Origin of the sequence: Gemmiger formicilis, from assembly GCF_900167555.1 — a bacterium.
In the GTDB taxonomy this organism is placed as follows: domain Bacteria; phylum Bacillota; class Clostridia; order Oscillospirales; family Ruminococcaceae; genus Gemmiger; species Gemmiger formicilis.
Genome location: NZ_FUYF01000003.1, coordinates 170321 through 284879, shown reverse-complemented (window position 1 = coordinate 284879; position 114559 = coordinate 170321). Strand labels below are relative to the sequence as shown.

The following is a 114559-nucleotide window of genomic DNA, read 5'->3' as shown; positions in this document are numbered from 1 at the left end:
GGAAAGCCAGTGATAATGATTGCGGAGAAGGGAACACCGCTGCCATCAGATATAGTTATGGAGCGAACAATTTTTTACCAAAATGATGCACGTGGAGTAATTGAGTTAAGAGAAAATATTGCAGCAGCAGAGAAAGAAATTGACTACGATAAGACAGAGAGTCCAATATATAATGTGTTGCATGATGTCTTAAAGGACAGACAAATTATAGAATTTTCTGAAAGTCAATCTATAAGTCAGGAGGATGATGGGAATGCAACGGTTCTGAAATATATCCTCCAAAAGCTAACTAACTTGGAAGATGCTGTTCAAACCAGCCGACCACTGATGCAGAATGCTGAAAGTAGAAGATGCTTTGACGGAGTAGTATTTGCTTTTAGTTATGTAAAAAGCACACAGCCTTATCAAGTAGAAAAACTTTTGATGAGATTGCAAAGAGTGACCCAGATAGAGCAAGATATTTCTGTTGTAGATGTACATATTTATGAAGAGAGAAAGAAAATTTGGGTTTATACTATGGGACTATCCGATAAATCTAATGCGTCAGACATATACCGCTCGTTTGCTAAAACCTTAAGCCAATTTGGATTCGAAGGGGTAAAAGCTATTCATCCGTAAGATCGAAAATCCATTTTGGAAATAACAAAAATAACCTGCAAAAAAATTTTGAAAGAACTCACGCAATCTGAACGGTCTGTTGAGACAGTTTGTTGCGTGGTTTTTTATATCCGCAAACACAAATGGGTGATTTTTCATAAATCTGATAGTGTTGGTTTTGTTTCGGATTACAAATCGTATTTGATAATTGAGAGGAGGGGCATCAATGAATCACAATGATCGAGAACACTTCTGGCAAACATTATGTTCTTTGCCAGGAAATGATATTGTGGCAGAACGAGAACAGCTTTTCAAAGCAATTAAGTATCCGAAGCTGCTTTTCCGGTATCGACCTGTCAGCACAAAGAGCTTGGATGCCCTCAGAACGAATAAGCTCTATTTTTCTTCTGCGAATTATTATGATGACCCTTTCGATACCTTTCTTCACATCGACATTGAGGCAATCCGGAAAGAGTATTTAAGTGCATTCCAGACTCCGGAAAGTACAGAAGCTGTTGTGGATGGTGTTAAGTCATTGCTTGGGAATATTCTCTCTGAGGAGCAAGCAGCGCAGTTTACGGTTGAGAATGTGACAAACGCGCTTTCTCACGGGCTTACCGAAAGCTTTCTGAATGCAGCGCTTTCACTCCGTGATGAAGTTAAAAAGGATACGTGGTCAGTTTGTTTCTCCGAAAATGGGTTTAATGAGGTTCTGTGGCTGAAATATGCAGATCAGCACAGAGGTTTTGTGCAAATCTACGATCTTGAAAATGAAGACAACTTTTTATGCGGTAAACAAGAAAAATGCGCAAATTGCGGAATCAAGAACTACGGAACGCCGCTATATCCGATTTATTATTCGGACACGCCTTATGATGCAACGAAATTTGCAAAATTCGTTATGCTCCGCAAAATAGCAGAGACAGCAAAAACTCAGATTCCTCAAGAGCTATATGTAGAGATGGGAAATGTGCTATGGGAACAAGAAAGAACGACTCTGATCAAAAAAGAGTGCCATAAATATGATGAAGAATGGCGAATGATTACCGGCTGCATTATGAAACCGCCGATTATGATGGAATGGATCCCCAATGGCATAATTCTTGGTCTGCGAATGGGCGTAGCAGAGGAAAATCTTGTTGTAAGCATGGCAAAAGAAGCCGGAATCAAAAATATTTATAAATCCTACATAAATGCGCAAAACAAGCTGGATGCTTATCCTTTGAAATTGTAATCTTTCCAGCGGGTAAGTGAGTAGTTGAAATGAGGTGAAAGCAATGAGGAGAGAAGAATACGCTTGTCCTAATGGGTGTTCTCTTCCACCCAGAAAAAAGCAACTTAGGGAATATCGCAACGGTACATATGGGTTTGACTTTTATGATTTTACATTCTGTCCTTGTTGCGGCAGTTTAATGCCATATTCGCTAAAGAAGCTCAAAGGATTTTTTGAGGTATACAATATCCACGCAGCGTTATCGGATGCGGTGCAACTCATATATAAATCCGAGTTTGAGTCGGCAGCACGTGAAGCCTTCGTGGCTGTGGAAAATTATCTCAAAAAGAAGTCAGGCCTGGATTCGCATGGATTCGATCTGGCGACAAGAGCACTTTCTTTTGAAATAGACAAGCAAACCGGCGAAATAAAGAGGGCTCCCCTTATTGCAATCAATGATCTGAAAAACGAATCGGAGCGCAATGAGCAGGACGGCATCAGGTATATGCTTATGGGTTTCTTTCAGGGGCCTCGTAATCTGTACCAACACAATCATATTGGCTCCGGTGCAAGCAATTCTATTTCCGTAATCATCGAAGCATCCTTCTTCCTTCATCTGCTTGATGGGCACAGCATTACTCAAAACGGACGGTGGATTCCAGAAACAGTAGATTATCGGGAAATTTATCAAAAGATGCCTAAGCGAATTGATCGCTGGAGGCTGGTACGTCTATTGAAGAAGCGTGCTCGTAGATTGAAGAAAAATTCATGATGTACTAAAAAGATAAAATCAGCCGTTGTGTGAACGGCTGAAATGAGGTAATATCATGCCTACTATCCACGGCAGAAAACAAATTGTCTGGCGGTGCGAGAACCGCATCGAGTATGGCACGAAATTCTGCAGTAGTTCACCGTCCCTCCCGGAAGAAGAACTGCACCGTGCTATTTTGAAAGCGGTGCAGGATTTGGCAGCAAACTTCACCGATGAGGTCGCTGCTCAGATCAACGGCATCCTTCATGACATACAGACGGCGAAAGTACAAAGCCCAATTTGCAGGAGCTGCTGGAACAGACCCAGCAGTAATTTGACCGTCTGCTGGAAATGTCTTTGGAGCTCGATGAGGATACCCCGTTTCTGGATGACAGGTTGAAAAAGCTGAATAATAAAATTAAGAGTCTGAAAAAAGCCATCGAGGACAGCAACGCCCGACAGGAAAAAGTCAGCCAGCCGGAGATGCTGCTGTCAGCCAAGGATCTGCAAATTCAAGAATATGACGATGCGCTGACCGCGAGAATTATTGAGAAAATTACAGTAAGGGCACGCAATGAAATTGAAATACGGTTCATCGGCGGCTACAAAAAGACCATGCGGCTGGCATAAAAATAAAGAGGGCATACCCAATCGGAGATAAGGCATCTTCGATTGGGTATGCCCTTTTTCACTTTTATCGGAAAGAGGTAGCTATGAAGCTGGGAGAGAAAATCAAGCTGGTTCGTAAGCACAGAGGACTAACGCAGCGGGAACTGGGAGAACGACTGCACTTGGATGGAAACGCAGCAAATCGCATTGCCCAATATGAATCAGGATTCCGAACGCCCAAAGAGAGCAGAACCAAAGACATAGCCAAAGCGTTGAATGTTCGCGAAGAAAATTTCTTTACAAGGGCAGAAACACCGGAGGACATTATTCGCTTGATGATTTGGTATGACTGGGAACATGGCTGCGGCGGGAGCGTTCCGATTGACACGATTCTGCTTTTTGATAATTTTGAGGAAGTGGAAAAATTATTGAAAGAGTGGTATAGCCAAAAGGAAAAATTAAGAACGAGGAAAATTACAGGAGCAGAGTATCTGGAATGGATGCTGCAGTGACCCTTTAGCAAAAGAAAACAATAAAATTTTTCTGCATCGTTGATTTTCCACTTTCAAAACAGGGTATCTTTTTTATCACACTCACACATAAGACTGTGATGAAAAAGATGTCACAGTCTTTTTTATTTGCTGTATCGTTGATAATTGGAGGTTTCACCAACCGATTTTTGGACACGGTTTTACAGTGTTGTCCAACCGTTTTTGGGCGGTTTGCCCACCTTGATGCCCACTTTTTCTGCCGCTTTCTGGAATTTGGCAGGGGAGAGGGCAATTTTTTTGAGAAAAAACAGAATAAATCCTGCTGTTTTCAGAATGTTTTCAATTTCCTCGCAGCCAATTTCCTGTTGGCTGCGAGGATTTTTCGTTTCTTTCGACAGTTTTCAGTTTGTTTTCAAGTTTTCCATTTTATACCTATTAATTATAATAAGGAGGATTTCCACTATGAGCATCATTATCGGCATCGACCACGGCTACTACGCCATCAAAACAGCTCACTGCTCGTTTCCCGCAGGGCTTACAAGCTACGGTGAACACGAACCCTGCGGTTGCTTATCTTTCACTATCTTTCTGTGTCTTATAGCAGATTTAAGCGACAAATAAGCGACAAGCTACAAGTTACAGTGCTATGAAAGTGCATAAAACTACAATATATAGCACAAAATGGCAAGAAAACGCCCTGTATTTGGTATTGGAATCAAATACGGGGCTGTTGCGATATACTCCTTTTCATACTGCCTGCCGCGGTGAGTCGTTTGCACAGAAACGGGAGTTCCGCTTTGATTCCACCGGCGGGCCGAATCTTGTCACGCCCCAGTCCACAATCGACACATGGATGGACGAGGTACGCGCACTGCTGTAAAATCTATCTTGTACAAATGAAAAGCAACATTCAATGTGATTTAGAATGTGACTTTTTGTTGTATTTGAGAACCCTGCCTTTTAACTTAACCGTGTAGAAATAGATGAAGTTAGAATCGGAATATCCATTGCTTTGACCTGGGTAAGCAGAGATTCCCAATCGGAAGAACGAAAAGGCGCGGCGGAGATGCAGATGCTATCCTTCAAGGAAATGCGTGCTTTGTATAGGCTCTCCGGCGCGGACAAATCTGTGCGGGGAGCGGCGGAACGGCTTACTAAAATCATGAGGAAATGTCCCGACAGGAGGGCGCAGAGGATGCGCTTTTTGGGCAGAACGGCAAGCGGGCCGTCAGCGGCAGGTTGATGTAGAGATGTGCAGCGAATGGAGCTGTCGCTGCAAAAAGTGACGGTTTGCTTGCACAGAGCATCCGCGCCGAAGCAGCGGCGGAGTCTCCACCTTATGGCATGACGATGAAAAAGGCCGTAGCAAAATACAAAATAAGCCCGCAGATCATACAACAAAAACACATGCAGAAGCAACAGGCAGACGACACCAAAAACAACCGCATACTGTGGGCCGTACCCGGGCGAGGTACACAGCGCCGGAATTTCTGTGACATAGGAGACCAGCAGGAAAAAGGCAACGGCGGACACCGCAAAAGACACGCCCCGCGGGAAGGTGGCCCACTTGGACAGTGCGGCCATGCGCAGCAGCGGCTCGGTGGATACAAGGTATTCGTCGGCGGTCATTTCGATGGTGCAGGTTACGCCGTTGGCGCTGTGGGTAATTGTGGACTCGGACATAAAAATCAACTCCTGATAGAAAATTGGGTAGAGACGATAGGGGGAAAACATGGTTCGCCCGTGGCTGTGTTCAACAGCCGCAAAGTGTCCGGGCGGATATGGAATCCGCTCCTACGGCGGTAAAGCAACTGCTGCTCGTCGGTCAGAAACTCCGGCGCAGGAACGTTCAAATCCTGCTCACTCCGCCTGCTCCCCAAACGATTTCAGCAGCATGGCCCGGGCGCGGTGGATGCGGGTCTTGACGTTGGACTCGCTCGAATCGGTGATTTTGGCAATCTCGCGGATGGAATACCCCTTCACGCGCAAAACCAGTGTCTGGCGGTAAATCAGCGGCATTTCGTCCAGCAGGGCAATAGCCTTGTCCAGCTGCAAATTTGTCAGGGCCACTTCCTCCGGTTCCGCGTAGTTGTCCAGCGCGGCGGCCAGGCTTTCGTAATCGGGCTGGGCACCGCGGCGGCGCTCCCACTTGCGCAGGAAATCAATGCTCCGCTCCCGGGTCACCATATAAAGGTAGGATTTCAGAGCCCGCTCGTTATCAATGCGCAGCGTGTCGATTCCACGCAGCAGCTGCACAAACGTCTCATGCACCGCATCCTCGGCCAAGGTGGGATTTTTAATAATGCCCGCAGCCGTGTGCAGCATAAAGCGGTAATATTTGCGGTATATGTATTCAAATTTGTTTTTGTCGTCGTCGCTGTCCAGCGCGGCAAGATAGAAAACCAGCACGTAGGCTCCTCCTGAATATAAACTTCCGTGTTATAAGGTATCCGTCACAAGGCGGCGTTTGGTTACACAATTTGTCAAATTTATTCCAGCACAATGCCCTGGGCAATTTTGATAAGCTCATGCAGGCTGATGTTGCCCTCTACGGAGCAGGCGAGTTTGTTATGCTCCCACAGCAAATCATTCATTTGGCCTTCAAACATATCGCCCCAAATCGCGTCGTGGCCGTCAAAGGTAATCGAGTAATATTGGGAGTGTTCATCGTCCAGGATGACATCCTGCCTACCCTGAATGGGTACAATCATTACGGTAAAGAACGCTCCGGTCTCCGTATTATCATACGAGGCATAGTAGTGCCCGACATCCTTCGGCTCCCTGACCTCGGTCAGGGTAAAGCCGTCCGGTAGATAGGACAGCGTCACTGACTCCGGCATAACGCCCCACTCCTCGCTGACATAGCTGACCGCCACAAATTGGTCATGCCACGTCATCAGTGTTTGGGCAACCGCGTCCCGCACGGCCTTGACGGGCAGCATTGTGCAGGAGAAAATCGCCATTGCCACGGCCAGCGCAATTAAAAGCCGCTTGGCCGCCCGCAAATGCCGCTTTCGGTCAGCCTTGCGCCGGGTATTGCGGACCAGCGCGTCCATTTTGCGTAGAAACGCATCCGACGGCTGCACGTCCCCGGCGGCCTCCGGCCCCGACATCTGCGCCAGCGCGCGGTCCTGCGCCTCGGTCACGATCATAGCAATCAGGGCATCCGGGGAAATGCAAAGCTTGTCATCGTTCATGGTCTTCTCCTCCTGTTCAGCGGTGTTTCTATCTATAATCCGGAGTATACCGCAAAAAAGTTTCACTGACAATATAAACTGTGCCGCCAGCACTACGCCCGGGGGATTGCAAAGCACCCGGTATCGTGTTATACTACAATGGCAGTGATATAAGTCATACTTGTCATGAACGGACAAAAGGCTTGTAAAACCGGCAGGAAGGCCGGGATTGCAGGCCTTTTGTTTTTTGCGGCAAAATCAAAAGGCAAGAGGTATGGGATTTTATGGTTCTTGAAGCAATTGCAACCATCAATCAGGCGGTCAACAACTTTGTGTGGGGCATCCCGGCGATGGTGTGCATCATCGGCGTGGGGCTGCTGCTCAGTGTGCGGACGGGCTTTTTGCAGATCCGCAAATTCCCGTATGCGATCAAAACCACCATCGGGCGTATGTTCCACAAAAAGGATGCCTCTGACGGTGCGATGACGCCGTTTCAAGCCGTCTGCACGGCGCTGGCGGGCACGGTGGGCACGGGCAACATTGCGGGCGTTGCGGGCGCTATCGCCATCGGCGGGCCGGGCGCAGTGTTCTGGATGTGGTGCTCTGCGCTGTTGGGTATGTGCACCAAATTTGCGGAGGTCACGCTCGCTGTACATTTTCGGGAGCGCAGCGCCGCCGGCGAGTGGGTCGGCGGCCCGATGTACTACATCAAAAACGGTCTGGGCAAGCACTGGCAGTTCCTAGCCGTGCTCTACTCGCTGTTCGGCGTGCTGACGGTTTTTGGCACCGGCAATGCGACCCAGGTCAACACCATCGTCGCCGCCATCGACACGGCCCTGACGGAGTTCAATGTGGTCGGTCAGAACGCGCTTTCCACCCTGAACCTCGTTGTCGGCATCGTTGTGGCGATGCTCGTCGCCATGGTGCTGCTGGGCGGCATCAAGCGCATCGGCAGCGTCAGTGAACGGCTGGTGCCCTTCATGGCACTGTTCTACATCGTGCTGGCTGTGGGCGTCGTTATTCTGAACATTCAGCGCTTCCCGGCGGTGATCGAGGCCATCTTTGCAGGTGCGTTCAACCCGGCGGCCTTCACGGGCGGCACCATCGGCAGCCTGTTCATCAGTATGCAGAAGGGCGTCTCCCGCGGCATCTTCTCCAACGAGGCCGGCCTTGGCACGGGTTCCATCGCCCACGCCTGTGCCGACACGAAAAAGCCGGTCAAGCAGGGCATGTTCGGCATCTTTGAGGTCTTTGCGGACACCATCGTCATCTGCACGCTGACGGCTATGGTCATTCTGTGCAGCGGCACGACGGTCAACTACGGCACCGCCGCGGGCGCGGAGCTGACGATCTCCGGCTTTACCACGACCTACGGCGGTTGGGCATCCATCTTCACGGCGGTGGCACTGTGCTGCTTTGCCTTCTCCACCATCATCGGCTGGGGGCTGTACGGCTCACGCTTTATCGCATTCCTCTGCCGCAGCGACAAGGTCGTGCGCCCATTCTTCGTGGTGTACTCCTTCGTTTCCATCCTGGGTGCTACGATGGACCTGGGCCTGATGTGGAGCATTGCCGATACCTTCAACGGTCTGATGAGCATCCCGAACCTGATTGCGCTGCTGCTGCTTTCCGGCACAGTGGCGCAGCTGACAAAGGAATATTTTGAAAAGGAAAAGGTGTAAGAAATGTTTGTAGGAACTTGGTGGTCCCTGATGCCGCCGATCATCGCCATTCTGCTGGCGCTGCTCACAAAGGAAGTCTATCTCTCGCTGTTCGCTGGCTGTGCGCTGGGTGCGCTGCTGGTGGCAGAGTTTCACCCATGGGTCGCGTTTGACACACTGTTCAACACGATGATCGACAGCGTCGACTTCTCGATTCTGATGTTCATGATCCTGCTGGGTATGGTCGTTATGCTCATGCAGGAGTCCGGCGGCACCCGCGCTTATGGTGAGTGGGCGGCGAAAAAGCTCAAGAGCAAGCGCGCCACGCTCGTGGCGACCTCGCTGTTGGGTGCGCTGATTTTTGTGGACGACTACTTCAACTGCCTGACCGTCGGCTCCGTCATGCGCCCGGTTACCGACAAGTACAAGGTTTCCCGCGCCAAGCTGGCCTACCTCATCGACGCCACGGCGGCCCCGGTCTGCATCATTGCGCCAATCTCGTCCTGGGCGGCGGCGGTCAACTCCTACGTCCCGGCGGGCAGCTCGATGTCCGGCTTTGAGATGTTCGTCCGCACGATCCCGTTCAACCTGTACGCGATGCTGACGCTCTACATGGTGTTCTTTACCTCGCTGCTGGGTTTCGACTTCGGCCTGATGAAAAAGCACGAGCGCAACGCTGCCCACGGTGACCTGTTCACCTCGGGCGGGGAGGCATTCCAAAACCAGGAAATTAAGGACCCCACCGAGGGCGGTAAATTCGCCAAGGGCAAGGTCATTGACCTGATTGCACCGATGATCGTCATGATCTTTACGGCCATCGCCACGATGATCTGGACCGGCTACCTGAACGGCGGCACGAACCTTGTCGAGGACTTTGCCAACTGCTCCTCGTCGGAGTCGCTTGTCTTTGCGGGTCTTGTCACGGTGGGCTTCCTGCTGCTGTTCTACCTGCCGCGCCGCGTTATTGGCTTTAAGGACTTCATGAACTCCGTGCCCGAGGGCGGCAAGCTGATGATGCCGCCCATCCTGATTCTGGTGCTGGCCTGGACGCTGAAGGGCATGACCGACGCGCTGGGCATCGGCGACTTTGTGCGCCAGGCCGTCAGCCTGAATGAGGGTCTCATGCGCTTTGTGCCGCTGCTGATCTTCTGCATTGCGATTTTTATTGCGTTCTCCTCCGGCACCAGCTGGGGCACGTTTGCGATTTTGGTCCCCATCGTCGTCAATATGTTCTCCGAGACGGACCCCACCATGATGATCGTAGCGGTATCCGCGGTGCTGGCGGGTGCGGTCTGCGGCGACCATATTTCGCCGATCTCGGATACGACCATCATGTCCAGCTCCGGTGCACAGTCGAACCACATCAACCACGTGCAGACCCAGATGCAGTACGCCATGGTCGTCGTGGCGGCCTGTGTGCCCGGCTACCTGATCGCGGGCTTTACCGAAAACTGGCTCATCACGCTGGTGTCGTCGCTTGCCATTCTGACCGCAGCCCTGCTGTATCTGCGCAGGCGCAGTCTGGCCGAGGACGCCAGGGCATAAAGAAAAAGCAGTGCTTTCCAAGCGGAAAGCACTGCTTTTTTGTAGGGGCGACCATTGGTCGCCCGCAGCCGTTTGCGGCGGCGAAAAGCCCCGCGGGTCGTCGAGGACGCCGACCCCTACACCGTAGGGACAAATTCCGTATCCGCCCGGGCCAAAGCCTTTACTTCAGCGTACCGTCCAGAATCTGCTGGTAATACCACGGCTTCTCGGCGTGGAATACCCGCCCGGCGAGATGCGCAAACCGCGGGTCGCTGATTTGCGCAGGAAAGCGCAGCTCCCACGCGCAGAGCGCCTGATACTTGAACCGCAGCTCGCGGTTGGCGGCGTTGTTGCCGTACTTGGAATCACCCAGAATCGGGCAGCCGATGTGTGCTAAATGCGCGCGGATCTGATGGGTGCGCCCGGTCACAAGCTCGACCTTCAACAGGGCCAGCCGTCCGCTGACAGCCAGCGTCTCATACCCGGTGATGACCTCCTTCGCGCCGCCCGCCGTCGTGTCGGTGATGCGCACAATGCCGCGCTCGGCGTCCTTCAAAAGATAGTCGCGCAGCAGGGCGGCGGGCGGGTTCGGGCGGCCAAACGTCACGCAGAGGTAGCGCTTTTCAATGTCGCGCGCCTTAATGGCGGCGGTCAGAAACGCCTCCGCCGCACTGTTCTTCGCCAGCAGCACCAGCCCGCTTGTACCGGTGTCCAGCCGGTGGCAGAGCACGGCGTGGGCAACCTTGCCCTCAGCGGCCAGCTTCGTTTGCACGCGGCGGAGCAGCGTGTCACTGTCCGGGCCGTCCACAGCGATGCCTGCGGGCTTGCTGGCAATGATGATGTCGTCGTCCTCATACACAAACACGGCGGCGGGGGTGGGGCGGTTCTCCAGCTGGTCGTCGTTTAGGAACAGCTTGATAATATCGCCGTTCTGCACGCGGGTGGAGAGCGGCTGCTTCTTGCCGTTCAGCTTGATCTTGTTCTCACGCAGGGCCTTGTTCAGCCGCCCCATGCCCAGAGCGGGGAACTGGTCCATCAGGTACTTGTCCAGCCGCACGGGCAGCAGGCTTTTTACATGCAGTTCTTTCATTTTGTCGTCAACTCCTGATCCCACAAAACCGTGGCATCCTCAATATCCAAGGTGACCATCAGCCAACCGGCGTCGTGGTCATCGACCTTCAAAATCGGGTACTCCTGCCCGCCCGCGCAAAGCAATGACGCACCGTCCAGCTTAGTGCGCGCAAACGGGGAATCCTTAAAGCAGACCGTCTGCTTTGTTTCATCCAGCACGCCGCGGTTCCACAGCGCGTCGGTGTAGTCTGCCAGGCGCAGGGGATAGTCCTCGTCGTAGGGCGTACACAAAGCGTCAAATGTTTGTCCCTGCAGCCCCGGCGCAATGACATACCAGCTGGCGCTGCCGTCGGCGCTCGTCACGCGCCCGCACCAGGCCAGCGCCTTGACCGGTTCCACGGCCTGCAAAAAGGCACCCTCGTCCTCGAACAGGTAGAGCGTGTCACTCTGCGGCGTGCCCGCGTCCAGAGCGTCCAGCGCGGTTTGGCGCTCGGCGGCAAGAGCAGTCTCGTCGTAGCGGGCGGCGAACGGATCGTTCGTCGTCATGCCGTTATCGGCGGCCCAAAGCGCTAAGTGCAAGCTGTCGGCCTGCATGCCCTGCACGGATTCGGTGTGGCGATACTGTGCCGCGCTCTGCCAGAAATCGCTGTCCAGCTCGGACGGGAACGCGTCCGTGACCTGCGCGGCCTGCATGGCGTCGTGCCGCTGGCAAAGCGCCGGGCTTACATCCCACAGCTGCACGGCGGCAAACAGTGCGACCCAGACTGCCCCGCGGGGCAGACGCGCCAGCCCTGCGAACGCTGCCAGCGTCAGCAGGTAGTAGACGGGCCAGAACAGCCGCCCGCCGGAGCGAAAGACCGAGAACAGCTTAATAAAGGAAGCGGGCAGCGGCAGCGTAGCGAGCGTCACGCCGTTGGCGGTGATGACGTTGCTGACGGCAAACGCGGTCAGCACAGCGCAGACCGCGCACAGCGCCCAGTGACGGCGCACAGCGGGCAGGAGATGCCGCCGCGCTGACACGACCACGACAGGCAGTGCAGCCAGCACGCCCAGCCCCAGATAGGCAAAGGCGTCATAGTTGCCGCCGACCTGATTCTGTGCGGGCAGCAGGCGGCTGTACAAAACGCCGTTCACACCCGCCGGGTTCCACAGCGCGTTCAGGTTCATGGCAAAATAGCCGTACAGCGCCTGCCCGCCGCTGGTGGCTGTGCCGTAAAGCAGCCCCAGCGCCCAGCCCAGCGCCGCGGTGCAGAGCATGTTGCCGCCCAAAAACAGCGCGGGCCGCAGCCATTGCCGCTGCTTTACGGCGTACTCAAGCAAAAGCGCCAGTGTGACAGCGTAGGTCATGGGCAGAAAATACGGGTGGATACCGACGGCCAGAATGTTGATGACAAACAATCCGCGCGACGCAAACCGGCTCTGTCGGCGGCAGACGAAATAACAGTACAGCGCCGCCAGCACAAGCCACTGCGCACCGAGCGAGGTGTGCCGGAACGCGCGCTCCAGTAAAATCGGGCTGGCCGCAAACACAAGCGAGCCCGCCAAAGGGGCGGCAAGCCCCTCAGCAAACAGCCCGCACAGCAGCGCCGCAAAGCCGCCTTGCAAAGCAAAGCAGACAAGGGTAAACCAGCCGAAATACTGGAACGTCCCGCCCAGCGCTGCCGCCAGCGGGCGGCACAGCACAGCCAGCAGCGGGATAGAATCGGTGTACGCAACGCTGACGCCCTGCGGCGCGTTGACGGCCTGCGTTACGCCGAGCGGCCAGCCCGGCGCACTGTTTCGGTAGAACAGCCAGCCCGCGTAGTGCTGTTGGATGTCCTTTTCAATGTAGCCGCCGCGGCAGAAGGCGTCGTTGGCTACGTCCAGTGGTGCAAGGCCGTACACAAGCAAAAATACGGCAGCGCCGAGCAGCGCCCCCAGCCAGAACAGCCGGGCGCTGCGGGTAGATTTATGGTTCAGCATACCATGCCTCACAGGGTCCAATAGAAAAAACCGAAACAACCGGTAAAGCTGTTTCGGCTCGGGTAAATGCCGCTGACCGGGATCGAACCGGTACGGTATCGCTACCGAGGGATTTTAAGTCCCTTGCGTCTGCCAGTTCCGCCACAGCGGCATAATATATGTATTGTAGCGCAAGAAGGCGAAAATGTCAATCTTCCCGCGGCGTCTTTTTGCCGTCTATTTGCGGAACGGGTGCAAAAAGCGGATTCCCCGCCCGACGGCACAAAAAATTCACTTTCTGCCGCTTGTGCTTTTGCTTCGAATTTGTTATACTAATATGGTATGTTTGGATAGGTGCGCCCATTTGGGCGTTTATATAAGGAGAAATTCACTTGGAAAAACTGACCTACACCCACAACGATGCCGCCGCCAAGGCGCTGGCGGCGTTCTATGAGACACCGCCGCTGGCGTATGTACGCAGCTACGGCTGCCAGCAGAACGTCAACGACGGCGAGAAGATCAAGGGCGTTTTGCAGGATGTCGGCTACGGCCTGTGCGACAATGTCGAACACGCCGACCTCATCCTGTTCAACACCTGCGCCGTGCGTGAGCACGCCGAGCAGCGCGTTTTCGGCAATGTCGGCGCGCTGAAAAAGCTCAAGGAGCAGAACCCGCGCCTGATGATCGGTGTCTGCGGCTGCATGGCCCAGCAGGAGCACATCGTCGAAAAGCTGCGCCAGAGCTACCCCTATGTGGACCTTGTCTTTGGCGTGGACGGCATTGACCGGCTGCCCGCCATGCTGGCCGAGCGCATCCGCAAGGGCAAGCGCTATCTGGAAAAGCCCGCCGAGCGCAACGCCGTGGTCGAGGAGCTGCCCATCCGCCGCGATTCCGGCTTCCGCGCGTGGCTGCCCATCATGTACGGGTGCGACAACTTCTGCACCTACTGCATCGTGCCCTACGTCCGCGGGCGGGAACGCAGCCGCGAGCCCGCCGCAATTCTGGCGGAGTTCAGGCAGCTTGTCGAGCAGGGCTATAAGGAGATCACCCTCCTGGGCCAGAACGTCAACAGCTACGGCAAGGGGCTGGAACATCCCATCGACTTTGCCGACCTTTTGAACCTGCTGTGCGAAGTCCCCGGCGACTACCAGATCCGCTTCATGACGAGCCACCCGAAGGACGCCAGCCGCAAGCTCATCGACACGATTGCCGCGCAGGAGCATCTGTGCAAGCATATCCACCTGCCCGTGCAGTCCGGCTCGGACCGACTGCTCAAGGAGATGAACCGCCACTACAACGTCGCGCAGTACATGGATCTGATCCGCTACGCCAAGGAAAAAATTCCCGGTGTGACCTTCTCCAGCGACATCATCGTCGGCTTCCCCGGAGAGACGGAGGAGGACTTTGCCGCAACGCTCGACCTCATCCGTGAGGTGGGCTATATGCAGCTGTTTACCTTCATCTATTCCAAACGCGCCGGCACCCCGGCGGCCAAGCTGCCCGACCCAACGACCCACGCTGAGAAGGCCGCCCGCATGGACCGCCTGCTGAAAACGCAGGAGGAGTTCGCCTTTGCCGCCACCGCCGCCATGGCAGGCCGGACCGTCCGCGTGCTGGTCGAGGCTGCGGGCCGCAATGAGGGCACCGTCAACGGACGTCTCGACAACAATCTGGTCGTGGAGTTCAAGGCTCCTGAAAGTCTTATCGGCCAGTGGGCCGATGTCCACATCACCGGCTCGCGCGCCGCGCTGCTTGTGGGCGAGCTTGCTGAATAAACCTATGGCAACACCGCATAATTCCCGCCTTACGGCTTAAGCACCGCTCCGGCGGCTGCGGCACGGCATCTGCGTTGCCAAAATGCTCGATAATACACAAAGTATTATCTGCGCTTTTGGCTTAGCAGCTGCCGCACCTCGCTCGCCGTATCGGCACTTAGAATTATGCGGTATTGCCCCATACATTATATTTATAAGGAGAATTTTACAATGGATTGCATTGATCTTTTCAAGAAAGCCGCCGCTGCCCTGCAGACTGACCCCCGCTACCTGGAGCTGGACGCTGCCCGCCGAGAAAACGACATGGACGAGGAGCTGCAGAACATGATCGGTGAGTTCAACCTCGCCCGCCTCGACCTGAACAATGAGAGTGCCAAGGCCGAGACCGATGCCGCCCGCGTGGCCGAGCTGAACCAGCGCGTCAACGACCTGTACAGCCAGATCATGGCCAGCGAGGGCATGGTCCGCTACAACGCCGCCAAGGCCGAGTGCGAGGCAATGGTCAGCCACATTGACGCCATCATCAACACCGCTATGAACGGCGGCGACCCCATGACCGTGCAGGCCCCCACCGGCGGCTGCACCGGCAGCTGCTCCACCTGCGGCGGCTGCCACTAAAGATTGAGGCGCGGGGCAGAGAGGCCGTAGGGGCGCATTCTATATGCGCCCGCAGCACTGTACGCAGCCGCATACCTTCCGGGCGGATATGGAATCCGCCTCTACAAGAACAACATACCAACAAGAATCAACAGGAGTGTGAAACATGGCCGAGCAAGCAGTATCGCCCATGATGCAGCAGTATTTTGAAATCAAAAAACAGCATCCCAACGAGATTCTGTTCTACCGCGTCGGTGACTTCTATGAAATGTTCTACGACGACGCGCTGACGGCTTCGCGGGAGCTGGAGCTGACGCTGACCGGCAAAAACTGCGGCAAGGAAGAACGCGCCCCTATGTGCGGCGTGCCGTTCCACTCCTACGAGACTTACATGGCGCGCCTGGTCGCTAAGGGCTATAAGGTCGCCATCTGTGAGCAGATGGAGGACCCTGCCCTCGCCAAGGGTCTTGTCAAGCGCGACATCATCCGCGTTGTCACGCCCGGCACGGTCATTGAAAGCAGCATGCTGTCCGAGGATAAAAACAACTATCTGGCGAGCATTTACTGCAAGCGCACCCGTGGCCGCTGGCGTGCGGGCGTCTGCTTTGCGGACGTTTCCACCGGCGAGGCCTACGCCACCGAGCTGAACGCTGAAAAAATCGGCGGAGCCATCATCACTGAGCTGTGCCGCTATATGCCCAGCGAGATTTTGATCTGCCCGCCGATGCTTGACTTTAAAGATGTCACGACCTACATCAAGCAGCACACGAACGCCCTGGTCGAGCTGCGCGAGGATGCCTGCTTTAAGGACGCCGTCATGGAGCAGACCATGGCCGACCAGTTCGGCGCCGACTGGCGCACGACCCTCGGCTATGAGAAGGACGCGCTTGTCCCGTATGCTGTGGCGGCGCTTCTCAACTACCTGCACGAGACCCAAAAGCACGGCGTTGAGCGCATCAAGACCGTGCAGAACTACGCCGACGCACAGTATATGCGCCTGTCGCCTGTGACCCGCGCAAATCTGGAACTGACCGAGACGATGCGCGGGCGCGAGAAGCGCGGCACGCTGCTCTGGGTGCTCGACAAGACCGAAACCTCGATGGGCAAGCGTCTGCTGCGCTCCTGGATCGAGCAGCCCCTTGTGGACGCCGAGGCCATCAACGCGCGGCTCTGTGCGGTGCAGGCGCTCTATTCTGCCAGCATCGCCCGCGCCGATTTGAAAGAAGCCCTCGGCCATGTCTTTGACATTGAGCGGCTGACGACCCGCATTCTCTACGGCTCCGCCACCCCGCGCGAGGTCAAGGCGCTGGGAGATACCTGCGCCATGCTGCCCCAGGTCAAGGCCCAGGCTGCGGCCTGCGGTGCGCCGCTGCTGACGCAGCTGGCTGACCAGATCGACCTGCTCGAGGATGTTTTGCAGAACATCCAGACCGCCCTTGTGGATGACCCGCCCGCCAACATGAAGGACGGCGGCGCTATCCGCGCTGGCTTCAACAGCGAGGTCGATGAGCTGCGCGACATCATGCACGGCGGCAAGGGGTATCTGTCAAACCTTGAGGCCCGCTACCGCGAGGAGACCGGCATCCCCAAGCTGAAGATCGGCTTCAACAAGGTGTTCGGCTACTATATTGAGGTCAGCCGCTCCTACACCGACTCGGTGCCCGATACCTTCACCCGCAAGCAGACGCTGACGACGGGTGAGCGCTACATCACGCCCGAACTGAAGGAACTGGAAAATAAGATCCTCGGCGCAAACGAGCGTCTGCTGGTTCTGGAACACCAGCTGTTTGCCGACCTGCTTTCGTCAATCTCCGCCGAGGTCGTCCGCATCCAGCGCACGGCATCGGCTGTGGCCCAGCTCGATGTGCTGGCAGGCTTTGCCGAGGCGGCGCTGCAAAACAACTACGTCATGCCAAACGTGGATGAGAGCGGTGTTATGGAGATCAAGGAGGGCCGCCACCCGGTCATTGAACAGATGCTCAAGGGCAGTCTGTTTGTGCCCAACGATACGATGCTCGACGAGGACGAGAACCGGATGCTGCTCATCACCGGCCCGAACATGGCCGGTAAATCTACGTACATGCGCCAGAATGCGCTGATTGCCCTGATGGCGCAGATTGGCAGCTTTGTGCCTGCCGCCGCGGCGCATATCGGCGTGGTGGATGCCATCTTCACCCGCGTCGGCGCGTCGGATGACCTCGCCGCCGGGCAGTCGACTTTCATGGTCGAGATGACCGAGGTTGCGGAGATCCTGAAAAACGCGACGAAGGACAGCTTAGTGATTCTGGATGAAATTGGCCGCGGCACTTCGACGTTTGACGGCATGAGCATTGCGCGCAGTGTGGTAGAATTTATCTGCGAGAACATAGGCTGCAAGACGCTGTTCGCCACGCACTACCACGAGCTGACGAGCATGGAGCAGGATATTCACGGCGTCAAAAACTATAATATCGCCGTCAAAAAGCGCGGCGAGGACATCACGTTTTTGCGCCGCATTGTGGCAGGCCCCGCCGACGACAGCTACGGCATCGAGGTCGCGAAGCTCGCGGGTCTGCCCGGCAGCGTGACAAAGCGCGCCCACGCCGTGCTGCGCCAGCTGGAGGCCAGCGCACCGGGGCGCAATAACACGATGCAGCTCGATTTTGACACCGTCGAGGCTTACAACAACCCCAGCGTACCCAGCGAGGTCGTCGAAAAACTCCACAATGTAGACATTGAGACACTGACCCCGCTGGAGGCGCTGAACTTCCTGTACGAGCTGAAAAATACACTGGACAAAGACTAAAGGCAGGTGAAAACCATGGCGGAAATTCGTGTACTGGACAAGCATACCGCAGAGCTGATCGCGGCGGGCGAGGTCGTCGAACGGCCCGCCTCCGTGGCGAAGGAGCTGCTGGAAAATGCCATCGACGCAGGCGCGACGCAGATCACGCTGTCGGCGGTGCGCGGCGGCATCCAGCAGCTGCAAATCGTAGATAACGGTTCAGGCATAGAAGCGGAATATATCGATAAAGCGTTTATCCGCCATGCCACCAGCAAGATCGCGACGGCGGAGGACCTCGGGCACATCCATACCTTGGGCTTCCGCGGCGAGGCACTTGCCTCCATTGCCAGCGTTGCCCGCGTCGAGGTGCTGACCCGCACAGAGACCGACGAGTACGCCTGCTGCTACCGCATCGAAGGCGGCGAGGAGCGTGGGATGGAGCCAGGCGCGCGCCCCGTCGGCACGACCATCACGGTTAGTGACCTGTTTTACAACACGCCCGCCCGCATGAAGTTTTTGAAAAAGGACGCCAGCGAGGGCACGTTTGTGGCTGAGACCGTCCTGCACGCGGCGCTGTCCCACCCGGAGATCAGCTTCCGCTATCTGCGCGACGGCAAGCAGCAGTATGTGACCCCCGGCGACGGCGACCTGCGCAGTGCGGTCTACGCGGTCCTGGGCCGTGAATTTGCCCGCGACCTGCTGCCCGTGGACGGCGGCAGCGAGCTGTACCATGTGACCGGCCTGGTCACGCCGCCGCGTGCCTGCCGCGCCAGCCGCGGTGCGCAGCATTTCTTTGTTAATGGCCGCTACGTCAAAAACCGCACAATGATGGCGGCACTCGAAAACGCCTACAAGGGCACGATGATGCAGGGCAAGTTCCCGGGCGCGGTGCTCATGCTGGAGCTGCCGCCCGACATGGTCGATGTCAACGTCCACCCGGCGAAAACCGAAATTCGCTTTGCGAAAGAGAGTGACGTCTTTGACGCTGTCTACCGCGCCGTGCGCGCCGCGCTGGCAACGCCCGGCAGCGGCGAGTGCCGCTTTGAGATGGGCCACACCGCGCCCGAAGAAAAGCCCGGGCAGACCGTGCTGCAGCCCGCCGCCCCGGCACCTGCTGCGCGGCCCGCTGCAGCCCAGCCGAAAAAGGGCGGCTTCACGACGCTGTCCGCGGCAGAATACCGCGCTTTGAACGGTCTGACCGCGCCCGTGCCTGCGCGCCCGCTGCCGATGGCGCAGGGCGTTCAGAATGCACAGGGCACACAGCCTGTCCCGGGCGTGCTGGAGGCACAGTCCCCGAAGCCCGCCTACACGGCGGGACCCGCACCGAGACCGCTGACCCCGGTCGCGCCGGTGACGGCGGTTGAAACGCCCGCGTCGGAGCCCGTAACGATTCCCGCCCCGCAGCCGATGCCCCACGCCGTCAGCGATGACACGGTGCTGGACATCCTGCCGGAGCTGCCCGACGAGGCCCCCGCAGCAGACCCCGAGACGGATTACGTTCGGAATGACCCGCATGCTTTAAGCGCCCTGCCCGACATGGTCAGCACACGTCCCGAGCAGACGACGCTGACCCCGCCGCCTGCAAGCGAGCCGCTGCGCCTTGTCGGCGAGGTGTTCAAGACCTATATCATCACCGAGCGCGGCAGTGAGCTTTGCCTTATCGACAAGCACGCTGCGCATGAGCGCATTCTGTTTGAGCAGCTGGCCAGGGACTACGGCAGCGTGCCGTCCCAGATGCTGCTCGTCCCCGTGCAGGTCAATCTGACCGCCGCGGAAAAGCAGGCCGTTTTGCAGAACCTTGACCTTCTGACCGATGCCGGCATCGAGGCCGAGGACTTCGGCGGCTCGACTGTTGTCGTGCGCGCCGTGCCCGCAGACGTGCCGGTGGACGATGTAGAGGATATGATCGTGGAGCTGGCGGCAAAACTCGCCGACGGCGGACGCGACGCCCTGCGTGAAAAGACCGAGTGGGTGCTGCATTCCATTGCCTGCCGCGCGGCCATCAAAGCGGGGGACCGCACGAACGCCGCCGAGATGCTCGCGCTGGCCCAGCGCATCATGGACGGCACGGTCCCGCCGTTCTGCCCGCACGGGCGGCCCTGCGTATTGAAAATCACCCGGAAGGAGCTGGAAAAGCAGTTTGGCCGACTTGTCTAAACCCCGCGTCGTCGCCGTCGGCGGGCCGACGGCCAGCGGCAAGACCGCACTTTCCGTCGCGCTGGCCAGAGCCTTTGACGGCGAGATCATCAACGCAGACTCGATGCAGATTTACAAAAATCTCGACGTAGGCACGGCGAAGCCGAGTGCAGAGGAGCGGCAGGGGATACCGCATTATCTTTTGGGCTTTCTGTCGCCGGAGACCCCCTACAGCGTGGCGGACTTCACCGCCGCCGCCGACCCGCTGATACGGGACATCACGGCCCGCGGCAGACTGCCCCTCGTCGTGGGCGGCACGGGGCTGTATATCACCAGTCTTTTGAGCGGTATGGCGTTTGCCCCGGAAAAGACCGACCCCGCCATCCGCGCCCGATTACAGGCGCGGGCGGACACCGAGGGCGGCGCGGCGCTTTACGCCGAGCTGCAAAGAATCGACCCCGACTACGCCGCTCAGGTCCACCCCAACAACCTGCCGCGCGTCATCCGCGCACTGGAGCTTTTTGAAGCCACAGGCCGCCGCATGAGCGACCAGCGCCGCGAGGCCAGGCCCGCCGAGGCACCCTACCATGCGCTCTGCCTCTGCCTGACCTGCCGGGACCGCGCAGTGCTGTACAGCCGCATTGACCGCCGCGTGGACGAAATGGTCGAAAACGGTGTGCTGGACGAAGCAAGGCAGGTCTACGACCACCGCGATGCCTACCGCACGGCGGCGCAGGCCATCGGCTACAAGGAATTCTTCCCGTACTTTGAGGGCACGGCCAATCTGACCGAATGCACCGAGCGTCTCAAGCAGGCAACGCGCAACTACGCCAAGCGCCAGCTGACCTGGTTCCGCCGTCAGAACGACGCGGTGTGGCTCTATCTGGATGAGGAGGATGTCACCGAGCGCGCCTGCACGCTGGTGCGGGCTTTTTTGCACAACGAGAAATAACGGAAAGGAGGGTGCACCGTGAGCAACCGGCAGGACCGCCCGCTGGCAAAAAAACTTTTACACGCGCTGGGTCTGCTGGCACTGGCACTCTTCCTGCTGTATGTTGCCGTCCAGTTCGTGCTGATCTTCCATCGGTCCTACAAGACTGAGACCGCCATCCGCTACACGCTGGCCGAAAGCCTGAACCTGACCGGCGTTGTGGCGTTTGACGCTGTGGATGTGCCGGGCAGCGGCAATCTCGGCTATCTTGTGCAGGATGGCGAGCGCGTGACGAACGGCACGGTGGTAGCCGAATGCTACACCGATGACACCCAGGGCCTGCAGCGTGAGCGTCTGGACCGGCTCGAGCGCTCCATCACGCTGCTTACGAAGTCGCAGAATTCTGCCGGCAGTGAGCTTTCGGTGCTGACAAACCAGACAAAGCAGGCGTTGTACAACCTGCTGGATAAGCTGGACACTGCCCAGTATACCGGCATCTCCGACGCGCAGGACAGCTTTCTGCTGGCCCAGAACCGTCTGCAGATCAGCACCGGGCAGACGGCGGATTTCTCCCAGTCCATCGCAGCGCTGCAGACCGAGTACGACGGCATCAAGGCACAGCTCGACACGCTGCAGACCGTCACCGCCACAACGAACGGCTATTTCAGCCGCACGGAGGCCTCGCCCGCCATCCGGACGGACTGCCGGGCGCTGGCCGATGCCGACCCGGCCACGCTGCAAAAAATGCTGGCAGACGGCTTCCCGGCAGCGGATACAAACCGCGCCGGACAGATCGTGACGGGCTTCAGCTGGAAATTCTACGCGGTCTGCGATTTGGATACCGCCGCACGGTTCGACGGTCTGTCCACGGTGAAAATCAGCGTACCCGGCAAGCAGAACACCCCGCTTTCCGCCACGGTGGAGGAAGTCACCGAGGACAAGGACAACGGCATTGCCAAGATCGTGCTGCAATGCCAGACCATCAGCGCCGAGGTCCTGGGCCTGGGCTGCGAGACCGTGCAGGTCGATTTAAAAACCTACGAGGGCATCCGCATCGACAAGGCGGCGCTGCATATCGTGAACGGTCAGCGCGGTGTCTATGTCAAGTACGGCAACCTGCAGCGCTTTTTGAAGATCACAACGCTGTATGAGAACGACAGCTACATTCTTGTCCCGGAGGACGGCAAGCTCGGCAGTGCAAATGAGGTGCGCCTCTATGATGAGATCATCGTGCAGGGCACAAATTTGGAGGATGGCAAACTATTATAACGAAAATACGCCGTTTGTATTGACAAGACTGCCAAAAAAGAAGATAATATTTAATGTATATCGCTGTAATGACGCGCTGACGTAAACGGCGCTTTCTAATCAAAGGAGTTTTACGACCATGTCCATGCTTGACAGTTTGAGAAGCAAGCTCGGTATCGACCCCGATGCAGATTCCTATGTAGATGACACTGAAGAGAATGTTTTCCCCGGCGGGCAGGGGGCTGCAGCTGCGCAGGAGTATACCCAGCAGCAGGAGATCAAACAGCACAGCAATAAGGTCGTGAACATCAACGCGACGACCCAGCTGCAGGTCGTTCTGGTCAAACCGGAACGCTTTGACGATGCGTCCAGCATTGCGGACCAGCTCAACGCAAAGCATACTGTGGTGCTGAATCTGGAGTCTGCCAGCAAAGAGGTCTCCCGCCGTCTGATCGACTTCCTGTCCGGTGTAGCGTATGCCAACAACGGCCAGATCAAGCGCGTGGCGACCAGCACCTTCATTATTACGCCGTACAACGTTGATATTATGGGTGACCTGCTCGACGAGCTGGAAAACAATGGCGTCTTCTTCTGATACCGCCAATGCGGTGCGCGGCTTTGTGCCGCCGCAGAATGACGGCGAGCGCCGCCTGATGCGCCGTGTCGAGGAGCTGTGCCGCGTTGCGGTAAGCCGCGGCATCCCGCGTTATACGGGTTTTCTCTCGGACCGGGAGCAGAGCCTGGCGCAGGCCGCTTGCAACAAGGCCGGGTGCAGCTGCATCCGCTTTTGGGGCGGCTTTGACGCGGCAGAACGCCGAGTGCTCTGTATTGAGCCGCCCGACGCCTGGCAGGAAGAACCGCTGGCCTACCTGCAATGCACCGCTTACGGGAATAAGCTGCCGACCCACCGGGATTATCTCGGTGCGATTCTGGGCCTTGGCCTTGAGCGCAGCTGCGTGGGGGACCTGCTGGCAGACCCCGAGCGTGAGGACACGTTTTACGCGGTGATCCTCGCCGACAAGCAGGAATTTATAAACGCGGAGCTGACCGGCGCAGGGCACTGCACCGTGCATACTGCGTGCATCGACGCACTGCCCGCCCGTCTGGCCGAAAGCCGCGAGCGCACCCTGCAGGAGGCTACCGTGCCGTCCCTGCGTGCGGACGCGGTGCTGGCAGCCATGTTGCACACCTCCCGCACCCGCGCGGCAGAATATATCGCCGCGGGCCGTGTAGAGATCAACCACCTGCCGTTGAAGGCAGCCCACGAGACCGCCTACGCCGCGGATATTTTTACAGTGCGCGGCGTGGGGCGCTTCAAGCTGGCGGCCATCGGCGGCAAAAGCCGCAAGGATCGTCTGTTCATATCCTTTTACCAATATTGAGCGCAGGATCGCCCGCAGCGCTGCGGGCAGGGAATAACGGGGCCGTGCGCCCCGCATACAGGAGGAAAGCTGTCATGATCTCTTCCGAGGATGTCCGCCACGTCACATTTGACAAAGCGTTCCAGGGCTATCGCCGTGAGGATGTGGATGATTATCTCAAGCAGGTCGCCCAGGCAATGGACGACCTGGCTGCCCAGAATGATGATTTGCAGAAAAAGCTCGTCATGCTGGCCCAGCGCATTGAAAAATACCGAACGATGGAAAACTCCCTGAGTACGTCGATGATCAACGCCCAGCGCATGGGGGACAGTATTATCCGCGAGTCCAAGCAGAAAGCGGCGGAGATCATCCGCTCGGCCAACATCAAGGCGGAGGACCGTGAGCAGCGCGCCCGCGATGACGTCGAGCTGGCCAAGCAGGAGATCGTCACGCTCAAGGGTGAGGCAGACAGCTTCAAGCGTTCGCTGATCGAGATGTACCGCAAGCATATCAACCTTATCAATAAACTGCCCGATTATACCAGACGGCCCGAGGATGAACCCGTTCCGCCGCCGTCCCCGGCCCCGGAGCAGGCCGCTGCCCCTGCGGCAGAGCCGCAGCCCGCTGTGCAGGCCCCGGTCTACACGGCCCCCGCAGCCCAGCCTGTGCCGGAGTCGGCCCCGATACAGCAGGCAGCCCAGATGCCCGCCATGCAGGAGACGGCCTACTATGAGCCGCCCACAGCCCAGCCCGTGCCGGAGCCGACGGAAAGTGCCCGGGCTCAGGGCGAAAAGGTAGACACGGTGGAATTTGCCATCGCGCCGCACCCGGAGGAACCGGAGGAAGCCGAGCCCGCCCCGATCCCCGTGGAGGAGCCCGCCATCGACGAGACGCGATTCCAGGATGTCTCCGGCCTGTATGACGAGCCGGAGGCCAAGCCTGCCCGCCGCCGCAAGGCCGGTACGACAAGGCGCACGACCCGCAAAAAGGCAAGTGACGAACCGCAGGAGGAGCTGAATTCCCCGGCGTTCGATAACTTTGAAGGCGTTGACTTTGACAGCTGACGCCCGATGTGATATAACTAAAGAATCCAATAAATAGAGGAGAGTAGGAAACTTTGGCGCAGAACTACAACGACACCATCCATAAGATGCAGACCCCGTTTGAAATGCGGGCCGGTCTGCCGAAGAAGGAACCCAAAATGCTCGAGGACTGGGAGCAGAACCATGTCTATGAGCAGATGATTAAGAACAATGAGGGCAAGCCGCAGTACATCCTGCATGACGGCCCTCCGTATGCCAACGGCAATATCCACATGGGTACGGCCCTGAACAAGATCATCAAGGACATCATCATCCGCTATAAGAACATGTCCGGCTTCCAGGCACCCTACGTGCCCGGCTATGACACCCACGGCCTGCCCATCGAGCTGAAGGCGCTGAGCTCCCTCGGCGACAAGAAGGCCGGTGTCTCCAAGCTGGAGCTGCGCCAGATCTGCAAGGAGTTTGCCACCGAGCACATCGGCGTCATGAACGAGCAGTTCAAGCGTCTGGGCGTGCAGGGCGACTTTGAGAACCCCTACCTGACCCTGCGCCCCGAGTTTGAGGCCCGCCAGGTCGAGATCTTCGGCGAGATGGCCAAGAAGGGTTACATCTACAAGGGCATGAAGGCCGTGTACTGGTGCCCCGAGGACCGCACCGCCCTGGCCGAGGCTGAGATCGAGTACGCCGAGGACGAGTGCGATTCCATCTATGTCCGCTTCAAGCTGACCGACGACCCCAACGGCGTGCTGGCCAAGCATAACATCCCGCTGGACAAGGCATGGATCGTCATCTGGACGACCACCACCTGGACGCTGCCCGCCAACGTCGCGACCTGCCTGAACCCCAATCTGGAATATGCCTTCGTCAAGATCGGTGACGCCTACCACATCATGGCCCGCGAGCTCGTTGAGTCCACGATGAAGGGTTGCCATATCGACGAGTACGAGGTCCTGCCCGAGACTGTTCTCGGCAGTGAGCTCGAGCTCATGCAGTATCAGCATCCGTTCCTTGACCGCAAGGGTCTGGTCATTCTGGGTGACCACGTCACGCTGGAAGGCGGCACGGGCTGCGTCCACACCGCTCCCGGCCATGGTGTTGAGGACTTTGAGGTCTGCGTCAATCACTATCCGCAGGTTCCCGTTGTCGTTCCCGTGGACGACGCGGGCCGCCTGACCGCCGAGGCGGGCGAGAAGTTTGCCGGTCTCAAGGTCTGGGACGCCAACAAGGTCATTCTGGAGCACATCAAGGAGAGCGGCCATCTGATGGGCGTGCAGCACATCACCCACCAGTACCCGCATTGCTGGCGCTGCCATCATCCCATCATCTTCCGTGCTACCGAGCAGTGGTTCTGCTCCATCGACGCCTTCAAGGAGGACGTCTACAAGGCCATTGACAGCGTGCACTGGCAGCCGGCGTGGGGCCATGACCGCATGGCCGGTATGGTCCGTGACCGCAGTGACTGGTGCATCAGCCGCCAGCGCGTCTGGGGCGTGCCCATCCCGGTATTCTACTGCAAGAAGTGCGGCAAGTACCATATCACCGATGCCTCCATCAAGGCTGTGTCCGACCTGTTCCGCAAGGAGGGCAGCGACGCCTGGTACAAGTACGATGCCAACGACATCCTGCCCAAGACCGAGGTCTGCGAGTGCGGTGCCTCCGACTGGGAGAAGGACCCCGACATCATGGACGTCTGGTTTGACTCTGGCTCCACCTGGAGCGCTGTCTGCCGTGAGCGCCCCGAGCTGCGCTGGCCCGTTGATATGTATATGGAGGGTGCCGACCAGTTCCGCGGCTGGTTCCAGTCCAGTCTGCTGACCAGCGTCGCCACCCAGGGTGTGGCCCCGTACCGCGAGGTTCTGTGCCACGGCTGGGTCGTCGATGCCCAGGGCAAGCAGATGCACAAGTCCGCCGGCAACGGCATGGAGCCCAGTGAGATCATCCGCGACTACGGTGCTGACATCATCCGTCTGTGGGTCGCTTCCAGCGATTACACCGTCGACGTCCGCGCCGGTAAGGAAATTTTCCGCCAGCTGTCCGAGGCGTACCGCAAGATGCGCAACACGGCCCGCTTCATGCTGGGCAATATCAGCGACTTTGATCCCGCGAAGGATATGGTCGATGATGACCAGCTGTTCGAGATCGACCGCTGGGCGCTCGAGGCCTGCAACAAGCTGACCGCCACCATGCGCGATGCCTACGAGCACTACGACTTCAGCCGTGCCTACCACGCACTGTACAACTTCTGCGTCATTGATATGTCCAACTTCTACATGGACGTCATCAAGGATCGTCTGTACTGCGCAGATGACCACGCACGCCGCTGTGCCCAGACCGCGCTATACCGCATCCTGGTCGACTTCACCAAGCTGCTGGCACCTATCCTGTGCTTCACCAGCCAGGAGATCTGGAGCTACATCCCGAAGCTGGACGGCATGAAGGACTATGTTGTCTTTGAGCAGATGCCCGAGGCCAAGGCTGCCGCCGATGAGGCGTTTGAAGCTAAGTGGGACCGCATCATGGCCATCCGCGACGATGTCAAGAAGGTGCTGGAGCAGGCCCGTGCCGATAAGGTCATCGGCTCTGCGCTGGAGGCCGGTCTGACGCTGTACTGCAGCAAGGAGGTCTACGACTTCCTGAACGCCATCCCGATGGATGAGCTGGCTGACCTGTTCATCGTCTCCCACGTTGACCTTGTCGAGGGTGAGGGCGGCGTCAAGGGCCTGGTCGAGGGTCTCGGCGTCAGCGCTGCCCATGCGGCTGGCAACAAGTGCCTGCGCTGCTGGAAGTACGAGACCACCGTCGGTGAGGACGGCCTCTGCCCGCGCTGCGCTAAGGTCTTGAAGCAGTAAATTTACTCTACCGTCAGCGGTGCTTATACGTTTAAGCACCGCTGATTTTTTCGGATAAGGTGTTGTATGATTTCTGGTTTGTTATCGCTGGCAGGAGCGGCCATTCTGGTCGTCATTGACCAGCTCATCAAGCACTGGGCCACGGCGGCGCTGCTGCCGGTGGGCAGCATGGACGTGCTGCCCGGCGTTGTGGAGCTGCGCTACTGCCTGAATGACGGCATGGCGTTTTCGATGCTGGCCGGTAAGCAGGGACTGCTCATCGGCATGACGTCGGTCATGCTGCTGGCTGTCCTTATCATGCTGTTCGTGCGCAAAATGCCGCTGACAGAGCGCGCAGCCTGGACGCTGGTACTGGGCGGCGGCGTGGGCAACCTCATTGACCGCGTGCTCAACGGTGTGGTCGTGGACTACATCAATGTGCTGTTCATGCGGTTTGCCATCTTCAATTTTGCGGACATCTGCGTCTGTGTCGGCGTCGGTCTGCTGATGCTCGCCGTGCTGCTGGACTCTTTCAAAAAGGATAAGAGCGCAGAGCCAAAGGCGGACGAAGATGGAGCGGCTTGAGCTTACCGCAGCCCCCGGCGACAGCGGACGCCTGGACGCCTGGCTGACCGGGCAGTGCCCGACGCTGTCCCGCAGTGCGCTGCAAAATCTGATCGAGCAGGGGCTTGTGACCTGCGGCGGCGCGCCCGTCAACAAAAAGGATAAGGTGGCGCCCGGCAAAATCTACGCCATCGACCTGCCTGACCCGCAGCCCATCGAGGCCCGGCCCCAGAACATCCCGCTGGACATTGTGTACGAGGACGACGACCTGCTCGTTGTCAACAAGCCTAAGGGCATGGTCGTGCACCCGGCCCCCGGCAACCCGGACGGCACGCTCGTCAACGCGCTGCTTTACCACTGCGCGGGGCAGCTGTCGGGCATCGGCGGGGCCATCCGTCCGGGCATCGTCCACCGCATTGACAAGGACACGAGCGGCCTTCTCGTCGTTGCCAAAAACGATGCCGCCCATCAGGCGCTCAGCGCCCAGATGAGCGTACACAGCATCCACCGCGTCTACCATGCCGTGGTGTACGGTAACCTCAAGGAGGACGAGGGCTTTGTGGAAAAGTGGCTCGGACGCGACCCGCGGGACCGCAAGAAAATGGCCGTCCTGGCCGAGAACGCGGCGGGGGCCAAGTATGCCTACACGGGCTGGCAGGTGCTGGAACGCTGCGGCAATTTCACTTACATTGCGTGCAAATTAAAGACCGGGCGCACCCATCAGATTCGTGTACACATGGCCTCGACGGGGCATCCGTTGGCAGGGGATGCTGTGTACGGCCCCAAAAACTGCATCAAATCGCTGAATGGCCAGTGCCTGCACGCCAAGGAGCTGGGCTTTGTCCACCCGCGGACAGGGGAGTGGATGCAGTTTGATTCGCCCCTGCCGCCCTATTTTACAGAGTTTCTGACACGGTTAAGAAAGGAACATCGCGCATGAAACCACCCCTAAGCGATACCCTTGTGATCTGTGATATGGATAATACACTGCTGACGGCCAAGGAGGGCATCCCCGCCTGCAACCGCGCGGTCATCCAGCTGTACACCGGCATGGGGGGGCTTTTCACGGTGGCAACGGGCCGCCCGCCGGAGTCCATCCGCGCGGCGCTGGGGAACATCCGCCTGTCGCTGCCGGCCATCTCCTGCAACGGGGCGCTGCTGTATGATTTCTCCGCCGAGTCGGTGCTGCACCGCTCAACGCTGAACCGCGAGCAGGCGACGACGGCCATCCTTGACATCCTGAACAAGTTTCCGCATATAGGCGTGGAGGTCATGGCCGGAAACGGCGAGATGTTCGTCATCCATGCCAATGAGGTGACCCACGCCCATCAGGTGGACGAGCACCTCGGCAGCATTGCCTGCCCGGTGGAGAGTGTGCCCGACGGCTGGGTCAAGGTCGTCTTTGCCTCCGACCCGGAGAGCATCCGCAAACTGGGCCAGTACGCCAAGACGCGGTACTACGGGCGGGAAAACTACTTCCTGGCCACGAACAGCATTTACTTAGAGATCATGCCCAGCGGCGTCAGCAAGGCCAGCGGTCTGCATGACCTGTGCGCCCTCATGAGCAAATCCATGAAGAACACCGTCGTTATCGGTGATTACTACAATGACCTGGAGATCATGCGGGAGGCCGGCTACGCCGTGGCTGTCGCCAACGCACCGGCAGAGGTCAAGGCTGCCGCCGACCATGTGACGACCTGCACCTGCGCCGAGGGCGCAGTGGGGGAGTATCTGTACAGCCTGATCAGCAGAGCCGAAGGACGTGAGGTTTGACGATGAAGGTCAGCGAACTGATGAACCCCAAGGGCGTACTGCTCTATGCAAAGATCGATAACTCTGCCGACGCGCTCGGCATTCTGGTCGAGCTGCAGGAGGGCATCGGCGTTATCACCAACGGCAATGCCTACTACAATGCGGTCAGCTACCGGGAAACGTTCGGCGGCACAACGGCCATCGGGGGCGGCATTGCGCTGCCCCACGCCTGCAACGCGGGCGTGTCCGCACCGGGCATCTCGGCGCTGCTGCTGCGCCGCGGTGTCGACTGGGGCGCACCGGACGGGGAACCCGTGGATCTTGTGTTCATGATCGCTGTTCCGCCGGGCAGTGAGAGCCTGCATCTGCAGATCCTGGCGCGGCTCGTAAACCTTCTGAGCCGCAGCGACCTTGTGGAAAGCCTGCGCACAGCCAGCAACCCCCACCGCTTTGTGGAGCTGATCGCCAAGGCGGAAAACGCCTGTTTTGCGGAATAACACCGAAAGTTGTCCCAGCTTATTTGCAAGCTGGGGCTTTTTGTTTGCCTCCGCAGGGGCGCATTCTATATGTACTCGCGCAGCCTGCGGTAACTACCGCGGGCGGATATGGGATCCGCCCCTACGGGGCATCAATTTGGATATTCGTCAACATAACCAAAAAATGCTGCAAATCACAGGACGCATTATACGTATTTGCGCTTGCTTTAAACCGGTGAAGTGTGCTATACTTTAAAGCACTAAACCGGCTGCGCAGGAGGGACCCGCGTGAGGAGACGCGGGTGTACACCTGAAACAAAAAGGTTGCGCAGCAGGTACTATGGAGGAATAGACATGAAAAAAGCAGTTTCCCTTATGATGGCAGCCGCCATGACCATGGGTCTGGCCGCCTGCGGCTCCACCGCATCCACCGACACCGCCGCTTCTGCTGCGGACACCGCCTCCAGCACCGAGGCTGCTGCAAGCACTGCTGACAGCACCGTCGCTGCGGATGGCAAGGTCTATAACATCGGTATCTGCCAGCTTGTCCAGCATGAAGCGCTGGATGCCGCTACTCAGGGCTTCAAGGATGCTCTGGCCGAGAAGCTGGGCGAGGGCAGCGTCAAATTTGACGAGCAGAACGCCTCCGGCGATTCCGCCAACTGCGCCACCATTGTGAATGGCTTTGTCTCCAACGGCGTTGACCTGATCCTTGCCAACGCCACCGCACCGCTGCAGGCCGCCGCACAGGCGACTGCCGACATCCCGGTGCTGGGAACCTCCATCACTGACTACGCCACCGCGCTGGACATCAGCGACTGGACCGGCACTGTCGGCAACAATATTTCCGGAACCTCTGACCTGGCTCCGCTGGACCAGCAGGCAGCCATGATCCAGGAACTCTTCCCGGATGCCAAGAGCGTCGGTCTGCTCTACTGCAGTGCAGAGCCGAACTCCGTCTACCAGTGCGACGTCATTGAAGGCTACCTGACCGAGGAGGGCTACACCGTTGCCCGCTATGCCTTCACCGATACGAACGACGTCACCTCCGTGGCCCAGACTGCCGCCGATAACTCCGACGTCATCTACATCCCCACTGACAACACCGCAGCCTCCAACACCGAAGCCATCGCAAACGTTGTCATCCCCGCCAAGGTCCCCGTTGTGGCCGGTGAGGAAGGCATCTGCTCCGGCTGCGGCGTTGCAACGCTCTCCATCAGCTATTACGACCTCGGCTACGCCACCGGTGAGATGGCTGCCAAGATCCTCGCGGACGGCGCGGACGTCTCTGCGATGCCCGTTGAGTTCGCTCCGAACGTGACCAAGAAGTACAACGCCGCCAACTGCGAGGCGCTGGGCATCACCCCGCCGTCCGACTACGTGGCTATCGGCTGATTGAACTGAACAGCGACTGAAAATCATCATAACAGCGAGGAAGGGGAGATTACTCTCTTTCCCCGCTGTTTTGATGCTTTACGAAATGAGGATGTTTTTATGGATTTCCTGACCTCTTTGGTAAACTCCATGCCCGGCGCTGTGGCGCAGGGCCTCATCTGGGGCATCATGGCCATCGGCGTGTACATTACCTACCGCATTCTGGATGTGGCCGATCTGACCGTTGACGGCTCCCTCGGCACGGGCGGCGCGGTCTGCGTGGTGCTGGTGCTCAACGGCGTGCCTGTGGGCGTCGCCCTTGTGGCAGCCACGCTGGTCGGTATGCTGGCGGGCCTTGTCACGGGTCTGTTCCACACGGCCTGCGGCATCCCGGCAATTCTGGCCGGTATTTTGACCCAGCTGGCGCTGTATTCTATCAACCTGCGCATCATGGGCACCGGCACGGGCGGCGGCAAGGCAAACCTGCCCATCAGTGTGGACAAGTACAGCCTGCTGGTCTCGGCCCGCTATGTCCGCGCGCTGGCGCTCAACAACCCGATCTTCGTGCTGCTCATCTTCTGCGCGGTCCTGATCGGTGTGCTGTACTGGTTCTTCGGCACGGAGCTTGGCTGCTCGCTGCGCGCTACCGGCGCAAACCAGCACATGGCCCGCGCCCAGGGCATCAACACGAACGTCACCATCGTGCTCGGCCTTATGGTTTCCAACGGCCTTGTGGCGCTGGCTGGCGGTCTGCTGTCCCAGTACCAGGGCTTCTCGGACATCAACATGGGCCGCGGCGCCATCGTCATCGGTCTGGCCGCCGTCATCATCGGTGAGGTCATCTTCGGCAAGATCTTCCGCAACTTTGCGCTCAAGCTGACCGCCGCTGTCATCGGCGCGATCATCTACTACATCGTTATGAACTTCGTGCTGCGCATGGGTCTGTCCACCGATGACCTCAAGCTGCTGACCGCGCTGGTCGTGGCCGTGTTCCTGACCATCCCGTACTGGAAGGGCAAATACTTCACCAAAGTACCCGTGAAAAAGGGAGGCAAGGACAATGCTTGAGATCAAGAATGTATACAAGACCTTCAATGCAGGAACCGTCAATGAGAAGGTCGCCTTGAAGGGACTGGATCTGACGCTGGAGGATGGCGACTTTGTCACGGTCATCGGCGGCAACGGCGCGGGCAAATCCACGATGCTGAACGCCGTCGCGGGCGTCTGGCCGGTGGATATGGGCAAAATCATTATTGACGGGAAGGATGTGACCCGCCTGTCCGAGCACCAGCGTGCCAAGTACATTGGCCGCGTGTTCCAGGATCCGATGATGGGCACTGCCGCGACGATGCAGATCGACGAGAACCTGGCCCTGGCGGCCCGCCGGGGTCTTGCCCGCACGCTCAAGATCGGCATCACGAAGAAGGAGCACGACGAATACTACGAGCTGCTCAAAACGCTGGATCTGGGGCTGGAAAACCGTATGACCAGCAAGGTCGGTCTGCTCTCCGGCGGTCAGCGCCAGGCTGTCACGCTGCTGATGGCGACCCTCAAAAAGCCCAAGCTCCTGCTGCTGGACGAGCACACCGCCGCCCTTGACCCCAAGACCGCGGCCAAGGTGCTGACGTTGTCCGAGAAGATCGTCGAGGAAAACCACCTGACCACCCTGATGATCACCCATAACATGAAGGATGCCATCAAGTACGGCAACCGCCTGATCATGATGTACGAGGGTCACGTCATCTACGATGTGCGCGGCGAGGAAAAGAAGAACCTGCAGGTCAGCGACCTGCTGCAGCGCTTTGAGCAGGTCAGCGACGGCGAGCTTGCCAACGACAGAATGCTGCTTTCCTGAAATCGAACCCAATTTTGCCCGGGATGTCAAATCCCGGGCTTTTTGCTTGTAATAAAATTGTAATACGTGACAATTTTTTGAAAACCATGTTCAAAGCCCGGCAAATATGATATAATTCATACTATGTATACTAGGTGGGTTGTGGCCATGGGTACGCCCGCTTTCGATAATTAAGGAGGTTGCCGTTCCCGATGAGCAGAGAACGTAATGAGGAGAAAAAAGGCCTGAGCCCGACACAGCGCAAAGCGTGTGTGGTGCTGGCGCTGTGCGCGCTGGCCGTTGTGATGAGCATTCTGGCGGCATGGGTGCTGCCGACGAAGCTGGGCCTGTTTGCAGGCGGGAAGGATTCCTACGACCCGGACGCCTACCCGCTGGATACGACGCTGGATTCCATCCTGCCGCAGAGCGCGGCGGATGACGCCTATATTACGGCCAGCATTTTTGCGGGTGACCAGTACGCCGTGACGCTGCAGAAGGACACCCGCATCACGCTGAATCAGTTTGTCGGGCAGGAGGGATTGCAGATTTCCAAGGCGTTGTCCACCTCCTGTGTAAACTTTGCATCGGACGCCAGCAGCTACACGATCCCGCAGGCCATCCCCAAGATGAAGGCCCGCCGCGTCTTTGTGGTGCTGGGCGCGAACGATGTGGATGGCTCGGTCAGTGTGGACTCCTTCATTGCTGACTACAAGCAGTTCTTGCAGAGCATCCGCTCGGCCTACGCCTACTGCGACATCATCGCGGTGGGCATCCCGCCCGTTACCGAGGACAGCACGAACGCTGCCGAGACCCAGACCCGCATTGACCAGTTCAACCAGGCCATTGCGGCGGCCAGCAGCGATCTGGGCTTCAAGTACCTGAACACCGCCGAGGCCCTTAAAAACACCCGCGGCTACGGCGAGGGCACCTACTTTGAATCCAACGGTTTCAGCACCTCCGGCGCACGCGCCCTGCTGGAGTACGCCAAGAGCCACGCCTGCAATACGATGGACAGCCGTCCCGACACGTCGGACATCCCGCAGCGTGCGTCGGCCTCCGCAGGCAGCAACACGCCGGTGCCGACCTCGACGCCGACGAAGTTCACGGCCAGCTATGAGGTCGAGGACAGCGCCAAGGGCACGCTGACCGGCAACGGCCAGACCGGCGTGTCCAGCGTCGAAATTCAGGCCGACTCCGGCACAAGCGTCAACGTCACGGCAGTGGCGGCGGAGGGCTTTGTGTTCTACAAGTGGAGCGACGGCGTCACCACCGCGACCCGCTATGACAATATTACCAAGGACATCTCCGTCAAGGCCATGTTCAATGACGCCCGCGTCGAGCTGACGCTGGACAAGGGAGATACGACGATCAAGCAGGGCGAAAGCCTGACTGTCAATGCCGCGGTCAAGCTGGGCAACAAGGCCTACGACGCCGCGAACGTCCAGTGGTCCATCAACGATGAGATGGAGAAGAACGGCAGCAGCCTGACCTTCAAGCCCGATGCTGCCGGGACCTACACGATCAAGGCAGGCATTGAGATCAACGGCACCTTCTCGACGGCACAGCTGATCGTCACCGTGGAGGCCGAGGCCACCACGATCAACATCAGCGGCACAGGCACGCTGACCGCAGGCCAGAGTACGACGCTGACGGCTACCGTGGAAAACGGCAGCGGCGACACGCTTTGGGGCTGCGAGGAGACCTCCTGGCGCACAACGGGCACGCAGGTGACCTTCACGGCCAACGAGCCCGGCACCTACCACATCCACGCGGTCAACAACGGTGCGGACAGCGTCTTTGTGCTGACTGTCAGCGCCGCGGCTACGCCGGAACCCACCGCTGTGCCCACGCCGATGCCGGAGTCGACCTCCGCCGATTCCACACCGCAATAAGCATACGAGGTTACAAAGATGGCAATTTATACCTGCGTCCTTCTGGACGTTGACAATACGATTTTGGACTTTGACGCCGCAGAGCGCCAGGCCCTGACCGATATGCTCGCCGAGTACGAGCTGCCCCACGACGAGGCCACTTATGATACCTACCACAAGGTCAACCGCGAGCTGTGGGATTCGCTGGCCAAAGGCCAGCTGAACAAGCAGAAGCTGTTCCAGATCCGCTTCTCCCGCTTCATGCAGGCCATGCAGCTGCCCGACAACGGCAAGGGCAAGGCCATGAATGACCGCTATGAGGAGCTGCTGGCGACCCATGCCGACCTGCTGCCCGGCGCACTGACCGCGCTGGAGGAGCTGAGCGAGGTCGCCACGCTGGCCCTCGTCTCGAACGGTGCCATTGCCGTGCAGGAGTCCCGCATTGCGGCCTCCGGCATCGACAGGTACATGGACGGCATCTATATTTCCGAGAAGGTCGGCGCGGCCAAGCCCAGCGCCAAGCTGTTTGAGCATGCCTTCCGTGACCTCGGCATCACGAACAAGAGCCGTGTGCTGATGGTCGGCGACGATCTGCTGGCCGACATCAAGGGCGGCCTGAACGCCGGCGTGGATACCTGCTGGTTCAACCCCGGCAATCTTGAAAACAAGTCCGGCATCACGCCCAAATATACGGTGAGCTCCTATGAGGAGCTCTACCGCATCGTGATGGAGCCGGAGGAACTAGAAAATATCGGTGTGCGCAACCGCCGCCACAGCAACGAAGCCCTGCTGTAAGGCAAGGGCGCACTGCCGCTGCCCGTTTGTCAGGCGGCGGCATCATTTTGGAATTGAGGATGTACCGCTATGTTGTTGGAACTTCAAAACTTAGGCAAGAGCTTCGGCGAACACGAGGTACTGCGTGATGTAAATGCAGGTGTCGAGCGCGGGGATCGTATCGGCATCATCGGTGCCAACGGCACCGGCAAGACGACGCTTTTGCGGATCCTCTGCGGCGAGAGCCTGCCCGACGCCGGAGATGCCGCGTTCGGCACCGGCGTGACTACCGGCTACCTTGAACAGAACGCCCGGCTGGACCCGTCACTGGACATCTATGCCACAATGCGGCTGGTCTTTACCCCGGCGCTTGACGCCATGCAGGAGATGGACGCGCTGCAAAAGCAGCTGGCCGCAGACCCGCACAATGCGGAACTGACCGAAAAGATCGCCCACTGCACCGCTGTCATCGACGCGATGGACGCTTATAACATGGACACCCAGATCAAAAAGGTGCTCAACGGCATGGGCTTTCCCGCCGACACCTGGACAAAGCTGGCGGGCGTGCTTTCGGGCGGTGAGCAGACCCGGCTACGTCTGGCACGGCTGCTGCTGGAGCGCCCCGACCTGCTGATCCTGGACGAGCCGACGAACCATCTGGACCTGGAAACGATGGAGTGGCTCGAAAATTATCTGAAAGCCTACCGCGGTGCGGTGCTCGTTGTCAGCCATGACCGCTACTTCCTCGACGCCGTCTGCACCCGCATTTGGGAGCTGCGCGGCAAGAGCATCAAGACCTACCGCGGCAACTACTCGGCCTATCTGCCCCAGCGCGAGGCCGCTGACGAGCGCCAGCAGAAGCTGCATGACGCCGCTGTAGAAAAAGCTGCCAAATTGCAGGACTACGTGGACCGTAATCTTGTGCGCGCCTCCACGACGAAGATGGCCCAGAGCCGCCGCAAGCAGCTGGAAAAGCTCGAGATCGTCGAGGCCCCGACCACTGAGGCGTGGGAGCTGAACTTTCGCTTTGAGTACGACATTGAGCCCTATGACGAGCTGGTCATCATGAAGAATCTGAGCGTCCATATCGGTGAACGCACCCTCATCGACGCCCTGGATTACGTCGTTCACCGCGGGGACAAGCTCGTCATTGCAGGTCCCAACGGCGCAGGCAAGTCCACGCTTTTGCAGGTGTTGGACGGCAAGCGCCGCCCGTCGGGTGGTATGGTCCGCCTGGGCAGCGGCGCCAAGCCGGGCGTATTCACTCAGCAGCAGGCCCGCCGCGCAGGCCGCGTCATTGACGCTATCTGGAACCAGTACCCGCGCTTTACCGAGCTCGAGGTCCGCAGCCATCTGGCACGCTTCGGCTACCGCGGTGAGGAGGTCTTTAAGGACTGTGCGTCGCTGTCCGGCGGTGAGCTGGCCCGCCTGCGCTTTGCTGAGCTGGCGCTCGAGCGCCCGAACCTGATGTTCCTGGACGAGCCGACGAACCACCTGGACATCTACATGCGCGAGAGCCTGACCCAGGCGCTGGCGGCCTACACCGGCACACTGCTGCTCGTCACCCATGACCGCTACCTGATGCAGACGCTGGGCTGCCCGATCATGTACCTGGAGGACGGCAAAGCGACGTTTTACCCGAGCTTTGCCGCCCTGCAAAACCGTGACGCCGGTAAAACCCAGGAGCAGCAAAAGACCGATGACACTGCCAAAAAGCAGGCATACGGCAAGGAGCAGCGCAAGCACCGCGCCGAGGTCCGCGCCCGCCTGAAAAAGGTGGAGAGCGAGATCGAGGAGCTGGGTGCGCATATTGTCGAGCTGGAAAATGAGATCAACGACCCCGAGGTCCTGCGCGACCATCTGCTGCTGCGCGACAAATGCGACGAGCTTGACGACACCCGCTTCCACCAGCAGGAGCTCTACGACGAGTGGGAAAAGCTGGCCGAGGAGCAGGAAACCTTTGAAAACGAGGGCGAATGACCTTTTTACCGTTCTGTAACTTGTATTCCTGCCAAAAAGCGTTATACTATAGGTTTAGCAAGCTCACCAGGAAAAAGAGTATAGGAATGTATGTAAGGCGGGTAGAACACATTGCAGACCACCATTATCGTAGCAACGCATAAACCGTACTGGGTGCCGGATGACCCGATGTACCTTCCGGTACAGATGGGCCATGCCGTCCACCCGGCCTGCGGCTATATCGGCGATGATACCGGCGACAATATCTCGGAGCGCAACGCAAATTTCTGCGAGCTGACGGGCCTGTACTGGGCGGCGCACAACATCGATTCCGATTATATCGGCATCGTGCATTACCGCCGCTATTTTGCCAGCCGCCGCAAAAGCCGCTTTGCGGACAAGAAGTCGCGTGTCATCAGCCATGAGGAGCTCTGCAGCATTCTGGCTACGACGAACGTCGTCCTGCCGAAGGAGCGCCACTATTTTATTGAGACGAACTACACCCAGTATATCCACGCCCATCACAAGCAGGATCTGGAGGTGACCCGCGCCATCATTGCGCGCAAATGCCCCGAGTACCTGCCCGCGTATGACCTGTATATGTCCAAGACCCACGGCCACCACTTCAACATGTTCGTCATGAAGAAGGAACTTTTGCAGCACTACTGCACCTGGCTGTTCGACATTCTGTTTGAGCTTGAGCGGGAGCTGGACATGACGGGCTACACGGTCAATGACCGCCGGGTCTTTGGCTTTGTGAGTGAGCGCCTGCTGGACGCCTGGCTCACCACGAACAACATCAGCTTTGAGGAACTGAGCATCGTTTACATGGAGCACCAGAACTGGCTGCGCAAGGGCACAGCCTTCCTCAAGCGCAAATTCTTCCCGAAAAAAGATGCTTGACGCAAGAAATGTCACGGCCATCGTCGTGACCTACAACCGTCTGCCGCTGCTCAAACAATGCCTGGCCGCCCTGCGTGCCCAGACCGTGCAGGGCTTTACGGTGCTGCTGGTGGACAATGCGTCCACTGACGGCACGGCGGACTATATAAAGACGCTGGCAATGCCTGGGCTGGTCTGCCGCAATCCGGGGGAAAACCTCGGCGGTGCGGGCGGCTTTGCCTACGGCATCCGCGCCGCGGCGGAGCTGGGATGTGAGGCCGTCTGGATCATGGACGACGACACGCTGCCCGAGCCGGACGCGCTGGCCGCCCTGCTGGCCGCCGATGCCGCCCACGGCGACGACTGCGGCTGGCTGTCCAGCAGGGCACTCGCCCCGGACGGCACCGACCAGCCGATGAACCTGCAGCGCAAAACGATGTACCGCGATATTGACGGCTTCGATGTGGCGGAGGTTCCCGCCGTAATGGCGAGCTTTGTCTCGCTGTTCCTGCGCACCGAAGCCGTGCGGCAGTTCGGCCTGCCGATTGCCGAGTTCTTCATCTGGTCCGACGACTGGGAGTACACCCGCCGCATTTCCCGCGCAAAGCCCTGCTATGTCATCCCGGCCAGCCGGGTCGTGCACGCCATGCAGAACCCCGGCGTCGTGAACATTGCCAGGGATGTGCCCGCCCGCTGGGCACGCTACCGCTATTTTTACCGCAACGATGTGGTGCTCTACCGCCGGGAGGGACTGTCCGGCTGGCTGTGGCTGCTGGCCAAGGACAGCTGGCACACCGTACAGGTCCTGCGTGACAGGCAGGGCTGCCGCGCCGAGCGCATAAAAATCATCTGGAAGGGCTTTGCCGCCGGGGTGCGGTTCCGCCCGCAGATACCGTACCTGCCATGAACCTGACAAAACAAATTTGCCATAAAGCTGCGCACTTTGACGCCGTCGCCTTTGACGTGTTTGACACGCTTATAAAACGCGACGTTGCTGTGCCGACAGGACTTTTCCGCCTGATGGGCGACGATTTTTACGCTGCCCGCATCCGGGCCGAGCGTGAGGCCCGCGCCGCCCAAAGCGGGGAAGTAACGCTGGCTGAAATCTACGCCCGCCCGTGCCTTGCCCGCTATGACGCAGCGGCGGAGTGTGCTGCAGAGCTGGCCGCCTGTGCGGCGAACAAGCCCGTGCTGGATGCGGTGCAAACGCTTAAAAAGCAGGGGAAAAAGCTCTACTATATCTCCGATATGTACCTGCCGCAGACGCAGATCGACGCGATGCTGCGCCGCTGCGGCTATCCCTGCTTTGACGGCGGCTTTGTCTCCTGCACTTACGGCGTGCAGAAGCGCAGCGGCAGACTGTTCAAGCGCTTTTTGCAGGAAACCGGCCTCACAGCGAAGCAGCTGCTTTTCATCGGTGACAGCTGGCGCGCCGATGTGGCCGGGGCCACGCTGGCGGGCATCACCGCCTGGCATCTGCCGACGCCGCCTGCACCTGCGGATGACGCTGCGGCTTTTGTGGAGAACCGTCTGCCGCAGCAGCGATCTGACGGTGAGTCCCTCGGCTTTTCCGTGCTGGGACCGCTGGCAGCGGCATTCTGCCAATGGCTGCACGCGCGCCGTGCCGCCCGCCCGGAGGCCCGGCTGTATTTTCTCGCCCGTGATATGTACCTGATGCGGGACGTCTATCACACGCTCTACCCGCAGGAGGAGACCGGCTATTTACAGGTCTCCCGCCGCAGCCTGGCTCCGGCGTTTCTGGCGGCGGGGGACTGGGCCACAGTGCTGGCCGCCCTGCCGCGGCAGACTTTGACCGGTGCGCAGATCGCCGAATACTGCGGCACGACCTGCCCGCCTGAGCTGGCGGACAGACAGCTTGATTTGAAGCAGCCGGACAGGGAAGCGCTGCACGCCTTTTTGCGGCAGCTGCCCCGCCCGGACGCCGCCGACGCGGTCACAGCCTATCTGTCTGCGCAGGGCATCCGCCCCGGCGATTTCCTTGTTGACATCGGCAGCGGTGGTACAACGCAGCTGCTGTTAGAGCGACTGCTGCAATTTCCGCTGCACGGGCTGCAGCTCTCGGCGGATGACCGGCTGCGCACCCGCTTTGCGCCCGATCAAACGGAAGTATTCCTGTTTGACGGCAAGCCCGCGCCGCGCCTGTATTGGGCGGGTCAGCCGATGCTCGAACGCCTGCTCTCACAGGATGTCGGGGCTACGCTGGGCTACTGCGCGGAGAAGAGGGGCATCGTCCGTGTGCGCACGGCCAGGCAGCCCGCCGAGCCGCGCATTGTACAGATCCAATCCGGCGTGCGCCGCTTTGCCGCCGCCTGGCGGGACAGCGTGCTGAACGGCCAGCCCATCCCGCCGCAGCGGGCCATTGCCCCGTTTTTGCGGTTGGTGGAAAGCCCGACAGCTTTACAGCTGGATCTGCTCGGTGACCTGACGGTTGAGGACGGCGGCACCTATCCGCTGGCTGCGCCGCAGCACACAGCGCACTACCTGACCCACCCGCGGCAGGCAAGGCGTGACTTTGCGGAGGCACGCTGGAAGATCGGCTTTTTGCAGCGTGCCGTACCGCTGCCGCTGCCTTACGGAAAATTATATCTGAAACTGAAAAAATAATGCGAAATGCGAAAGGAGGTACCCCCATGGCCAAGATCAGCGTGATCATCCCGGCGTACAATGCCGAGACGACCCTGCGCACCGCCGTGGAATCCATCCTTTCCCAGCAGGTGCCAGAGCTCGAGATCATCATCGTCAACGACGGCTCGACGGACGGTACGGACCGGTTTTGCCACGCGCTGGCGAGCGAGTACCCCTGCATCCACGTCATCACCCAGAAGAATGCCGGTATCTGCGCGGCCCGCAACCGCGGCATGGAGGCCGCGAGCGGGGAGTACATCACCTTCTGTGACGATGACGACCTGTTCTGGCAGGGAGCACTGCGCCTGCTTTTGCAGACGGCAGAGGACACCCGCGCCGACCTTGTGCGCGGCGGCTATGAGCTGCTGCGCCAGCGCCCGGACGGTACCTTTGCCGAGCAGCCGCACCCTGCCGGAAGCCCCTGCACGATAGCGCTGGGCCGCGGCGGCAGCTACGGTGCTTTTTTGGAGAACAGCGGCCCGCAGTTTGTATGGAACGCCCTCTACCGCCGCACGGCGCTGCTGGGGCTGCGCTTCAATGAGCGGTGCAGCTACGGGCTGGAGGACTTTGTCTTTAACGCCGCAGCCTATCGGCGCGTCGGCAAGGCGGTCTACATCCCGCAGGTCGTCTACCGCCATTTTGAGAGTGCACAGAGCACCTCCTGCGCGCACACGGCGCAGGCACTTTTGGGCCGCATCCGGGCGCTGGAGCCATGGATGGAGGCTGAATTCCACGCCGCCCAGCGCTGGTGCGGCCCGGAGGAGCTGCAGGCCGTCTGGAAGGACCGCCGCGCACAGGCCGTCACCTTTTTGATGCACCAGCTGCGCGACGCACACGCCCCGGGCGTGCTGCGCCGCAAGGCCTGGCGCACGCTGCGGGAGGCCCTGGCCCCGTACCCGGGCAGTCTGCTGGACACCCTGCACGACGCAGGGCACAATAAAAAACAAACAATGGCACTGCTTTTATACCAGATGCGGCTGCAGAAACTCTACGATCTGCTGCCGGTCAGAGAGGAACAGTTATGAAAACGATTCTTGTTACCGGTGCAGCGGGCTACATTGGCCGCCATGTCGTAAAAAATGCGCTGGACCGCGGCTACCGCGTCATTGCGGCGGATTTTAACTTCAAGGGCGTCGACGAGCGCGCCGAGTTCTGCGATGTGCCGCTGTTCGGCGGTGACGCCGACCTGTACCGCAAGCTGGGCAGCCCGGACGTCTGCATCCATCTGGCCTGGCGCGACGGCTTCCGCCATAATTCCGCCGCCCACATGAAGGATCTGTCCAGTCATGTGACGTTTTTGAACACGCTGATCGACGGCGGCCTGAAGGACCTGAGCGTCATGGGCACGATGCATGAGGTCGGCTACTGGGAAGGTGCTATCAATGAGAGCACGCCCTGCAAGCCGCAGAGCCAGTACGGCATTGCCAAGAACGCCCTGCGCCAGAGCATGATGCTGACGCTGGCGGATTCCCCCTGCAAGCTGCACTGGCTGCGCGCATACTATATCACCGGTGACGAGGTGCACGGCAGCTCGATCTTTGCCAAGATCACCCAGGCCGAGCAGGACGGCAAAAAGACTTTCCCGTTCACGAGCGGCAGCAACCTCTATGACTTCATCGACGTGGACGAGCTGGCCAACATGATCGTGGCCGCCAGTGTGCAGGAGGAGATCAACGGCATCATCAATGTCTGCACCGGCAAGCCGATGAGTCTGGCGGACCGCGTGGAGCAGTTCCTGCGCGACAAGAACTACAAGATCAAGCTCGACTACGGCGCGTTCCCGGACCGTCCGTATGACAGCCCGGGCACCTGGGGCGACCCGACAAAAATCAACCGCATTCTGGCAAACGATACCTGCAAGCGTGCATAACATACAAAAAGGAAAAACGCAATGAAACGATTGGGCATCTTTTTCTTCTATGAAAAAAACGGCGACGTGGATGATTTTATCACCTACTACCTTGCCGACCTGAATAAGAACCTGACCGAGCTGGTCGTTGTCTGCAACGGCAAATTGAGCGAGCAGGGCCGCGCGGCCTTCTCGCAGTTTACCGACAACATCATCGTGCGCGAGAACAAGGGTCTTGACGTCTGGGCGTACAAGACCGCGCTGGATTCCTACGGCTGGGCGAAGCTCTCGGAATTTGACGAGATCGTCATGACGAACTCCACCCTGATGGGTCCTGTGCGCCCGCTGAAAGAGATGTTCGACGCCATGTGGGAGAATCAGGACCTCGATTTCTGGGGCCTGTCCATCCACCACGGTGCCAAGTCGAACCCCTTCAAGGGCAAGCACCTGTATAACTATCTGCCCGTACACATCCAGTCTCACTTCATCGTTTACCGTCGGCGCTTTGTGCAGAACCCGGAGCTGCAGGCCTACTGGGACAACATGCCGATGATCGAGAGCTACACCGACTCGGTGCAGCGATACGAGGCTGTGTTCACCAAGCAGTTTGAGGATAAGGGCTTCAAGTGGGATGTCTATGTGAAAACCGATGACCTGAAGGACTTCACAGACTATCCGCTGCTCGTCTGCCCGACGCTTTTATTGCGGGAGAAAAAATGCCCGCTGTTCAAGCGCCGCAGCTTTATGCACGAGCTGGAGGCCTATCTCAACGACACGGCAGGTGAGCCGGTGCAGGAGCTGTACGACTATCTGCGGGACGAGACGGACTATCCGATGGACCTCATCTGGAAGAACATGATCCGCACGATGCACCCGCACGATTTTACCCGCAATCTCGCACTGACCCGCATCATCGAGCCGACGGTGTTGGACGAGGCAACGGCACAGAGCATCCGCCAAAACCGCCGCATTGCGCTGGCCATGCACCTGTATTTCATGGATATGCTGGATTCCAGCAAGGCGTTTGCGGCAAAGTTCCCGCCAGAGACGGATATTTTCATCTCGACGAGCAGTGCTGATAAGAAGCCGCAGATCGAGGCCGCCTTTGCGGACCTGAACGTCCGCAGCGTCACCGTGACCGTGGTGGAGAACCAGGGCCGCGACGTCGGCGCCTTCCTCTGTGACCTGGCCCCGCAGCTGCGGGACTATGACTACGCCTGCTTCATGCACGACAAAAAAGCCATCCAGACCCGCCCCGGCAGCGTCGGCGCGAGCTTTGGCTATGTCTGCAATGAGAATGTCTGCAAAAACGCTGCTCATGTGCTGAATGTGCTGTGCGAGTTTGAGAAGGACCCGTACCTCGGCATTCTCTGCCCGCCGTACCCGACGCACGGACTTTACTTCATGAATATGTGCTCCGGCGGCTGGGGCCCGAACTTTGAGAACACGAAAAAGCTGATGAAAGACCTTGGCATCGATGCGCCTGTTTCCGGTGAAAAATCGCCCATTGCGCCCTACGGCAGTGTGTTCTGGTTCCGCCCCAAGGCACTGGCACCGCTGTTTGACCACGGCTGGCAGCACTCGGACTTTCCGCCCGAGCCGCTGCCGCAGGACGGCACGATCAGCCATGCCATTGAGCGAATCTATCCGTTTGTGGCCCAGAGCGCGGGCTACTACCCGGCAGTGGTCATGAGCAAGAGCTACGCCGTGACCCACAACGATACGATGCAGGCCTACGCGGGCGGCGTGATCCGCCCGCTGGCCCGCGTGTTTGACTGCACGACCTTCTATGGTGCGGTCAGCTCGGCCACCGGCTTTGCCTACAAAAAGCACCACCTGTTCAGCCACTACGGCCCGTACTCCGACAGCCGCCGCCGTCACGCGCGCAACTGGCTGCGGGACAATCTGCCCGCAGGCTCCTACAAGGTCATCATCAACACCAAGCGCGCTATCTTTGGCCCCCACGAAGGCCCCTATGAGGACTGACAACGCATGAAACGACTGGTCATCTACTTCCACTATGACCCGGCAGGCTGCATCGATACGGCCTGCCGCATTGCCGTACAGGCTGTGCAGAAATACGGCAGGGTAGTATTCGTCACCAACGGCACGCTTGCCCCGGCGGACCGCGTCTGGGTGCGCCAGTCCGGTGCGGGCCGCATCGAACGGGAAAACGTCGGTTTCGACGTCGGCGCATACAGGGAGGTTCTGTTGACTCTGGGCCGGGAGAAGCTGGCCGAGTATGAGGAAATCGTCCTGATGAACTACACGCTGGCCGGGCCGGTCTGCTCACTGGCGGCGATGTTCACCGCGATGGACGCCCGCCCGGAGCTGGACTTCTGGGGGCTGACCCGCCACTACGCCATGCAGAGCCGCCGCTTTGGCGGCGCAGTGCCCGAGCATCTGCAATCCCATTTTATTGCGGTGCGCCCGCGGCTGTTCAACAGTGACGATTTCTGGAGCTACTGGCAGGAAATGGCGCTGCCGGCCAGCTACGAACAGTCTATCATCCGCCACGAAACGCGGTTCACGCCGTATTTTGCCGCCAGGGGCTATGCCTGGGATACCTACGTGCAGACGGACGACCTGAAACCGGTTTTTGTAAACCCCATTATGGCCTGCCCGCGGGAGCTGCTGGCAAACCGCGGCTGCCCGTTTTTCAAACGGCGCAGCCTGTTCACGCCCTATGCGGATGAACTGCGCCGCACGGACGGCCTCGCCGCGCGGGAGCTCTGCGACTATGTGACGGCCTATACGGATTTTCCACTGGAGCTGCTGCTGGTCTCGCTGTTAAAAACACAGCCGCTTTCAGCCCTTGCCCAAAACCTGCACTGGTGCTATCCTGTCGGCGCACCGACAGGGGAAACGCCCGACCTGAACGAGCTGGGCCTGCGGCTGCTTCATTACGAACAGCCCGCCGCGGACCCCGTGACCGACTGGTATAACCGGCAGGCAGCCGCCAACGCGGACACACTGCTGGCAGAAGCTGCTGCTTTGTTTGAAAAAAATCCGATGCTTGGCGTGTTAAGCCCTTCTCTGCCGCTGTGGCAGGGCTGCACCGCCGCCCGCCGCGCCGCCTGGATGCGGGAGAAGGACGCACTGGCACAGGAGGTATCCGTGCCCGTCGGCAGTGACCCGCCGCCCGCGCCCAACTGCGGCTGGGTGCTTGTGCGGGAGTCTGCCTTCCCGGACGGCATACCAGCCTGCACAAGCCAGCGTGACGCCTGGAAGCTGGCCCTGACCGCCCAGAAAAACGGTGCCTATACCGCCGCCTTTGAGCCGTTGACCCGGTCTGCGGCGCGGGCGGATATCTTAAATGAGTATGAGACCGCCGCCGCTCAGCCTGCCGCTGTAGCCAAGCAGCTGGGGCGGCTCGTCAAGCACAGACTGCAAAAGTAAAAGGGGAGACCACCCATCAAAAAGCAACGCCTGTTTTATCTTGATCTTGTCCGTGCCGCAGCGCTGATCTGCATCTTGATCGTGCATTTCAACGCGACGGTCACGGGGTATTTTACACTGCCGCACAAACTCTTTACCAGCACGCTGCCGCTGGGCATTTATCTGGGAGATTTCGGCTCCTCGCTGTTTTTCATTGTGTCCGGCGCATCGCTGGCGCTGACCGTCCCGGCGGAGCAAAGCCCTGCGCAGTTTTACAAAAGGCGTGCGAGGGCTGTCTACCCGCTGTTCTGGCTCGCGTGGTTCGTCGTGTTCAGCTATCGGTTTGTGGCGCACCCCGGCAGCTTCGGCGGGGCAAGGACCGTCACGCTGGTGCTGACGCTTCTGGGTCTCGACAACTTTGCCGTTGCCGCGGGCTGGGTCGGAACAGACTTTGCCTGTGTGGGCGAGTGGTTCCTCGGCAGCATCCTGTTTTTATACTTGCTGTTCCCGCTTTTGCAGCGGGGGCTGCGCAAAAGGCCGTGGCTGACCTGGGCGCTGACGCTGGTGGTCTGCATCCCGGTGCACCTGCTGGGCTGGGACGCGCGGCTTGTGGCCGTGCATATCCCGGAATTTCTGTTCGGCATGACGTTTTTAACGCTCGCCGGACGCACACGGTATATTCTGGCCCCGCTGCTGCTGGCGGGGGCCGTGCTGGCACAGCCATGGGACGGTAAGATCACCTGCGCGCTGGCCGGTGCCGGGGTGTTCATCCTGCTGGCGCTGGCGGCCCCGCTGCTGGACCGCCCGTGGCCCCGCGCGGTGGGCGCACAGCTTGCCAAAATATCCTACGCGGTGTTCCTTGTGCATCACGTTCTGATCCAGGAGCTGGCCGCGCACTTTGATCTGGCGGTGCTGTCCCGCCGGGACACGGCGTTTTTGTTTGTCGTCTATCTGGCCGCAACATTTGCCGCAGCGCACGCACTGCTCTGGCTGCAAAGAACGCTGCGCACCGGCCTTGCCGCCTTGCGCCCCCAAATATAAAGCTCCGCCCGCTGTTTCCACAAAAACAGCGGGTATTTTTTTAACATTGTGCGCCCGCGCCCTCTGTACAAAAACGGGCGGGTACGGTATAATAGAAAATAATGTTTGAAACTAGGAAAGGGGCGTTCCACTGTGTCCGAATTCTCTGTTTCCCTTGCAAAATTGGCCGAGGAAGCCAACCTGACGATTGCCTACACCCCCTGTGAGCTGGATAAAATTCAGGTCACAGCCACCGAGGTCTACCGTCCGGGTATCCTGCTGGCCGGTTACTACGAAAACTTTGACAGCAAACGCATCCAGATCATCGGCCTGACCGAGATGTCCTATCTGGATGAGCTGTCCACCTCACTGCGCAACACCCATCTGGAAAAGCTGTTCTCCTTCCAGCCGCCGGCCATCGTGCTGACCCGCGGCATGCAGCCGCTTTCCGAAATGATGCAGTTTGCCAAGCAGTACGGTGTACCGATCCTGATGTCCACCGAGATGACGTCCGCCCTGATGGGGCAGCTCATCACGACCCTGAACACCGAGCTGGCCCCCCGCATCACCCGCCACGGCGTGCTTGTCGAGGTCTACGGCGAGGGCATCCTGATTCTGGGCGACTCCGGTGTCGGCAAGAGCGAGACGGCCATTGAGCTCGTCAAGCGCGGCCACCGCCTGATCGCTGATGATGCGGTTGAGCTGCGCCGGGTATCCTACCGCAAAATTTTGGGCACCGCGCCCGCCAACATCCGCCACTTTATTGAGCTGCGCGGCATCGGCATTATCAACGTGGCGCGGGTGTTCGGCATCGGCTCGGTCCGCTCGAGCGTCGAGGTCGAGATGGTCGTCCAGCTCGAGCCCTGGGACCGCACCAAGAACTATGACCGCACGGGCCTGGAGACGGAGTATTACGACATCCTCGGTGTCAAGGTGCCCAGCATGCTCATTCCCGTTATGCCGGGCCGTAACCTGGCCGTCATTCTGGAAACGGCTGCCATCAACAACCGCCAGAAGGAGATGGGCTACAACGCTGCCAAGGAGCTGCTGACCCAGCTGGGCCTGGCAGACGACATTACAAAATAAAAGAGGTTTTTCCGTTCCATGCAGATGATCGCAGACCTGCACACGCATACCCTGTGCGCAACGCACGCATACAATACTTTTACGGAAATGGCCGCAGCCGCTAAGGAAATCGGCTACTGCGCGCTGGCTGTGACCGACCATGCGCCCGCCATGCCGGATTCGCCCCACGCCTGGCACTTCCAGAACTGGAGCGCGATGCCCCGGGAAATCGGCGGTGTCGTCATGCTCTACGGAGCGGAGGCCAACGTCATGGACACCAAGGGCGGGCTGGACCTTTCGGAAAGCCAGCTCAAAGCGCAGGATTGGGTCGTCGCATCCATCCATAGCTCCTGCGTGCCGGGTCTGCTGACCCGCAGGGAGGCTAACCGCCTCTGGTTGGCTGTGGCCGAGAACCCCTATGTCGACATCATCGGTCACTCCGAGCAGGAAAACTACCGCTATGACTACGACCTTGTCACGAAGGCATTTGCCCGCAATCACAAGGTCGTGGAGCTGAACGGCAACTCGTTCAACGTCCGCAGGGACGGCATCCCCAATATGCGCGCCCTGCTGCGGGCCTGCCTTGCCAACGGCTGTCATATATCAGTGGACAGTGATGCCCACAGCACCCACCAGCTGCAGCACGGCCTGACGGCCCTCTACGCCATGCTGGAGGAAATGCAGTTCCCGCAGGAGCTGATCGTGAACGCGACGCGGGAAAATCTGGTACAGGAATTACAACTGCACGGTAAGCCCTGTGCAGAAGAAGTAGGAGGAATTTTGTTATGAGCAAATACACGATTGGTATCGACCTGGGCGGCACCACAATGACCGCCGGTATTGTCAACGAAAATTATGAGATCGTCGGTAAGCTGACCTGGGCCACCCGTCTGCCGCGCCCGGCGGAGGATCTGGAAAAGGCACTGGCCGACCTGTGCCGCACCGTGGCCCGGGATAATAAGGTCGATTTTGCCGACATCAAATATGTCGGCATCGGCACGCCCGGCAGCGTGAACTTTACCACCGGCTTCGTCGGCTTCAACACGAACTTCGGCTATTACGACTGGAACCTCGGCCCTGACCTCGAGGCCCTGCTCGGCTGCAAGGTCTATGTCGAGAACGACGCCAACGCCGCCGCCTACGGCGAGTACATTGCGGGTGGTGCAAAGGGGTACAACGATGCGGTCGTCATTACTTTAGGCACCGGCATCGGCAGCGGCATTATCCTGGGCGGCAAGATTTTGCGCGGCTTCAACTTCGCCGCCGGTGAAATGGGTCACAACGTCATTGTCAAGGACGGCATCCAGTGCACCTGCGGACGCAGGGGCTGCTGGGAGCGCTACGCCTCCGCCAGCGCACTGACCCGCGAGACGAAGGCCGCCATGCAGGCCGACAAGAACACCATTATGTGGTCGATGACCCAGGACATCGACCACGTCAACGCCAAGCTGGCCTTTGATGCCGCTGCCAAGGGCGATGAGACCGCCCGGAAGGTCATCGACAGCTGGATCGAGTATGTCGGCGTCGGCATCGCCAACGTCATCAACACGTTCGAGCCGGAGGTCATCTGCATCGGCGGCGGTGTGTCCAACCAGGGCGAGGTCCTGCTGGCCCCCGTCCGCGCCTATGCGGAGAACGAGACCCGGAACATCACCACCGGCAAGTTCCCGGTTATCTGCGCCTGCCAGCTGCACAACGATGCAGGTGTGATCGGCGCTGCCGCACTGGGCAGTTCTATTTGATAAAACGCTGATACTACGGAGGTTTCCATGCAGGAACAGACGATCACGGCTCTTTGCGCGGCGCTGACGGCACAGCAGCTGCCCTTTGCGCAGGGGGAGCCGCTGGCCCCCCACACGACGTTTAAGATCGGCGGCCCGGCAGCCTTCTGGTGTACGCCCCGGGATGCAGAGCAGCTGCGCCGCACCCTGCAGCTCTGCCGGGAAAACGGTGTCCGCGTCTACCTGCTCGGCAACGGCTCCAACACACTGTTTGACGATGCCGGGTTTGACGGCGCGGTCATTGACATGCGCGGCCTGTCCGGGATGGAAAATTCCGGCCTTGATACGGACGCGGTGCGCATCACCGCCGGGGCCGGGCAGACGCTGGGGCGGCTGTGCAGCAAGGCGCAGACGCTGGGCCTGACGGGTCTGGAATTTGCCTGCGGTATCCCCGGTACGGTGGGCGGTGCGGTCTATATGAACGCCGGTGCCTACGGCAGTGAGCTGAAGGACGTGCTGGAGAGCGTGACCTTCCTTGACAGTGATTTGCAGTTGCGCACACTGCCTGCGGCAGACCTGGCCATGGGCTACCGCACGAGCATTTTTGAGCAGAACCCCGACTGGTGCATCCTGTCGGCCACGGTGGTGCTGCACCGCGGTGACGGAGCCGCCGTGCTGGCCCGTATGCAGGAGCTGCTGGGCAAGCGCAGGGAAAAGCAGCCCCTTGAATGGCCGAGCGCCGGCAGCACCTTCAAGCGGCCCCAGGGCGCGTTTGCGGGCAAGCTGATCGAGGACTGCGGCCTGCGGGGTTTTACCGTGGGCGGTGCACAGATCAGTGAAAAGCACTGCGGCTTTGTCATCAACCGCGGCGGCGCGACCTGCGCCGACGTGGTCGCACTGACCGAGCAGGTCCGTCAAATTGTTGAGGCCAGGACCGGCTTTGTGCTGGAACGCGAAATTCGCGTGGTAAAATAAGAGAGCGGTGGGGAAGATGAATTTTCTGATCGTGACCGGCCTTTCCGGCGCGGGCAAGTCAATGGCTGTCAACGCGCTGGAGGACATCGGCTTTTTCTGCATTGACAACATCCCGGTGGCGCTGCTGCCGCGTATCGTGGACTTCGCCCTGCAGGGCGAAAACCAGCTGAACCGCGTCGCCGTCGTCATGGACGTGCGCGGCGTGCGCAGCATTGAAAAGCTGCAGGAGGCGCTGGCCGACCTTGATGAAAAGAAGATCGACTACGATATTCTTTTCCTGGATGCCAACGATGCAGCCATTCAGCGCCGCTACAAGGAGACGCGCCGCCAGCACCCGCTGGCCGCCGCCGAGAAAATTCCCATCACCGAGGCCATCGCGCGGGAACGCCGCCTTCTGCAGCCGCTGCGCGATAAGGCAAAGTATGTCATTGACACGTCGCTGCTCTCGGCGGCGCAGAACCGGGAACGGGTGTGCAGCCTGTTCCTGGACAAGGGCGAAAGCCCGATGGAGCTGATGGTCGTATCCTTCGGCTTCAAGTACGGGCTGCCGCAGGAGGCAGATCTCGTGCTCGATGTGCGCTGCCTGCCGAACCCCTTCTATGTGCCGGAGCTCAAGCACAAGACCGGTCTGGATCAGGAGGTCGTTGACTACGTCATGGCCTCCGAGGAGTCGCAGGAGCTGCTGCACCGCTATGAGTATATGCTCGAATATGCGCTGCCGCTCTACGTGAAGGAGGGCAAGAGCCAGCTGATGATCGCGGTGGGCTGCACCGGCGGCAAGCACCGCTCCATCACCTTTGCGCGTAAGATCGGTGAATTTTGCAAGAAGCTCGGCTACGCACCCAGCGTACAGCACCGCGACGTGAACCGAAGTCTATAATAAGGGAGAACACCGCCTTGAGCTTTTCTCAAGAAGTGAAAAACGAAATACTGCGCCGCAAAATTTCAAAGCCCTGCTGCAACATGGCCGCCGCGTATGCGGTGGCCTGTTTTGGCAAATACTTTGATGACCGCGGCGTTGTTCTGCAAACCGAAAATGAGGGCGTGGCCCATTTTGCCCAAAAGCTCTACCGCCGCTGCGGCGTGCAGGGGACGGTCATCAGCAAGGAGCGCCCCACCGGCCCCGTGTATGAGTTCAGTGTGAAGGACCCTGACGAGGTCGCCAAAATGCTGGCGCTCTTTGGCCACACCGGCAAGGAACCGACCCTGCGCATCCGCCCGGAAAACTTCAAATGCCAAAACTGTATGCAGGCGTTCATCGCCACGGCGTTTCTGTGCTGCGGCACGATGACAGACCCCGAAAAGAGCTATAATCTGGAGTTCCTCTCCACGCGGCATTACCTTTCCCAACAGCTGGAGGCCATGCTGGCGGAGCATAACTTCCACCCGCACCGCGCACTGCGCAAGGGCGCGAACACGATCTACATCAAGGCGGCGGATCATATCGAGGACCTGCTGACCTTTATGGGCGCGGGCGGCGCGGCCATGCGTATCATGGACCAGCGCATGTACAATGAAATGCGCAACAAGACGAACCGCCTTTCCAACTGCGAGACGGCCAACATCAGCAAAAGCGTGAATGCCGCCGTGCAGGTGCAGCTGGCGATTGAAAAGCTGCAGGCGGCAGGGGCGCTGAACACCCTGCCCGAGACCCTGCGCCACACCGCCAGGCTGCGGATGCAGTACCCAGACCTGCCGCTGGCCAAGCTGGCGCAGAAGTTTGATCCGCCGGTCAGCAAGGCCGGGCTTTCCCACCGCATGAAGAAGATCCAGGAGGCCGCCGCCCGTCTGGATGCTGCCCCGGAGCCTACCGAAAAGGAAGCAACGAATGCCTGAAACGACCCAAAGACAATTTACCCACCTGCATGTGCATACCGAGTACAGCCTGCTGGACGGTGCCTGCCGCATTGACCGGATGTTTGACCGACTGAAGGCGATGGGGCAGACGGCGTGTGCCATCACGGATCACGGCGTTATGTACGGCTGTGTGGCGTTTTTTGACGCCGCCAAGGCCGCAGGCATCAAGCCGATCATCGGCTGTGAGGTCTACGTGGCGACCCGCACCCGGTTTGACAAGGTCAACCGCATCGACGGCAACAACCACCTGATTTTGCTGTGCAAAAATGAGACAGGCTACAAGAATCTTATCAAGATGGTCTCCGCCGGCTTTACCGAGGGCTTTTACTCAAAGCCCCGCATCGACAAGCAGCTGCTGGAAAAATACCACGACGGCCTGATCTGCCTGTCTGCTTGTCTCGCGGGCGAGATCCCCAAGGCACTGCTGGCGGGGGACTACGACCGCGCCAGGCAGACGGCCCTGTGGTACCGTGACCTGTTTGGTGCGGAAAACTACTATATCGAATTGCAGGACCACGGCCTTGAGGAGGACCAGGCCGTGCTGCCGCAGCTCATCCGCTTAGCGCGTGAGACCGGCATCCCGATGGTCGCAACGAACGACGCCCACTACATCACGAAAGAGGACGCCAAGATGCAGAGCATTCTGCTGTGCATCCAGACCGGCAAGACCATCAACGATGTGGACCGCATGGAGTTCCAGACCGACGAGTTCTACCTGAAATCCACCGACGAGATGTACGACCTGTTCTCGATGGTGCCGGAGGCCTGCGAGAACACGAACAAAATTGCCGAGCAGTGCAATTTCGAGTTCACCTTTGGCGAGACAAAGCTGCCGTACTTCAAGGCCCCGGACGGCATGGAGAACCAGGAATACTTTGAAAAGCTCTGCTGGGACGGCCTCGAGCGCCGCTATCCCGGCAGGGTCACGGACGCTTTGAAGGAGCGCCTGACCTATGAGATCAATGTCGTCAAGACGATGGGCTACACGAACTACTACCTTATCGTCTACGACTTTATCAACTACGCCAAAAGCCACGACATCCCCGTCGGACCGGGCCGTGGCTCCGGCGCGGGCAGTCTGGCGGCCTACTGCGTCGGCATCACCGACATAGACCCCATCCGGTACAATCTGATTTTTGAACGCTTCCTGAACCCCGAGCGCGTCTCAATGCCCGACTTTGACGTTGACTTCTGCTACGAGCGCCGTCAGGAGGTCATTGACTACGTCAACGAGAAGTATGGCCGCGACCATGTGGCCCAGATCGTGACGTTCGGTACGATGGCCGCCCGCGCCGCTGTGCGCGATGTGGGCCGCGTTATGGGCATGAGCTATCAGGACGTGGACCGTGTGGCAAAGCTCATCCCCACAGACCTGAAAATGACGCTGAAAAAGGCGCTGGAGGTCAGCCCCGACTTAAAGACGCTGTACGACGCCGACAATCAGGTACATGAGCTGATCGACACCTCGCTGAAGGTCGAGGGCATGCCGCGCCACGCCTCCACCCACGCGGCGGGCGTCGTCATCACTCGTGACCCCGCTACCGAGTATGTGCCGCTGTCCACCAACGACGGCCTGCCCGTGACCCAGTTCAACATGGTGGAAATCGAGCGTCTGGGTCTTTTGAAAATGGATTTTCTGGGTCTGCGCACGCTGACGGTCATCCATGATACCGAGCTGGCCGTGCGCCGCAAGGACCCGGATTTCCGCATTGCGAACCTCGACTATGACGATCCCGACACCTACGCGATGCTGGCAAAGGGCGAGACCGAGGGTATCTTCCAGCTTGAATCCACGGGCATGACGCAGGTGCTTGTCGGCATGCGCCCGAAAAACCTCGAGGACATTATCGCACTGATCTCGCTCTACCGCCCCGGCCCGATGGACTCCATCCCGACCTATCTGCGCAACCGCAAGGACCCGTCCCATGTGACCTATAAGACGCCGCAGATGGCGCACATCGTCGATGTCACGAACGGCGTTGTCATCTATCAGGAGCAGGTCATGCAGATCTGCCGCGAGCTGGCCGGCTTCAGCTTCGGCCAGGCTGATAACGTCCGCCGCGCCATGAGTAAAAAGAAGCTCAAGGTCATGGAGGCGGAGCGTGAGCACTTCGTCCACGGCTGCAAGGAGCCGGGCAAGGAGTGCGCAGGCTGTGTTGCCAACGGCGTGCCGGAAAATATTGCCAACGAAATTTACGACGATATGATCAGCTTTGCGTCGTATGCGTTCAACAAATCCCACGCCGCCTGCTATGCCTACGTGGCGTTCCAGACTGCGTATTTGAAATGCCACTACCCGCATGAGTTCATGGCGGCGCTGCTGACGAGCGTGCTCGACAACACATCCAAGGTCATTGAGTACACGACGGAGTGCCAGCGCTTGGGGATAAAGGTCCAGCAGCCTGACATCAACGTGTCGCGCGGCGGCTTCACGGCGGACGGCGAGCGGATCCGCTTTGGCTTGAACGCTGTCAAGAGCGTGGGCCGCGACCTGATCGAGGCCGTCATTAAGGAGCGTGCCGAGCGCCCCTATAGCAGCCTCTATGACTTCTGCAAGCGGCTGCACGGCACGGGTCTCAACCGCCGTGCGCTGGAGAACCTCGTCAAAGCCGGTGCATTCGATACTCTGGAGCCGACCCGCCACGGTATGCTCGAGAGTGTCGAGGGTATTCTGAAAAGTGTCGAGACCGACGCCCGCCAGAATCTGGACGGCCAGATGGACTTGTTCGGCCTGATGGGCGGAGGAGAGGACGAGAAACCCGCAAACGACTATAAGGTCCCGAACCTGCCGGAATATTCCGCCTCTGATCTGCTGAAAATGGAGAAGGAGGTCTCCGGCCTCTACCTGTCCGGCCATCCGCTGGACGCCTACCGTGCCCAAATCGCGCAGGTTTCCACCTGCACGATTGCTCAGCTGCTGGGCGAGGACGCAAAGCAGTTTGACAACCAGACGGTGACGCTTGTCTGCACAATCGTCAAAAACAAGATCATGACCACCAAGTCCAACACGCTGATGGCCTTTACCACCGTCGAGGACCTGACCGGCAGCATGGAGCTGCTGGTGTTCCCGCGCATCCTGGCCGAGTGCCGCGCGGCCTTGCAGGAAAACGCCGTTGTGGTCGCCAATGGCCGCGTCTCCGTCAAGGAGGACGAGGCTGCCCGCCTGATCGTCGAGGGCGTGCAGCCCATCGAGACCTACGACCCCGGTAAAAACTTTGGCATGAACCGCGTGGAGCGCGTCAAGCGTGAGACAAGCGGGGGAGGGGCCGCCGGGTACTTCCTGACCGTACCCTCCCGCGACAGTGCGCAGATGCACAAGGTAGAAAACCTGCTCTGCAACATTTTCGACGGTGGCACGGTGCGGGTGTATTTCCGCTTCCAAGATACCGGCAGGGCCATGCTGGCGCGGCACATGGCGGTAAAAGATGACCCGCTTCTGCGCGCTGAATTGGAGCGCATTTTGGGCAAGGACTGTGTAAAAGTGCAGGATGTTGAGCACTCTGCAAAATAAATCCATACGTTTTGCGCGATTTATCCATAATTTCAGGGCGCAAAGTGTGGTATAATGTGTATGGTCGCGAGATTGTTAAAAATTTATTGTAACGTGATGACCACGCCTGAATAAATCGTAATGGTTCAGGCGGGTCCATAGTTCCCGAAATAGGAGGGGCTCGCTTTATGGCTAAGGAAATCAAAACGATCGGTGTGCTCACCAGCGGCGGTGACGCACCTGGCATGAACGCTGCTGTGCGTGCCATTGTTCGTGCAGGCATCAGCAAGGGCTACCGCATGATGGGCATCCAGCGTGGTTACAACGGCCTGATCAACGGCGAAGTTTATGAAATGAACGTCCGCAGCGTATCGGAGATCATCCACCGCGGCGGTACGATTCTGTATACCGCGCGCTGCCTGGAGTTCAAGACGAAGGAAGGCCAGGCCAAGGGTCTTGCCCGCTGCAAGGAGCTGGGCATCGACGCACTGGTCGTCATCGGCGGCGACGGCTCCTTCATGGGCGCCCGTGCGCTGGCCAACCAGGGCATTCCCTGCATCGGCCTGCCCGGCACCATCGATAACGACATCGCCTGCAGCGAATACACCATCGGCTACGATACGGCTATGAATACCGCTGTCGAGGCCATCGATAAGCTGCGCGACACCACCCAGAGCCATGACCGTTGCTCTGTCGTTGAGGTCATGGGCCATCATGCCGGTTATATTGCCCTGAACGTCGGTATCGCTACCGGCGCTGTGGCTGTTCTGCTGCCTGAGATCCCGTTCGATTTTGAGCGCGATATTCTCGAGCGTATGCGCCAGACCCAGGTCACGGGCAAGAAACACTTCATTATCATTGTGTCCGAGGGCGTTGTCGGTGCGCAGGAGCTGGCCAACCAGATCCAGGCGGCCACCGGCGTTGACTCCCGAGCAACCGTTCTGGGCCACATCCAGCGCGGCGGCTCTCCGACGGTCCGTGACCGCGTGAACGCCTCGCTGATGGGCTACCACGCCATTGACCTGCTGGACAAGGGCATCTACAACCGTGTTGTTGCCGTCTCCGGCGACAAGATCGTTGACTACGATGTCAACGTTGCACTGTCCATGCACAAGACGATTGACCGCGATATGATCGAGATCGCCAAAGCAATCTCCATCTAAAAGTATAGCTTGCAGGGCCGCATTCCGCAGGGAATGCGGCCTTTTTGTCATTCTGAAATATTTTATAAGCGTAACCCAGCTTTTATAAGATTTATAAGATTTTATAAGATTTTTGCAAAAACCTGTTGACATTTGAAAAAAGGTTTGCTATAATAGCAAACGTCGTCAGGAGCGAGCGCACCGAGGCGACGCCAGCTATGGGGGATTAGCTCAGCTGGGAGAGCGCTTGCATGGCATGCAAGAGGTCACCGGTTCGATCCCGGTATTCTCCACCACAAAGACCTGTCAGAGAATTCTGACAGGTCTTTTTTTACATATTCGATTATTAGCGCACCCTGCATGCAAAGAACCCATCCGCTTTGTCACACGCCGCGTAAAACACCTCGCCATGCTGGCCGATGCCCTGCGCGTGGAGCCGGGCGTCCAGCCAGCGCTCGTCGCGGCCTGCAGCCTTTAAATTGTCCTGCATGAGATGGCCGTCTATAATCAGGTCATACCAGGTGCTGGCGGCGTCCGGGTGCAGCTGCATATCGTCGGGCGTCAGGGGACGGTTGCAGCTTTTGGGCAGAAAGCTAATCTGGCCGTTTGTCTCTAAAATTGCCGTTTCTATTTCGTTCGGGTCAAAGTATCCGGCCACGCGGGCCTGACCCAGGAACTCGTTCACGTCGATGGCAGCGCGCTGCAGGCTGCTTTTCAGGATAACACCGTCGTCCATCAAAATCAGGCTGCGTCCGCTCCAAAGGCTGCGCATAGCGTTGCTCTTGCAGGCAGTGTAGTGCACGAACCACGTCACCAGCCCATAGACAATAAGCGCAGAGAAGGGCCGCCACCACTGCTCAAGATTCGTCGCCAGCTCTGCGCCGATGGAACCCACCGTGACGGCGTTCAGGTAGTCGAACGGGCTCATCTGCGCAATCTGCCGCTTGCCGCCCGCGCGGGTGAAAATAAACATCGCGGCCAGCGACAGCAGGCTCGTCAGCACGACCTGCCCGACCTCCGGAAAAACGTCAGCCATAAAAAACACTCCTCTCTGCGTTAGCTTTTGCGCAGTTATGACCTTTTATGCGGAAAAATCAGTTGACAAGCGGCGCAAAACGGCATATAATAAGCCTGTAAAAAGGAAAATAGCGATGAAAGGGCCAATGCCGTCCGTTCCGTCCCTCAGAGAGAAAGCCGTTTGGTGCAAGGCTTTCACGCGGAAGCACGGCAGAGCCACCCCGGAGCTTTCGGCGCAGAGCCGAACGTACCTGCGGCGTTAACGCAGACACAAAGCGGCAGTGCTGTTGTATTGTATTCTTGCGGCGCTGCAAACCGGGTGGTACCACGGAAGCATAACAGCCTTCGTCCCTGTATTGGGGCGTGGGCTGTAATTTTTTGTGGCGGACCCTGCATCGCAATTTTATGGATTGGAGAACAACACCTATGCAATGGACCGGATTGAACGAGCTTCGCGAAAAGTACCTGCATTATTTTGAGACGAAGGGCCACCTGCGTCTGGGCAGCTTCCCGCTGGTTCCGAAGGATGACCCCAGCCTCCTGCTGATCAACAGCGGCATGGCCCCCATGAAGAAATGGTTCCTCGGCCAGGAGGAGCCGCCGCGGCATCGCGTGACCACCTGCCAGAAGTGCATCCGCACCCCGGATATTGAGCGCGTCGGCATCACGGCCCGCCATGGCTGCTTCTTTGAGATGCTGGGCAACTTCAGCTTCCAGGATTACTTCAAGAAGGAAGTCATTCCCTGGGCGTGGGAGTTCCTGACCAAGGAACTCGAGATTCCCGCTGACCGCCTGTACATCTCGGTTTATCAGGAGGATGACGAGGCCTATGACATCTGGACGAAGGAAGTCGGCATCCCCGAGGATCACATGGTCCGCCTGGGCAAGGAGGACAACTTCTGGGAGCACGGCTCCGGCCCCTGCGGCCCCTGCTCTGAGATCTACTATGACCGCGGCCTGAAGTACGGCTGCGGCAAGCCGACCTGCGGCGTCGGCTGCGACTGTGACCGCTTCATGGAGATCTGGAACCTCGTGTTCAGTCAGTATGATGCCGACGGCAAGGGCAACTATGAACTGCTGGCCAAGCCGAACATTGATACCGGCATGGGCCTGGAGCGTCTGGCCGTCGTCATGCAGGATGTAAACAACCTGTTCGAGGTCGATACCGTTGCCGCCGTTCTGCACCACGTCGAGCGCATCGCGGGCAAGAAGTACGGCGAGAACGAGAAGGATGACATCTCCATCCGCGTGATTACCGACCACATCCGTGCCACCGTCTTTATGGCCTCCGACGGCATCCTGCCGTCCAACGAGGGCCGCGGCTACGTCATGCGCCGTCTGCTGCGCCGCGCCGCCCGCCATGGCCGTATGCTGGGCATCAACCGCCCGTTCCTGACCGAGCTGGTCGAAACGGTCATCGAGTCCAGCGAGGCCGGTTACCCCGAGCTGCGCGAGCATGAGTCTTATATCAAGAAGGTCATCGGCACCGAGGAGCTGCGCTTTGGCCGCACCATCGACGCCGGTCTGAACATCCTGACCGGCATGATGGGCCGCCTGAAGGAGGCCCATGAGAAGGTCCTGTCCGGTGTCGAGGCGTTCAAGCTGAACGATACCTTCGGCTTCCCGCTCGACCTGACCCGTGAGATTGCCGCCGAGGCAGGCTTTGCCGTCGATGAGGCCGCGTTCCACATCGAGATGACCAAGCAGCGTGAGCGCGCCCGCGCCGAGCGCCTGGCCAAGGATATTTCCGGTTGGAGCGCTGACCTGTTCGGTGAGCTGACCGCCGAGCCCACCCAGTTTGACGGCTACGAGACCCTGTCCGAGAAGGCTAAGGTTCTGGCTTTGTCCGACGGGGAGGAACTCGTCGATGCCATCGCCACCGACGAGGCGGGCGAGGCCAAGGACGGCTTGCTGGTCGTGCTGGACCGTACCCCGTTCTATGCGGAGATGGGCGGTCAGGTCGCTGACCACGGTTATCTTGTCAGCGGCGACGCCAAGTTGAAGGTCACCCAGGTCAAAAAGACCCCGAAGGGCTATTTCGTCCATACCTGTGAGCTGCTGGACGGCACCATCCACGTTGACGACGAGGTCACCGCTTCCGTCGATGAGAAGCGCCGTGCCGCCATCTGCCGCAACCACACCGCCACCCACCTGCTGCAGAAGGCTCTGCGCGAGGTCCTGGGCGAGCATGTTCATCAGGCTGGCAGCTATCAGGACGACCAGATCACCCACTTCGACTTTACGCATTTCAGCGCCGTCAGCCCCGCCGAGCTGGCCGAGGTCGAGCGCCGCGTCAACGAGAAGATTTACGAGGCTCTGCCCGTCACCGTCAAGAACCTGCCCATCGAGGAAGCCAAGAAGATGGGCGCTATGGCTCTGTTCGGTGAGAAGTACGGCAGTGTCGTCCGCGTTGTCGACGCCGGCGGCTGGAGCACCGAGTTCTGCGGCGGCACCCATGTCACGAACACCGCACAGATCGGCTGCTTCAAGATTTTGAGCGAGTCCAGCGTGGCTGCCGGTATCCGCCGCATCGAGGCTACCACCGCCTTCGGCGTGCTGGATCTGCTGGATGACCGCACCGAGATTTTGGCCAAGACCGCTGTTGCCCTGAAGGCCAACAACCTGAAGGACGCTCCGGCCCGCGCCGAGGCACTGGCTGCCGAGCTGAAGGAGACCGCCAAGCAGCTTGAAATCCTGAAGGCCCAGATGGCTGCCGCCAAGATCGACGGCCTGTTTGAGAACGCCGCCGACATCGACGGCGTGCGCATCGTATCGGCCTACCTGACCGGCACCGGTGCCGATACCCTGCGCGACATGGTCGATAAGGTGCGCGACAAGGCGCCCAACGCCGTGACCGTGCTTATCGGCAGCGACGGTAATAAGACGATGATGGCTGTCGGCGTTTCCAAGAACGCCCTGGCCCGCGGCCTGAAGGCAGGCGCCCTCGTCAAGAAGATTGCCGCTATCGCAGGCGGCAACGGCGGCGGCAAGCCCGACTTCGCTATGGCCGGTATCCGCGACACGTCCAAGATCGACGACGCACTGAACGCTGTGCCCGAGATCGTCAAGGCGGAAATGAATCAGTAATTCTTTGCCATAAAATTCACTGCAAAGGAGGGATTCCGGATGGAGGATTGTCTGTTCTGCAAGATCGCCGCAGGCGAGATCCCCTCGAACAAGCTGTTTGAGGACGACAAGCTGCTGGCGTTCTACGACATCGACCCGCAGGCCCCCGTGCATTTTCTCGTCATCCCGAAGCAGCACATTGCGTCTGCCGCAGCCCTGACCGAGGATGACGCCGCGCTGCTGGGCCACATCTACGCGGTCATTGCGCAGCTGTGCAAAAAGCTGGGCGTCGACGAGAGCGGCTACCGCGTTGTGACCAATGTCGGCGCGGACGGCGGCCAGAGCGTTAAGCACCTGCACTTTCATGTGCTGGCCAAGCGCAGCCTTGCATGGCCTCCGGGCTGATGCCGGGCGTTGCACAAAACACTTGTGAATCAATAAAGAGAGGTAAACTAACATGGCAGATACCTATACACTGCACATTGCGGGTCTGACCCGTGAGCTGCCCATCTGCAAGGTCAATGACCACATGGATATTGCCGCTTTCATCATGTTCAGTGATGTGGAGCTGACCGAGGCATGCGCCGCAGCTCTGCTGAAAAAAGCCCCCGAGTTTGACGTGATCCTGACCGCCGAGGCGAAGGGCATCCCTCTGGCCTACGAAATGGCGCGCCAGAGCGGCAAATACTGGATCCCCGCCCGCAAAGGTCCGAAGCTGTATATGCGTGAGCCTGTCATCATCGAGGATCAGTCTATCACGACTGCCGGTAAGCAGACGCTGGTCATCGACAAGAAGGACATCGAGTATATGGACGGCAAGCGCATCCTGATCGTGGATGACGTTATCTCCACCGGCGGCTCCCTGCATGCACTGGAAACGCTGGCCGCCAAGAGCACCGGCACGGTAGTCGGCTGCTGCGCAGCACTCGCTGAGGGCGATGCTGCCAAGCGCACCGACATCTTCTTCCTGGAGCCGCTGCCGCTCTTCCTGCACTAAGCAATGAAACGAAAGCTCGGTTGGTTTGGCCTCGGTTTTGCCGGGGCTGAGCTTGCTGCGGCCATTCTGCCGCCGCTGGTCTGTGTGCCCGCGGCGGCATTTTTGGTATGCCTGGCGCTATTATGGATAAAACGCCGCAGAGACAGCGCCATCCCGGTACTGGGTGTGCTGTGCGGTCTTGCGTGGTTTCTGGTGTTTACTCTTGTATGGGTGCGGCCCGTCAAGGCACTGGCAGGGCAGACCGTGACCTGCACGGTGGTGGTGGAGACGGACGCCGATGCTTCCTACAGCGAAAGCCGCCTGCGCGGTACGCTGCGGCTGACTGAAATTGACGGCAGGGCGGCCAACGTAAAGGTGCAGTGCGCGTCCTTTCCCGGCGAGAGTGCGGGGGAGCGGTTCACTGCAAAATTTGCGCTGACCGAGCTGCCCGCCAACAAATACCGCCTGAGCCGCCAAAGCAAGGGTGTCTATTTGCAGGCGGAGTATCTGGGCAGCTACCACCCATTGGACGCCAGCCGCGCGCCGCGGTTTGCGCTGTATCGGCTGCGGCAGCGCTGGTCGGCCACACTGCGCCGCTGGCTGCCGCGGCAGCTGGACGGCATCGAGGCCGCCATGCTGCTGGCGGACAAAAGCCATCTGGATGACAGCGTGCAGCAAGCCTTCCGCACGGCGGGGGTATCGCATCTGCTGGCGGTGTCTGGGCTGCATCTGGCGCTGCTCTGCGGGCTGCTGGGCTTTGGCCGCAAATGGAAATTTTATAAGCCGTTGATTTTGCTGCGCGCTGCGGCGGCGCTGTTTTACCTGCTGCTGACCGGAATGCCGGTCTCTGTATCGCGCGCCGGGATCGTGCTGTTGGTGGCGCTGGTGGGGGACTTCTTCCTGCTGCCGCCCGACCTGCTGACCTCAACGAGCTTTGCGGCCATCCTGCTGGGGCTGCAAAACGCCTATGCGCCGTGCGACCTTGGCTTTCAGCTGTCGTTCTGCGCCGTGATGGGCGTGCAGGCTGCGGCAGCACTGGCCCGCACCGAGCAGTGCGCAGCACAGGACAAGCCCGCCGCCGTCAAGGCGCTATGCCAAGTGGCAGAGCCTGTGCAAACGGCAGTGCTTGCCAGCCTTGCCACGCTGCCGGTGCTGGTGGCCCACGGCATGGCGGCCAGCCTGGTCGGGGTGCTCTGCAACCTGCTGGTCGTCTGGATGGTCCAGCCCGCCCTGCAGCTAGGCATCCTGCTGCTGGTGTGCAGCGCTGTGCCGTTTCTGGCGGCAATCACGAACCTGACGGCCCTCGTGCTGAGTCTCTGGCTCAAGGGGCTGCTCTGGCTGGTACGGTGCTGCGCCGCACTGCCGTTTGCGTCGATTTGTCTGCCACAGCGGTACACGCTGTTTGCGCTGGCTGTGCTGGGCGCGCTGGCGGTCTGCTTCTGGCATGCCAGGCGGCTGCGGCTCTATCTGCCCGCGGCGGCGCTCTGCACAGTGCTGGCCGTGGGGCTGGGGGTCTGGATGCAGCGAGATGTTGTGCAGATCAATCTGGTCGGCGCATCCAACAATCCCTGCGTCGTCTGCGTGCAGAACGGGCAGGCTGTGGTGTTCTTCCGCGGCGGGGAGAGCAACTGGAGCGCCGTGCAGAACTATCTTGCCGGGCGCAGCAGACAGGAGCCCGCGCTGGTCGTTGACCTGCGTGCCAAGCCGACGCAGATGGAATTTTCCGCGGCAGAGATCGTGACGGTGCAGGAGCTTGCCGACTTTACGACCCGCCCGGTGCTTGACGGATTGACGCTGGACCTGTATCATAATAAAAGCGCAAACCTCGCTGTGCTGGGCGTGGGGGAGCGGCACATTGCCGTGGGGGCAGGCAGGCTCGAGCTGGCAGAGCCGGTGCGGGTGGATGTCCTCTGCGCACCGGGCACGCTGTCCGATTCCGTGCGGCCCGACACGATTTTGTACACCGCTGCCGCACCGCGCTGGCTGGACGACGCTGCAGGCTGCACCCTGCGCTATGGCGAGGACACGCCCGGACTGACCCTGCGCCCGGGCCGCAGCATGATTTGGGAGGAGGCACAGACGATTGCTGTACAGTGAAAAGGAGCTGGAAAAACGCCTGAAGGCAGGCTGCGCGCTCTACTATTTCTACGCATCGGACGAGGCACTCGTCCACACGGCGGCGCAGAAGACGCTGAAATATCTGAACCGCGACGACCCCGAGACGACGGTGCTGGACGGGCCGACCCCCTCGGTGGAGGAAATCGTGCTAGCTGCCGGTACGATTTCATTCTTCGGCGGCAAACGCCTGGTACTCATGCCGCTGATCCGTCCGTCAACCTATTCCGACAAGGATTTGCAGGAGCTTTGCGACACGCTGGCCGACACAGAGAACGCCATCTTTGTGCTGACGAGCATCATCGAGGAGAGCTACGGCAAACTGCGCCCCGGCAAGCGGGAGCAAAAGCTCATTGCCAGCTGCGAGAAGCTCGGCTACTGCGTGCAGCTCAACCGCCCCACGGGCGCGGCTTTACAGGCCATGGCCCGTGATTGGGCGAAGGAGGCCGGTGCGGACTTTGCCCCCGGCGCCGAGGCTGCGCTGCTGGCCCGCTGCGGCGAGAATCAGTTCCTGCTTAAAAATGAGGTGGAAAAGCTGGCTGCGCTGGCCAACTACAGCACAATTACAAAAGAAATGGTCAGCCGGCTCGGCACGGTCACGCTCGACGCGGACACGTTCGATATGGTCAAGCTGCTGACGAGCGGCCAGGCCGATAAGGCCCAGCAAAAGCTGAAAACGCTGCTGGCGCTGCAAAACGAGCCGATCATGATTACCGGCGCACTCATCAGCAACTATCTGGATCTGTACCGCGTGCTGCTGGGCCGCCGCAGCCGCCGGGGCCTCGGCGATGTGGCCAAGGACTTTGGCTACAAGGGCAATTGGAATTACCGCCTCAATTCTACCGAAAAAACCGCGTTGCGCTTCAAGCGTGCCCAGCTGGAGGACTGCCTGCACATCCTGCAAAGACTGGACACCGACCTGAAAAGCAGCAAGCTGGACGCCGACCTTTTAATGCAGAAGGCGCTGTGTGAGCTGGCGCTGGCCGGGAGGGCATAAATGCTGAAATTGGAACAAGCCCTGCTGGTGGAGGGCAAATACGACGCCGCACGCCTTAGCAATATCGTGGACGGCACGATCCTGACGACGGACGGCTTCCGGGTGTTCAAGGACGGCGCGCTGCAAAGGCTGCTCAAGCGCATTGCTGCAGCGCAGGGGCTTATCATTTTGACAGACTCCGACGCCGCCGGGTTCAAGATTCGCCACTTTGTCACGGGTCTTGTCGGTGCGGAGCATGTCCTGCAGGCCTACGTCCCGGCAATTGCGGGCAAGGAGTCACGCAAGGCCGAACCCGGCAAGGAGGGACTGCTCGGCGTCGAGGGCGTATCCGACGATTTGATTGTACAGGGCCTTGAAACCGCCCTGGCAAGTAAAACTGCTTGCCAGCAGAAAACGACCCAGTCGCGCTCCATCACGTACACCGATTTGTACGACTGGGGCATCTCCGGCACGGCCAACAGCGCCGAGAACCGCCGGGTGTTTTTGCGCCGCCTCGGTCTGCCGCCGCGGTTGAGCAAAAAGGAGCTGCTGCAGGTGCTCAACACACTCTACACCTACGACGCTCTGAACGCCGAAATCAAAAAGCTATAAAAATTGCCCGGAACCGTGCAAGTGGTTCCGGGCATTTTTATACGCGGGTAACGCGATCAGACTTCCAGTTTTTCTAATTCTGCCATCCACAGCGTATTGCAGGCGTCGCTGGGCATGCGCCAGTCGCCGCGGGGGGACAGCGTGACCGAGCCGACCTTCGGGCCGTCGGGCAGACAGCTGCGCTTGAACTGCTGGGCAAAGAAACGGCGGTAGAAATTTTTCAGCCAAGCCAGCAGGACCTCCGGCTCATACCGGCCGTCAAAGGCTGTGCGGGCCAGATGGTAGATTTTTGTCGGACTGAACCCAAAGCGCAGCACATAGTAGAGATAGAAGTCGTGCAGCTCATACGGGCCGACGAGTTTTTCGGTCTGCTGGGCAATCGTGCCGTCTGCGGCGGTGGGCAGCAGCTCGGGGCTGACGGGGGTGTCCAGAATATCCACCAGCACGTCCCGCAGCGTGTCATTGCCGCAGGTGTCGGCCACGTACTGCACAATATGGCGCACCAGCGTTTTCGGCACACCGGTGTTGACGCCGTACATGCTCATGTGGTCGCCGTTGTAGGTGGCCCAGCCCAGCGCCAGCTCGCTTAAGTCGCCGGTGCCGATGACAAAGCCGCCGTTCTTGTTGGCATAGTCCATCAGCTCCAGCGTGCGCACGCGGGCCTGGCAGTTTTCAAACGTGACATCGTACTTGTCGGCGGGCTGGCCGATGTCCGCAAAGTGGCTCTTGACGGTCTCGGTGATGTTGATCTCGCCGAACGTCACGCCCAAAGCCTCGCACAGAATCTCGGCGTTGGAGCGGGTGCGCTTCGTCGTGCCGAAGCAGGGCATCGTCAGGGCCACAATATCCTTCGCGTCGCGGCCCAGCACCTTACAGGCGCGCACGGCCACCAGCAGGGCCAGGCAGCTGTCCAGCCCGCCGGAGATACCCAGCACGCCGCACTTGGCGTGGGTGTGCTCCATGCGCTTGGCAAGGCCCTCGGCCTGGATGCGCAGAATCAGCTCGCACCGCTCGGCGCGGGTCGCGGCGTCCTGCGGCACAAACGGCGTGCAGGAGACAGGGCGGATCAGCGCCAGCTCCACGGGCGGTAGCTCAAATTCCACAGTGGTGTAGCCGTTCGTTTCCGGCATAAAGGTCGTGTTGCGCTGGCGCTCCTGCACCATGCGGTCCAGGTCCAGCTCGGTTACGGCATCCTCGCCCGCAAACGGTGCGGCGTCGGCCAGCAGACTGCCGTTTTCGGCAATCAGGTTGTGGCCCGCAAACGTCATGTCGGTGGTGCTTTCGCCGTGGCCTGCGTCGGCGTAGAGGTACGCACACAGCAGACGTGCGCTCTGCCCGCAGACCAGCTCACGGCGGTAGGCTGCCTTGCCGACGGTTTCATCGCTGGCGGACAGGTTTGCCACAACGGTAGCCCCGGCCAGTGCGTGGGCACAGCTCGGCGGAATGGGAGACCACAGGTCCTCGCAGACCTCGGCTGCCAGCACAAAGGCGGGCAGCTGTTTGCAGGCAAACAGAAGGTTCGTGCCGATCAGCGTCTCCTGCCCAGCCAGCTCGATGCACTCGGGCTCACGCATACCGGGGATAAAGTGGCGCTTCTCGTAAAACTCGCCGTAGTTGGGCAGGTGTACTTTCGGCACCAGACCCAGCAGCTCACCGTTGCAGAGCACCGCCGCACAGTTGTACAGCTTGCCGTTGTGGCGCACAGGCAGGCCGACGAGGACAACGACGTTCAGTCCCTCGCTGGCCTTCAAAATCGCGGCAAGGCCGTCCTCGGCCCCACGCAGCAGGGTATCCTGCAAGAACAGGTCACTGCAGGTGTAGCCGGTCAGCGCAAACTCCGGCAGGCAGAGCAGCTGCACATTTTTTTCGGCGTACTCGCGCATGACGCCGATGATCTGGTCGGCGTTGTAGGTGCAGTCGGCCACGCGCAGGGCGGGGCTGGCCGCAGCAGCGCGGATAAAGCCGTTTTCAAAAGCGGGAAAGCTGTACTTCATAGCCAAACTTCCTTTATCATAATCTATAAAAACTATCATAGCACAGTGGGCGAATTGCCGCAAGTGCGGGTTTTGTAGGGAAAATTTATTTTTCAAAAAGTAATATATACTTGACATAATGTAAGGCACGTGCTATAGTAAAGTCACAGCAAGAGGAAAGGAAACGAAGGCAATGGCAAAGAATCTGAAGCTGAAGGCTGCCCGCGCTGCGCTGGATATGACCCAGGCGGATCTGGCGGCGGTGGTGGGCGTGTCCCGCCAGACCATCAATGCAATCGAAAAAGGCGAGTACAACCCCACCATCAACCTCTGCCGCAGCATCTGCAGGGTGCTGGGCAAGACATTGGACGAGCTGTTCTGGGAGGAATGAGCGATGAATCTGAAGGAATTTTTTAAGCACGATAATCTTGACGAAATGCAAAAACAGACCCTTTTAAAAATCGAGTCACGCGGCTTCTGGGTGCTGTGGGTGCTGCTGCTGGCGGCGCTGATCATCGAAAGTCTGCTGGGCTTTGCCCCGCGGGAGATGGCGGCAGAATGGTTTATCTTTATGCTGGGGGCCGCCTATTCGGTCCTGAGTGATCTGCGTGCCGGTATCTGGGACCGTCACCTTAAACCGAATACGAAAACCAATGTCGTTGTGTCCGTTGCGGGCGGTGTTGCCGTGTTTGTGTGGGGGCTTATCAAATTTGCAGCGCTTGGCGCAGGCATTGCGGTGCTGCAGGCGGTCATCATGGGGGTCTGTACCTGGGTGCTGTGCTTTGCATTGCTGCAGCTCAGCATGAAGGCTTACAAAAAGCGCCACGCTGAGTTGGAAAACCCAAAGGAGGACGACGATGAAAACGAATAAAAAAGAGCTGACTGTCTTTGCGCTCTGTGCTTACGCAATTCCGTTTCTGATGATGCCGCTTTTGTACATCTGCCTGCAAAACGGGCGGGACACCTCGATTTTTGCCAACGCCCAGATGTTCTACCCGGCGGCGGGCGTTATGCTGGCGTTTTTGCTGGCAAGACGGCAGGGGACGCCAAAGCGGTTTTACATCCTGCACATCGCGGCCACTGCGCTGATGCTCGCCATGAGCGTTCTGTCTGCGTTCCTGCCGCAGGAGGGCTGGCTGAATATTGCAAACTTTGTCATCATTATCGCGTCGGTGCTGGGCTGGATCTTCCTGCTGACCGAGAAAAAGACAAAGCGCGAGGCATGCGGCCTGCGCCTGCACGGCAAGCTGCTGACGGCTCTTGTCATCTGCGTCTATTTCCTTGCGGTCAAGACCGCTATGGTCTTTCTTTCGATGGCGATGCAGGGCGGTGATAGCTGGGCTGAATATCTGGCCTACTGGCGCACATCTGCACCGTGGGTTATGGCAGTGGTGCTTGTACCGAACTTCTTTTTGAGCTTTCTGCCGTTTTTTGGCGAGGAATACGGTTGGCGCTACTACCTGACGCCAGCCCTGCAAGGCCGCTTCGGCGCACGGCTCGGCGCACTGGCCGTTGGTGTGCTGTGGGGCCTGTGGCACCTGCCGCTGAATCTTTTCTTCTACAGTCCCGATACATCACTGCAGAGCATTGCCGCACAGCTTGTTGTCTGTGTGACGCTCGGTGTATTTTTCACCTTTGCGTATGAGAAGTGCGGCAAAAATATCTGGCTCCCCGTGGTGCTGCACTACCTAAACAACAGCATGGTCTTGGTCTGGACCGGTACGGCGGATATTTCAAATCAGATCATCAGCTGGACCGATGTGGCAATCAGCGCCATCATGTATGGGGTTGTATTCCTGCCGTTTCTGGTAGCAAAGTGCTACCGCAACAACAAATAAAAAAACAGGTGCAGCCCTTTAAATGGGGTTGCACCTGCTTTTTGATTGCCGTCAGACTGCAAACGCCTTATGCAGGGCATCGAGGGCGGTGTCCTCGTCCTGCTGGCGGATCAGCAGGGAGATGTCAAGGTCGCTCGTTGTGATGAGCACGATTTCAATACCTGCACCGGCCAGTGCGGCCAGCGCACGGGCGGCGACGCCGCAGCTGGTGACCATCTCCTCACCAAAGAGGTTGATCTTGCTGTAGCCGCCGGAGACCAGCGGGGGATTGGCCTTGGCTGCGGCGGGCAGAGCCTTCATAACGGCGGCAAAGTTGTCATAGCTCGTCGTAAAGCTGAAATCCACCGCGGAGCCGCGGGGCGCGCTCTGGCAGATCATATCGACCACAATACCGGCTTTGGCAAAAACGTCCAGATGCTCGGCCAGGCTCTGTGCGCTGTACTGGGCACCGGGGAAGGTGGTGAGCATAATGTTCTGCTCGCTGCTGATCTTGCTGACACCGTACATAAAAATCATCCTTTCATTCAATCTAACGTGAGGAACTCCTCGTCAATCGTGCTGCGGAGCATGCTCTCTATGTATTCGCGGGAGAGGGTGAACTCTCCGTGTGCTGCACCCAGTTCGTCTGTGTACTGGCTGTAGGGGATGACCCGGATATTCTTGTACCCGGTCTCATACTGGCTGATAACGCAGTGCAGCTTCGGGTCACGGATGGCAATGCTCACACTGCCGTCAGGCTGGGTCGTCTTATCAAAATACACGTCCAGAATCGCGCCGATGACATTATCGCGCGAGGACTGCGCGTTGATGAAGTTGCCCAGGCTGTAGACGATGAAGGTCGTGTTGCCGTTCACACCGGTCAGCCATGCGGCGTTCTGTACTACATGCGGGTGGGTGCCGATGATAACATCGACGCCCTGGTCGGCCAGCCACTGAGCAGTCTCCCTTTGAAAGTCGTTGACCTCGTGCGTGCCCTCGGTGCCCATGTGGGCGCTGACGATAAGAACATCGCAGTTCGGGCGCATATCGGCGATCTGTTTGGCAATCGTTTCATGGTCGTCCAGATACACAACGCCATAGTCTGTGCCGGACGGCGTGGGCAGGCCGTTGGTGTGCTCCGTATAGGAGAGATAGCCGAACGTGATGCCGTTGACGGTCTGGTAGGCGTAGTTGTCATAGGTTTCCAAATTGTAAAAGCCCATTGTGACCACATCGTCCGGCATGGCAGCCCAGTGTGCCATGGATGCCTCAATGCCCGCCGCCCCCTTGTCGTAGCTGTGATTGTTGGAGAGGCTGAACACGCGGAAGCCCAAATTATACAGCGTGTCGGTGATCTCGCCGGGGGTGGAGAACATCGGATAGCCGCTGGCGGCGAACTCGTCGTTGACGAGCGTCTCCTGATTGAGCCAGTTCACATCAAACTGGTCGTAGTAGCCCTGCATGGCTGCGTAGGCGGCGTCAAAATCGTAGTGGTCGCCGCCGCGCCCCTTAGCCTGCAAAAAGATACCATCGTGAATCAGGTCGTCGCCCGTGGCGGAAAAGTGCACGGTCTCGACGGTTGGCGTCGGCTCGGGGGTCGGCTCCGGTGTAGCGGTTGGTTCCGGCTCTGCCGGCATATCCACGACTACGGGCTGCGGATTGGCCGCGGGCAGGGTCACAGCCTGATTGCCGACGCCCAGCAGAGAGCCGACAACTACGCCGCCGACGCCCAGTGCGATGACCGCGCAGGCGGCAAGGTCGTTGCTGTTCATTCGCATATCAGTTTACCTCGCAGCAGGTCGGTCATCGTGTAATAGCCGGGGGCCAGCGCAGCAATATAGAGCGCAGCCTGTACGGCACCGTCGGCAAAGACGCCGCGGCTGCCCGCGCTGTGGCTCAGCGTCACGACCTCGTCGGGGCCGCAGAACAGCACATCGTGCTCGCCCACAATGCCGCCGCCGCGGATGGAACTGATGCCCAGCTCCTGTGCGCCGCGCTTCTGGCGAACCTGCGTGCGGTCATAGACGTACTCATATTTGCCGTTCGCCTCGGTGTTGATGGCGTCGGCAATCATCAGCGCTGTGCCGCTGGGCGCGTCCAGCTTGTTATGATGGTGCTTCTCGATGATCTCAATGTCAAACTCGCCGCCCAGGATCTTCGTAGCCTGGCGGGCCAGCTCGATCAGCACGTTGACACCCACCGACATGTTTGCGCTGCGGAAGATCGGCGTCCTGGTGCTGGCAGCCTCCAGTGCAGCCTCATCCTCCCTGGAAAGGCCGGTGGAGCAGATGACGCAGGGCAGACCGTTGGCGGCACCGTGCTGCGCTGCTGCAACCGCCCCGGCGGGTGAGGAAAAGTCGATGATGACGCCCTTGCAGGGCAGTGCGTCGAACCCGGCGTAAACGGGAATTTCGCCGACCCGCCCGGCTTCGCGATCCACACCGGCGACGATGCGGCAATCCTCGCGCGCACCGATCTTCTCGACCAGTGCGCGGCCCATACGGCCATAGATGCCCTGAATGATAATATCCGTCATGTGTTATTGTTCCTTTCATGCAAAAGTCGTGCAAAAGCAAAAAGCCGACCCGCGGCATGGCAGTGGGTCGGCTGTGAAATTATTTCAGCAGGCCGAACTCCTGCATGGCAGTCTCCAGCTGCGCCTGCACTGCGGCGGAGGGCGCAACGAGCGGCAGACGGCAGTCGCCGGCATTCCAGCCAAGGCGGTTCATGGCCCATTTGACCGGGATGGGGTTGACGTCGGCAAACAGTGCCTTGATAAGCGGCACCGCCTTGAGCTGCATGGACAGGCTCTCGGCAGTCTCACCAGCAAACCATTTGGCGCAGATGTCATGGGTGTACTGCGGGGCTACGTTGGACAGCACGCTGATCACGCCCTTGCCGCCCAGAGCCAGCAGCGGCACGATCTGGTCATCGTTGCCGGAGTAGATGTTCAGGCTGTCACCGCAGGCCGCTGCGATCTCGGCCACGTGGCTGATGTTGCCGCTGGCCTCCTTGACGGCGTTGATGTTCGGGTGCTTCGCAAGCTCGGCCAGCGTGGCGGGCGTCAGGTTGCAGCCCGTGCGGCTGGGCACATTGTACAGGATGCAGGGAATATGCACAGCGTCCGCAATGGCTGTGTAGTGGGCCAGCAGGCCCGCCTGGCTCGTCTTGTTGTAGTAGGGCGTGACCAGCAGCAGTGCGTCGGCACCGTCGGCCTCAGCCTGCTGGGACAGCCAGATGGCATACTTCGTGTCGTTGGAGCCGGTACCCGCAATCACCGGGACGCGGCCTGCCGTCTTTTTGACGGTATAGCGGATGCACTCGGTGTGCTCCTCGTCGGTCAGCGTCGGGGACTCACCCGTCGTGCCGCAGATGACAATGGCATCCGTGCTGTGGGCAATCTGGTCGTCGATGATGCGGCCAAGCTCGTCATAGTTGACGCTGCCGTCGGTGTTCATCGGGGTGATGATTGCCACGGCGGCACCGGTAAATACGGGTCTCTTCATACGAATTCTCCTTACACCAAGGCTGCCATGCGCAGCCAATCAGTCAAAATAGCCCTTGGCAGCCAGCAGCTCGGCCAGCAGCACCGCGCCGCCGGCAGCGCCGCGCAGCGTGTTGTGGGACAGGCAGACGAACTTGTAGTCGTACTGGTTATCCTCACGCAGACGGCCAATGCTGACAGCCATGCCGTTTTCCAGCATACGGTCCAGCTTGGGCTGCGGGCGGTCATTTTCCTCAAAGTAATGCAGGAACTGCTTCGGGGCGCTGGGCAGCTCCAGATCCTGTGCGGGGCCGTGGAATTCCTTCCAGGCCTGCAGAATTTCTTCCTTAGAAGGCTTATTCTCAAAGCGCACGAACACCGCGCCCATGTGGCCGTCAGAGACAGGCACGCGCAGGCACTGGGCCGTAAAGCGGGGAGACTCGGCCGAGACGATCTTGTCGCCCTCGATGCGGCCCCACAGCTTCAGCGGCTCCTGCTCGCTCTTTTCCTCCTCGCCGCCGATGTAGGGGATGACGTTGTCGAGGATGTCGGGGAAGGTCTCAAACGTCTTGCCTGCGCCGGAGATGGCCTGATAGGTGCAGACGAGCACGTCAGAGATGCCGTATTTGCGCAGGGGATGCAGGGCAGGCACATAGCTCTGCAGGCTGCAGTTGGACTTGACGGCCACAAAGCCGCGCTTGGTGCCCAGGCGCTTGCGCTGGGCAGGGATGATGTCGATGTGGTCGGCGTTGATCTCGGGTACGACCATCGGCACGTCAGGGGTAAAGCGGTGCGCGCTGTTGTTGGACACGACCGGGCACTCGGCCTTGGCGTAGGCCTCCTCCAGTGCCTTGATCTCGTCCTTCTTCATGTTGACGGCGCAAAAGACAAAATCGACCTTGGCGGCGACCTCCTTCACATTGGCGGCGTCCAGCACAACCATCTTTTTAACACTCTCGGGCATGGGGGTCTTCATCAACCAGCGGCTGCCGACGGCCTCCTCATAGGTTTTGCCAGCGCTGCGTGCGCTGGCCGCAAGGGCAACCAGATTAAACCAGGGGTGATTTTCCAGCAGTGTAATAAAGCGCTGGCCGACCATACCGGTTGCACCGATAACACCAACATTGTACTGTTTCATCCTGACTAAGACCTTCCTTTCACGATACCCTTCCTTATATCTATGCGGCTCCCACGGAAATTTGCACAGATAATAAAAAAACCGGCTTGAAAACCGGCACAAAATGCAATATAATATCATATTGCATATAACACAGCGCAACACACTGTTTTACAGCGTGACAGTCCCGCACCTGTTCGGCTGCGGACCCAGAAAATGCGTGCCGCGCATTTTCTTCGGCGAAGAACCCTTTCCCGGCTCTCGCCCCTGGCAGGGCATGATGAAAACCGGTACTGATGCGCTTCGCGCCTCTGTGTTTGGATTCATTATAATATTCCCACATAAGAATGTCAAGACGATAACGCTTTAAAGTAAAAAAGGATGATACAAAAATGCTCAAAAAAGATTTCTGGTACGACCTGCCGAAGGAGCTGATCGCGCAGGAGCCTGCCGACCCCCGCGATGCCGCCCGTTTGATGGTGCTGGACCGCAAAAATGATAAGATCCTGCACTCGGTATTCCATGAGCTGCCGCATTATCTTGAAAAGGGCGATCTGCTCGTTGTCAATAACTCCAAGGTCCTGCCTGCCCGCCTGATGGGCACCAAGGTGCCCACAGGCGCTGTCTGCGAACTGCTGCTGCTCCGCCAGGTCAAGGGCGATACCTGGGAGTGCCTGGCCCGCCCCGGCAAGCGGATGCAGCCGGGCACAAAGGTGGAGTTCGGCGACGGCAGCCTGACCGCCGTGGTGGATGAGACGCTGCCTGACGGCAATAAGTATGTGACCTTTACCTACGACACCGAGACACTGTACGAGAAGCTGGACGAGTTCGGCAAGATGCCGCTGCCGCCCTACATCACGAAGCAGCTCGAGGATCAGAGCCAGTACCAGACCGTCTACGCCAAGGAACTGGGCAGCGCCGCCGCGCCCACCGCGGGCCTGCACTTTACCCCGCAGTTGATGGATACGATCCGCTCCCGCGGCGTCAACATTGCCGAGGTCACGCTGCATGTCGGCCTGGGCACCTTCCGTCCCGTGAATGAGGAATCCATTGAGGACCACCAGATGCACAGCGAGTGGTACTCCGTCAGCGAGGAAACGGCGAAGCTCATCAACGAGACCCGCGCCGCGGGCCACCGCGTCATTGCCGTGGGCACAACGAGCTGCCGCACGCTGGAATCTGTCTGGGCTAAGTACGGCAAGATCGTGCCGTGCAGCGGGAATACCAGCATCTTCATCTATCCCGGCATCGAGCTGAAAGCCATCGACGGCCTGATTACGAACTTCCACCTGCCGGAGAGCACCCTTATCATGCTGATTGCCGCCTTCTACGGCTACGACAAAACGATGGCCGCCTACAAGGTCGCCGTTGAGGAAAAGTACCGCTTCTTCAGCTTTGGTGATGCGATGTTCATTCGGTAACAGAAAATATCTTTTGCGAAAGCGCCGGGGCAGATCTTCGGCGCTTTTGTTGTGATGCGAGGGGGGCATTGTATGGAGCAGGGCAGACTGTTCAAAATCGTGTATCATCTGTTGGACAAGGGCAGAGCCACGGCCCCCGAGCTGGCAGAAAAATTTGAAGTATCGGTAAGAACGATTTACCGCGACCTGGATGCCATCAGTGCTGCCGGGATACCGATTTATACTGTGCAGGGAAAGGGCGGCGGTATTTTTATCCTGCCGGAGTTTGTGCTGGAGAAATCGCTGCTGACGCCGCAGGAAAAAGAGCAAATTTTGATGGCACTGCGGGGCCTTGCCGCCGTGGAAAACAGCCGGACCGATGAACTGCTTACCAAATTGGGCGGGCTTTTCCGGGTACAGGGCGCAAATTGGATCGAGGTCGATTTTTCCGACTGGCACAAAAATACGGCGGGTGCGGAGCTGTTCGACGAGCTCAAAAGGGCTGTTTTCAGCTGCCGCAGGGTCAGCTTTTCGTATTTTGCGGGCGAAGGCGGCGGCACTGTCCGCACGGTGGAACCGGTCAAGCTGATTTTCAAGAGCAAGGACTGGTATTTGTACGGCTTCTGCCTTTTGCGAAACGACTACCGCTTTTTCAAGCTGACCCGCATCAAGAATTTGACGCTTCTGCCGGAGACCTTCCTGCGCAGGAAGGCGGATGTCCCGGAGCTAAAACCGACGATACAGCAGGAGCGGCTGATCTCGGTAAGGCTGAAATTCTCCCCGGCGGCTGCCTTCCGCGTCTATGACGAGTTTACCGATACCGTGGAGAAGGATGCGCAGGGAAGCCTGTACGTGACCGTCAATATGCCAGAAAGAACGCTGTATAGCTACATTTTGTCCTATGGCGACGCAGTTGAAATCCTGGAGCCCGACGAATTGCGGCGCAGCGTGAAAGAAAAGCTGACCCGCATGGCAGAAAAATATAAAACATGACAGAGGGTGTCATGCTTTCTGCGGTATTCTGAAAAGCGCAAGGAGGCGCTTTTTATGAAATACGAATGGAGAAGGCAGGAAAAGCAGCTTTACGGTGCAAAAACAACCCCGGTCTTGGTGACGGTTCCGACACAAAGCTGCATCATGATAAACGGTGAAGGAAACCCGAATGACACGGATTTTTCAAACCGCGTATCGGCATTGTATTCCGTGGCCTATGCGGTCAAAATGGCTTACAAAAAGACTGCAAAGGGCGAGTATGACGACTTTGCCGTGTACCCACTGGAGGGCGTCTGGCAGAAAATTGAGAACTGCGAGCTCATCAAGGAAAAGCTGCGCTACACTCTCGTGATCCGCCAGCCGGATTTTGTCGGAGAGGACGGCGTGTGCGCTGCGCTGGAACGTACAAAACACCGAAAACCAAACCCGCTCTTGGAAGAGGTCCGCTTCGGCACCGTGCCGGGCGAAACCTGTGTGCAGCTTTTGCATGTCGGCGCGTATGACGATGAGCCGGTTTCTTTCACAAAAATGGACGAATTCGTACACGCCCACAGCCTGACGCGCACGGAGGAAGGCCACCGGGAAATCTACCTGAGCAATGCCACCCGCACAGAAAAAAACAGGCTCAAAACCATTTTGCGCTATAGGGTAAAATAATTTTCCCGGCGGGGGTGGTGATTCTGCCGATTTACAGTTGACGAACCACGGATTTTCTTTTATAATAATTTATTAGGCGGTGCAGGGAAAAAGCCCCCTGCGCCGCCTTTTTCGATGAAATATTTTTAAAACGGAGATAGAAAGCTATGCCTTACCGCCTTATCAAACAGGAAGGGGCTGCCCGCCGCGGCGAATTTACCACGGTGCACGGCACGGTCCAGACCCCTGCATTCCAGAATGTCGCCACGGCTGCCGCCATCAAGGGCGGTCTGTCGGCGTTGGACCTCAAGGACATCCGCGCACAGGTCATGCTGTGCAACACCTATCATCTGCACCTGCGCCCGGGCGACAAACTCGTGGCTGAGATGGGCGGTCTGCACAAGTTTACCAAGTGGGACGGCCCCATCCTGACCGACAGCGGCGGCTTTCAGGTGTTCAGTCTGGCCAAGCTGCGCCATATTACGGAGGAGGGCGTGACCTTCAACTCCCACCTCGACGGCCACCGTATCTTTATGGGACCGGAGCAGAGCATGCAGATTCAGGCAAACCTTGGCTCTACGATTGCCATGGCCTTTGACGAGTGCGTCGAAAACCCGGCTACCTACGAGTACGCCAAGAACAGCTGCGCCCGCACGGCCCGTTGGCTGCTGCGCTGCAAGGACGAGATGAACCGCCTGAAGCATGAGGAAAAGGCCGTCAATCCCGACCAGCTGCTGTTTGGCATCAACCAGGGCTGCACGTTCGCCGACCTGCGCGTTGAGCACATGAAGCAGATCGCAGAGTATGATCTGGACGGCTACGCCATCGGCGGTCTGGCCGTCGGCGAGCCCGCCGAGGTCATGTATGACATCATCTCTGCCGTAGAGCCGTTTGCGCCGAAAAACAAAATCCGCTATCTGATGGGCGTCGGCACGCCGGGCAACATCATTGAGGGCGTCTACCGCGGCGTTGATCTGTTCGACTGCGTCATGCCCAGCCGCAACGCGCGCCACGGGCATCTGTTCACCTGGGACGGCATCATCAATATCAAGAACCTGAAATACGAGCGCGACGAGTCGCCCATCGACCCGCACTGTGACTGCCCGGTCTGCCGCAATTTCTCCCGCGCGTATATCCGCCATTTGCAGAAAGCAGACGAGCTGCTGGGCATGCGCCTGGCTGTCATGCACAACCTGTACTTCTACAATCACCTGATGGAGCGCATCCGCGAGGCGCTAGACAACGGCACCTTCCAGCAGTTCCACGACACCTATGTGCATAAACTTGATACCCGCATCTGATTTTTCCGGCAAAATGCTTGCACAATGCGCATTTATCCGATATAATAGAAGAAATCGTTATTTTTAAGGAGTATACTTGCTATGATCCAGTTTCTGAATGCCGCCACCGGCACGGCTACCACGGCTGAAATGCTGCTGAGCTTCCTGCCGATGATCCTTATCATCGTGTTTATGATCATCCTGATCTACCTGCCGCAGAAGCGCCAGGACAAGAAGGATGCTGCCATGCGCAGTTCCATCGAGATCGGCGACAAAGTCACCACCATCGGCGGTATCGTCGGCATCGTCTGCGCCATTGCGGACAAGGATGACACCATCGTCATCGAGACCGGCAGTGACCGCACGAAGATTCGCTTCCGCCGCTCCGCAATCTCCTCTGTGGAGAAGCTGGACACCGGTAAGGACAGCAAGTCCACCCCCGTCAAGAAGTAATTGACATAAAACCCACGCCCCTTTGCATAGTGTTGACTGTGCAAGGGGGCGTTTTGTTATGGCTAAAAATCTGCGCAAACCAAAAACCGGCGTTAAAAATCCGGCCGCGGCGGCGCTGCTGCTGTCCTTTGGCTGCGGTGTGGGCGTGTGCATATTGTTGCTGGCGCTGGCGGCGTTTCTGCTGACGCATACAGGGCTGCCATTGTCCGCAGTGCGGCCTATGGCCTGTATGGCGGCGGCAGTGGGGGCGGCTGTGTCTGCTGCCGTGCTGGCCCGCAGATTGCAGAAAAGGCTGCTGCTGTGCGGGCTGGGCTGCGGGGCGTTTTACACGGTCTGTCTGCTGGCGGCAACGCTGCTGGCAAACGGCAGACTGGATTGGCAGGGAAGCAACGCCATGCTGCCGCTGGCACTGCTGCTAGGGGGCCTGTTGGGCGGTGCACTGACGGCCCTGCGGGCGGGCCGCTGATGCGGGCGGCACAGACGGCGCTGCGCCGCCCGGGGCTGCCGATGCTGCGGCCTGCGGTAGAGCGCCCGCACCGGGAACATACGCCGCAGACGGAAAGCGGGGCGGCGCTGGCATTTGGCGTGATATTTCTGGCAGGTTACCTGCCGGGCATCTGGCTGGGACGCAGCGGGACAGCGCCTCTGGGGCAGCAGCTGGCGGCCTACTACACAAGCCGCCCCGAAGGTACGAGCCTTGCGGCAGCCTTCGGGGCGCAGCTTGCGGTGAACCTTTTGCAGCTGATACTGGTGCTGCTGTGCGGCTTTTGCGTGTGGGGCGTCGGTTTGCTGGCGCTGCTGTTTGCGGCGCGCGGGCTGTTCCTGGGCTTTTGCGCGGCGTCAGTGGCAACGCAAAGCGGTGCGTCGGCGCTGCTGCGCTATCGGCTGGACACGCTGCTTTCTGATGTGGGTACGCTGCTTCTCTGCCTGTGGCTGGCAGGCTGGGCAGTGCGGCTGGCGATGGAACTTTTCCGCGCGGTGCGCGGGCGTGCTGCGCGGGAGACACCGGGCACAGCGCGGCGGCTGGCAGTCCGTTTTGCCGCGGCGCTGGCGCTGTCAGCGGCTTTCGCTGCCGTCGGGGCTGTACTCGCCGTCATTAGGATCGGGGGCGTCGGGCGCTGACGGCTTTTGCTCCACGTATTTCTGGGTGGCCAGCGGGGAGGCGGCTACAGCCTTTTTCAGCTGTTCACGGTTGATGTGGGTGTAGATCTGGGTCGTGGAGACGTTCTCGTGCCCCAAAATCTCCTTCAAGGCCAGCATATCGACGCCGCCCTGATACATAAGCGTGGCGGCGGTGTGGCGCAGCTTGTGCGGGGAAAACCCGCGTCCGCTCAGGCCGGCGCTTTGCAGGCAGCGCGCGACGATTTGCTCGATCCGCCGCGCAGACAGCCGCTTGCCGGTGCGCTTGGAGACGAACAGAGCGTCCCTGTCCACAAGGTTCGGCAGGGAAGCGCGCACCTTTTTATAGCGCTGCAGCGCATCCAGACAGGCGTCATTCAAATAAACAAGCCGCTCCTTGCTGCCCTTGCCGACAATGCGGATCGTGTCATCGCGAAAATCACCCATATCAATCGTGACAAGCTCGGCTAACCGCATGCCGCAGTTCAAAAATAACGTTAATATGCAGTAATCACGCTCGTAAAAATCACTTTGTATATTACTTAACAAAGTGACAGCTTCGTCCCGGGTCAGATATTTGGGCAGAGCCCTGGCCGGCGAGCCGAGGCTGATGTTTTCCGTGGGGTTCGCGGCCAGCCGATTGACTTGCGTGCACATATAGTTGAAAAAGCCCTTCAGGGCGCTCAGCTTCCGTGCGCGGGCCTTGGGACCGTTGTCAGCACTGCGCGCATGGTCAAGAAAATCAAAAATATCGTGCTTGGTGATCGTTCGGATGTCGGCGGTGGTAATGCCGGTCAGATCAATTTCCTCGGGCGGCGTATCGTCGGCCACGCGCTGCCAGCGCTGCATCATATAGCGGAAGAAGCCGCGCAGGTCCAGATAGTACCCGTTGACGGTGCGCGGGGAGCGCAGCTTTACAAAATCGAGGTAATGCAGGTAGTCAACCACATCATCAGGAATATCCAGGTACGGCGCATGGCGCTCCGGGTGGACCACATCAATATAACTGCTCATGGAAGCCCTCAACTTAACATATTAATTTGCAGAAGCACGCGGAAACGATGCTTCTGCTTTTTTATTGTAGCACAGCAGGCAACACCTCGTCAATTTCACCAACTTATAAGAAACGCAAAGAACCGCTCATATTACAAAGCGTTGATAATCTGTATATGTGTGCATAATCATGCAAATGATGCTTTTCGCTGTGGGAGAGGGCGTCCGCGACAGGATTTTAGCAAGTGATAACATTTCGCTAAATGCAAATTTAGCGAAATATAGGGAGGGCATTAAAGCAGGGAGGGTGCGAAAAAACCGGAACCAGAGCTCGGGACTAAACAGAAAAAACGATAACGGAAGCCACCAAAAGCCGGATTGCCGAACGGCGCTTTGCTATTGATAAAGTAAAGCAGTCTGAAAATGTCAGCCCCTCCGAATGAAACCTACGCCAAGCTTGCAATTCCTGAAAAATCTGGTATGATGAATTAAAAGGAGTTGAAATCATGAACAAGGACACCATCATCAAGGTTCTGCTGGCCATCATTGCGCTGATGGTCTTTGCGTGGCTGTGGCGTATCATCAGCGGTATGCTCATCGGCACGCTGGTGCTTACGACCTCACTGCTGTCGGTGCTGATTGCGCTTATCATTCAAATTGTACTTCCGATTGCTGTTATTGTGTTTGCCGTAAAGCTCTTTACTAAGAAAAAGTGAGTGTGAATCCCATGGCATTGTTTGCGAAGAAAAAGCCGCCCGAGCCTGCTGCTGCAGACGAGCAAAAAATCAGTCTGGCTCTGACGCCCGATGAAATCGACCTGCTGCGCGAATGCATGAAGCGCACCGAGGACTATTACCGCGGCCTTTTGCTGCTGAAGCAGGATTGGAACGCCGCGCAAAACGAGGCTGCGATTGCCATGATAAAGGTCAGGCTGAATATGATCGATAAATTGCAGGAAAAGACGCTCTACGACGGCCAGTCCGAGTATTACCGCAATCTGCAATAAAAAACTGCCCGCAGGAACGCAAAATTCCTGCGGGCAGTTTGCTATTATCAGCGGTTGACAGACTGTGCCATTTTGTGGTAGGTGTGGCGCTCGCCGCGGATGGCAATGGAGTATGCCATGATGTTCTGCGGCAAGGCCATGCCGGGCACGCCGGTATCACCGATGTGGTGGATGTCGGCACCGGCCATCTTGCACATCAGCGCGATCTGGCGGATGGTCGCCGCGTCCGCGCCCTCCTGCGAGGTGCCGATAGCCGTCAGTGCCAGCTTGCCGCGGCTGTGCACGACCTCAATCAGCCTGTGCGCGTACTCCTGTGTGATGCCCGGTACCGTGCCGGGTGCCGGCAGCAGAATAATATCCGCACCGGCTGCCATGAAGGCCTCGGCGTCGGCGGGGGTCATGATTTTCTCCCCGCCCTCCCCTGCTACGCCGGATGCATGCATCTTGCCGGCGGCCAGCAGCACGCGGTCACCGACGGCGGCAGAAATCGCTTTCAGCGCTTCTACGATCAATTCGTTGCTGACGCCGTTGCCGGGGTTGCCGGTCAGAACGATCAGATCAACGCCCATTTCGGCGGCCCTGCGTGTATTTTCTACGGTGGCCAAGCGTCCGCCGCTCATTTTCCAGAGCGTTCCATCGTTGCTTTTGGCGGCCTGCAGGTCGCAAGGCTCCAGATTGATGCCCACGACGCGCCCGGTCAGACGCTTGAGCTCCCGCACGGTCTCGACTTCGGGAACCTTCGGCAGTGCGTTGATGACAGGGTGCTGCACGTCAAACATATTCAGCAGCAGAATGTCAGCACTCAGGGAGGCCGCATACTCCGCATTCGTCACGTCCACCAGCAGCGGAGGCGTCAGGCCGATGGTCTCGCACGCCAGTACGCGGCCCTCACTGCCCGCAATCGCGTCCAGCAGCTCCGCCTTGGTGTACCGGGCCAGCTCGCTGGGGGTGCAGTCCAGCAGACGCTTTACGCTCATTCGTCGTCATCCTCCTCAATCACGCGGCCAATGCCCTTGCGGTAGAACGGCTCGCTGCCCTGCATACCCTGCTGGCCCAGCGGAGAAATCGAGGTCGTGATGTTCAGATCCATCTTCTTCTCACGGCTGAGCAGGTACGGGCGGGCGGCCTGTGCTACGGAGGCAAACAGCTTCTCGTCCTTGGGGCCGTCCAGCACCAGCAGATAGCTGCGGGCGTCACCGTTTACGATCATAACGGACAGATAGGCAGAGCCCACACCGGGGGCGTCGGCCAGCACCGCGCAGACCGGGTCGATCATGGCGTCGGGCAGAATGCTGGGCTCGACCAGCGTGACCTTGTCGCCGGGATGGATGCGGCGGGCCTGCTGCTCGGCCAGCTGCGCTGCGATCTTCTGGGAAACCTCGTCCTTCGTCTTTTTGACGGACTCGATCAGCGGGCGTTCCAGGCGCAGACTATTGTCGCCGGGGTTGATGACCAGACCGCTGGCCTCGGCGTTTTTCGCGATCATGTTGGCGTAGTCATCAAAGCGCAGCAGGATGATCTGCTGTGCGGCTTTGGGCTGTGCCTTCTGCCACTCGTGCACAGCGTCCCAATCGCTGAAGCCCAGGTAGTAGCGCTTGCCCTCGGGGCTGGTGACCATTACCAGGCTGATCTTGGTCTCCTTGGGCAGCTGCACGCGGCCATCGGCCTCCGGCTTGGGGGCTGGCTGGCCCTGCAGGTCAAACACGGCGGGGGCCAGCAGCGGCGAGCGTACCAGCTCGTTCAGGATGTCATTGAGATTTTTAGGGTTGTTGTTCTCCTTGAAGGCTGCAATGGTCTCCTTGACCTTCGGATTGAAGGCGGGTGCTTTGGGGAGATTCTTTTCGTTCTGTTCGGGCATGGGTCCATTCCTCACTTTAATTTTATTGCGTTGATGGCTTCCCGCAGGTAGGACACGCCCACGAGCTTCAAGCCGGGAAATTGCGAAGGGTCAATCATTTTCAGGTTGTGCTTGGGCAAAATGGCGGTGTCGAAGCCGACGCGCTGTGCCTCGCGCAGGCGCGTTTCCAGATGGGTCACGCTGCGCACCTCGCCGCCGAGGCCGACCTCGCCGATGGCGATGGTCTTTTCGTCTACCGGCAGGTCAAGCAGGCTGGACGCCAGCGCGATGCAGACCGGCAGGTCGCAGGCAGTCTCGTCCAGCTTCAGGCCGCCGATGATGTTGATGTAGACATCCTGATTGTAAAAGGCGTATCCGGCGCGCTTTTCCAGCACGGCCAAAAGCAGGTACATGCGGTTGTAGTCAAAGCCGCTCGCCGTGCGCCGCGGGCTGGGAAAGCTTGTTTTCGTCGCCAGCGCCTGAATTTCACTCAGCACCGGGCGCGTGCCTTCCATGACGCAGGCTACGCAGGTGCCGCTGATGCCGATGGGCCGCCCCTCCAGCATGACCTGTGACGGGTTCTCGATCTGCGCAAGGCCGCGGCCTGTCATATCGAACATACCGATCTCATTCGTGGAGCCGTAGCGGTTCTTGACGGCCCGCAGCACGCGGTACGGCAAGGTCTTGTCGCCCTCAAAGTAAAGCACGGTATCCACAATATGCTCCATGACCTTGGGGCCGGCAATCGCGCCGTCCTTGTTGACATGGCCGACGATGAAGGTTGGAATCTCCAGCGTTTTTGCTACATTTAAAAAGCGCGCCGAGCTCTCCTTGACCTGACTGACCGTGCCGGACGACGACGAAATATCCGTGCAGCGCATCGTCTGGATCGAATCAATAACGACCAAATCGGGTTTCATCGATTCGATCAGACCGCAGATCTCGTCCACGTCGCTCTCGGCAACGAGGGAGATATTGTCCTCGGGTACGTTCAGGCGGACGGCACGCAGCTTGATCTGCCGCACCGATTCCTCGCCCGTGACGTAGAGCACATTTTTGGTTTTGCTGACCTCGCCGCAGAGCTGCAGCAAAATCGTGGACTTGCCGATGCCCGGCTCACCGCCGATCAGCGTTACACTGCCGATGACGATACCGCCGCCCAGGACCCGGTCCAGTTCGCTGATGCCGGTCACGATGCGGCTTTTTTCCTCGGTGGTGCTGATGCTTTTCAGCTTCTGCGGCACAAGGCTTGTCTGCCCTGTTACACGTGGCGCAGCGGCGGCCTTGCCGGAGGACGTTTTGGCAGGCTCGGCTACGACATCCTCGGTCATGGTATTCCACGCGCCGCAGGACGGGCAGCGCCCCAGCCAGCGGGGGCTGGTCTCGCCGCATTGGGTGCAGACGTAGATGGTTTTGAGTTTCTCTTTGGGCATGGATGCCTCCTGAAAGTCGATACTCCCTTTATTATAGCCCAAAACACGCCCGGGGGCAAGTATGCGCAGTATAAAAACATTTGCAGCCGGAAAAGTGCAATTTTAATAACCGACCTGACCGCTGAGGAGTGCGGCACCCCGCACGGCAACAACGAGCGTATCCGCGTCGAGACCGTAGGACGCGCCGTGAAATTTTACGTCCGTTTGACGCGCCAGTGCTGAGGAAAATAGGCATCAAAAAAGGTGCGGCCCTTTTGCAAGGCTACACCTTTTTGTGGGTTGCAATCCGTCGGGGCAGCGTTCTCGACGCCCCGACGCACAAACTGGAATTTATTTGGAAGATTTTATTATCCATTCATCAAGAAATTTCATTTGTTCATCCGTATGAAACCAATGCTCTCCATTTTTCATAATAGAAAGTGTTGAATTAGTCCTCTGTACAAATTCAAGTATCGTTCCATAAGAGGTAAGATTATCTTTTTCACCATACAAAATGTGCGTTGGGATTTCCCATATAATAGGATTTTCTCTTGCATAGCAAAGATAATCCCATGAAAGGGTCTCTCCAAAGGTTGTCTGAATTTCTTTTTTCTCTTTGAGTTCATCCTCTGTAACATTTGCCCAAATCATCATATCAGCAATAAGCCTTTCCATATCTACAACGGGCGAAATAAAATATGCTTTCTCTATTTGCTGATTTGATAAGGCATTGATAGCAAAATACGCTCCAATGCTATTGGCAATTACTTCAACAGTCTTGTGGTTTCTATAAATTGAATTAAAAAGTAATGGAAATTCTTCTTTTGCTTCCCATGGAAACTGTGCAGTATAGTCGAGACCAATCACATCACAATTACTAAAGAGTGGTTTGTAATGAATAGCTTCTTCAGCATTACCACCTTTTCCATGTATATAAATAACTGCTTTATCCACAATAGTTATCCTCCACAAATTTGTTCCAGTATACCATACAAAAATCCCCCTGTCCAACACCGTTTGTGGTGCGGGCGGGAGGATTGCGGCCTTGTATTTATGTGTTGAGATTGCTGTAAAGCAGCCCTGCTTTACAGCGCAACCTTGTGGTAAACCTTCTTGCCCTTCTTGATGACGACGCCCTTATTCAGCGCGTCAACGGTCAGAACAGCCTTCGGGTCGGTGACCTTCTCGCCGTCGACGAGGACGCCGCCCTGCTGGACAAGCTGGCGGGCTTCACGGTTGGAGCTGCACAGACCCGCGGCGACCATGGCGGCCAGCAGGCCGACACCACCGTCCTTGACAAGCTCGGCGTCCAGCTTCGTGCTGGGCATATTCTCGTGGTCGGCGGCACCGCTGAACAGGCCGCGGGCAGTGGCCTGCGCCTTTTCGGCCTCCTCCTCACCGTGGACCATCTTCGTCAGCTCGTAGGCCAGAATCTCCTTGGCCTTGTTCAGCTGCTCACCCTCCCAGTGGTCCATCTCGTCGATCTGCTCCAGCGGCAGGAAGGTCAGCATACGGATGCACTTGAGCACATCCGCGTCGCCGACGTTGCGCCAGTACTGGTAGAACTCGAACGGGCTCGTCTTGTTGGGATCAAGCCAGACGGCGTTGCCCGCGGTCTTGCCCATCTTCTTGCCCTGGGAGTCGGTCAGCAGCGTGATGGTCATGGCGTAGGCATCCTTGCCCAGCTTGCGGCGGATCAGCTCGGTGCCGCCCAGCATGTTGCTCCACTGGTCGTCGCCGCCGAACTCCATATTGCAGCCGTAATTCTGGAACAGATGGTAGAAGTCGTAGCTCTGCATGATCATGTAGTTGAACTCGAGGAAGGACAGGCCCTTCTCCATGCGCTGCTTGTAGCACTCGGCGCGCAGCATGTTGTTCACGCTGAAGCAGGGGCCGACCTCGCGCAGCAGCTCAATGTAGTTCAGGTCCAGCAGCCAGTCGGCGTTGTTCAGCATCAGGGCCTTGCCCTCGCCGAACTCAATAAAGCGCTCCATCTGACGCTTGAAGCACTCGGCGTTGTGGTCGATGTCCTCCTTGGTCAGCATCTTGCGCATATCGGTACGGCCAGACGGGTCACCGATCATCGTCGTGCCGCCGCCAATCAGGGCAATGGGGCGGTTGCCGGCCTGCTGCAGGCGCTTCATCAGGGTCAGGGCCATAAAGTGACCGGCAGTCAGGCTGTCCGCCGTGCAGTCAAAGCCAATGTAGAACGTGGCCTTGCCGTTGTTGATGACCTCCTTGATCTCCTCCTCGTCGGTGACCTGGGCAATCAGGCCGCGGGCCTTCAGTTCGTCATAAATCGTCATGGGTTTTACCTCCGTTTGTTGCGGCAAGGGCAAAAATAAAAGCCCCTGCCAAATGTGAATTTGGCAGAGGGCGAAAGTTCGCGGTACCACCTCTGTTTGCCCGTCCCTCACGGCGGCGGGCCTTCGCGGGTGCGGCAGACAAAGGGCTGCGTACACCCCAAGCGCTGTAACGTGCGCACACGGCACAGCCTACTGGCTTTCGCGTTCAGCCTGCTGCTCCGGGCTGTATTCCGCCGCCTGCACTGCCGACCCCTTGCACCAACCGGGGCTTCTCTGAAACATAACAGACGGGTACTGGCTCCCATCACTGCATTTAACAAGAGATACTGTATCATATCCAACACGGGTTGTCAAGGGGGGTGCATATAGAATGCGCCCGCAGCCGGCGCGAGGGTTATTTGGATTTCTCAATCAATTCCCGCGCACTGGCCAGGCTCAACTCGCTGACCTTGTCGCCGGAGATCATCCGTGCCAGCACCTCCACGCGGCCATCCATGTCAAGCGTGTGGATCTCGGTGAACGTGCGGTCCTTGCGGACATTCTTCTGGATCAGCAGCTGGTTGTCCGCAAACGCAGCGACCTGCGGCGTGTGGGTGATGCAAAGCACCTGATGCCCTCTGGCCGTCTGGTGCAGCAGCTGCCCGATGCGCCCCGCGGCCAGGCCGGAAACGCCGGTGTCGATCTCATCGTAGATGACCGTCGGCAGCGCGTCGCGGTCCGCCAGCGCGCTCTTGAACGCCAGCATAATGCGGGAAAGCTCACCGCCGGACGCGATCTTTGCCAGCGGCTTCGGCTCCTCGCCGGGGTTCGTCGAAATCAAAAATTCCACGGTATCCTGCCCGTGGGAGGACAGCGGCCCCCGCGTATGCTTGAGCGCAAAGCGGATGCCAGGCATGTTCAGAAATTCCAGCGCCGCCTTCATCTCCTTGTTCATGGCAGCAAAGCCTTTCAGGCGGCTCTGGGTCAGCTTCTCGGCAGCCTCCTTGGCGGCGGCATACAGCGTCTGCATCTGCGCTTTCAGCTCGGCGATCTTCTGCCCCGACGACTGGAATGTCTCCAGCTCTGCAGCGGCGGCCTCGCGCCGTGCAAGCAGCTCGTCGACCTCCATGCCGAACTTCTGCTTGATGCGGTAGATCGTATCAAGCCGCGTTTCGATCTGGTCCAGCTCCCCGGCGTCAAAGCCGTAGGCATCCAGCCGGTCCGCCAGGTCGGTAGCCAGCTCGCGCGCGCTGTAGTACAGGTCGTTCAGCCGCTCGGACATGGCCGTCAGCGACTCGTCGAGCCGTGCACTGTTCTGCAGCCCGTCAACGGCCCCGCCCAAGAGGTCTGCCGCGCCCGCCTGCTCACCGTCCTCGTCACCGGCCAGCGCCAGATGGGCGGCGGTGATGCCCGCCAGAATGCTCTGGGCGTGGGTGATGACGTTCTTGCGCTCCTGCAGCGTCTTTTCCTCGCCGGGCTGCAGGGCTGCGGCGTCGATGGTGTCGATCTCGGCGGTCAGTGCCTCAATGCGGCGCTGTTTGTCGGATTCGCTTGCGTTCAGGGCATCCAGCTGCCGCTTGACCGTGACCAGCTCGCGGTAGCGGCGGTAATACTCGGCGAACAAATCGCGGTTCTGGGCATACTGATCCAGCAGCCCCAGATGCAGTGCCGGGTTTGTCAGGCTCTGGCTGTCGTGCTGGCCGTGGATGGAGAGCAGCCCCGACGAAATGTCCCGCACCACCGCCGCCGTGGCGGGCATGCCGTTGACGCGGCAGCTGCCCTTGCCCTCGGCGTTGATCTCGCGGTACAAAAGCAGGTCGTCGGTGACCTCATAGCCGCATTTTTCCAGCTGCTTTTTGACGGAGGCCGGGATACTCTCAAACGTTGCCCAGATGCACGCCTTCTGTGCGCCGCTTCGCACCAGCTCACGCGAGGTGCGGTTGCCTAAAATCGCATTGATGGAGTCGATCAGGATGGATTTACCGGCACCGGTCTCACCTGTCAGCACGTTAAAGCCGGGGGTAAAATTCACCTCGGCTTTTTCAATAACGGCTACATTTTCAATTTTCAGGCTTGCCAGCATGGGGCAGCTCCTCCCTGTCGTTAAAATTACCCGCGGCGGGTGTACTGCTGCAGCTGCTTGCAGATGGCGGCTGCGTCATCCTCGCTGCGCATCAAGATAAAGAACGTGTCATCGCCGGAAAGCGTGCCGACGACATTGTCCCACTGCTTGGCGTCGAACACCTCGCACGCAGCGTTGGCCATGCCGGAAAAACACTTGACCAGTACCATGTGCCCGGCGTAATCCACCTTGAGCACCGACTCGCGGAAAATCATCTCAAACCGGCTGGGTGAATGCGTTACCTTGCCGGACGCAGACGCCGGCACGTAGCGGTAACGCCCGTCAGCGGTGGCTGTTTTGACCAGCTGCAGCTCACGAATATCGCGGGATACCGTGGCCTGCGTCACGTCAAAGCCTTCCTCCCGCAGGTGGGCCAGCAGGTCCTCCTGCCGGTCAATAGGGTGCTGTTCGATCAGGTCAAGAATTGCCTGATGACGTGCACTTTTCACAGGGATCATCTCCTCATCAATTTGTTTTCAATCGCATGGAACTGTTCCGCGTCGTCGAAGGCAATCAACCGCAGGCGCTGCCCACAGCCGGTCACCAGCAGGCTTTCACCCGGCAGCAGGTCGCACTGGGCGCTGCTGTCCGCACAGGCAAAGCTGCCGTCGCGGTTTTCGGCATCGGCGATAATTTTCAGATGGCGGTCAGCCGCAAACACAAGCGGCGCGGCGTGTACATTGTGCGCACAGACCGGCGTCAGGACCAATACGTCCGCGGCGGCGTCCAAGATCGGCCCGCCCGCCGAGAACGAGTACGCGGTGGAGCCCGTCGGCGTTGCCAGAATCATGCCGTCGCTGCGGTAGCTGCCCACCAATGCGCCGTCGCAGTACACCTTATAATCCATCGGGTGCAGCCGGGTCTGACCGAACACCACAAGGTCATTGATGGCGTCAGCCTGCCAACCGTGGGCCGGGGCCTCGGCGTGGAGCAGACGGCGGCTGGCAAGGGTGAACTCCCCCGCGGCCAGCCGTTTGAGCTTGGCCGTAAGCTCGCCGACCTCGCAGGTCGCCAGAAAGCCGGTGCGGCCAAGGTTGACACCCAGAACGGGCTTGCCGTGCTTCATGCAGGAAAGCCCGGCGCGCAGCAGCGTGCCGTCACCGCCGATGGTCACGACCTGGTCGGCGGCGCGGTAGGCATCTGCCTCGGGCAGAAAATGCACACCCGTCAGCCCGGCAGAACCAAATTCGTTCGCAAAGGGCTGCGGCATCAAGACCGGCACGCCCAGCCCGGCCAGCACAGCGGCAGCCTGCCGCGTAACGGCAAGCCCGGTGTCCTTGGTCGGGTTGGGAATCAGCAAAACCGACATTGTGTCAGGGTCCTTTCTCAGTGCAGATTGGGCGCTTTGTCCAGCGTATCGTGGGAGGCTGCGACGACCTTTTCAATCAGGCCCTCCGGCAGCGGCTGCGGGGTATCGCAGTGCTGGACGTACATCAGGTATTCAATGTTGCCCTCGGGTCCCTTAATGGGCGAAAAGTCCAGGCCCGCGGGGGTAAAGTGGTTCGCCATGGCATACCCCTCGGCCATTTTCAGTACCTCGCGGTGGGTAGCCGGGTCGCGCACGACGCCCTTTTTGCCGACCTTCTCGCGGCCAGCCTCAAACTGCGGCTTGACCAGGCAGACGCCGACAGCGTCCGGCGTGCAGATGGCGTCTGCCACCGGGAAGATATGCTTGAGCGAGATGAACGAAACGTCCACGCTGAAGAACGCAACCGGCTCTGTCAGGTCCTCAGGCTTTACATTGCGGATGTTCGTTCTTTCCATATTGATGACGCGCGCATCGGTGCGCAGGCTCCACGCCAGCTGGCCGTAGCCCACATCGACGGCGTAGACCTTGACCGCGCCGTTTTGCAGCATACAGTCGGTAAAGCCGCCCGTGGACGCGCCAATGTCCATGCAGACCTTGCCGTCCGGGCGCATCGGAAAGACCTGCATGGCCTTTTCCAGCTTGAGGCCGCCGCGGCTGACATAGCCGATGTCATGCCCACGCACCTCGACCTTGGCGTCGGGTGCGATCATCTCACCGGCCTTGTCGACCTTCTGCTCGTTGACAAAGACGATGCCGGACATGATGAGCGCCTTGGCGCGCTCACGGCTCTGTACCAGTCCGTTCTGGCACAGGTATTGATCCAGGCGAATCTTGCTCATGCCTGTTTCTCCTTTAAAGCGTTCAAAATATCTGTGCAGAGGGCCGCGGCGTCAAGCTGCTGATCCTTGCGCAGTTCGGGCACATTGGCGTGCAGCAGATGGCTGTTGTCCACGGCATGCAGCAGGAATTCGCCCTGCCAGCCGCATTGCTGCATGGCAAAGCCCAGCTGCTCGCCGATGCCGCCGGTGCGCACCGTATCCTCGGCAAACAAAATCGTGTCGTAGTGCTTCAGTGTATCGCACACACCGTCCGGCAGCGGGTAAAGCTGCGTCAGCTTGACGCAGTCCGCCTGCACGCCATGCTGGGCCAGCAGATCCTTGGCGGCAATGATCTCCTCGGTCTCGGCACCGTAGCTGACAAGTGCGACACGTGCACCATCGACGGGGTCCAGCACATCGTAGCGTGCGCCTGTGCAGGGCAGCGCCGCCAGTGCGGGGTTCTCGCCGCCGCGGGCATAGCGGATCATCCGCGGGCCGTGTGCCTCGCGCACAAGATAGGTCAGCCAGTAGCGCAGCTCCGCATAGTTGGCGGGGGCAAAAATCGGGATGTTCACATTCGAGAAGAACGCCACATCGTAAATGCCTTGGTGTGTGGCACCGTCGCCGGGCACCAGCCCCGCGCGGTCCACAGCGAACAGCACATCCAGCTGCATCAGATTGACATCATGGATGATCTGGTCGTAGGCACGCTGGAAAAATGTGGAATAGATGGCGACCACGGGCAGCAACCCCTGGCTGGCCAGGCCCGCCGCAAACGTGACAGCGTGTTCCTCCGCCATGCCGACGTCAAAGAAACGCCCGGGATGGCGGTGCTTGAAGAAGTTCAGGCCGGTGCCGTACTTCATGGCGGCGGTGATGCCGCACAGCCGCGGCTCGTCGTCGCCCAGATCTGCCAGCGCACAGCCGAACGTAGACGAGAAGGAATCCTTCGGTGACAGCTCGGGGTCAGTCAGATGGTTCAAATCGATGGACGATACGGCGTGGAACTCGCCGGGGTTCTCCTCGGCGGGCTTCAGGCCCCTTCCCTTTTTGGTGACGACGTGCAGGAAAACCGGCGCATACTGCTCGCCGCGCAGGTTCGTCAGCGTGTGAGTCAGCATGCCCACATCATGGCCGTCGATGGGCCCGATATACTGGAAGCCCATCTCCTCAAACATCGTGGACTTGTAGATGCCGCGGCGGATCAGCTGCTTGCCGCCCTGCAAGACCCTGACCAGCGCGTCACCTGCCACGGGGATGCGCTCGAGCGTCGTCTCCATGTGGGCCTTGACGTGGGAGTATTTCGGGTCGGTGCGCAGCTTGGTCAGATAATTCGCCATCTGGCCGACATTTTTGGAAATCGACATCTTGTTGTCGTTCAGGATGACGATCAGATTGTTCAGCTTGCTGACATTGTTCATGCCCTCGTAGACCATGCCGCCGGTAAACGCACCGTCGCCAACGATGACCACGACCTTGCCCGGCTCGTTCTTGAGCTTTTTGGCGCGGGCAATGCCGATGGCTGTTGACAGCGCCGCACTGCCGTGGCCGGCAATAAAGGCGTCACAATCGCTCTCCCGCGGGCTGGGAAAGCCGGAAATGCCGTTTTTGCGGCGCAGCTGGGCGAAGCCTTCGCGCCGCCCGGTCAGCAGCTTGTGGGTGTAGCACTGATGGCCGACGTCAAACAGCAACTTGTCCTGCGGAAAGTCCAGCACGCGGTGCAGGGCCACCGTCAGCTCCACAACGCCGAGGTTCGACGACAGATGGCCGCCGGTCTCGGAAACGCTCTTGATCAAAAACTGCCGGATCTCCTCACACAGGGCGGGCATATCGGACGCGGGCAGATTTTTTATTTCTCCGGGCGCATTGATGCGCTCCAGCAAGGGATAGCTCATATACGCACCTCGTTTTTACACCATCGGCATGGCAAAGCCCAGCACAATGCCGAGCGCCGCACCGGTCACAACTTCGATCGGCGTATGGCCGACCATTTCCTTCAGCTTTTTGCCGTGGGGCAGCTGGAACTGCTCAAACCCCTGGTCCATCCATTCGGTGAACATCCGGTTCAGCACCTTGGCCTGCTCGCCGGTCTCGTAGCGCACGCCCATGGCGTCATACATGACAATGATGGACAGCACCGCCGCAATGGCGAAGATTGGGGAATTGACGCCGCAGTACCGCCCCGTGGCAACGACCATGGCGCAGACCGTGGCCGAGTGGGAGCTGGGCATGCCGCCCGCACCCCACATACGCTCGGCAATAAAGCGGTGGAAGATAAACAGATTCAGAAGAACCTTAATAAGCTGGGCCAGCAGCGATGCACAGATCGCCGTAGCCAGCACAAAATTCCAACTCAGCGCAGCGCGCAGCAGTGGCATGGGATCACATCCTTATTTCTTACGTTCCAGCAGCTCCGCTGCCATCAGGCGCAGAAAATCTGCCCTGGGGCCAAGCGCATCCAGCGCGGCCAGCGCTGCGGTATTGTGGCGCTCGGCTTCCTCATGTGCGCCCTGTAAACCGTACAGCGTGATAAAGGTGGTTTTGTCGTTGTCGGCGTCGCTGCCCACGGGCTTGCCCAGCTCCTCCGTCGTAGAGGTGACGTCCAGAATGTCATCGACGATCTGGAAAACCAGGCCAAGCTCGGCAGCGTAGCGCACCAGCGCCTTGCGGGTGTCCGTGTCGGGGCGCACACCCGCGGCGGCACAGCCCAGCTCGACGGCGGCAATGATGAGCGCACCGGTTTTGTGGGCGTGCAGGTTTAAAAGCTCGGCCTCACCGGCGCGCACAGTTTCAAAATGCTTGTCCAGCTCCTGGCCGTAGAGCATGCCGCGGTCCCCGCCGCCTTTGGCCAGCAGCTGCACGGCCTCAATGCGGCTCTCGGCAGAGCACTTTGCATGGGCAAGGACCTCAAACGCTGCCGTGACCAGTGCGTCCGCGGCCAGCAGGGCCGTAGCCTCGCCAAACTGCTTGTGGCAGCTCGGGCGTCCGCGGCGGAAATCATCGTTGTCCATGCAGGGCATATCATCATGAATGAGCGAGTAGCAGTGCAGCATTTCCAGCGCACAGGCATAGTCCAGCGCATCGGCAGCGTCGGCACCGGCCAGCTGGCAGGCGGCCAGCGTCAGCACGGCGCGAACCCGTTTGCCGCCGCCCAGAAGGCTGTAGCGCGCGGCCTGCCCCAGCTCAGACTGCTGCGGCAGGTATTCATCGCACAATGCGGCCAGGCGCTTTTCGGTCAGACCGGCCCAGGCGGTAAGCTGCTGCTTATATTCCTCATGCGTCATGGGGCACCTCCACATCCGGGGCAAGGCTGGCGTCGATCTCCTCGACCTGCAGCCGGGCCTTGTCCAGCGCTGTATTACAGTAATGGATCAGCCCGGCGGCCTCGGCGTACAGCTTGACGGAATCAGCCAGCGGTGTGGCTTCATCCTGCAGCTGGGTCAGAAGTCCCTGCAGGCGGTCCATGCCTTCCTCGAAGGATTTGGGCTGCTTCATCGGGTATCACTCCCCTGTTTTTTGTTCCAAAGTGTGTACCGCTTCCACGCGGCATTCGGCGGCGGCTCTGGCACCGCGCAGCGTCACGGCTTCGCCGGGACGCAGTGTTTCGACGGCGCAGGGCGTGCCGTTTTGCTCCGGCAGCGCGTAGCCGCGGGCCAGCACCGCGTAAGGGCTCAGGGATTCCGCCACCGCAGCGGCGCTTTGCAGGCTGCGCTGAGCATCCTGCACATGGCGCTGTGCGGCCTGCCGGACAGCGGCCTGCGCAATGGCAAGCTCCTGCCCGCGGCGGTCTAACTGCTGGTGCTGACGCTGCAAAAGCTGCGCCGTGGCCAGCTGGTTAAACCTATTATAGCATAGATTGCAGCGATTCTGTATATTTTTTTGAATATTTTGCTGCAAAATGAATATTTTCTGCCGTACATCCCCCTGATCGGGCACGCAGAGCTCCGCCGCTGCGGACGGTGTCGGCGCGCGCAGGTCGGCAACATAGTCCAGAATCGAAGTGTCGATCTCATGCCCTACCGCCGAGACCACCGGCCTGCGGCAGGCGGCTGCCGCGCGGGCGATACGCTCGGAGTTGAACACCCATAGATCCTCTTTGCTGCCGCCGCCGCGGGTGACCAGGATCAGGTCGGGCCGCGGGTCGCGGTCCAGCCTGCGGATGCCGTCCACGATACTCTTTTCAGCCTCGATGCCCTGCACGCTGACGGGGGCCAGCAGCAATTTCACCATCGGCCAGCGACGGCCAATGACGTTCTGCACGTCCTGCCACGCTGCGCCGGTCTTGCTCGTGACAACGCCGATACACCTCGGTACGGCGGGCAGCGGGCGCTTGCGCTCGGGCGCAAACAACCCCTCGGCCTCCAGCTTTTTGTACAGCGCGTCAAACGCCATCTGCGCGGCACCCGCGCCGAAGGGCTTCATATAGTCAGCGTAGAGCTGGAACGCGCCGTCCCGCTCATAGATCGTGGCGCGTCCGTAGACGAGCACCAGCATACCGTTCTGCGGTTCGAAGTTCAAAAGCTGTGCCTGGGAGCGGAACATGACAGTTTTGATGGAGGCGTTCTCATCCTTGAGCGTGAAATACAGATGCCCGCTCTTGTAATGCCGCGTAAAGCCGGAAATCTCCCCGCAGACGATCAGATCGTTCAGTGGGTCGCATTGCTCCAATACGCGCTTTGCCAGCCGGTTCAGGCTGGTTACATTGATGTAGTCGGCCATGCGCCACACTCCCTCGCCGCCAGGATCGAGATGCCAATGGCATTGTCACTGGCAAATTTTCCCGGTACAAAATGTGCGTTCGGCACGCGGTTCGTCACATAGGTGCGGATCAGATCACTGCTCATAACGCCGCCCGCAAAAACCACGGGCAGACCCGGATGCTCGGCCAGGGCGTTGTTTGCCATCCGCACAAGCGTTTCGCCCACGCAGAGCAGACAGTATTTGCAGACATAGGGCGCGTCATGCCCGTCGGCCAGCAGCTTGGCGCACTGGTTCTCAAGGCCGGACAGACTGCACGTCAGCCCGTGTACACTGACCTTGGGATGGACTTTTTCTTTACACAAAGCGGCCTGCTCGCTGACATAGACGCCCGCCGGGAACGGAAAGCCCAGCTTGACGCCGAGGCGGTCCACAGCCTGTCCGGCGTACAGATCGCTGCTTGTGCCCAGCGGCGTGATGCGCTCGGCCCCATGGCACAAAAGAAGGTCGGTGGTGCCGCCGGAGACATGAAATACAAGTGACTCCCGCTCAAACAGCGTGAAATCCCCCGCCGCGTACAGCGCCGCGGCAATATGCCCCTGCTGGTGGGTCAGCTCGATGAGCGGCAGCGCGCGGGACAGGCTGAACGCCGTCGCGGCGCTGACACCGGCCAGAAAGCACGGCATATACGACCCCTCCACGGGGCGCGGCCTGGCGGACACGCCAACGGCCCTGACCTGCGTCAGGTCGGCCCTTGCGCCCAGCTCCGCCAGCATGGCGGGCAGGGCTGCCGTGTGGTGGAACAGCGCGTCACTCTGCCGCAGACCGAGCTGCCCTTCCTTGACGGGCAAAAACTTTTTGCAATCGCAAACAACCTCTCCGGCGTCTGTGTCAAACACTGCCAGAGAGGTTGCGTAATTGCTGGTGTCGATGCCCAGCGTCAGCATTGGGGTTCGGGGGTCTCGCCGCGCTCACGCGCAACGGCACCCAACAGGCCGTTGACGAACTGGTAGTCGTCCTCGGCACCGTATTTCTTGACCAGCTCGACAGCCTCGTTGATGGCGACGCCGGGCTTCTGTTCGTCGCCGTACAGCATCTCGGCCAGGGCCAGGCGCAGGGCAACCAGGCTCACGCGGGGCACGCGGGAAAGCGTCCAGCCCTTCAGGTGGGCGGTGATGATCTCATCCAGCTCGGCGGCGTGGTCGTTCATGGCGGCCAGCAGCTGGTTGGCGAATGCGTCTGGGGCGGCGTGCTCCTCGGCGGGGACCGTCGGCTCTTCGGGTTCAAACGTGGCGGCAAACGCCGTCAGGAAGGCCGTCTCGCGGGATTCGCGGCGGGTCAGCTTTTTCTCCATACGTAAAGTTCCTGTCTTTCCTTGATTCTCTTACTCTTTTTCGGCTGCGTCGGTCAGGCCCACGACCAGAACATCCACGCGGGACACGGTGATGCCCGTCATGTTCTGGATCGTCTGCTTGACGTTCTCCTGCACCTTTTCGCACAGGGGCATGACCTTGCTGCCGTACACAACGGTGAGGTGCACCGTGACGGTGGCAATGCCGTCCTCCATGACGACGGTGACCGGCTTCTGCAGGCCGGTGCGGCCCAGAAGCGAGCGGACGTTCTGGCTGGTGCCGGTGGCTACATCGGCAACACCGTCAACCTCCAGCGCGGCCAGACGCGCAATTTTTGCGATAACCTCGGTCGAGATCTGTAAGCTGCCGCCGATGGTATTGTGTACATCCATAGTGTGTACCCTCCCGTTGCAAACGGCCTTGCGGCCATAGTTCTACTAATATAAATCAGTGTACCACAAAACAGCACGGTTTGCAACAGAATGTTCAGTTATTTTACCTCTACAATCGTAATGTCCTGTGCAGTCAGCCCCTTGCACTGGCTCAAAAGCGCATCGCGGATGCGGGTGACCTCCTCGGCAGTCAGGGCATCGCTCTCGGTCATGACGGTCACATTGGCCTTGCTGCCCTCCAGATTCACCACGCAGTCGGTAAAGCCCTTCGACTTGATGAGCGTTTCCAGCTTGGTTTCAAGCGTGATATTGCTGATGCGGTCACTCAGCTGGGTCGTCAGCTGCTCCTTTTCCTCGCTGGTCAGCTTGGTGTCCTTCAGGGACTTTTTCAGGGTGTCCAGCGCCTCATCCCGCGCTTTGCTGCGCGTTAAGCGGGCGGACTCAAAAAACTCGGTGCCGGAATCCTTGTTTACGCTGACGAGCTGGGCCTCGCCGTAGTTCTTGTTGGCGGTTTCCTCAGCGCTCATCATCTGCGTATCGGCCCCGGCAGATGTCTCCAGCACGAGCGGATCGGTGATCGGCTCGGCGGCCTGGGCCGAGGTCTCCACGGCTTCCCCGGCAGTGTCTGACACGACCAGACTGGGCGGGGCCTCGCGGGAGAAGGACCAGTTCAGGTACACGGCGGCTCCCAGCGCCAGTGTCAGAACGACGGCAGTTGCGCCGCGGCTTTTCAGCTTGGCAGAAAGTTGCTTCATGGTGTTCCTCCCTCTAGTTGGCCGATGCCATTTTTGCAACGGTGATATGATTGGTGCCGATGCCGGTCAGTGCCTGCACCAGGGCGGTGACGCGGCTCTGCACGGCAGCACTGCCGCCGCCCTCGCAGACAACGGCGACGCCGAGCACGCGGGGCGTCTCGACGGTCTCCACAAGGCCGTCCGCCCCGCCGCTGCCCAAAAGTACATGGGTGGAGCTGCCGTCGCTGTCGGTGTCGGTAGCATAGATGCTCTCGCTGTCGGATTCCAGCGTGACCATGACGGCAGTCTTGCCCGCACCCTCCACACGGGAAATCAGTGCGGTCAGGCGGGTCTCCAGCTCTGCGGCATAGTCGGCGGTGCTGTCGGTCATGGCGGCTGGCGCGGCGCTCTGCGTGCTGCTGTCCGCGGGCAGCCAGGACGAGACCGCCAGCAGCAACAGCCCGGCCAGCCCCATGCAGACCAGCAGATTTACCCGCTGCTTTTCATCTGCCAGCGCTGCGCACAGCCGGGCGGTCAGCGGAGCCAGACGCTCCCGGGCGGTCATGGGGCAGCCTCCGCAAAGCGCCAGGGCAGCTCCCCCGCATTGACGGCGAGCAGGGCCTCAATGGCGGGCTTGTCGCGCGGGTCCACGGGCGTGATGACACATACGCCATTCTGCCAGCTGACCGCAGCGTTGATTCCGGCGTTCCGCAAAACCTCGCGCACGGCATCCACCGAGGCGGCCAGCGCAAGCTCCCGGCTGTAATCGGAGTAGTCGGCGGTGTCCTGCCCATCGGGCAGGCTGCGCAGCTCCCGCACAAGGCCGTCCCAGTCAAGACCGTGCACCAGCTGCACGCCCACTGTTAAAATATACAGCACCAGCACGGCATTTATGACGGATTTGAAGCCGTTCTCCGGCCAGAAAAGCCGCAGTATGCCCGCCAGCGCGGACAGCACGCAGCATCCCAGCGCTATGTGACGCAGTGAAGTCATCCCAAGCCCCCGTTCCCCGCCAGCAGCAACAGCGCCGTGGACAGAAAGATCATGAAGAAATACAGCACCAGCATGGACCCGCAGAGCCGTGCCCCCTCAAAGTAAAGGCGGCAGAGCTGTGCGCACTGCCTTTGACCGGTGGCCCCGGCCAGAATGCCCGCGGCGGCAAAGGCCAGCGCGCAGGCAAGGCACTGGAGCAGTACCGGGGCAAACAGCGCGGCCAGTGCCAGTAGCGCCGCCAGGGCCAGAGAACCCTTCAGCAGCTGTACGGCGGCGGCAGCGCCCGTCAGCGCTGCGGCTGCGGCGTCCCCGACAACGGGAATGACACCCTGCAAGACCCCCTTGCCGGTCCGCAGGGCCGCACTGTCCACCGTGGCCGCCAGTGCGCTTTGCAGCCCCAGCACGAGACTGAACAGCGCCCCGCAGCCCTTGAGCAGCCAATGCAGGCAGCGGGAAAACAGCGCGGCGGCATCCCCCATGCCGGGGTTGTCCCACAGGCAGGCCGAGACCGCAAAGCAGAAATACAGCTGCATGACAGGCAGAAGCAGCTTTTGGATGACGGCTGAAAGAAACCCGGACATGGCAAAAAACATGCCGCTGTAGACAAGTGCCCCCGACGTCTGCCCGCCCGCGGCGGCCAGGCCGCTGAACACCGGCACAAAGGCAGTCAGATAGGTGCGGCAGTCCTGCGCCGTCGCGGCGACAAGTTCGGTCAGCTGCATGGCAGCGGAAAGGCTCAGCGTGCCAAAGCCGAGTACCGCGAGGATCTCCACATAGGCGCGGTACGGGTCCCCGGCCAGCAGGCCCAGCAGCCCCGCCAGCAGCAGATACCCGGCGGACTGCGCCGCAAGGTGCAGTGCGGGATGCAAACCCTCGGCGGCCCAGGCACCGACGGTGTCACATAAATCGGAAAAGCGCCAGCGGGCGGCGTCGGATAGGTCAGTGCCGCCTTCGTCCAAGATGTCCCGAGTGCTTTTGGGCAATTCGCCGGACAGCTCGTCCGCAAACACAGGCGGCGGTACGGCCAGCAAAAGCACTACTGCAAATAGGCCGCAAACGAGCCGAGCAGCGATTGCAGCAGCGGCAGCGCCTGCAACAGCGCCAGCACCCTGCCGCAGAGCTCGATGGCGGTAGCCGCCGCGGAAAGCCCGGCCTCCTTGCAGGTATCGGCGGCAAGCTGCGCCACCAGCGCAATGCCCAGCACCTGCAAAAGCACTGCCGGGCTCTGCCCCTGAAAATACCCGTCCAGCGTGCGCAGCCAGTCGAGCAGAGGCTGGACCTGCCGCACAACGATGGCCAGCAGCCCCGCGGCGGTGCAGACCGAGACGAGGAACGCGAACGCGGGCTGGTCCTTTTTCAGGAGCAGGGTCAACACAGCCGCCACAAGCACTGCGGCGGCCAGCTTGCACAACAGCATCATAGCTCATAGCTCAAACAAGGCTTTGATCAGCACAAACAGGTCACTGATCTGCCGTACCAGCATCGACAGCACGACGATCAGCCCCGCCAGCGTGGTCATCATGGCCTGATCTTCCCGCCCGGAGCGGATGAGCAGCTGATTCAGAACGGCCACGATGATGCCGGTGGCGGCAATTTTAAAAACAAGGTCGATGTCCATAGGGGCCACTCCTTACCACAGCAAAATGGCGGCCAGTGCGCCGAGGTAGCCCCCCAGCCGCGGCCATAGCCTCCGGGCCGTGCGGCAGTGCTCCGCAGCCTCCGCAGACTGCGCCTCACAGCGCGAAGCCAGGCGGTGCAGCGTGGCACAGGCTGTCAGGCGCGGAGCCTCCTCGGCGGCGGAAAGGCTCGACTGCACCTCCTGCCGCAGTGCGTCCGGCATACAGGCAGGCGGTGTCAGCGCGGACAGGCTCTCCCCCGGTGCGGGACAAAAAACGGCAAACGCCGGGTCCTGCGCCGCGCGGCGTAATAGTTCCGGTCCGGTGAGCGCTTGTGCGTCCAGCAGCTCGGCCAGGTATGTAAGCAGGCGGGCAAAGCTGTGCAGCTGGCGGCGGCTGTTCTCGGCGCGGGCAGCGGCGGCAAAGCCGCCGCCCATCCCGGCCAAAAGCAAAAGCAGCGTGCCGAGCAGCCGCAAAAGCAGCGTCACAGCGTTACCCACTGCGCCACCGCACCGGGACGGGAGCGTCCGGACAGGAACACGGCCTTTGCAAAAGCACCGGTATCCAGCAGCGCGGCCAGCGCCGGCTTTTTGCGCAGTCCCGCCGGGTCGTCACAGTGTACCGTGGCAAAGAATACAACGCCGGAGGCGACCCCCTGTGCAACGGCCTCGGCGTCGCCGGGCGTGCCCAGCTCATCACAGACGATGACCTGTGGGTTCATGCAGCGCAGCGCCATGGCAATACCCTCGGCCTTGGTGCAGCGGGCGTAGACATCGCACCGAATCTGCGCTGCGCGGGGCAGGCTGCCTGCCTCACAGGCCATCAGCTCGCCGCGCTCATCAATGACGCTGACAAGTGCGTCCCCCTCGCAGAGCTTTTGCACAAGAGAGCGCAGCAGGGTGGTCTTGCCGCTGCCCGGCGGGCCGGCCAGCAGCAGCCCGCCGGTGGGGGCAACGGTCAGTGCTTCCAGCTCGGGCGGCAGCGGACAGGTCAGCCAGCGTGCAATGCGCAGATTGAGCGACGTTACGGCGGAAAAGCCGCCCGGCCCGCGGCAGCCCGCTACCCCGATGCGACAGCCGCCCTGCACGGTGAAATACCCCTGCTTCAGCTCGTCCTCATAGGCGTAGACCGAGCGGCGGCAGAGCTGCAGAAAGCAGTCCCGCAGGGTGTCGGTCTCCAGCGCGGCGGGCAGACCCGTTCCGGGCAGAAATTTGGCCGCGGGGCACAGTCTGCCGCGAATCGTGAACTGTACGGGCTGGCCCAGCCGCAGACGGATCTCCTGAATGTGCGGCGCATAGTGGGCATCCAGCTTGGCCAGCGGTGTGCGCAGTGCGGGCGGCAGGCTTTCCAGGATGCGGTAGTACTCGTCCATCGTTTCTTCACCTCACACTGCCAGTGTATGAGGGTGCGGCGCGGGGTAGAACAAAAAAGAGGACATCCCGTGGTGGGATGCCCTGTGGAAAGGTGTGTGCTGTTTTATTGCCCGTTATCCTTGATCAGCTGATACAGCCCGGCCTCGTCCAGTACGGGGATGCCAAGCGTCTGCGCCTTTGTCAGCTTGGAACCTGCGGCTTCACCGGCCACAACATAGCTCGTCTTTTTGCTGACCGAGCCAGCCGCCTTGCCGCCGTTCTGGGTGATGAGTGCCTCGGCCTCCTGACGGGAGAGTGTCGGCAGCGTGCCCGTGACGACAAGCGTCATACCGGCCAGCGCGGTGCCCTTCTTCTCGCCGGTCCATTGCATGTTCACGCCGTCGCGCACAAGGCGGTTCAGCAGGTCGGTTGTGCCGTCCTTTGCAAAAAATTCCAGCACGCTCTGGGCCATGACTTCGCCGAAGCCGTCGATCTCGCACATCTGCTCGGCAGTGGCCTGGCGCAGGGCGTCCATGCTGCCGAAATGCTCACCCAGCAGCGCGGCGGCCTTGTCGCCGATGTTGCGGATGCCAAGGCCGAAAATCAGCTTATCAAGATTGTTGCGCTTTGAGCCTTCGATTGCGTTCAAAAGGTTCTGTGCGCTCTTTTTCTTGAATTTGTCCAGCGTAAGCAGCTGCTCCTCGGTCAGAGTGTACAGGTCAGCTACCGTGGAGACCAGCCCCTTGTCGATGAGCTGTACGGCCACAGCCTCGCCCAGACCGTCAATGGCCATGGCGTTGCGGGACGCAAAGTGGATGAGGTTGCGCAGGCTCTGCGCCGGGCACTCTGGGTTGACGCAGCGCAGGGCTGTTTCGTCCTGCAAATGCACCACGGGTGCGCCGCAGCTCGGGCAGGTCGTGGGCATGGCAAAGGGCTTGTTGCCCGGCAGGCGTGCCGATACGCCGATGACCTCCGGGATGATGTCCCCCGCCTTGCGCACCTTGATGGTGTCCCCGATGCCGACGCCTAAGTTTGCGATAATATCGCCGTTGTGCAGGCTCGCGCGGGAAACGCTGGTGCCCGCAAGGAAGATCGGGTCGAACACAGCCGTCGGGGTCAGCACGCCGGTGCGGCCAACGGTGACCTCGATATTGCGCACGACGCTTTCCTTGACCTCGGGCGGATACTTGAACGCAATGGCCCACCGCGGGAACTTGTTCGTGCTGCCCAGGGTGCGGCGGGCGGCCAGGTCGTTGACCTTGATGACCGCACCGTCAATGTCAAATCCCAGCGTGCCGCGGGCCTCGCCGATGGCTTCAATTTCTTTAATAGCATCCTCGATATTCTCAAACACGCTGTACCGCGGAGAAACCGGGAAACCCAGTGATTTGATATAGTCCAGCGTCTCACGGTGGGTCCTGAAGGTGCGGCCCTCGCACTGCTGCAGGTTAAAGACAAAGATGGACAGCCCGCGCTCCGCAGTGATTTTGGAATCCTTCTGACGCAGTGAGCCGGCCGCCGCGTTGCGGGGGTTCTTGAACGGCGTTTTATCCTCCAGCTCCTGCTGCTCTTTTAATTTAAAAAACGCCGAGTGCGGCATATATACCTCGCCGCGCACCTCGAGAAAGTCCGGCGCGTCAGGCAGCTCGTGCGGAATGTCCTTAATGGTCATGATGTTCTCGGTCACATCCTCGCCGACGACACCGTCGCCGCGGGTCGAGCCGCGCACCAGCTGGCCCATGCGGTACTCAAGGCTGACAGACAGGCCGTCGATTTTGGCCTCGACGACGTACTCGGGCCGGATGCCTGCCTCCCGCACGCGGGTGTCAAACTCCCGCAGCTCGTCAAACGAGAACGCATCCTGCAGGCTCTCCATCTTGACGGCATGGGTCACCTTGCTGAATTTGCTGCTGGCCGTGCCGCCCACATACTGCGTGGGTGAGCTGGCCGTGACCAGCTCGGGGTATTCGGTTTCGATCTGCTTGAGCTCACGGTTCAAAGCGTCGTACTCGAAATCCTCCAGTTCGGGGGCGTCCTGGTCGTAGTATAAGCGGTTGTTTTTTTCTATGATGACGCGCAGTTCTTCGGCGCGTTTGCGGGCCTGCTCTAATTCCATATTGCTACACTCCGTTTGTTGGTATCAGCTTAGTATACCACATCTGCGGGGGCAAATTCAATCCAAATCGGAGGCATAGGCGTTCGGAATATCGCCGCAGACGAGCAGGCTTGCCAGCGGATAGTCCGCCGCAACAGTCAGCGTGGCCGTGCTGCCGTCCAAAATCATGTTGACGGTGACGGACAGCTGCAAGACAGCGCTGTACCGTGTGGTATTGATGGAAAGCGACTGTGTTGTCTCGCGTATCTCCCCCTGCACATACCCCTTGGGCCGAATCGACAGCAGCCAGCCGGGGCCAAGGCCGCTCAGCAGTGAATTGTTCGTCAGACTGCCGAACGGGACGGCATAGCAGATCTCCGGCAGAGCGTCCATCTCGGTCTGCACGGCGCTGACAAATTGGGTCTGCGCGGCCCCGGCGGCTGCGGCGTCCAAACTGACAAGCCCGGAGCCCTGTGTAAAAAGCGCGTCACACAGCGCCGGGGAGCGCGTCAGCTCCGCAGCAACGGCGCGGTTCATGGCCTGCACGGCGGCAGAGCGGGCCTCGTATTCGGCCAGTTCGTGCAGCGTCGGCTTGACGACGGTGTTGACGTAGCGGTTCAGGGACAGCACCCCCGCAGTCAGTACAAGAACGGCCAACAGGCAGAAACCGCTCCGCCGGGCTTGCCGCCTGTCTTTTGCACTGCACCGCCGCATAGTACCACCCCTGCGTATCCTATGCAAAAACGCCCCGGAGCGTTCAGGCTCCGGGGCGTCGGGCGACTTGGTCAGTGATTATTTGAAGTAGCGGTCCAGCAGGCCCTGCATACCGCGGCCATGGCGAGCCTCGTCCTTCGCCATCTCATGGACGGTGTCGTGGATGGCGTCGAGGTTCAGCTCCTTGGCCTTCTTGGCCAGATCCATCTTGCCGGCGCAGGCACCGCACTCGGCGTCAACGCGCATCTGCAGGTTCTTCTTGGTGCTGTCGGTCAAGACCTCGCCCAGCAGCTCGGCAAACTTGGAGGCATGCTCGGCCTCCTCAAAGGCGTAGCGCTTCCAGGCCTCGGCGATCTCGGGATAGCCCTCGCGGTCAGCGACGCGGCTCATGGCCAGATACATGCCGACCTCGCTGCACTCGCCGTTGAAGTTCTCGCGCAGACCCTGCTTGATCTCCTCGGGAACGTCCTTGGCGATGCCGACGACATGCTCGGTGACGTAGGTGTTGTCCTTCTTCTCAATGAACTTGGATGCCGGGGCCTTGCAGACCGGGCAGAACTCGGGGATGGAACCCTCTGCGATATAACCACAAACGGTGCAAACATACTTAGTCATAAGAATTGCCTCCTGTTATTTTGTAATTGCTCCTAGGACACATTCCTGTGTCGATGGCTTTATTATACGGCATGTACGCATAAATGTCAATAGGCAAAATAAAAATTTTAAGAAAGATTCTTATTTTTGAAACGGACTCCCCCGGCGCTGCCGCCAGGCCTGCTTCGGCAGTGCAGCAAACAGCGCCCGGGACAAAGTGCAGCTGATGCCGCCCACGATCAGCCCTGCCGCCAGCAGCACCGGCGCGTAGCCCAGTGCCATCGCACTGGAAAGCAGCACGGCGGCCCCGGCCAACTGCCCCAGGTTGTGAGCCAGCGCCGAACCGGCACAGAAGATATACCCGCTGACCGGCAGCTGCAGCAGCACAAGCATGACGGCCAGAGACAGCGCCCCGCCGCACAGCGACAGAAACCCGGCGGTGGCCCCGCGGGTCAGAAAGGCGAACAGAGCCTTTAACACAACCAGCAGCAGCGCCGTGCGGGTGCGCAGAAACAGCAGCGCGTACATGACGACGATGTTGGACAGTCCTAATTTAATAGCCGGCATCAGCCCCAGCAGCGGCGACACGAGCGATTCCAGATAGGACAGCGCGATGGCTAAGGCAAACAGCATCCCGGTCCAGGCTGTCTCCCGGGCTTTTTGACTGCGCACAGGCATACCCCCCACAAATTACAATTTTCTTTGACTATACCCTGCCGCGGAGGGATTGTCAAGGCATAAAAAATTTACATATTCTGTGCCGGTATCGCGGCAGGTTTTGCCAGAAACGCCTTGAAAAAAACAGGAAAATAGTGTATCCTTATAAAAGTATAGGGCAAGCTATGCCCATACGTGAAGGAAATAACCACAGTGTTATAATAAAAGGAGAACCTGACCTATGAAAAAACTGATCCCCGTTATTCTGTGCTGCGCCATGCTGCTGGCCGCCTGCGGCTCCTCCGCAGACTCTGCCCCCGCCGCAAGCGAGAGCACTTCCGCTGCCGCATCTTCCGAGGCAGCCTCCTCTGCAGAAACCATCATCGGCGGCGCGGACGGCGAGACCGACATCGCCGTGAGCGATGAAGCCAACACCGCAAACCTTGATGCCGCTGTTGCCGCCATCGAGGCTGTGAACCCCATCGCCAACCCTCGTGCGCTGGATGACTTCTCCGTGGAGAATGAGCTGATGCTGACGATGGACAACCTTGTCGGCTACAAGGGCGATGTCACGAACGACCAGGCGGACTGCGGTCTCGTCTTTGTTGCCCAGGCCAAGGACGGCAAGGTCGATGCCGTCAAGGCAGAGCTGGAAGCCTACAAGGAGAGCCTGTCCGCCAATGACCTGTACGCCGAGTTTGCCGACAAGGTCGCACTGGCCAAGGATGCCCGCATTGTGACCAACGGCAACTATGTTGCCATCGTCATTGCCGGTATCGCCAACCCCGACTACGCCCCCATCGATACCGCGCTGGAGACTGCGCTGAACTTCTGATTGATCCCTGTACCCTGCAGGCCGCTGCCGTTCGGCAACGGCCTTTTTTGCTAACGATGAAATTCACCAAAAGAAAGGGAGTCCGCCATGGTTTTTAACAGTGTGGTGTTCCTGTTCTGCTTCCTGCCGCTTTCCCTGCTGCTGTATTATCTGGTGCCGGGCCGCGCCAAAAATGCAGTGCTGCTGGCAGAAAGCCTCATCTTCTACTGCTGGACCGGTGTTGCGTTCCTGCCGCTGATCGCCGTGCTGATCGCTTTTAACTACCTGTGGGCACTGCTGACAGCGCGGGCAAAGTCCAAACTGCGCGGTCTGCTGCCGCTGGCAGCGGTGCTCGTCAATTTGGGCGTGCTGGTGTACTTCAAGTATGCCAACTTCCTGATCGACACGGTCAACCAGGTCGCGCATCTGGGGCTGGCGGCGCTGAACATCGGCACGGTGCTGCCGCTGGGCATCAGCTACTACATTTTCAAGATCATCAGCTATGAGGTCGACGTCTGCACCGGCAAAATCGCGCCGGAAAAAAACTTCATCACGTTTGCCGTGTATGTGCTTTTCTTCCCGCAGCTGATCGTCGGGCCTATCGTCAAATACCGCGAGATGGCCGACCAGCTGCATGACGGCGCGAACCGCTGCACGCCGGCAAGGGCCGAGCACGGCGCAGAGCTGTTTGTGTTCGGCCTTGCGAAGAAGGTCATTCTGGCGGACTCCATCGGCGCACTCTGGACCGACATCATCGGCGCGGGCGGCGTTGGGCTGGCGAATGTCTCGACCCCGCTGGCGTGGCTGGGCATCATCGCCTACAGTTTACAGCTCTACTTTGATTTTGCGGGCTACAGCGAGATGAGCAACGGCCTGGCCGCACTGCTCGGCTTTGACTGTCCGGCCAACTTCAACCTGCCGTATATCTCGGGCAGCATCACCGAGTTCTGGCGGCGCTGGCATATTACGCTGTCGGGCTGGTTCCGGGATTACATCTACATTCCCCTGGGCGGCAACCGCAAGGGCCAGGCGCGCCAGCTGCTCAATATGTTCCTGGTCTGGGCTGCTACCGGCATCTGGCACGGGGCCAGCTGGAACTTTATTGCATGGGGCCTTTACTACTTTGTGCTGCTCACGATTGAAAAAACCTTCCTGCTGAAATATCTCAAAAAGGGCAAGGTCTGGCCGCATATCTATACGCTGTTCTTTGTGGTGCTGGGCTGGGGCATCTTTACGGCCAACCAGCCCGGCGCGCCGCTGGGTCTGCTGCTGCAAAAGCTGTTTGTGCCCCAGGGAGGCATTTCGCCCGTGTACTACCTGCGCAATTACGGTGTGCTGCTGGTGCTGGGCTGTGTCTGCTCGTCCGCGCTGCCGCACTGGCTGTGGGAGAAAATCAGCAAAAATACTGTGGCAAAGCTCCTTGTGTTTGCCCTGCTGACTGCGCTGTGCGTCTGCTACGTAGTGGCCGCCACGAACGCTACTGCGCTGTACGCGAATTTCTGAGAGGAGGAACGGACAAATGTCAAAGGTTGTGTACCGTAAAAACGGTGGCAGACGCCGTGCGGGGTATCCGCTGCTGGTGCTCTGCGCCGTGCTGCTGTTCGGGTTCTCCCTCGTCAATATTGTGTGGCCCAAGCGCACGCAGCTCGAACTGGAAAACCGCAAGGCCGCACAGCTCCCGGCGTTCAGCGTGAGCGCACTGCTGGACGGCAGCTGGCAGAGCGGCTTTGCCCGCTGGATGCAGGATCAGTTCTCCCTGCGTGACGCAGCGGTCAACACCCAGCGCGCGGCGGACGAGGTGCTGTTCCGGAAGGCGGAGGAGGGCGGCATTCTGCTGGGTAAGGACCGCTGGATGTTCACAAAGCTGTTCACGGTGGACGACGCCACCCGGAAGCAGCTTGCCAAGAACGTACAGGCCGTCAGCGAGTTTGCCGCGAACCACCCGGGCAAGGTCACCTTCCTGCTGGCCCCGTCGGCCAGCGTCATCTACCCGGAGGAACTGCCCGCAGGTGCACCGATGGTGGATGAAAACGCGATGCTCGATGATATTTTTGCCAAAGTCGGCCAGAGCGCCGATGTCATCGACCTGCGCGGGACGTTCACAGACCTGAAGGACGAATACCTGTATTTCAAGACCGACCACCACTGGACGCCCAACGGCGCGTACCGTGCCTATGAGCAGTTCTGCAGCCTCAAGGGCCTGACGCCGTTTGACCGCGCCGCGCATGAGCCGATCACGGTGACAGACTTTCAGGGCACCCATTACTCGGCCACGCGGCTGTGGAACGTCGAAAACGATGAAATCACCTACTACCCGTTCGACAGCCTGATGACGATCTACAAAATCACGGGCGAGGCCGCCTACGAGCCGGAAACGACGGAAAACATCGTGAATATGCAGAAGTTTAACACCCGCGATAAGTACGCCGCCTTTTTGGACGGCAACAACGGTTATTCAACGATCGAGGGCCGAGGCACAGGCAGTATTCTGGTGGTCAAGGACAGCTACGCGAACAGCTTTGTGCCCTACCTGACCGAGAATTACGCGAAAATCGGTGTGGTGGATTTCCGCAACTTCAAGTACGGCTTGGATTCCACAATTGAAAAAGAGGGCTATGACGAGGTGCTGGTGCTCTACAACTTCCAGACCTTTATCGCAGACACGAATCTGATCTATATTTCCCGTCCGTCAACGCTCTCCTGACAGAAATAAGCGATGCCCGGTCAGAAATGGCCGGGCATTTTCTGTGCCTATTCAAATAGGATTTCCAGCCGCGGCACGGGCAGAGCACTGCCGGGCCCCCACAGATTGACGTGCCAGAATTGCAGATGGAAAAAATCAGCGGCATCGTCTGTGGTCAGGGCCGAGAACGCCTGCTGCAATTCGGTGCAGAGCAGTGCCTGCCAATCCTCGTTGTACGCCCCCAGCGGCTGAAAATCCGTATCCCTCAGATGGAGCTGCACGGTGGTATCCTCCGCCGTGACGTTGACCCGGGTGTCACAGACGGCCTGCCCGCCCGCAAAGGCCGTAAAGAAGCGGCCCGTCTGCCCGCAGAGCGCCGCGGCCAGCTGAGCCTGCAAGCCGGAGACGTACACGGAAGCTCCGTCTGCTGCCAGCAGCGCAAAGTCATACCCGCTGTCAGCGCGGTAGGCGGGCACTGCACAGCCGTCCGCCTGGGTAAAAAGCTGCTGTAAGCCGCAGTGCAGGTTGTATTCCCTTTCCACGGCCTTCATGTCCTCATACAGGGAGGCCGCGTCCGCGGCCCAGCTGTGGTCGGCGGTGTCCAGCACAAAAACCGAAAGCTCCGGCGCGGGCTGGGCCTTGTCGTAGAGCAGCGAGCCAAGTGTCTGCGCGTCAGCCCAATCACAGCCCGGCGGCAGTGCGGCCAGGTCGAGCAGCCCGTAGTAGAGCCGGCCCGGCAGAGCGTCCTCGGCCAGGTGGAGCGCCTGCGCGGCAGTGTCCCCGCGGGCAGACGCGGTTTTGTACTGCACGCCGTCACTCTCTGCGTTCTGATCGGCCAGCAGCAGACAGGCGGAGTATGCCCCCTGCTGCCGCGCAAAAAACACAGCGCGGACGATCTCCCGCTCGGAGAGCGCCTGCCCGCAGCCGCAGAGCAGCAGCGCGGCGCAGACGGTCAGCAGCGCCTTAGCCTTCGGTACAGACATGCGGCGGCACCTCCTATCCAGGTCAAGCCCACAAAACTCCAGGTCAGCACATTGCGCAGTGAGAGGGCCGCGTCTAAATCGAGCTTGCGCAGCACCGCGCACAAAAGCCAGACGCCGCCCGGATACAGAGGAAACCGATCCAACCCGGCGGCGCTGTCTTCGGCCTTGTTCTGCCCGCCCAGCAGCCGCACCAGCGCATAAAGGTAGAGAGCCAGCTTGACCGTGACGGCCATGACCCACAGAATAAATTGCAGCCACTCGAGCCGGTTGAAAATCGACAGTGCTCCGCATCGCGCGGCGGCGTGCACCGGGTCGATGCGCAGCGGCATGGCCGCGCCGTAGAACAATTCCAGAATCAGGTGCATCCCCACGTCAAACGCCAGTGCCCACGCGGCCAGCCGCAGCAGCGTATGGCGGCCACGCTTGTCCTGCTCGGGCCAGAGCGCGGGCAGCAGGTATTCCGGGTAGAGCGTCAGCTGGTCTCTGACGGCGGCGAGAAAATCGCCCTGTGTCAGTGCGGCAGTTTGCAGATTGACGATGCACAGCCGCGGAAGCACCGATGCCAGCATGGCGACGGTTGCCAGTACCAGCAGACAGAGCACGGCATAGGCCGTCTGGGACAGCGCCGAAACCCGCCGCAGATAGACAACAGGCAGCACAACGAGCAGACAGACCGAGGTCAACGTGACCGCGCCGGGATAGAGCCGGTCCGCCAGCTGCCAGAGCCGCAGCAGCTCCAGTACCGATGTGTAGACGAGCAGCGCGCCGAACAGCAGCTTGTACACGGGGTCGGCGGCTAGCCGCCAGCTGCGGGCAAACAGCCAGCCGACGCCAGCCAGCAGCGGCGCACAGACCACCGCACTGAAAAGCCCGGCGCGCGGCCAGTAGGCGGTCTGGCTGCGCAGCAGCACATTGACGAGCAGACTGACGAGCAGTGCGGCGAAAAGACTGGGGCGTTCACGCTTCATGGCGGCTGATCACCTCCCCGGATTTGGCAAGGCGGCTCCAGATGCTGCGCACAAAGCCGTCCCGCACGCTGGCCCGGCCCGGCGGCATGAGCGGATATAGATAGTCGTACCCGAACGGCTCACTGCCGCAGGCCATCGCCAGAATCGTCAGTGCGGCGCAGGCCAGCCCCGGCACGCCGAAGCACCCGGCCAGCACGATGACGGCAAAGCGGAACAGGATCGACTGCTCATACAGCGACGGCACAGCCAGCGTGGCAATCGTCGCCGCAGCGGCCATCGTTAAAACCGGCACACTGACGATGCCCGCGCTGACGGCGGTCTCGCCGATGATGAGCGCGCCGACCAGGCTGACCGTGTGGCTGATAGACTGCGGCGCACGCAGCCCGGCCTCGCGGACGATTTCTAAAAGCAGCGTTACGCAGAGCATTTCCAGCATTGGCGGCAGCGGCGTGGATGCCTCGCCCTGTGCCAGCTTGGTCAAAAGCCGGATAGGGATGATCTCCGGCGCAAAGGCCACAGCCATAACGTAGAGCCCCGGCCCGAACACGGCCAGCAGGAAGGCAAGATATTTTAAAATACGGATAAGTCCGGCGAACACTGCGCCCGAGGCGTAGTCGTCGAGGCACTCGAAGTGCTCGGCAAAAAAGCTGGGCACAATGAGCGCATACGGACAGCCCGCTACAAGAACGACGGCCTTGCCCTCACACAGGCGGGCACAGGCCGTGGCGGGGCGTTCGGTGTAGGCAGCTGCC

112 protein-coding genes, 2 tRNA genes and 1 riboswitch (2 of these 115 cut by a window edge) are annotated in these 114559 nt (G+C 59.5%); of the genes, 68 read left to right on the top strand and 46 right to left on the bottom strand.

Going from position 1 to position 114559, the window contains the following annotated elements:
• The 8 genes from B5D32_RS04515 to B5D32_RS15175 form a co-directional block, all read left to right on the top strand.
• Window positions 1-618 carry the 3' portion of a hypothetical protein gene (locus B5D32_RS04515; protein WP_078783907.1) on the top strand. The gene continues 267 nt to the left of window position 1, outside the view, so only the last 618 of its 885 coding nucleotides appear in the window; its start codon lies off the left edge, out of view; its stop codon occupies window positions 616-618.
• A 205-nt stretch (window positions 619-823) separates the two neighbouring features.
• Window positions 824-1831, top strand: a complete 1008-nt coding sequence (locus tag B5D32_RS04510) for a DUF2971 domain-containing protein (protein WP_078783906.1) — start codon at window positions 824-826, stop codon at window positions 1829-1831.
• Window positions 1832-1874: 43 nt separating this feature from the next.
• Window positions 1875-2582 (top strand): TIGR02391 family protein, encoded by a 708-nt coding sequence (locus tag B5D32_RS04505; RefSeq protein WP_078783905.1) that lies wholly within the window; start codon window positions 1875-1877, stop codon window positions 2580-2582.
• A 55-nt stretch (window positions 2583-2637) separates the two neighbouring features.
• Window positions 2638-2961: a recombinase zinc beta ribbon domain-containing protein gene (locus B5D32_RS15745; protein ID WP_143402670.1), complete on the top strand. Its 324-nt coding sequence runs from the start codon at window positions 2638-2640 to the stop codon at window positions 2959-2961.
• A complete protein-coding gene (locus tag B5D32_RS04500) occupies window positions 2919-3191 on the top strand; it encodes a hypothetical protein (protein WP_078783904.1) in 273 nt (90 codons plus the stop codon). The genes B5D32_RS15745 and B5D32_RS04500 overlap by 43 nt, the downstream gene beginning before the upstream one ends.
• Window positions 3192-3274: 83 nt before the next feature.
• On the top strand, window positions 3275-3682 hold the full coding sequence (locus B5D32_RS04495) for a helix-turn-helix domain-containing protein (RefSeq protein ID WP_078783903.1): 408 nt from the start codon (window positions 3275-3277) through the stop codon (window positions 3680-3682).
• Between the two features lie 441 nt (window positions 3683-4123).
• A complete protein-coding gene (locus tag B5D32_RS15740; RefSeq protein WP_330592662.1) occupies window positions 4124-4282 on the top strand; it encodes a hypothetical protein in 159 nt (52 codons plus the stop codon).
• Window positions 4283-4391: 109 nt separating this feature from the next.
• Window positions 4392-4541: a hypothetical protein gene (locus tag B5D32_RS15175; protein WP_159446979.1), complete on the top strand. Its 150-nt coding sequence runs from the start codon at window positions 4392-4394 to the stop codon at window positions 4539-4541.
• Window positions 4542-4621: 80 nt separating this feature from the next.
• Here the strand turns inward: B5D32_RS15175 and B5D32_RS04490 are convergent, their stop codons facing one another.
• The 3 genes from B5D32_RS04490 to B5D32_RS04480 all read right to left on the bottom strand — a co-directional run bounded on the left by B5D32_RS04490 (window position 4622) and on the right by B5D32_RS04480 (window position 6858).
• Window positions 4622-5344 carry a hypothetical protein gene (locus B5D32_RS04490; protein ID WP_078783902.1) on the bottom strand — a complete coding sequence of 241 codons (723 nt, stop codon included), beginning with the start codon at window positions 5342-5344 and terminating at the stop codon, window positions 4622-4624.
• Window positions 5345-5521: 177 nt separating this feature from the next.
• On the bottom strand, window positions 5522-6070 hold the full coding sequence (locus tag B5D32_RS04485) for an RNA polymerase sigma factor (RefSeq protein WP_078783901.1): 549 nt from the start codon (window positions 6068-6070) through the stop codon (window positions 5522-5524).
• A gap of 80 nt (window positions 6071-6150) precedes the next feature.
• Complete coding sequence (locus B5D32_RS04480) at window positions 6151-6858, bottom strand: DUF4367 domain-containing protein (RefSeq protein ID WP_078783900.1); 708 nt, start codon at window positions 6856-6858, stop codon at window positions 6151-6153.
• Between the two features lie 263 nt (window positions 6859-7121).
• Between B5D32_RS04480 and B5D32_RS04475 the strand changes: the two genes are divergently transcribed.
• A complete protein-coding gene (locus B5D32_RS04475) occupies window positions 7122-8519 on the top strand; it encodes an alanine/glycine:cation symporter family protein (protein ID WP_078783899.1) in 1398 nt (465 codons plus the stop codon).
• 30 nt (window positions 8520-8549) lie between these two features.
• Window positions 8550-10043: a Na+/H+ antiporter NhaC family protein gene (locus B5D32_RS04470; RefSeq protein ID WP_242943395.1), complete on the top strand. Its 1494-nt coding sequence runs from the start codon at window positions 8550-8552 to the stop codon at window positions 10041-10043.
• A 160-nt stretch (window positions 10044-10203) separates the two neighbouring features.
• Here B5D32_RS04470 and B5D32_RS04465 read toward each other — a convergent pair whose 3' ends face one another.
• From B5D32_RS04465 to B5D32_RS04455, 3 genes are all read right to left on the bottom strand, one after another.
• On the bottom strand, window positions 10204-11112 hold the full coding sequence (locus B5D32_RS04465; protein WP_078783897.1) for an RluA family pseudouridine synthase: 909 nt from the start codon (window positions 11110-11112) through the stop codon (window positions 10204-10206).
• Window positions 11109-13055: a DUF6311 domain-containing protein gene (locus B5D32_RS04460; protein ID WP_078783896.1), complete on the bottom strand. Its 1947-nt coding sequence runs from the start codon at window positions 13053-13055 to the stop codon at window positions 11109-11111. Before B5D32_RS04460 ends, B5D32_RS04465 begins: the two co-directional genes overlap by 4 nt.
• Window positions 13056-13122: 67 nt before the next feature.
• Window positions 13123-13206 (bottom strand) — tRNA-Leu (locus B5D32_RS04455).
• A 220-nt stretch (window positions 13207-13426) separates the two neighbouring features.
• Here B5D32_RS04455 and miaB point away from each other — a divergent pair.
• The 37 genes from miaB to B5D32_RS04270 all read left to right on the top strand — a co-directional run bounded on the left by miaB (window position 13427) and on the right by B5D32_RS04270 (window position 58642).
• A complete protein-coding gene (gene miaB, locus B5D32_RS04450) occupies window positions 13427-14809 on the top strand; it encodes a tRNA (N6-isopentenyl adenosine(37)-C2)-methylthiotransferase MiaB (RefSeq protein WP_078783895.1) in 1383 nt (460 codons plus the stop codon).
• 210 nt (window positions 14810-15019) lie between these two features.
• Window positions 15020-15427 (top strand): YlbF/YmcA family competence regulator, encoded by a 408-nt coding sequence (locus tag B5D32_RS04445; protein ID WP_078783894.1) that lies wholly within the window; start codon window positions 15020-15022, stop codon window positions 15425-15427.
• A 145-nt stretch (window positions 15428-15572) separates the two neighbouring features.
• On the top strand, window positions 15573-18191 hold the full coding sequence (gene mutS / locus B5D32_RS04440) for a DNA mismatch repair protein MutS (RefSeq protein WP_078783893.1): 2619 nt from the start codon (window positions 15573-15575) through the stop codon (window positions 18189-18191).
• A 15-nt stretch (window positions 18192-18206) separates the two neighbouring features.
• Window positions 18207-20327 (top strand): DNA mismatch repair endonuclease MutL, encoded by a 2121-nt coding sequence (gene mutL, locus B5D32_RS04435; protein WP_078783892.1) that lies wholly within the window; start codon window positions 18207-18209, stop codon window positions 20325-20327.
• The gene (miaA, locus tag B5D32_RS04430; RefSeq protein WP_242943394.1) at window positions 20320-21258 is read left to right on the top strand and encodes a tRNA (adenosine(37)-N6)-dimethylallyltransferase MiaA; all 939 of its coding nucleotides are present in this window, start codon (window positions 20320-20322) and stop codon (window positions 21256-21258) included. The genes mutL and miaA overlap by 8 nt, the downstream gene beginning before the upstream one ends.
• A gap of 18 nt (window positions 21259-21276) precedes the next feature.
• Entirely contained in the window at window positions 21277-22506 is a 1230-nt protein-coding gene (locus B5D32_RS04425) for a biotin/lipoyl attachment domain-containing protein (protein WP_078783890.1), read from the top strand.
• A gap of 118 nt (window positions 22507-22624) precedes the next feature.
• On the top strand, window positions 22625-23080 hold the full coding sequence (locus B5D32_RS04420; protein ID WP_078783889.1) for a cell division protein SepF: 456 nt from the start codon (window positions 22625-22627) through the stop codon (window positions 23078-23080).
• Window positions 23064-23867: a YlmH/Sll1252 family protein gene (locus B5D32_RS04415; RefSeq protein ID WP_078783888.1), complete on the top strand. Its 804-nt coding sequence runs from the start codon at window positions 23064-23066 to the stop codon at window positions 23865-23867. Before B5D32_RS04420 ends, B5D32_RS04415 begins: the two co-directional genes overlap by 17 nt.
• A 74-nt stretch (window positions 23868-23941) precedes the next feature.
• Window positions 23942-24910, top strand: a complete 969-nt coding sequence (locus B5D32_RS04410; RefSeq protein WP_078783887.1) for a DivIVA domain-containing protein — start codon at window positions 23942-23944, stop codon at window positions 24908-24910.
• Window positions 24911-24963: 53 nt separating this feature from the next.
• The gene (gene ileS / locus B5D32_RS04405) at window positions 24964-27738 is read left to right on the top strand and encodes an isoleucine--tRNA ligase (protein WP_078783886.1); all 2775 of its coding nucleotides are present in this window, start codon (window positions 24964-24966) and stop codon (window positions 27736-27738) included.
• A gap of 66 nt (window positions 27739-27804) precedes the next feature.
• Window positions 27805-28302: a signal peptidase II gene (lspA, locus tag B5D32_RS04400; RefSeq protein ID WP_078783885.1), complete on the top strand. Its 498-nt coding sequence runs from the start codon at window positions 27805-27807 to the stop codon at window positions 28300-28302.
• Window positions 28289-29221, top strand: a complete 933-nt coding sequence (locus B5D32_RS04395; RefSeq protein ID WP_078783884.1) for an RluA family pseudouridine synthase — start codon at window positions 28289-28291, stop codon at window positions 29219-29221. The genes lspA and B5D32_RS04395 overlap by 14 nt, the downstream gene beginning before the upstream one ends.
• Entirely contained in the window at window positions 29218-30054 is an 837-nt protein-coding gene (locus tag B5D32_RS04390) for a Cof-type HAD-IIB family hydrolase (RefSeq protein WP_078783883.1), read from the top strand. The genes B5D32_RS04395 and B5D32_RS04390 overlap by 4 nt, the downstream gene beginning before the upstream one ends.
• Window positions 30055-30056: 2 nt before the next feature.
• Window positions 30057-30530: a PTS sugar transporter subunit IIA gene (locus tag B5D32_RS04385; protein ID WP_078783882.1), complete on the top strand. Its 474-nt coding sequence runs from the start codon at window positions 30057-30059 to the stop codon at window positions 30528-30530.
• A gap of 333 nt (window positions 30531-30863) precedes the next feature.
• A complete protein-coding gene (locus B5D32_RS04380; protein WP_078783881.1) occupies window positions 30864-31904 on the top strand; it encodes an ABC transporter substrate-binding protein in 1041 nt (346 codons plus the stop codon).
• Between the two features lie 99 nt (window positions 31905-32003).
• Complete coding sequence (locus B5D32_RS04375) at window positions 32004-32951, top strand: ABC transporter permease (RefSeq protein ID WP_078783880.1); 948 nt, start codon at window positions 32004-32006, stop codon at window positions 32949-32951.
• Window positions 32944-33738 carry an ABC transporter ATP-binding protein gene (locus B5D32_RS04370; RefSeq protein WP_078783879.1) on the top strand — a complete coding sequence of 265 codons (795 nt, stop codon included), beginning with the start codon at window positions 32944-32946 and terminating at the stop codon, window positions 33736-33738. The genes B5D32_RS04375 and B5D32_RS04370 overlap by 8 nt, the downstream gene beginning before the upstream one ends.
• 191 nt (window positions 33739-33929) lie before the next feature.
• The gene (locus tag B5D32_RS04365) at window positions 33930-35609 is read left to right on the top strand and encodes a GDSL-type esterase/lipase family protein (protein WP_078783878.1); all 1680 of its coding nucleotides are present in this window, start codon (window positions 33930-33932) and stop codon (window positions 35607-35609) included.
• A gap of 18 nt (window positions 35610-35627) precedes the next feature.
• Window positions 35628-36383: a YjjG family noncanonical pyrimidine nucleotidase gene (locus tag B5D32_RS04360; protein ID WP_078783877.1), complete on the top strand. Its 756-nt coding sequence runs from the start codon at window positions 35628-35630 to the stop codon at window positions 36381-36383.
• A 69-nt stretch (window positions 36384-36452) separates the two neighbouring features.
• Entirely contained in the window at window positions 36453-38342 is a 1890-nt protein-coding gene (locus B5D32_RS04355; RefSeq protein ID WP_078783876.1) for an ABC-F family ATP-binding cassette domain-containing protein, read from the top strand.
• A 111-nt stretch (window positions 38343-38453) separates the two neighbouring features.
• A complete protein-coding gene (locus tag B5D32_RS04350) occupies window positions 38454-39224 on the top strand; it encodes a DUF4422 domain-containing protein (protein WP_143402668.1) in 771 nt (256 codons plus the stop codon).
• Window positions 39217-40110, top strand: coding sequence for a glycosyltransferase (locus B5D32_RS04345; RefSeq protein WP_078783875.1), 894 nt, complete (start codon window positions 39217-39219; stop codon window positions 40108-40110). Before B5D32_RS04350 ends, B5D32_RS04345 begins: the two co-directional genes overlap by 8 nt.
• Window positions 40107-41828: an HAD family hydrolase gene (locus tag B5D32_RS04340; protein ID WP_078783874.1), complete on the top strand. Its 1722-nt coding sequence runs from the start codon at window positions 40107-40109 to the stop codon at window positions 41826-41828. The genes B5D32_RS04345 and B5D32_RS04340 overlap by 4 nt, the downstream gene beginning before the upstream one ends.
• 26 nt (window positions 41829-41854) lie before the next feature.
• Window positions 41855-42874, top strand: coding sequence for a glycosyltransferase family 2 protein (locus tag B5D32_RS04335; protein WP_159446978.1), 1020 nt, complete (start codon window positions 41855-41857; stop codon window positions 42872-42874).
• On the top strand, window positions 42871-43719 hold the full coding sequence (locus B5D32_RS04330; protein WP_078783872.1) for an NAD-dependent epimerase/dehydratase family protein: 849 nt from the start codon (window positions 42871-42873) through the stop codon (window positions 43717-43719). The genes B5D32_RS04335 and B5D32_RS04330 overlap by 4 nt, the downstream gene beginning before the upstream one ends.
• A 21-nt stretch (window positions 43720-43740) precedes the next feature.
• On the top strand, window positions 43741-45684 hold the full coding sequence (locus tag B5D32_RS04325; RefSeq protein ID WP_078783871.1) for a rhamnan synthesis F family protein: 1944 nt from the start codon (window positions 43741-43743) through the stop codon (window positions 45682-45684).
• A 6-nt stretch (window positions 45685-45690) separates the two neighbouring features.
• On the top strand, window positions 45691-47097 hold the full coding sequence (locus B5D32_RS04320) for a rhamnan synthesis F family protein (protein WP_078783870.1): 1407 nt from the start codon (window positions 45691-45693) through the stop codon (window positions 47095-47097).
• A gap of 15 nt (window positions 47098-47112) precedes the next feature.
• Entirely contained in the window at window positions 47113-48117 is a 1005-nt protein-coding gene (locus tag B5D32_RS04315; RefSeq protein WP_078783869.1) for an acyltransferase family protein, read from the top strand.
• Between the two features lie 132 nt (window positions 48118-48249).
• Window positions 48250-49182, top strand: coding sequence for an HPr(Ser) kinase/phosphatase (hprK, locus tag B5D32_RS04310; protein ID WP_078783868.1), 933 nt, complete (start codon window positions 48250-48252; stop codon window positions 49180-49182).
• Between the two features lie 18 nt (window positions 49183-49200).
• On the top strand, window positions 49201-49950 hold the full coding sequence (locus B5D32_RS04305; RefSeq protein ID WP_078783867.1) for a phosphatase: 750 nt from the start codon (window positions 49201-49203) through the stop codon (window positions 49948-49950).
• Window positions 49947-50903, top strand: coding sequence for an ROK family protein (locus B5D32_RS04300; protein WP_078783866.1), 957 nt, complete (start codon window positions 49947-49949; stop codon window positions 50901-50903). The genes B5D32_RS04305 and B5D32_RS04300 overlap by 4 nt, the downstream gene beginning before the upstream one ends.
• Window positions 50904-50930: 27 nt before the next feature.
• A complete protein-coding gene (gene murB, locus B5D32_RS04295; RefSeq protein WP_078783865.1) occupies window positions 50931-51857 on the top strand; it encodes a UDP-N-acetylmuramate dehydrogenase in 927 nt (308 codons plus the stop codon).
• Window positions 51858-51873: 16 nt separating this feature from the next.
• Entirely contained in the window at window positions 51874-52737 is an 864-nt protein-coding gene (gene rapZ, locus B5D32_RS04290) for an RNase adapter RapZ (RefSeq protein WP_078783864.1), read from the top strand.
• A gap of 17 nt (window positions 52738-52754) precedes the next feature.
• Window positions 52755-53693, top strand: coding sequence for a DNA-binding protein WhiA (gene whiA, locus B5D32_RS04285; protein WP_078783863.1), 939 nt, complete (start codon window positions 52755-52757; stop codon window positions 53691-53693).
• Entirely contained in the window at window positions 53686-57225 is a 3540-nt protein-coding gene (locus B5D32_RS04280; RefSeq protein WP_078783862.1) for a DNA polymerase III subunit alpha, read from the top strand. The genes whiA and B5D32_RS04280 overlap by 8 nt, the downstream gene beginning before the upstream one ends.
• A gap of 167 nt (window positions 57226-57392) precedes the next feature.
• A complete protein-coding gene (gene pfkA / locus B5D32_RS04275; RefSeq protein WP_078783861.1) occupies window positions 57393-58367 on the top strand; it encodes a 6-phosphofructokinase in 975 nt (324 codons plus the stop codon).
• Window positions 58368-58566: 199 nt separating this feature from the next.
• Window positions 58567-58642: transfer RNA gene (locus B5D32_RS04270), tRNA-Ala, on the top strand.
• A gap of 50 nt (window positions 58643-58692) precedes the next feature.
• Here the strand turns inward: B5D32_RS04270 and B5D32_RS04265 are convergent.
• Window positions 58693-59382: a DUF421 domain-containing protein gene (locus B5D32_RS04265; protein WP_078783860.1), complete on the bottom strand. Its 690-nt coding sequence runs from the start codon at window positions 59380-59382 to the stop codon at window positions 58693-58695.
• A 407-nt stretch (window positions 59383-59789) separates the two neighbouring features.
• On the opposite strand from B5D32_RS04265, the gene alaS reads away from it, so the two are divergent.
• From alaS to B5D32_RS04235, 6 genes are read left to right on the top strand one after another with little or no spacing between them, the layout of a single operon-like run.
• Window positions 59790-62450 (top strand): alanine--tRNA ligase, encoded by a 2661-nt coding sequence (alaS, locus tag B5D32_RS04260; protein ID WP_078783859.1) that lies wholly within the window; start codon window positions 59790-59792, stop codon window positions 62448-62450.
• Between the two features lie 39 nt (window positions 62451-62489).
• Entirely contained in the window at window positions 62490-62834 is a 345-nt protein-coding gene (locus B5D32_RS04255) for a histidine triad nucleotide-binding protein (RefSeq protein WP_078783858.1), read from the top strand.
• Window positions 62835-62886: 52 nt separating this feature from the next.
• On the top strand, window positions 62887-63426 hold the full coding sequence (locus B5D32_RS04250; protein WP_078783857.1) for a phosphoribosyltransferase family protein: 540 nt from the start codon (window positions 62887-62889) through the stop codon (window positions 63424-63426).
• A 3-nt stretch (window positions 63427-63429) separates the two neighbouring features.
• Complete coding sequence (locus B5D32_RS04245; RefSeq protein WP_078783856.1) at window positions 63430-65502, top strand: ComEC/Rec2 family competence protein; 2073 nt, start codon at window positions 63430-63432, stop codon at window positions 65500-65502.
• Entirely contained in the window at window positions 65489-66517 is a 1029-nt protein-coding gene (holA, locus tag B5D32_RS04240; RefSeq protein ID WP_078783855.1) for a DNA polymerase III subunit delta, read from the top strand. The genes B5D32_RS04245 and holA overlap by 14 nt, the downstream gene beginning before the upstream one ends.
• Complete coding sequence (locus B5D32_RS04235; protein ID WP_078783854.1) at window positions 66518-67108, top strand: ribonuclease M5; 591 nt, start codon at window positions 66518-66520, stop codon at window positions 67106-67108.
• Window positions 67109-67164: 56 nt separating this feature from the next.
• Here the strand turns inward: B5D32_RS04235 and B5D32_RS04230 are convergent, their stop codons facing one another.
• On the bottom strand, window positions 67165-69102 hold the full coding sequence (locus B5D32_RS04230) for an NAD(+) synthase (RefSeq protein ID WP_078783853.1): 1938 nt from the start codon (window positions 69100-69102) through the stop codon (window positions 67165-67167).
• 172 nt (window positions 69103-69274) lie between these two features.
• Here B5D32_RS04230 and B5D32_RS04225 point away from each other — a divergent pair, with 172 nt between their 5' ends.
• Genes B5D32_RS04225 through B5D32_RS04215 form a run of 3 tightly spaced genes read left to right on the top strand, consistent with a single transcriptional unit; the run spans window position 69275 to window position 70919 of the window.
• Complete coding sequence (locus B5D32_RS04225) at window positions 69275-69472, top strand: helix-turn-helix transcriptional regulator (RefSeq protein WP_078783852.1); 198 nt, start codon at window positions 69275-69277, stop codon at window positions 69470-69472.
• 3 nt (window positions 69473-69475) lie between these two features.
• Window positions 69476-69952, top strand: a complete 477-nt coding sequence (locus tag B5D32_RS04220; protein WP_078783851.1) for a DUF6773 family protein — start codon at window positions 69476-69478, stop codon at window positions 69950-69952.
• A complete protein-coding gene (locus B5D32_RS04215; RefSeq protein ID WP_078783850.1) occupies window positions 69939-70919 on the top strand; it encodes a CPBP family intramembrane glutamic endopeptidase in 981 nt (326 codons plus the stop codon). Before B5D32_RS04220 ends, B5D32_RS04215 begins: the two co-directional genes overlap by 14 nt.
• Window positions 70920-70970: 51 nt before the next feature.
• Here B5D32_RS04215 and B5D32_RS04210 read toward each other — a convergent pair whose 3' ends face one another.
• The 5 genes from B5D32_RS04210 to asd all read right to left on the bottom strand — a co-directional run bounded on the left by B5D32_RS04210 (window position 70971) and on the right by asd (window position 75520).
• On the bottom strand, window positions 70971-71426 hold the full coding sequence (locus tag B5D32_RS04210; RefSeq protein WP_078783934.1) for an ACT domain-containing protein: 456 nt from the start codon (window positions 71424-71426) through the stop codon (window positions 70971-70973).
• Window positions 71427-71443: 17 nt separating this feature from the next.
• Window positions 71444-72676, bottom strand: coding sequence for a CapA family protein (locus tag B5D32_RS04205; protein WP_078783849.1), 1233 nt, complete (start codon window positions 72674-72676; stop codon window positions 71444-71446).
• On the bottom strand, window positions 72667-73434 hold the full coding sequence (dapB, locus tag B5D32_RS04200) for a 4-hydroxy-tetrahydrodipicolinate reductase (protein ID WP_078783848.1): 768 nt from the start codon (window positions 73432-73434) through the stop codon (window positions 72667-72669). The genes B5D32_RS04205 and dapB overlap by 10 nt, the downstream gene beginning before the upstream one ends.
• A gap of 79 nt (window positions 73435-73513) precedes the next feature.
• Window positions 73514-74404, bottom strand: coding sequence for a 4-hydroxy-tetrahydrodipicolinate synthase (gene dapA, locus B5D32_RS04195; protein ID WP_078783847.1), 891 nt, complete (start codon window positions 74402-74404; stop codon window positions 73514-73516).
• Window positions 74405-74443: 39 nt separating this feature from the next.
• On the bottom strand, window positions 74444-75520 hold the full coding sequence (gene asd, locus B5D32_RS04190; protein WP_078783846.1) for an aspartate-semialdehyde dehydrogenase: 1077 nt from the start codon (window positions 75518-75520) through the stop codon (window positions 74444-74446).
• A gap of 125 nt (window positions 75521-75645) precedes the next feature.
• A riboswitch (Lysine riboswitch) is annotated at window positions 75646-75821 on the bottom strand.
• A 70-nt stretch (window positions 75822-75891) separates the two neighbouring features.
• Here asd and queA point away from each other — a divergent pair.
• From queA to B5D32_RS04155, 7 genes are all read left to right on the top strand, one after another.
• Window positions 75892-76920: a tRNA preQ1(34) S-adenosylmethionine ribosyltransferase-isomerase QueA gene (gene queA, locus B5D32_RS04185; RefSeq protein WP_078783845.1), complete on the top strand. Its 1029-nt coding sequence runs from the start codon at window positions 75892-75894 to the stop codon at window positions 76918-76920.
• A gap of 72 nt (window positions 76921-76992) precedes the next feature.
• On the top strand, window positions 76993-77892 hold the full coding sequence (locus B5D32_RS04180) for a helix-turn-helix transcriptional regulator (RefSeq protein WP_078783844.1): 900 nt from the start codon (window positions 76993-76995) through the stop codon (window positions 77890-77892).
• A 54-nt stretch (window positions 77893-77946) separates the two neighbouring features.
• Window positions 77947-78549: a GyrI-like domain-containing protein gene (locus B5D32_RS04175; protein ID WP_078783843.1), complete on the top strand. Its 603-nt coding sequence runs from the start codon at window positions 77947-77949 to the stop codon at window positions 78547-78549.
• A 146-nt stretch (window positions 78550-78695) separates the two neighbouring features.
• Complete coding sequence (tgt, locus tag B5D32_RS04170; RefSeq protein WP_078783842.1) at window positions 78696-79829, top strand: tRNA guanosine(34) transglycosylase Tgt; 1134 nt, start codon at window positions 78696-78698, stop codon at window positions 79827-79829.
• A gap of 81 nt (window positions 79830-79910) precedes the next feature.
• A complete protein-coding gene (gene yajC / locus B5D32_RS04165) occupies window positions 79911-80261 on the top strand; it encodes a preprotein translocase subunit YajC (RefSeq protein WP_078783841.1) in 351 nt (116 codons plus the stop codon).
• Window positions 80262-80319: 58 nt separating this feature from the next.
• Window positions 80320-80727 (top strand): TIGR04086 family membrane protein, encoded by a 408-nt coding sequence (locus B5D32_RS04160; protein ID WP_078783840.1) that lies wholly within the window; start codon window positions 80320-80322, stop codon window positions 80725-80727.
• The gene (locus B5D32_RS04155; RefSeq protein ID WP_078783839.1) at window positions 80727-81383 is read left to right on the top strand and encodes a hypothetical protein; all 657 of its coding nucleotides are present in this window, start codon (window positions 80727-80729) and stop codon (window positions 81381-81383) included. Before B5D32_RS04160 ends, B5D32_RS04155 begins: the two co-directional genes overlap by 1 nt.
• On the opposite strand, the gene B5D32_RS04150 is transcribed toward B5D32_RS04155, so the two are convergent.
• The gene (locus B5D32_RS04150) at window positions 81318-82394 is read right to left on the bottom strand and encodes a tyrosine recombinase XerC (RefSeq protein ID WP_078783838.1); all 1077 of its coding nucleotides are present in this window, start codon (window positions 82392-82394) and stop codon (window positions 81318-81320) included. The genes B5D32_RS04155 and B5D32_RS04150 overlap by 66 nt on opposite strands.
• Before the next feature lie 485 nt (window positions 82395-82879).
• Here B5D32_RS04150 and B5D32_RS04145 point away from each other — a divergent pair, with 485 nt between their 5' ends.
• Window positions 82880-83089 (top strand): hypothetical protein, encoded by a 210-nt coding sequence (locus B5D32_RS04145; protein WP_078783837.1) that lies wholly within the window; start codon window positions 82880-82882, stop codon window positions 83087-83089.
• An 11-nt stretch (window positions 83090-83100) separates the two neighbouring features.
• Window positions 83101-83379: a hypothetical protein gene (locus B5D32_RS04140; RefSeq protein WP_078783836.1), complete on the top strand. Its 279-nt coding sequence runs from the start codon at window positions 83101-83103 to the stop codon at window positions 83377-83379.
• A 47-nt stretch (window positions 83380-83426) separates the two neighbouring features.
• Here B5D32_RS04140 and B5D32_RS04135 read toward each other — a convergent pair whose 3' ends face one another.
• The 29 genes from B5D32_RS04135 to B5D32_RS03995 all read right to left on the bottom strand — a co-directional run bounded on the left by B5D32_RS04135 (window position 83427) and on the right by B5D32_RS03995 (window position 108374).
• The gene (locus tag B5D32_RS04135) at window positions 83427-84356 is read right to left on the bottom strand and encodes a DUF7916 family protein (RefSeq protein WP_078783835.1); all 930 of its coding nucleotides are present in this window, start codon (window positions 84354-84356) and stop codon (window positions 83427-83429) included.
• Window positions 84353-85237: an enhanced serine sensitivity protein SseB C-terminal domain-containing protein gene (locus B5D32_RS04130; protein WP_078783833.1), complete on the bottom strand. Its 885-nt coding sequence runs from the start codon at window positions 85235-85237 to the stop codon at window positions 84353-84355. Before B5D32_RS04130 ends, B5D32_RS04135 begins: the two co-directional genes overlap by 4 nt.
• Window positions 85238-85248: 11 nt before the next feature.
• Window positions 85249-86649 carry a DNA repair protein RadA gene (gene radA / locus B5D32_RS04125; protein WP_078783830.1) on the bottom strand — a complete coding sequence of 467 codons (1401 nt, stop codon included), beginning with the start codon at window positions 86647-86649 and terminating at the stop codon, window positions 85249-85251.
• A 330-nt stretch (window positions 86650-86979) separates the two neighbouring features.
• Window positions 86980-87582 (bottom strand): alpha/beta hydrolase, encoded by a 603-nt coding sequence (locus B5D32_RS04120; protein WP_078783829.1) that lies wholly within the window; start codon window positions 87580-87582, stop codon window positions 86980-86982.
• Between the two features lie 131 nt (window positions 87583-87713).
• Entirely contained in the window at window positions 87714-88934 is a 1221-nt protein-coding gene (gene tyrS / locus B5D32_RS04115; protein WP_078783827.1) for a tyrosine--tRNA ligase, read from the bottom strand.
• A gap of 394 nt (window positions 88935-89328) precedes the next feature.
• A complete protein-coding gene (recN, locus tag B5D32_RS04110; RefSeq protein WP_078783826.1) occupies window positions 89329-90996 on the bottom strand; it encodes a DNA repair protein RecN in 1668 nt (555 codons plus the stop codon).
• A 26-nt stretch (window positions 90997-91022) separates the two neighbouring features.
• Window positions 91023-91493 (bottom strand): arginine repressor, encoded by a 471-nt coding sequence (locus B5D32_RS04105; protein WP_078783824.1) that lies wholly within the window; start codon window positions 91491-91493, stop codon window positions 91023-91025.
• Window positions 91490-92344 (bottom strand): NAD(+)/NADH kinase, encoded by an 855-nt coding sequence (locus B5D32_RS04100; RefSeq protein WP_078783822.1) that lies wholly within the window; start codon window positions 92342-92344, stop codon window positions 91490-91492. Before B5D32_RS04100 ends, B5D32_RS04105 begins: the two co-directional genes overlap by 4 nt.
• Before the next feature lie 17 nt (window positions 92345-92361).
• On the bottom strand, window positions 92362-93183 hold the full coding sequence (locus B5D32_RS04095; protein WP_078783820.1) for a TlyA family RNA methyltransferase: 822 nt from the start codon (window positions 93181-93183) through the stop codon (window positions 92362-92364).
• Complete coding sequence (gene dxs / locus B5D32_RS04090) at window positions 93180-95057, bottom strand: 1-deoxy-D-xylulose-5-phosphate synthase (protein WP_078783819.1); 1878 nt, start codon at window positions 95055-95057, stop codon at window positions 93180-93182. Before dxs ends, B5D32_RS04095 begins: the two co-directional genes overlap by 4 nt.
• Window positions 95058-95072: 15 nt before the next feature.
• Window positions 95073-95540 carry a divergent PAP2 family protein gene (locus tag B5D32_RS04085; protein ID WP_078783818.1) on the bottom strand — a complete coding sequence of 156 codons (468 nt, stop codon included), beginning with the start codon at window positions 95538-95540 and terminating at the stop codon, window positions 95073-95075.
• A 12-nt stretch (window positions 95541-95552) separates the two neighbouring features.
• Window positions 95553-96446, bottom strand: a complete 894-nt coding sequence (locus B5D32_RS04080) for a polyprenyl synthetase family protein (RefSeq protein ID WP_078783817.1) — start codon at window positions 96444-96446, stop codon at window positions 95553-95555.
• Complete coding sequence (gene xseB, locus B5D32_RS04075) at window positions 96436-96657, bottom strand: exodeoxyribonuclease VII small subunit (protein ID WP_200805164.1); 222 nt, start codon at window positions 96655-96657, stop codon at window positions 96436-96438. Before xseB ends, B5D32_RS04080 begins: the two co-directional genes overlap by 11 nt.
• Window positions 96658-96663: 6 nt before the next feature.
• Entirely contained in the window at window positions 96664-97881 is a 1218-nt protein-coding gene (xseA, locus tag B5D32_RS04070; RefSeq protein WP_078783816.1) for an exodeoxyribonuclease VII large subunit, read from the bottom strand.
• The gene (locus tag B5D32_RS04065) at window positions 97860-98807 is read right to left on the bottom strand and encodes a tRNA (adenosine(37)-N6)-threonylcarbamoyltransferase complex transferase subunit TsaD (protein ID WP_078783815.1); all 948 of its coding nucleotides are present in this window, start codon (window positions 98805-98807) and stop codon (window positions 97860-97862) included. The genes xseA and B5D32_RS04065 overlap by 22 nt, the downstream gene beginning before the upstream one ends.
• Window positions 98801-99214, bottom strand: a complete 414-nt coding sequence (gene nusB, locus B5D32_RS04060; protein ID WP_078783814.1) for a transcription antitermination factor NusB — start codon at window positions 99212-99214, stop codon at window positions 98801-98803. The genes B5D32_RS04065 and nusB overlap by 7 nt, the downstream gene beginning before the upstream one ends.
• Before the next feature lie 30 nt (window positions 99215-99244).
• Window positions 99245-99604: an Asp23/Gls24 family envelope stress response protein gene (locus B5D32_RS04055; protein WP_078783813.1), complete on the bottom strand. Its 360-nt coding sequence runs from the start codon at window positions 99602-99604 to the stop codon at window positions 99245-99247.
• A gap of 98 nt (window positions 99605-99702) precedes the next feature.
• Window positions 99703-100359, bottom strand: a complete 657-nt coding sequence (locus B5D32_RS04050) for a SpoIIIAH-like family protein (RefSeq protein ID WP_078783812.1) — start codon at window positions 100357-100359, stop codon at window positions 99703-99705.
• A gap of 13 nt (window positions 100360-100372) precedes the next feature.
• Complete coding sequence (locus B5D32_RS04045) at window positions 100373-100903, bottom strand: SpoIIIAG-related protein (protein WP_078783811.1); 531 nt, start codon at window positions 100901-100903, stop codon at window positions 100373-100375.
• Window positions 100900-101331, bottom strand: a complete 432-nt coding sequence (locus B5D32_RS04040) for a hypothetical protein (protein ID WP_078783810.1) — start codon at window positions 101329-101331, stop codon at window positions 100900-100902. Before B5D32_RS04040 ends, B5D32_RS04045 begins: the two co-directional genes overlap by 4 nt.
• Window positions 101328-102362, bottom strand: coding sequence for a stage III sporulation protein AE (locus B5D32_RS04035; protein WP_078783809.1), 1035 nt, complete (start codon window positions 102360-102362; stop codon window positions 101328-101330). Before B5D32_RS04035 ends, B5D32_RS04040 begins: the two co-directional genes overlap by 4 nt.
• 5 nt (window positions 102363-102367) lie before the next feature.
• Window positions 102368-102751, bottom strand: coding sequence for a stage III sporulation AC/AD family protein (locus B5D32_RS04030; RefSeq protein WP_078783808.1), 384 nt, complete (start codon window positions 102749-102751; stop codon window positions 102368-102370).
• Between the two features lie 3 nt (window positions 102752-102754).
• A complete protein-coding gene (gene spoIIIAC / locus B5D32_RS04025) occupies window positions 102755-102949 on the bottom strand; it encodes a stage III sporulation protein AC (protein WP_078783807.1) in 195 nt (64 codons plus the stop codon).
• Between the two features lie 12 nt (window positions 102950-102961).
• Window positions 102962-103435 (bottom strand): hypothetical protein, encoded by a 474-nt coding sequence (locus tag B5D32_RS04020; protein WP_078783806.1) that lies wholly within the window; start codon window positions 103433-103435, stop codon window positions 102962-102964.
• Window positions 103432-104319: an ATPase, T2SS/T4P/T4SS family gene (locus B5D32_RS04015; protein ID WP_078783805.1), complete on the bottom strand. Its 888-nt coding sequence runs from the start codon at window positions 104317-104319 to the stop codon at window positions 103432-103434. Before B5D32_RS04015 ends, B5D32_RS04020 begins: the two co-directional genes overlap by 4 nt.
• A 104-nt stretch (window positions 104320-104423) precedes the next feature.
• Entirely contained in the window at window positions 104424-106415 is a 1992-nt protein-coding gene (ligA, locus tag B5D32_RS04010; protein WP_078783804.1) for an NAD-dependent DNA ligase LigA, read from the bottom strand.
• Between the two features lie 57 nt (window positions 106416-106472).
• Window positions 106473-107051 (bottom strand): sporulation protein YunB, encoded by a 579-nt coding sequence (locus B5D32_RS04005; RefSeq protein ID WP_159446976.1) that lies wholly within the window; start codon window positions 107049-107051, stop codon window positions 106473-106475.
• Between the two features lie 135 nt (window positions 107052-107186).
• Entirely contained in the window at window positions 107187-107723 is a 537-nt protein-coding gene (locus B5D32_RS04000) for an NADH peroxidase (protein WP_078783802.1), read from the bottom strand.
• Window positions 107724-107843: 120 nt separating this feature from the next.
• Window positions 107844-108374 (bottom strand): Gx transporter family protein, encoded by a 531-nt coding sequence (locus B5D32_RS03995; RefSeq protein WP_420896755.1) that lies wholly within the window; start codon window positions 108372-108374, stop codon window positions 107844-107846.
• A gap of 226 nt (window positions 108375-108600) precedes the next feature.
• On the opposite strand from B5D32_RS03995, the gene B5D32_RS03990 reads away from it, so the two are divergent.
• The 3 genes from B5D32_RS03990 to B5D32_RS03980 all read left to right on the top strand — a co-directional run bounded on the left by B5D32_RS03990 (window position 108601) and on the right by B5D32_RS03980 (window position 111877).
• Entirely contained in the window at window positions 108601-109194 is a 594-nt protein-coding gene (locus B5D32_RS03990; RefSeq protein ID WP_078783800.1) for a DUF4358 domain-containing protein, read from the top strand.
• An 87-nt stretch (window positions 109195-109281) separates the two neighbouring features.
• Window positions 109282-110676 carry an MBOAT family O-acyltransferase gene (locus B5D32_RS03985; protein ID WP_078783799.1) on the top strand — a complete coding sequence of 465 codons (1395 nt, stop codon included), beginning with the start codon at window positions 109282-109284 and terminating at the stop codon, window positions 110674-110676.
• Window positions 110677-110692: 16 nt separating this feature from the next.
• Entirely contained in the window at window positions 110693-111877 is a 1185-nt protein-coding gene (locus B5D32_RS03980; RefSeq protein WP_078783798.1) for a DHHW family protein, read from the top strand.
• Window positions 111878-111924: 47 nt separating this feature from the next.
• On the opposite strand, the gene B5D32_RS03975 is transcribed toward B5D32_RS03980, so the two are convergent.
• The 3 genes in view from B5D32_RS03975 to B5D32_RS03965 are tightly spaced (each overlapping or abutting the next) and all read right to left on the bottom strand, a layout consistent with a single transcriptional unit that may run on beyond the window.
• Window positions 111925-112839, bottom strand: a complete 915-nt coding sequence (locus tag B5D32_RS03975; RefSeq protein ID WP_078783797.1) for a hypothetical protein — start codon at window positions 112837-112839, stop codon at window positions 111925-111927.
• A complete protein-coding gene (locus B5D32_RS03970; protein WP_078783796.1) occupies window positions 112809-113807 on the bottom strand; it encodes a hypothetical protein in 999 nt (332 codons plus the stop codon). The genes B5D32_RS03975 and B5D32_RS03970 overlap by 31 nt, the downstream gene beginning before the upstream one ends.
• A protein-coding gene (locus B5D32_RS03965; RefSeq protein WP_159446975.1) for a spore germination protein crosses the window boundary here: on the bottom strand, window positions 113797-114559 show its 3' portion. Its footprint extends 683 nt past the window's final position; the window shows 763 of its 1446 coding nt (coding positions 684-1446); its start codon lies off the right edge, out of view; the stop codon is at window positions 113797-113799. Before B5D32_RS03965 ends, B5D32_RS03970 begins: the two co-directional genes overlap by 11 nt.

Excerpts from the sequence above, each read along its gene's own strand:
- B5D32_RS04245 (WP_078783856.1), top strand. The coding sequence starts at position 63,430 with ATGAAACGAAAGCTCGGTTGGTTTGGCCTCGGTTTTGCCGGGGCTGAG.
- B5D32_RS04420 (WP_078783889.1), top strand. The coding sequence starts at position 22,625 with ATGTCCATGCTTGACAGTTTGAGAAGCAAGCTCGGTATCGACCCCGAT.
- B5D32_RS04360 (WP_078783877.1), top strand. The coding sequence starts at position 35,628 with ATGGCAATTTATACCTGCGTCCTTCTGGACGTTGACAATACGATTTTG.
- B5D32_RS04355 (WP_078783876.1), top strand. The coding sequence starts at position 36,453 with ATGTTGTTGGAACTTCAAAACTTAGGCAAGAGCTTCGGCGAACACGAG.
- B5D32_RS04410 (WP_078783887.1), top strand. The coding sequence starts at position 23,942 with ATGATCTCTTCCGAGGATGTCCGCCACGTCACATTTGACAAAGCGTTC.
- B5D32_RS04300 (WP_078783866.1), top strand. The coding sequence starts at position 49,947 with ATGAGCAAATACACGATTGGTATCGACCTGGGCGGCACCACAATGACC.
- B5D32_RS04220 (WP_078783851.1), top strand. The coding sequence starts at position 69,476 with ATGAATCTGAAGGAATTTTTTAAGCACGATAATCTTGACGAAATGCAA.
- dapA (WP_078783847.1), bottom strand. The coding sequence starts at position 74,404 with ATGAAGAGACCCGTATTTACCGGTGCCGCCGTGGCAATCATCACCCCG.
- B5D32_RS04130 (WP_078783833.1), bottom strand. The coding sequence starts at position 85,237 with ATGCCCGAACAGAACGAAAAGAATCTCCCCAAAGCACCCGCCTTCAAT.
- B5D32_RS04065 (WP_078783815.1), bottom strand. The coding sequence starts at position 98,807 with ATGCTGACGCTGGGCATCGACACCAGCAATTACGCAACCTCTCTGGCA.
- B5D32_RS04030 (WP_078783808.1), bottom strand. The coding sequence starts at position 102,751 with ATGATGCTGTTGTGCAAGCTGGCCGCCGCAGTGCTTGTGGCGGCTGTG.
- B5D32_RS04335 (WP_159446978.1), top strand. The coding sequence starts at position 41,855 with ATGGCCAAGATCAGCGTGATCATCCCGGCGTACAATGCCGAGACGACC.
- asd (WP_078783846.1), bottom strand. The coding sequence starts at position 75,520 with ATGAAACAGTACAATGTTGGTGTTATCGGTGCAACCGGTATGGTCGGC.
- B5D32_RS04055 (WP_078783813.1), bottom strand. The coding sequence starts at position 99,604 with ATGGATGTACACAATACCATCGGCGGCAGCTTACAGATCTCGACCGAG.
- B5D32_RS04325 (WP_078783871.1), top strand. The coding sequence starts at position 43,741 with ATGAAACGATTGGGCATCTTTTTCTTCTATGAAAAAAACGGCGACGTG.
- B5D32_RS15745 (WP_143402670.1), top strand. The coding sequence starts at position 2,638 with ATGCCTACTATCCACGGCAGAAAACAAATTGTCTGGCGGTGCGAGAAC.
- B5D32_RS04050 (WP_078783812.1), bottom strand. The coding sequence starts at position 100,359 with ATGAAGCAACTTTCTGCCAAGCTGAAAAGCCGCGGCGCAACTGCCGTC.
- B5D32_RS04345 (WP_078783875.1), top strand. The coding sequence starts at position 39,217 with ATGCTTGACGCAAGAAATGTCACGGCCATCGTCGTGACCTACAACCGT.
- mutS (WP_078783893.1), top strand. The coding sequence starts at position 15,573 with ATGGCCGAGCAAGCAGTATCGCCCATGATGCAGCAGTATTTTGAAATC.
- B5D32_RS15740 (WP_330592662.1), top strand. The coding sequence starts at position 4,124 with ATGAGCATCATTATCGGCATCGACCACGGCTACTACGCCATCAAAACA.
- B5D32_RS04250 (WP_078783857.1), top strand. The coding sequence starts at position 62,887 with ATGGCAGATACCTATACACTGCACATTGCGGGTCTGACCCGTGAGCTG.
- xseA (WP_078783816.1), bottom strand. The coding sequence starts at position 97,881 with ATGGCCGACTACATCAATGTAACCAGCCTGAACCGGCTGGCAAAGCGC.
- dxs (WP_078783819.1), bottom strand. The coding sequence starts at position 95,057 with ATGAGCTATCCCTTGCTGGAGCGCATCAATGCGCCCGGAGAAATAAAA.
- B5D32_RS04205 (WP_078783849.1), bottom strand. The coding sequence starts at position 72,676 with ATGCGAATGAACAGCAACGACCTTGCCGCCTGCGCGGTCATCGCACTG.
- B5D32_RS04395 (WP_078783884.1), top strand. The coding sequence starts at position 28,289 with ATGGAGCGGCTTGAGCTTACCGCAGCCCCCGGCGACAGCGGACGCCTG.
- B5D32_RS04255 (WP_078783858.1), top strand. The coding sequence starts at position 62,490 with ATGGAGGATTGTCTGTTCTGCAAGATCGCCGCAGGCGAGATCCCCTCG.
- B5D32_RS04215 (WP_078783850.1), top strand. The coding sequence starts at position 69,939 with ATGAAAACGAATAAAAAAGAGCTGACTGTCTTTGCGCTCTGTGCTTAC.
- B5D32_RS04390 (WP_078783883.1), top strand. The coding sequence starts at position 29,218 with ATGAAACCACCCCTAAGCGATACCCTTGTGATCTGTGATATGGATAAT.
- B5D32_RS04040 (WP_078783810.1), bottom strand. The coding sequence starts at position 101,331 with ATGACTTCACTGCGTCACATAGCGCTGGGATGCTGCGTGCTGTCCGCG.
- B5D32_RS04475 (WP_078783899.1), top strand. The coding sequence starts at position 7,122 with ATGGTTCTTGAAGCAATTGCAACCATCAATCAGGCGGTCAACAACTTT.
- B5D32_RS04495 (WP_078783903.1), top strand. The coding sequence starts at position 3,275 with ATGAAGCTGGGAGAGAAAATCAAGCTGGTTCGTAAGCACAGAGGACTA.
- B5D32_RS04095 (WP_078783820.1), bottom strand. The coding sequence starts at position 93,183 with ATGAGCAAGATTCGCCTGGATCAATACCTGTGCCAGAACGGACTGGTA.
- alaS (WP_078783859.1), top strand. The coding sequence starts at position 59,790 with ATGCAATGGACCGGATTGAACGAGCTTCGCGAAAAGTACCTGCATTAT.
- B5D32_RS04380 (WP_078783881.1), top strand. The coding sequence starts at position 30,864 with ATGAAAAAAGCAGTTTCCCTTATGATGGCAGCCGCCATGACCATGGGT.
- B5D32_RS04000 (WP_078783802.1), bottom strand. The coding sequence starts at position 107,723 with ATGACTAAGTATGTTTGCACCGTTTGTGGTTATATCGCAGAGGGTTCC.
- B5D32_RS04145 (WP_078783837.1), top strand. The coding sequence starts at position 82,880 with ATGAACAAGGACACCATCATCAAGGTTCTGCTGGCCATCATTGCGCTG.
- B5D32_RS04135 (WP_078783835.1), bottom strand. The coding sequence starts at position 84,356 with ATGAGCGTAAAGCGTCTGCTGGACTGCACCCCCAGCGAGCTGGCCCGG.
- B5D32_RS04470 (WP_242943395.1), top strand. The coding sequence starts at position 8,550 with ATGCCGCCGATCATCGCCATTCTGCTGGCGCTGCTCACAAAGGAAGTC.
- B5D32_RS04160 (WP_078783840.1), top strand. The coding sequence starts at position 80,320 with ATGGCTAAAAATCTGCGCAAACCAAAAACCGGCGTTAAAAATCCGGCC.
- B5D32_RS04460 (WP_078783896.1), bottom strand. The coding sequence starts at position 13,055 with ATGCTGAACCATAAATCTACCCGCAGCGCCCGGCTGTTCTGGCTGGGG.
- B5D32_RS04465 (WP_078783897.1), bottom strand. The coding sequence starts at position 11,112 with ATGAAAGAACTGCATGTAAAAAGCCTGCTGCCCGTGCGGCTGGACAAG.
- B5D32_RS04015 (WP_078783805.1), bottom strand. The coding sequence starts at position 104,319 with ATGGACGAGTACTACCGCATCCTGGAAAGCCTGCCGCCCGCACTGCGC.
- B5D32_RS04105 (WP_078783824.1), bottom strand. The coding sequence starts at position 91,493 with ATGATCCCTGTGAAAAGTGCACGTCATCAGGCAATTCTTGACCTGATC.
- B5D32_RS04320 (WP_078783870.1), top strand. The coding sequence starts at position 45,691 with ATGAAACGACTGGTCATCTACTTCCACTATGACCCGGCAGGCTGCATC.
- B5D32_RS04505 (WP_078783905.1), top strand. The coding sequence starts at position 1,875 with ATGAGGAGAGAAGAATACGCTTGTCCTAATGGGTGTTCTCTTCCACCC.
- radA (WP_078783830.1), bottom strand. The coding sequence starts at position 86,649 with ATGCCCAAAGAGAAACTCAAAACCATCTACGTCTGCACCCAATGCGGC.
- B5D32_RS04385 (WP_078783882.1), top strand. The coding sequence starts at position 30,057 with ATGAAGGTCAGCGAACTGATGAACCCCAAGGGCGTACTGCTCTATGCA.
- B5D32_RS04280 (WP_078783862.1), top strand. The coding sequence starts at position 53,686 with ATGCCTGAAACGACCCAAAGACAATTTACCCACCTGCATGTGCATACC.
- B5D32_RS04340 (WP_078783874.1), top strand. The coding sequence starts at position 40,107 with ATGAACCTGACAAAACAAATTTGCCATAAAGCTGCGCACTTTGACGCC.
- B5D32_RS04415 (WP_078783888.1), top strand. The coding sequence starts at position 23,064 with ATGGCGTCTTCTTCTGATACCGCCAATGCGGTGCGCGGCTTTGTGCCG.
- B5D32_RS04150 (WP_078783838.1), bottom strand. The coding sequence starts at position 82,394 with ATGAGCAGTTATATTGATGTGGTCCACCCGGAGCGCCATGCGCCGTAC.
- B5D32_RS03985 (WP_078783799.1), top strand. The coding sequence starts at position 109,282 with ATGGTTTTTAACAGTGTGGTGTTCCTGTTCTGCTTCCTGCCGCTTTCC.
- tyrS (WP_078783827.1), bottom strand. The coding sequence starts at position 88,934 with ATGACGATTTATGACGAACTGAAGGCCCGCGGCCTGATTGCCCAGGTC.
- B5D32_RS04100 (WP_078783822.1), bottom strand. The coding sequence starts at position 92,344 with ATGTCGGTTTTGCTGATTCCCAACCCGACCAAGGACACCGGGCTTGCC.
- queA (WP_078783845.1), top strand. The coding sequence starts at position 75,892 with ATGCTCAAAAAAGATTTCTGGTACGACCTGCCGAAGGAGCTGATCGCG.
- spoIIIAC (WP_078783807.1), bottom strand. The coding sequence starts at position 102,949 with ATGGACATCGACCTTGTTTTTAAAATTGCCGCCACCGGCATCATCGTG.
- murB (WP_078783865.1), top strand. The coding sequence starts at position 50,931 with ATGCAGGAACAGACGATCACGGCTCTTTGCGCGGCGCTGACGGCACAG.
- recN (WP_078783826.1), bottom strand. The coding sequence starts at position 90,996 with ATGCTGGCAAGCCTGAAAATTGAAAATGTAGCCGTTATTGAAAAAGCC.
- B5D32_RS03980 (WP_078783798.1), top strand. The coding sequence starts at position 110,693 with ATGTCAAAGGTTGTGTACCGTAAAAACGGTGGCAGACGCCGTGCGGGG.
- B5D32_RS04370 (WP_078783879.1), top strand. The coding sequence starts at position 32,944 with ATGCTTGAGATCAAGAATGTATACAAGACCTTCAATGCAGGAACCGTC.
- B5D32_RS04155 (WP_078783839.1), top strand. The coding sequence starts at position 80,727 with ATGCGGGCGGCACAGACGGCGCTGCGCCGCCCGGGGCTGCCGATGCTG.
- B5D32_RS04180 (WP_078783844.1), top strand. The coding sequence starts at position 76,993 with ATGGAGCAGGGCAGACTGTTCAAAATCGTGTATCATCTGTTGGACAAG.
- lspA (WP_078783885.1), top strand. The coding sequence starts at position 27,805 with ATGATTTCTGGTTTGTTATCGCTGGCAGGAGCGGCCATTCTGGTCGTC.
- B5D32_RS04445 (WP_078783894.1), top strand. The coding sequence starts at position 15,020 with ATGGATTGCATTGATCTTTTCAAGAAAGCCGCCGCTGCCCTGCAGACT.
- nusB (WP_078783814.1), bottom strand. The coding sequence starts at position 99,214 with ATGGAGAAAAAGCTGACCCGCCGCGAATCCCGCGAGACGGCCTTCCTG.
- yajC (WP_078783841.1), top strand. The coding sequence starts at position 79,911 with ATGATCCAGTTTCTGAATGCCGCCACCGGCACGGCTACCACGGCTGAA.
- rapZ (WP_078783864.1), top strand. The coding sequence starts at position 51,874 with ATGAATTTTCTGATCGTGACCGGCCTTTCCGGCGCGGGCAAGTCAATG.
- tgt (WP_078783842.1), top strand. The coding sequence starts at position 78,696 with ATGCCTTACCGCCTTATCAAACAGGAAGGGGCTGCCCGCCGCGGCGAA.
- ligA (WP_078783804.1), bottom strand. The coding sequence starts at position 106,415 with ATGGAATTAGAGCAGGCCCGCAAACGCGCCGAAGAACTGCGCGTCATC.
- mutL (WP_078783892.1), top strand. The coding sequence starts at position 18,207 with ATGGCGGAAATTCGTGTACTGGACAAGCATACCGCAGAGCTGATCGCG.
- B5D32_RS04175 (WP_078783843.1), top strand. The coding sequence starts at position 77,947 with ATGAAATACGAATGGAGAAGGCAGGAAAAGCAGCTTTACGGTGCAAAA.
- B5D32_RS04490 (WP_078783902.1), bottom strand. The coding sequence starts at position 5,344 with ATGTCCGAGTCCACAATTACCCACAGCGCCAACGGCGTAACCTGCACC.
- B5D32_RS04235 (WP_078783854.1), top strand. The coding sequence starts at position 66,518 with ATGCTGAAATTGGAACAAGCCCTGCTGGTGGAGGGCAAATACGACGCC.
- B5D32_RS03970 (WP_078783796.1), bottom strand. The coding sequence starts at position 113,807 with ATGAAGCGTGAACGCCCCAGTCTTTTCGCCGCACTGCTCGTCAGTCTG.
- B5D32_RS03990 (WP_078783800.1), top strand. The coding sequence starts at position 108,601 with ATGAAAAAACTGATCCCCGTTATTCTGTGCTGCGCCATGCTGCTGGCC.
- B5D32_RS04140 (WP_078783836.1), top strand. The coding sequence starts at position 83,101 with ATGGCATTGTTTGCGAAGAAAAAGCCGCCCGAGCCTGCTGCTGCAGAC.
- B5D32_RS04375 (WP_078783880.1), top strand. The coding sequence starts at position 32,004 with ATGGATTTCCTGACCTCTTTGGTAAACTCCATGCCCGGCGCTGTGGCG.
- B5D32_RS04210 (WP_078783934.1), bottom strand. The coding sequence starts at position 71,426 with ATGTACGGTGTCAGCAAGATCAGCAGCGAGCAGAACATTATGCTCACC.
- B5D32_RS03975 (WP_078783797.1), bottom strand. The coding sequence starts at position 112,839 with ATGTCTGTACCGAAGGCTAAGGCGCTGCTGACCGTCTGCGCCGCGCTG.
- pfkA (WP_078783861.1), top strand. The coding sequence starts at position 57,393 with ATGGCTAAGGAAATCAAAACGATCGGTGTGCTCACCAGCGGCGGTGAC.
- B5D32_RS04080 (WP_078783817.1), bottom strand. The coding sequence starts at position 96,446 with ATGACGCATGAGGAATATAAGCAGCAGCTTACCGCCTGGGCCGGTCTG.
- B5D32_RS04330 (WP_078783872.1), top strand. The coding sequence starts at position 42,871 with ATGAAAACGATTCTTGTTACCGGTGCAGCGGGCTACATTGGCCGCCAT.
- B5D32_RS04510 (WP_078783906.1), top strand. The coding sequence starts at position 824 with ATGAATCACAATGATCGAGAACACTTCTGGCAAACATTATGTTCTTTG.
- B5D32_RS04225 (WP_078783852.1), top strand. The coding sequence starts at position 69,275 with ATGGCAAAGAATCTGAAGCTGAAGGCTGCCCGCGCTGCGCTGGATATG.
- B5D32_RS04230 (WP_078783853.1), bottom strand. The coding sequence starts at position 69,102 with ATGAAGTACAGCTTTCCCGCTTTTGAAAACGGCTTTATCCGCGCTGCT.
- B5D32_RS04265 (WP_078783860.1), bottom strand. The coding sequence starts at position 59,382 with ATGGCTGACGTTTTTCCGGAGGTCGGGCAGGTCGTGCTGACGAGCCTG.
- xseB (WP_200805164.1), bottom strand. The coding sequence starts at position 96,657 with ATGAAGCAGCCCAAATCCTTCGAGGAAGGCATGGACCGCCTGCAGGGA.
- B5D32_RS04305 (WP_078783867.1), top strand. The coding sequence starts at position 49,201 with ATGCAGATGATCGCAGACCTGCACACGCATACCCTGTGCGCAACGCAC.
- B5D32_RS04365 (WP_078783878.1), top strand. The coding sequence starts at position 33,930 with ATGAGCAGAGAACGTAATGAGGAGAAAAAAGGCCTGAGCCCGACACAG.
- B5D32_RS04085 (WP_078783818.1), bottom strand. The coding sequence starts at position 95,540 with ATGCCACTGCTGCGCGCTGCGCTGAGTTGGAATTTTGTGCTGGCTACG.
- B5D32_RS04045 (WP_078783811.1), bottom strand. The coding sequence starts at position 100,903 with ATGACCGCCCGGGAGCGTCTGGCTCCGCTGACCGCCCGGCTGTGCGCA.
- dapB (WP_078783848.1), bottom strand. The coding sequence starts at position 73,434 with ATGACGGATATTATCATTCAGGGCATCTATGGCCGTATGGGCCGCGCA.
- B5D32_RS04480 (WP_078783900.1), bottom strand. The coding sequence starts at position 6,858 with ATGAACGATGACAAGCTTTGCATTTCCCCGGATGCCCTGATTGCTATG.